The sequence below is a fragment of the Embleya sp. NPDC008237 genome (assembly GCF_042956465.1).
Lineage (GTDB): Bacteria > Actinomycetota > Actinomycetes > Streptomycetales > Streptomycetaceae > Embleya.
Map to the genome: position 1 here is coordinate 374500 of NZ_JBIBGL010000002.1, position 115343 is coordinate 489842.

General features: G+C 72.1%; 102 protein-coding genes and 1 riboswitch (1 of these 103 running past the window's edge). Of the genes, 59 read left to right on the forward strand and 43 right to left on the reverse strand.

The genetic code is table 11. The annotated features are described in order from the left end of the window. Window positions 1–39: 39 nt before the first annotated feature. Entirely contained in the window at window positions 40–843 is an 804-nt protein-coding gene (locus tag ACFZBU_RS04795) for a sugar phosphate isomerase/epimerase family protein (protein WP_391582039.1), read from the reverse strand. 76 nt (window positions 844–919) lie between these two features. Here ACFZBU_RS04795 and ACFZBU_RS04800 point away from each other — a divergent pair, with 76 nt between their 5' ends. Next, entirely contained in the window at window positions 920–1894 is a 975-nt protein-coding gene (locus ACFZBU_RS04800) for an LLM class F420-dependent oxidoreductase (RefSeq protein WP_391582040.1), read from the forward strand. Window positions 1895–1916: 22 nt separating this feature from the next. On the opposite strand, the gene ACFZBU_RS04805 is transcribed toward ACFZBU_RS04800, so the two are convergent. The 4 genes from ACFZBU_RS04805 to ACFZBU_RS04820 all read right to left on the reverse strand — a co-directional run bounded on the left by ACFZBU_RS04805 (window position 1917) and on the right by ACFZBU_RS04820 (window position 5575). Then, window positions 1917–2783, reverse strand: a complete 867-nt coding sequence (locus ACFZBU_RS04805; protein WP_391582041.1) for an amidohydrolase family protein — start codon at window positions 2781–2783, stop codon at window positions 1917–1919. 107 nt (window positions 2784–2890) lie between these two features. Beyond that, window positions 2891–4084: a lipid-transfer protein gene (locus ACFZBU_RS04810; protein WP_391582042.1), complete on the reverse strand. Its 1194-nt coding sequence runs from the start codon at window positions 4082–4084 to the stop codon at window positions 2891–2893. Beyond that, the gene (locus ACFZBU_RS04815; protein WP_391582043.1) at window positions 4081–4527 is read right to left on the reverse strand and encodes a Zn-ribbon domain-containing OB-fold protein; all 447 of its coding nucleotides are present in this window, start codon (window positions 4525–4527) and stop codon (window positions 4081–4083) included. Before ACFZBU_RS04815 ends, ACFZBU_RS04810 begins: the two co-directional genes overlap by 4 nt. A 136-nt stretch (window positions 4528–4663) precedes the next feature. Next, window positions 4664–5575, reverse strand: a complete 912-nt coding sequence (locus tag ACFZBU_RS04820) for a diiron oxygenase (RefSeq protein WP_391582044.1) — start codon at window positions 5573–5575, stop codon at window positions 4664–4666. A gap of 165 nt (window positions 5576–5740) precedes the next feature. Here ACFZBU_RS04820 and ACFZBU_RS04825 point away from each other — a divergent pair, with 165 nt between their 5' ends. From ACFZBU_RS04825 to gcvP, 17 genes are all read left to right on the forward strand, one after another. Beyond that, on the forward strand, window positions 5741–7768 hold the full coding sequence (locus ACFZBU_RS04825; RefSeq protein WP_391582045.1) for an acetoacetate--CoA ligase: 2028 nt from the start codon (window positions 5741–5743) through the stop codon (window positions 7766–7768). Between the two features lie 106 nt (window positions 7769–7874). Further along, window positions 7875–9236 (forward strand): glycosyltransferase 87 family protein, encoded by a 1362-nt coding sequence (locus tag ACFZBU_RS04830; RefSeq protein ID WP_391582046.1) that lies wholly within the window; start codon window positions 7875–7877, stop codon window positions 9234–9236. 129 nt (window positions 9237–9365) lie between these two features. Then, window positions 9366–10802, forward strand: a complete 1437-nt coding sequence (locus tag ACFZBU_RS04835) for a glycosyltransferase 87 family protein (RefSeq protein WP_391582047.1) — start codon at window positions 9366–9368, stop codon at window positions 10800–10802. 69 nt (window positions 10803–10871) lie between these two features. Beyond that, window positions 10872–11528 carry a CDP-alcohol phosphatidyltransferase family protein gene (locus ACFZBU_RS04840; protein ID WP_391582048.1) on the forward strand — a complete coding sequence of 219 codons (657 nt, stop codon included), beginning with the start codon at window positions 10872–10874 and terminating at the stop codon, window positions 11526–11528. A gap of 112 nt (window positions 11529–11640) precedes the next feature. Then, a complete protein-coding gene (locus ACFZBU_RS04845; RefSeq protein ID WP_391582049.1) occupies window positions 11641–14136 on the forward strand; it encodes a sugar phosphate nucleotidyltransferase in 2496 nt (831 codons plus the stop codon). A gap of 204 nt (window positions 14137–14340) precedes the next feature. Then, on the forward strand, window positions 14341–15321 hold the full coding sequence (locus tag ACFZBU_RS04850) for a DUF881 domain-containing protein (protein WP_391582050.1): 981 nt from the start codon (window positions 14341–14343) through the stop codon (window positions 15319–15321). Next, window positions 15318–15650 carry a small basic family protein gene (locus tag ACFZBU_RS04855; RefSeq protein ID WP_020548716.1) on the forward strand — a complete coding sequence of 111 codons (333 nt, stop codon included), beginning with the start codon at window positions 15318–15320 and terminating at the stop codon, window positions 15648–15650. The genes ACFZBU_RS04850 and ACFZBU_RS04855 overlap by 4 nt, the downstream gene beginning before the upstream one ends. Before the next feature lie 349 nt (window positions 15651–15999). Further along, window positions 16000–17010 (forward strand): DUF881 domain-containing protein, encoded by a 1011-nt coding sequence (locus ACFZBU_RS04860; protein WP_391582442.1) that lies wholly within the window; start codon window positions 16000–16002, stop codon window positions 17008–17010. Between the two features lie 74 nt (window positions 17011–17084). Then, window positions 17085–17471 carry a glycine cleavage system protein GcvH gene (gene gcvH, locus ACFZBU_RS04865; RefSeq protein WP_026217856.1) on the forward strand — a complete coding sequence of 129 codons (387 nt, stop codon included), beginning with the start codon at window positions 17085–17087 and terminating at the stop codon, window positions 17469–17471. 373 nt (window positions 17472–17844) lie between these two features. Beyond that, complete coding sequence (locus ACFZBU_RS04870) at window positions 17845–18363, forward strand: FHA domain-containing protein (protein ID WP_391582051.1); 519 nt, start codon at window positions 17845–17847, stop codon at window positions 18361–18363. A 26-nt stretch (window positions 18364–18389) separates the two neighbouring features. Then, on the forward strand, window positions 18390–19112 hold the full coding sequence (locus ACFZBU_RS04875) for a MerR family transcriptional regulator (RefSeq protein ID WP_391582052.1): 723 nt from the start codon (window positions 18390–18392) through the stop codon (window positions 19110–19112). Window positions 19113–19281: 169 nt separating this feature from the next. Then, a complete protein-coding gene (locus ACFZBU_RS04880) occupies window positions 19282–19755 on the forward strand; it encodes a bifunctional nuclease family protein (protein WP_020548711.1) in 474 nt (157 codons plus the stop codon). A 436-nt stretch (window positions 19756–20191) separates the two neighbouring features. Continuing rightward, complete coding sequence (locus tag ACFZBU_RS04885) at window positions 20192–20806, forward strand: MerR family transcriptional regulator (protein WP_391582053.1); 615 nt, start codon at window positions 20192–20194, stop codon at window positions 20804–20806. A 47-nt stretch (window positions 20807–20853) separates the two neighbouring features. Next, window positions 20854–21540 (forward strand): vancomycin high temperature exclusion protein, encoded by a 687-nt coding sequence (locus ACFZBU_RS04890; RefSeq protein ID WP_391582054.1) that lies wholly within the window; start codon window positions 20854–20856, stop codon window positions 21538–21540. A 49-nt stretch (window positions 21541–21589) separates the two neighbouring features. Then, the gene (locus tag ACFZBU_RS04895; protein ID WP_391582055.1) at window positions 21590–22939 is read left to right on the forward strand and encodes a DNA polymerase IV; all 1350 of its coding nucleotides are present in this window, start codon (window positions 21590–21592) and stop codon (window positions 22937–22939) included. Between the two features lie 55 nt (window positions 22940–22994). Then, window positions 22995–23687 carry a DUF4230 domain-containing protein gene (locus ACFZBU_RS04900; protein ID WP_391582056.1) on the forward strand — a complete coding sequence of 231 codons (693 nt, stop codon included), beginning with the start codon at window positions 22995–22997 and terminating at the stop codon, window positions 23685–23687. A gap of 48 nt (window positions 23688–23735) precedes the next feature. After that, a riboswitch (glycine riboswitch) is annotated at window positions 23736–23832 on the forward strand. A 200-nt stretch (window positions 23833–24032) separates the two neighbouring features. Then, window positions 24033–26954 (forward strand): aminomethyl-transferring glycine dehydrogenase, encoded by a 2922-nt coding sequence (gene gcvP / locus ACFZBU_RS04905; RefSeq protein ID WP_391582057.1) that lies wholly within the window; start codon window positions 24033–24035, stop codon window positions 26952–26954. A gap of 57 nt (window positions 26955–27011) precedes the next feature. On the opposite strand, the gene ACFZBU_RS04910 is transcribed toward gcvP, so the two are convergent. From ACFZBU_RS04910 to ACFZBU_RS04935, 6 genes are all read right to left on the reverse strand, one after another. Beyond that, window positions 27012–27602 (reverse strand): TetR/AcrR family transcriptional regulator, encoded by a 591-nt coding sequence (locus ACFZBU_RS04910; RefSeq protein WP_391582058.1) that lies wholly within the window; start codon window positions 27600–27602, stop codon window positions 27012–27014. A 162-nt stretch (window positions 27603–27764) separates the two neighbouring features. Further along, window positions 27765–27965: a DUF5999 family protein gene (locus tag ACFZBU_RS04915; RefSeq protein ID WP_078978673.1), complete on the reverse strand. Its 201-nt coding sequence runs from the start codon at window positions 27963–27965 to the stop codon at window positions 27765–27767. Window positions 27966–28119: 154 nt separating this feature from the next. Further along, window positions 28120–28689 carry a hypothetical protein gene (locus tag ACFZBU_RS04920; RefSeq protein WP_391582059.1) on the reverse strand — a complete coding sequence of 190 codons (570 nt, stop codon included), beginning with the start codon at window positions 28687–28689 and terminating at the stop codon, window positions 28120–28122. 221 nt (window positions 28690–28910) lie between these two features. Next, window positions 28911–29897, reverse strand: a complete 987-nt coding sequence (locus ACFZBU_RS04925) for a hemolysin family protein (protein ID WP_391582060.1) — start codon at window positions 29895–29897, stop codon at window positions 28911–28913. Continuing rightward, entirely contained in the window at window positions 29897–31129 is a 1233-nt protein-coding gene (locus ACFZBU_RS04930; protein ID WP_391582443.1) for a hemolysin family protein, read from the reverse strand. The genes ACFZBU_RS04925 and ACFZBU_RS04930 overlap by 1 nt, the downstream gene beginning before the upstream one ends. Before the next feature lie 242 nt (window positions 31130–31371). After that, complete coding sequence (locus ACFZBU_RS04935; protein ID WP_391582061.1) at window positions 31372–32190, reverse strand: polysaccharide deacetylase family protein; 819 nt, start codon at window positions 32188–32190, stop codon at window positions 31372–31374. A gap of 320 nt (window positions 32191–32510) precedes the next feature. Here ACFZBU_RS04935 and ACFZBU_RS04940 point away from each other — a divergent pair, with 320 nt between their 5' ends. The 6 genes from ACFZBU_RS04940 (at window position 32511) to ACFZBU_RS04965 (ending at window position 41245) form a co-directional block, all read left to right on the forward strand. Continuing rightward, complete coding sequence (locus ACFZBU_RS04940) at window positions 32511–33989, forward strand: glutamate--cysteine ligase (protein ID WP_391582062.1); 1479 nt, start codon at window positions 32511–32513, stop codon at window positions 33987–33989. Window positions 33990–34017: 28 nt separating this feature from the next. After that, complete coding sequence (locus ACFZBU_RS04945; RefSeq protein ID WP_391582063.1) at window positions 34018–34815, forward strand: CPBP family intramembrane glutamic endopeptidase; 798 nt, start codon at window positions 34018–34020, stop codon at window positions 34813–34815. A 151-nt stretch (window positions 34816–34966) separates the two neighbouring features. Continuing rightward, window positions 34967–35548, forward strand: a complete 582-nt coding sequence (locus tag ACFZBU_RS04950) for a hypothetical protein (protein ID WP_391582064.1) — start codon at window positions 34967–34969, stop codon at window positions 35546–35548. 531 nt (window positions 35549–36079) lie between these two features. Then, window positions 36080–39784, forward strand: coding sequence for a VWA domain-containing protein (locus tag ACFZBU_RS04955; protein WP_391582065.1), 3705 nt, complete (start codon window positions 36080–36082; stop codon window positions 39782–39784). 5 nt (window positions 39785–39789) lie between these two features. Continuing rightward, window positions 39790–40587: a PhzF family phenazine biosynthesis protein gene (locus ACFZBU_RS04960; protein WP_391582066.1), complete on the forward strand. Its 798-nt coding sequence runs from the start codon at window positions 39790–39792 to the stop codon at window positions 40585–40587. Window positions 40588–40792: 205 nt separating this feature from the next. After that, on the forward strand, window positions 40793–41245 hold the full coding sequence (locus ACFZBU_RS04965; protein ID WP_391582067.1) for a VOC family protein: 453 nt from the start codon (window positions 40793–40795) through the stop codon (window positions 41243–41245). Window positions 41246–41309: 64 nt separating this feature from the next. Here ACFZBU_RS04965 and ACFZBU_RS04970 read toward each other — a convergent pair whose 3' ends face one another. Then, window positions 41310–42221 carry a LysR family transcriptional regulator gene (locus ACFZBU_RS04970; protein WP_391582068.1) on the reverse strand — a complete coding sequence of 304 codons (912 nt, stop codon included), beginning with the start codon at window positions 42219–42221 and terminating at the stop codon, window positions 41310–41312. 123 nt (window positions 42222–42344) lie between these two features. Between ACFZBU_RS04970 and ACFZBU_RS04975 the strand changes: the two genes are divergently transcribed. Both ACFZBU_RS04975 and ACFZBU_RS04980 read left to right on the forward strand, forming a co-directional pair. After that, window positions 42345–43847 carry an MFS transporter gene (locus ACFZBU_RS04975; RefSeq protein ID WP_391582069.1) on the forward strand — a complete coding sequence of 501 codons (1503 nt, stop codon included), beginning with the start codon at window positions 42345–42347 and terminating at the stop codon, window positions 43845–43847. Then, window positions 43844–44614: a siderophore-interacting protein gene (locus tag ACFZBU_RS04980; RefSeq protein WP_391582070.1), complete on the forward strand. Its 771-nt coding sequence runs from the start codon at window positions 43844–43846 to the stop codon at window positions 44612–44614. Before ACFZBU_RS04975 ends, ACFZBU_RS04980 begins: the two co-directional genes overlap by 4 nt. 141 nt (window positions 44615–44755) lie before the next feature. Here ACFZBU_RS04980 and ACFZBU_RS04985 read toward each other — a convergent pair whose 3' ends face one another. Continuing rightward, window positions 44756–45163, reverse strand: a complete 408-nt coding sequence (locus tag ACFZBU_RS04985; protein ID WP_391582071.1) for an RNHCP domain-containing protein — start codon at window positions 45161–45163, stop codon at window positions 44756–44758. A gap of 2 nt (window positions 45164–45165) precedes the next feature. After that, entirely contained in the window at window positions 45166–45549 is a 384-nt protein-coding gene (locus tag ACFZBU_RS04990; protein WP_391582072.1) for an RNHCP domain-containing protein, read from the reverse strand. A 458-nt stretch (window positions 45550–46007) separates the two neighbouring features. On the opposite strand from ACFZBU_RS04990, the gene ACFZBU_RS04995 reads away from it, so the two are divergent. After that, window positions 46008–46496 carry a GNAT family N-acetyltransferase gene (locus ACFZBU_RS04995; protein ID WP_391582073.1) on the forward strand — a complete coding sequence of 163 codons (489 nt, stop codon included), beginning with the start codon at window positions 46008–46010 and terminating at the stop codon, window positions 46494–46496. 60 nt (window positions 46497–46556) lie between these two features. Here the strand turns inward: ACFZBU_RS04995 and gdhA are convergent, their stop codons facing one another. Beyond that, the gene (gene gdhA / locus ACFZBU_RS05000) at window positions 46557–47918 is read right to left on the reverse strand and encodes an NADP-specific glutamate dehydrogenase (protein ID WP_391582074.1); all 1362 of its coding nucleotides are present in this window, start codon (window positions 47916–47918) and stop codon (window positions 46557–46559) included. A gap of 209 nt (window positions 47919–48127) precedes the next feature. Here gdhA and ACFZBU_RS05005 point away from each other — a divergent pair, with 209 nt between their 5' ends. Further along, complete coding sequence (locus ACFZBU_RS05005) at window positions 48128–49060, forward strand: glutamate ABC transporter substrate-binding protein (protein ID WP_391582075.1); 933 nt, start codon at window positions 48128–48130, stop codon at window positions 49058–49060. Window positions 49061–49113: 53 nt separating this feature from the next. After that, window positions 49114–50031 (forward strand): LLM class F420-dependent oxidoreductase, encoded by a 918-nt coding sequence (locus ACFZBU_RS05010; protein WP_391582076.1) that lies wholly within the window; start codon window positions 49114–49116, stop codon window positions 50029–50031. A gap of 53 nt (window positions 50032–50084) precedes the next feature. Here the strand turns inward: ACFZBU_RS05010 and ACFZBU_RS05015 are convergent, their stop codons facing one another. After that, a complete protein-coding gene (locus tag ACFZBU_RS05015; RefSeq protein ID WP_391582444.1) occupies window positions 50085–51299 on the reverse strand; it encodes a pyridoxal phosphate-dependent aminotransferase in 1215 nt (404 codons plus the stop codon). A 300-nt stretch (window positions 51300–51599) separates the two neighbouring features. On the opposite strand from ACFZBU_RS05015, the gene ACFZBU_RS05020 reads away from it, so the two are divergent. Together ACFZBU_RS05020 and ACFZBU_RS05025 are read left to right on the forward strand one after the other, a co-directional pair. Further along, window positions 51600–52121 carry a GNAT family N-acetyltransferase gene (locus ACFZBU_RS05020; protein WP_391582077.1) on the forward strand — a complete coding sequence of 174 codons (522 nt, stop codon included), beginning with the start codon at window positions 51600–51602 and terminating at the stop codon, window positions 52119–52121. Between the two features lie 221 nt (window positions 52122–52342). Beyond that, window positions 52343–53326 (forward strand): ketopantoate reductase family protein, encoded by a 984-nt coding sequence (locus tag ACFZBU_RS05025; RefSeq protein ID WP_391582078.1) that lies wholly within the window; start codon window positions 52343–52345, stop codon window positions 53324–53326. A 183-nt stretch (window positions 53327–53509) separates the two neighbouring features. Here the strand turns inward: ACFZBU_RS05025 and ACFZBU_RS05030 are convergent, their stop codons facing one another. Continuing rightward, window positions 53510–54115: a PadR family transcriptional regulator gene (locus ACFZBU_RS05030; RefSeq protein ID WP_391582079.1), complete on the reverse strand. Its 606-nt coding sequence runs from the start codon at window positions 54113–54115 to the stop codon at window positions 53510–53512. 346 nt (window positions 54116–54461) lie between these two features. Between ACFZBU_RS05030 and ACFZBU_RS05035 the strand changes: the two genes are divergently transcribed. From ACFZBU_RS05035 to ACFZBU_RS05045, 3 genes are all read left to right on the forward strand, one after another. Continuing rightward, on the forward strand, window positions 54462–54782 hold the full coding sequence (locus tag ACFZBU_RS05035) for a hypothetical protein (RefSeq protein WP_391582080.1): 321 nt from the start codon (window positions 54462–54464) through the stop codon (window positions 54780–54782). A gap of 45 nt (window positions 54783–54827) precedes the next feature. Then, on the forward strand, window positions 54828–55256 hold the full coding sequence (locus tag ACFZBU_RS05040) for a proteasome activator (RefSeq protein WP_391582081.1): 429 nt from the start codon (window positions 54828–54830) through the stop codon (window positions 55254–55256). Window positions 55257–55368: 112 nt separating this feature from the next. After that, window positions 55369–56226, forward strand: coding sequence for a thioesterase family protein (locus ACFZBU_RS05045; RefSeq protein WP_391582082.1), 858 nt, complete (start codon window positions 55369–55371; stop codon window positions 56224–56226). Window positions 56227–56278: 52 nt separating this feature from the next. Here the strand turns inward: ACFZBU_RS05045 and ACFZBU_RS05050 are convergent, their stop codons facing one another. Then, on the reverse strand, window positions 56279–57175 hold the full coding sequence (locus tag ACFZBU_RS05050) for an AIM24 family protein (protein ID WP_391582083.1): 897 nt from the start codon (window positions 57173–57175) through the stop codon (window positions 56279–56281). Window positions 57176–57454: 279 nt separating this feature from the next. Here ACFZBU_RS05050 and ACFZBU_RS05055 point away from each other — a divergent pair, with 279 nt between their 5' ends. Then, on the forward strand, window positions 57455–58336 hold the full coding sequence (locus ACFZBU_RS05055; protein WP_391582084.1) for a TIGR03620 family F420-dependent LLM class oxidoreductase: 882 nt from the start codon (window positions 57455–57457) through the stop codon (window positions 58334–58336). A gap of 88 nt (window positions 58337–58424) precedes the next feature. Here ACFZBU_RS05055 and ACFZBU_RS05060 read toward each other — a convergent pair whose 3' ends face one another. Then, window positions 58425–59504, reverse strand: coding sequence for an aminotransferase class V-fold PLP-dependent enzyme (locus ACFZBU_RS05060; protein ID WP_391582085.1), 1080 nt, complete (start codon window positions 59502–59504; stop codon window positions 58425–58427). Between the two features lie 162 nt (window positions 59505–59666). After that, complete coding sequence (locus ACFZBU_RS05065) at window positions 59667–60158, reverse strand: hypothetical protein (protein ID WP_391582086.1); 492 nt, start codon at window positions 60156–60158, stop codon at window positions 59667–59669. Between the two features lie 257 nt (window positions 60159–60415). Here ACFZBU_RS05065 and ACFZBU_RS05070 point away from each other — a divergent pair, with 257 nt between their 5' ends. The 3 genes from ACFZBU_RS05070 to ACFZBU_RS05080 all read left to right on the forward strand — a co-directional run bounded on the left by ACFZBU_RS05070 (window position 60416) and on the right by ACFZBU_RS05080 (window position 65418). Continuing rightward, window positions 60416–61882 carry an MFS transporter gene (locus ACFZBU_RS05070; RefSeq protein ID WP_391582087.1) on the forward strand — a complete coding sequence of 489 codons (1467 nt, stop codon included), beginning with the start codon at window positions 60416–60418 and terminating at the stop codon, window positions 61880–61882. 168 nt (window positions 61883–62050) lie between these two features. Next, a complete protein-coding gene (locus ACFZBU_RS05075; protein ID WP_391582088.1) occupies window positions 62051–62884 on the forward strand; it encodes an ABC transporter ATP-binding protein in 834 nt (277 codons plus the stop codon). Continuing rightward, a complete protein-coding gene (locus tag ACFZBU_RS05080; protein ID WP_391582089.1) occupies window positions 62884–65418 on the forward strand; it encodes an ABC transporter permease in 2535 nt (844 codons plus the stop codon). The genes ACFZBU_RS05075 and ACFZBU_RS05080 overlap by 1 nt, the downstream gene beginning before the upstream one ends. 270 nt (window positions 65419–65688) lie before the next feature. Here ACFZBU_RS05080 and ACFZBU_RS05085 read toward each other — a convergent pair whose 3' ends face one another. Both ACFZBU_RS05085 and ACFZBU_RS05090 read right to left on the reverse strand, forming a co-directional pair. After that, window positions 65689–66363, reverse strand: a complete 675-nt coding sequence (locus ACFZBU_RS05085) for a response regulator (RefSeq protein WP_391582090.1) — start codon at window positions 66361–66363, stop codon at window positions 65689–65691. Continuing rightward, window positions 66360–67622 carry a sensor histidine kinase gene (locus ACFZBU_RS05090; protein ID WP_391582091.1) on the reverse strand — a complete coding sequence of 421 codons (1263 nt, stop codon included), beginning with the start codon at window positions 67620–67622 and terminating at the stop codon, window positions 66360–66362. Before ACFZBU_RS05090 ends, ACFZBU_RS05085 begins: the two co-directional genes overlap by 4 nt. 438 nt (window positions 67623–68060) lie before the next feature. Here ACFZBU_RS05090 and ACFZBU_RS05095 point away from each other — a divergent pair, with 438 nt between their 5' ends. The 3 genes from ACFZBU_RS05095 to ACFZBU_RS05105 are packed head-to-tail and all read left to right on the forward strand — an operon-like array spanning window position 68061 to window position 72067. Continuing rightward, window positions 68061–68744: a DUF2269 family protein gene (locus ACFZBU_RS05095; protein ID WP_391582092.1), complete on the forward strand. Its 684-nt coding sequence runs from the start codon at window positions 68061–68063 to the stop codon at window positions 68742–68744. Next, window positions 68741–69520: an ABC transporter ATP-binding protein gene (locus tag ACFZBU_RS05100; protein WP_391582093.1), complete on the forward strand. Its 780-nt coding sequence runs from the start codon at window positions 68741–68743 to the stop codon at window positions 69518–69520. The genes ACFZBU_RS05095 and ACFZBU_RS05100 overlap by 4 nt, the downstream gene beginning before the upstream one ends. Window positions 69521–69526: 6 nt before the next feature. After that, on the forward strand, window positions 69527–72067 hold the full coding sequence (locus ACFZBU_RS05105) for an FtsX-like permease family protein (RefSeq protein WP_391582094.1): 2541 nt from the start codon (window positions 69527–69529) through the stop codon (window positions 72065–72067). A 299-nt stretch (window positions 72068–72366) separates the two neighbouring features. Here ACFZBU_RS05105 and ACFZBU_RS05110 read toward each other — a convergent pair whose 3' ends face one another. Then, a complete protein-coding gene (locus tag ACFZBU_RS05110; protein WP_391582095.1) occupies window positions 72367–76347 on the reverse strand; it encodes an ABC transporter ATP-binding protein in 3981 nt (1326 codons plus the stop codon). Between the two features lie 700 nt (window positions 76348–77047). Here ACFZBU_RS05110 and ACFZBU_RS05115 point away from each other — a divergent pair. Next, a complete protein-coding gene (locus ACFZBU_RS05115) occupies window positions 77048–77251 on the forward strand; it encodes a hypothetical protein (RefSeq protein WP_391582096.1) in 204 nt (67 codons plus the stop codon). Window positions 77252–77441: 190 nt separating this feature from the next. Here the strand turns inward: ACFZBU_RS05115 and ACFZBU_RS05120 are convergent, their stop codons facing one another. Then, the gene (locus ACFZBU_RS05120) at window positions 77442–77999 is read right to left on the reverse strand and encodes a heme-binding protein (RefSeq protein WP_391582097.1); all 558 of its coding nucleotides are present in this window, start codon (window positions 77997–77999) and stop codon (window positions 77442–77444) included. A gap of 272 nt (window positions 78000–78271) precedes the next feature. On the opposite strand from ACFZBU_RS05120, the gene ACFZBU_RS05125 reads away from it, so the two are divergent. The 6 genes from ACFZBU_RS05125 to ACFZBU_RS05150 all read left to right on the forward strand — a co-directional run bounded on the left by ACFZBU_RS05125 (window position 78272) and on the right by ACFZBU_RS05150 (window position 87094). Beyond that, on the forward strand, window positions 78272–79522 hold the full coding sequence (locus ACFZBU_RS05125; protein WP_391582098.1) for a sensor histidine kinase: 1251 nt from the start codon (window positions 78272–78274) through the stop codon (window positions 79520–79522). Further along, window positions 79519–80151: a response regulator gene (locus ACFZBU_RS05130; protein ID WP_391582099.1), complete on the forward strand. Its 633-nt coding sequence runs from the start codon at window positions 79519–79521 to the stop codon at window positions 80149–80151. The genes ACFZBU_RS05125 and ACFZBU_RS05130 overlap by 4 nt, the downstream gene beginning before the upstream one ends. A 105-nt stretch (window positions 80152–80256) precedes the next feature. Beyond that, on the forward strand, window positions 80257–81162 hold the full coding sequence (locus tag ACFZBU_RS05135; protein WP_391582100.1) for an SDR family NAD(P)-dependent oxidoreductase: 906 nt from the start codon (window positions 80257–80259) through the stop codon (window positions 81160–81162). Next, window positions 81159–82175, forward strand: coding sequence for a TIGR03617 family F420-dependent LLM class oxidoreductase (locus ACFZBU_RS05140; protein WP_391582101.1), 1017 nt, complete (start codon window positions 81159–81161; stop codon window positions 82173–82175). Before ACFZBU_RS05135 ends, ACFZBU_RS05140 begins: the two co-directional genes overlap by 4 nt. A gap of 804 nt (window positions 82176–82979) precedes the next feature. Beyond that, a complete protein-coding gene (locus ACFZBU_RS05145; protein ID WP_391582102.1) occupies window positions 82980–84551 on the forward strand; it encodes a putative Ig domain-containing protein in 1572 nt (523 codons plus the stop codon). Between the two features lie 314 nt (window positions 84552–84865). Beyond that, window positions 84866–87094, forward strand: a complete 2229-nt coding sequence (locus tag ACFZBU_RS05150; protein ID WP_391582103.1) for a HelD family protein — start codon at window positions 84866–84868, stop codon at window positions 87092–87094. Window positions 87095–87274: 180 nt separating this feature from the next. Here ACFZBU_RS05150 and ACFZBU_RS05155 read toward each other — a convergent pair whose 3' ends face one another. The 3 genes from ACFZBU_RS05155 to ACFZBU_RS05165 form a co-directional block, all read right to left on the reverse strand. Then, window positions 87275–88210 (reverse strand): alpha/beta fold hydrolase, encoded by a 936-nt coding sequence (locus ACFZBU_RS05155; RefSeq protein ID WP_391582104.1) that lies wholly within the window; start codon window positions 88208–88210, stop codon window positions 87275–87277. A 32-nt stretch (window positions 88211–88242) separates the two neighbouring features. Then, complete coding sequence (locus ACFZBU_RS05160) at window positions 88243–89166, reverse strand: SDR family NAD(P)-dependent oxidoreductase (RefSeq protein WP_391582105.1); 924 nt, start codon at window positions 89164–89166, stop codon at window positions 88243–88245. Window positions 89167–89290: 124 nt separating this feature from the next. Next, complete coding sequence (locus ACFZBU_RS05165; protein WP_391582106.1) at window positions 89291–90775, reverse strand: flavin-containing monooxygenase; 1485 nt, start codon at window positions 90773–90775, stop codon at window positions 89291–89293. Window positions 90776–91012: 237 nt separating this feature from the next. On the opposite strand from ACFZBU_RS05165, the gene ACFZBU_RS05170 reads away from it, so the two are divergent. After that, window positions 91013–91336, forward strand: coding sequence for a UBP-type zinc finger domain-containing protein (locus ACFZBU_RS05170; RefSeq protein WP_391582107.1), 324 nt, complete (start codon window positions 91013–91015; stop codon window positions 91334–91336). A gap of 106 nt (window positions 91337–91442) precedes the next feature. Further along, entirely contained in the window at window positions 91443–92432 is a 990-nt protein-coding gene (locus ACFZBU_RS05175) for a sigma-70 family RNA polymerase sigma factor (protein WP_391582108.1), read from the forward strand. Here ACFZBU_RS05175 and ACFZBU_RS05180 read toward each other — a convergent pair. Next, the gene (locus tag ACFZBU_RS05180) at window positions 92343–92762 is read right to left on the reverse strand and encodes an STAS domain-containing protein (RefSeq protein WP_391582109.1); all 420 of its coding nucleotides are present in this window, start codon (window positions 92760–92762) and stop codon (window positions 92343–92345) included. The two genes, ACFZBU_RS05175 and ACFZBU_RS05180, sit on opposite strands and share 90 nt — an antisense overlap. A gap of 187 nt (window positions 92763–92949) precedes the next feature. Here ACFZBU_RS05180 and ACFZBU_RS05185 point away from each other — a divergent pair, with 187 nt between their 5' ends. Continuing rightward, complete coding sequence (locus ACFZBU_RS05185) at window positions 92950–93765, forward strand: SAM-dependent methyltransferase (RefSeq protein WP_391582110.1); 816 nt, start codon at window positions 92950–92952, stop codon at window positions 93763–93765. A gap of 68 nt (window positions 93766–93833) precedes the next feature. On the opposite strand, the gene ACFZBU_RS05190 is transcribed toward ACFZBU_RS05185, so the two are convergent. Together ACFZBU_RS05190 and ACFZBU_RS05195 are read right to left on the reverse strand one after the other, a co-directional pair. Further along, window positions 93834–94340 (reverse strand): hypothetical protein, encoded by a 507-nt coding sequence (locus tag ACFZBU_RS05190; protein WP_391582111.1) that lies wholly within the window; start codon window positions 94338–94340, stop codon window positions 93834–93836. Window positions 94341–94540: 200 nt separating this feature from the next. After that, window positions 94541–95914 carry a CoA transferase gene (locus tag ACFZBU_RS05195; protein ID WP_391582112.1) on the reverse strand — a complete coding sequence of 458 codons (1374 nt, stop codon included), beginning with the start codon at window positions 95912–95914 and terminating at the stop codon, window positions 94541–94543. 199 nt (window positions 95915–96113) lie between these two features. On the opposite strand from ACFZBU_RS05195, the gene ACFZBU_RS05200 reads away from it, so the two are divergent. Continuing rightward, complete coding sequence (locus ACFZBU_RS05200; protein WP_391582113.1) at window positions 96114–96470, forward strand: hypothetical protein; 357 nt, start codon at window positions 96114–96116, stop codon at window positions 96468–96470. Window positions 96471–96484: 14 nt separating this feature from the next. Here the strand turns inward: ACFZBU_RS05200 and ACFZBU_RS05205 are convergent, their stop codons facing one another. Then, window positions 96485–97291, reverse strand: a complete 807-nt coding sequence (locus ACFZBU_RS05205; RefSeq protein WP_391582114.1) for an enoyl-CoA hydratase/isomerase family protein — start codon at window positions 97289–97291, stop codon at window positions 96485–96487. A gap of 88 nt (window positions 97292–97379) precedes the next feature. On the opposite strand from ACFZBU_RS05205, the gene ACFZBU_RS05210 reads away from it, so the two are divergent. Further along, window positions 97380–97844 (forward strand): DUF4442 domain-containing protein, encoded by a 465-nt coding sequence (locus ACFZBU_RS05210; protein ID WP_391582115.1) that lies wholly within the window; start codon window positions 97380–97382, stop codon window positions 97842–97844. A 131-nt stretch (window positions 97845–97975) separates the two neighbouring features. Continuing rightward, window positions 97976–100237: a hypothetical protein gene (locus ACFZBU_RS05215; protein WP_391582116.1), complete on the forward strand. Its 2262-nt coding sequence runs from the start codon at window positions 97976–97978 to the stop codon at window positions 100235–100237. Window positions 100238–100266: 29 nt separating this feature from the next. Here ACFZBU_RS05215 and ACFZBU_RS05220 read toward each other — a convergent pair whose 3' ends face one another. From ACFZBU_RS05220 to ACFZBU_RS05230, 3 genes are all read right to left on the reverse strand, one after another. After that, on the reverse strand, window positions 100267–100731 hold the full coding sequence (locus tag ACFZBU_RS05220; protein WP_391582117.1) for a hypothetical protein: 465 nt from the start codon (window positions 100729–100731) through the stop codon (window positions 100267–100269). A gap of 111 nt (window positions 100732–100842) precedes the next feature. Beyond that, window positions 100843–101433, reverse strand: coding sequence for a hypothetical protein (locus tag ACFZBU_RS05225; RefSeq protein WP_391582118.1), 591 nt, complete (start codon window positions 101431–101433; stop codon window positions 100843–100845). Next, entirely contained in the window at window positions 101430–102158 is a 729-nt protein-coding gene (locus tag ACFZBU_RS05230; RefSeq protein WP_391582119.1) for a hypothetical protein, read from the reverse strand. Before ACFZBU_RS05230 ends, ACFZBU_RS05225 begins: the two co-directional genes overlap by 4 nt. Before the next feature lie 126 nt (window positions 102159–102284). On the opposite strand from ACFZBU_RS05230, the gene ACFZBU_RS05235 reads away from it, so the two are divergent. Then, entirely contained in the window at window positions 102285–103031 is a 747-nt protein-coding gene (locus ACFZBU_RS05235; RefSeq protein ID WP_391582120.1) for an NDP-sugar synthase, read from the forward strand. Window positions 103032–103220: 189 nt separating this feature from the next. Here ACFZBU_RS05235 and ACFZBU_RS05240 read toward each other — a convergent pair whose 3' ends face one another. Next, window positions 103221–103730 (reverse strand): MarR family winged helix-turn-helix transcriptional regulator, encoded by a 510-nt coding sequence (locus ACFZBU_RS05240; protein ID WP_391582121.1) that lies wholly within the window; start codon window positions 103728–103730, stop codon window positions 103221–103223. 114 nt (window positions 103731–103844) lie between these two features. After that, window positions 103845–105044, reverse strand: a complete 1200-nt coding sequence (locus tag ACFZBU_RS05245) for a DegT/DnrJ/EryC1/StrS family aminotransferase (RefSeq protein WP_391582122.1) — start codon at window positions 105042–105044, stop codon at window positions 103845–103847. A gap of 86 nt (window positions 105045–105130) precedes the next feature. Between ACFZBU_RS05245 and ACFZBU_RS05250 the strand changes: the two genes are divergently transcribed. Both ACFZBU_RS05250 and ACFZBU_RS05255 read left to right on the forward strand, forming a co-directional pair. After that, window positions 105131–106096 (forward strand): aldo/keto reductase, encoded by a 966-nt coding sequence (locus tag ACFZBU_RS05250; protein ID WP_391582123.1) that lies wholly within the window; start codon window positions 105131–105133, stop codon window positions 106094–106096. Next, on the forward strand, window positions 106093–106869 hold the full coding sequence (locus tag ACFZBU_RS05255; RefSeq protein WP_391582124.1) for a FadR/GntR family transcriptional regulator: 777 nt from the start codon (window positions 106093–106095) through the stop codon (window positions 106867–106869). The genes ACFZBU_RS05250 and ACFZBU_RS05255 overlap by 4 nt, the downstream gene beginning before the upstream one ends. A gap of 301 nt (window positions 106870–107170) precedes the next feature. Here the strand turns inward: ACFZBU_RS05255 and ACFZBU_RS05260 are convergent, their stop codons facing one another. Genes ACFZBU_RS05260 through ACFZBU_RS05270 form a run of 3 tightly spaced genes read right to left on the reverse strand, consistent with a single transcriptional unit; the run spans window position 107171 to window position 110609 of the window. Continuing rightward, window positions 107171–107917: a succinate dehydrogenase/fumarate reductase iron-sulfur subunit gene (locus ACFZBU_RS05260; RefSeq protein ID WP_391582125.1), complete on the reverse strand. Its 747-nt coding sequence runs from the start codon at window positions 107915–107917 to the stop codon at window positions 107171–107173. Further along, entirely contained in the window at window positions 107914–109890 is a 1977-nt protein-coding gene (locus tag ACFZBU_RS05265; RefSeq protein ID WP_391582126.1) for a fumarate reductase/succinate dehydrogenase flavoprotein subunit, read from the reverse strand. The genes ACFZBU_RS05260 and ACFZBU_RS05265 overlap by 4 nt, the downstream gene beginning before the upstream one ends. A gap of 5 nt (window positions 109891–109895) precedes the next feature. Further along, entirely contained in the window at window positions 109896–110609 is a 714-nt protein-coding gene (locus tag ACFZBU_RS05270; protein WP_391582127.1) for a succinate dehydrogenase cytochrome b subunit, read from the reverse strand. A gap of 88 nt (window positions 110610–110697) precedes the next feature. On the opposite strand from ACFZBU_RS05270, the gene ACFZBU_RS05275 reads away from it, so the two are divergent. Next, the gene (locus tag ACFZBU_RS05275; protein WP_391582128.1) at window positions 110698–111618 is read left to right on the forward strand and encodes a LysR family transcriptional regulator; all 921 of its coding nucleotides are present in this window, start codon (window positions 110698–110700) and stop codon (window positions 111616–111618) included. Window positions 111619–111670: 52 nt separating this feature from the next. Here ACFZBU_RS05275 and ACFZBU_RS05280 read toward each other — a convergent pair whose 3' ends face one another. Further along, complete coding sequence (locus ACFZBU_RS05280) at window positions 111671–112120, reverse strand: PaaI family thioesterase (RefSeq protein WP_355541924.1); 450 nt, start codon at window positions 112118–112120, stop codon at window positions 111671–111673. Between the two features lie 69 nt (window positions 112121–112189). Between ACFZBU_RS05280 and ACFZBU_RS05285 the strand changes: the two genes are divergently transcribed. Continuing rightward, on the forward strand, window positions 112190–113005 hold the full coding sequence (locus ACFZBU_RS05285; RefSeq protein ID WP_391582129.1) for a TetR/AcrR family transcriptional regulator: 816 nt from the start codon (window positions 112190–112192) through the stop codon (window positions 113003–113005). Window positions 113006–113048: 43 nt separating this feature from the next. Here ACFZBU_RS05285 and ACFZBU_RS05290 read toward each other — a convergent pair whose 3' ends face one another. From ACFZBU_RS05290 to ACFZBU_RS05300, 3 genes are all read right to left on the reverse strand, one after another. Next, on the reverse strand, window positions 113049–113168 hold the full coding sequence (locus tag ACFZBU_RS05290) for an Rv0909 family putative TA system antitoxin (protein ID WP_379989414.1): 120 nt from the start codon (window positions 113166–113168) through the stop codon (window positions 113049–113051). 193 nt (window positions 113169–113361) lie between these two features. Beyond that, window positions 113362–113937 (reverse strand): TerD family protein, encoded by a 576-nt coding sequence (locus tag ACFZBU_RS05295; RefSeq protein ID WP_020548622.1) that lies wholly within the window; start codon window positions 113935–113937, stop codon window positions 113362–113364. Window positions 113938–114185: 248 nt separating this feature from the next. Beyond that, window positions 114186–115343: the 3' portion of a histidine kinase gene (locus ACFZBU_RS05300; RefSeq protein WP_391582130.1), read on the reverse strand. It continues 783 nt past the right edge of the window; only the last 1158 of its 1941 coding nucleotides appear in the window; the start codon falls outside the window, past its right edge — the gene reads right to left on this strand; it ends in the stop codon at window positions 114186–114188.

The following is a 115343-nucleotide window of genomic DNA, read 5'->3' on the forward strand; positions in this document are numbered from 1 at the left end:
GACCGAGTCGTGCACCGCCGACGGGCAACCGGACCGGAGTCAGGCCCGGAATCGTCCCGCCGCCGCCCGTGCGGCGCACGCGTATTCCGCCGCACCGAGCGCGACCAGCCTCGGATTGATCACCTCGACGCTGACCAGCCCGTCGTATCCCTTGGCGGCCAACGCGTCCCGAAAGGCCCCCAACTCGAACACCCCGTCGCCCGGCAGGACCCGTCGCGACATGCACTCGGTGTAGAAGTCCGCGCCTGCCGGCAGCAGTTCCGGGTGGTCGTCGATCTGCACGTAGGCGATCTCGGCGACCGGCAGCTCGGCCAGTGTGGCCCACGTGTCCGGGCCCTGGAAGAAGTGCCACGCGTCGACCAGGACACCGGAGTTCGCCGTCCCCGCGTGCGCCACCAGGGCGCGGGCGTCGGCGATCGTCGAGACCGGGGTGAACGGGAGGAACTCGACCGCCGCGCGCGCCCCGGCCTGCGCGATGATCTCGGCGCAGCGGGCGAACAGGTCCGCGCAGCGCGCGTCGGGCGCGAGCATGACCATCCCGAGCGCGAAGTCGGCGCCGAAGGCCGCACACGCCTCGGCCACCTGCCGCGCCCCGGCCAGCGCGGCGGTCTCGTCCGCGTCCACCACGAAGCCCAGCATCTCCGGACAGCGCAGCCCGGCCGCCGCGACCTCGGCGGCGAGGTCGGCGAGCGGTCGGCCGTAGCCGAGCACGGAGAACACGTCGAGCCCGACCGCCGTGAAACCGGCGTCGCGCACCGCCGCCAACAGCTCGGACAGGGGCGGGGGTTCCTCGACGCCGGCGAACGGGGAGAAGGCGAACGTGTTCAGGCACAGGGTCGACATGGTGCCTGACGGTACATCGGGTATCCGGTCGATTGTGGTAGTCCTGATGGACCATCAGGACCACGGAGGAGCACGCATGAGCCAGGCCGGTCATGGCATCACCGTCCCGCTGAACGCGCCGCTCGCCGACCATCCGCGGTTGATTCGCGAACTGCGCGCGGCCGGCTACACGGATGTCTGGTCGGCCGAGGTGGACGGCCTGGACGGCTTCACCCCGCTCACCGTGGCCGGCCTGGCCGACCCGGACGTGCGCCTGGGCACCGCGATCGTCTCGCCGTACACGCGCGGCCCGGCGACGCTGGCGATGACGGCCGCGGCGCTTGCCGAGGTGGCGCCGGGACGGTTCCGGCTGGGTATCGGCGCGGGGTCCGCGCCGATCGTCGAGGCGTGGAACGGGGCGAGCTTCGACCGGCCGTACCAGCGGGTGCGCGACACCGTGCGGTTCCTGCGCGCGGCCTTCGCAGGGGGCAAGGTGACCGAGGACTACGAGACCTTCTCGGTGCGCGGCTTCCGGTTGTCCCGGCCACCGCAGAGCCCACCGCCGATCCTGGTCGCCGCGCTGCGCCCGGGCATGCTGCGTCTGGCCGGGCGGGAGGGGGACGGCGCGATCCTGAACTGGCTCTCCGCCGAGGACGTGAAGCGAGTGGTGCCGTACGTGCACGAGGGCGGGCCGGACAAGGAGATCGTCGCGCGGATCTTCGTGGTGCCGATCGAGGATCGGGACACCGCGCGGGCGATCGGCCGGCGGATGATCACGAGCTACCTGACCGTGCCGGTGTACGCCGATTTCCACCGCTGGCTGGGCCGCGCCGAGGAGTTGGCGCCGATGTGGGCGGCCTGGGCCGAGGGCGACCGCAAGCGCGCCCTGGAACTGGTCCCGGACGCGGTCGTGGACGACCTGATCGTGCACGGCGGCCCCGACCGTTGCCGGGCCGGGATCGCCCGCTACGTCGAGGCGGGCGTCACGGTGCCGGTGCTGGCGGTCGTCGACCCGCGCCCGGACGCCGGGCCGATCGAGGCCGCGCTCGCGCTCGCGCCCGGCACCGACTGAGCCCGAGCCCGGCGCCGGGCGATCACAACCCCAGGACCCGCAACGCGTTGGTGCGCAGGAACCTCGGCCACACCTCGTCCTTGAAGCCGACCCCGGGCAACTCGGCGAAGATGCGATCCAGCGTCAGGCCGTACGGGAAGTAGCCCGCGTAGAGGATCTTGTCGGCCCCGCGCGTGTTCGCGTAGTCGACGATCGCGCGCGGGTAGTGCTTGGGGGCGAAGGCCGACGAGGACCAGTGCAGCCCGGGCCACTTGAGCATCAGCTTGACCGCGAGGTCGCACCACGGCTCGCCGCCGTGCCGCATCACCACCGTGAGCTCGGGGAAGTCGTAGCAGACCCGGTCGAAGCGCATCACCTCCTGCGCGGCGGCCGGCACCCGGGGCCCGGGGATGCCCGCGTTCACGAACACCGGCAGACCCAGCTCGACACAGGTCGCGTAGAGCGGGTAGGCCAATCGGTCGTCGATCGGCACCGGAGGTGTGCACCCGCACGGGAAGAAGGTCGCGGCCACCACACCCGCCTCCTCCCGCGCCCGGCGCAGACCGCGCACGCCCGCCATCACGTCGGTGGGGTCGACCTGGAAGCTGCCGAGCAGCCGATCCGGGTATCGGCGTACCGCCGCCGACGTGTCCTCGTCCTCGAACGAGACCGGGATCAGCGCCTTCTCCACGCCGAAGCGGTCCATTTCGCGCAGCAGGTCCTCGGCCGAGGAGTCGGTGCGCTCCATCTCGGGCAGGTCCTTGAACATGTACCCGGCCGGATGGGTCATCCCCGTCCGGCTGTCCTCGTCCCGCAGCGTGCCCGCCATCGCGGTCGCCCACCAGCGCCGATCGCGGTTCGGCAGGCCCATCAGCAGGTCGACCACGCCGATGCCGTCCGGAAATGCCATCCGACCCTCCGTTGGAACGGAAACGATCCCGGAGCCGGCGCCGAGTCCTCGGCTCTGCCGAGAACCCGGTCGGCCCCGAGACCGTTTCGATGATCTTCGAGCCGGACCTAACGGGTGACGATGATCGACGAACCGTGTCCGAACAGGCCCTGGTTCGCGGTGATGCCCACCGTCGCGCCGGGCACCTGGCGCCCGCCCGCCTCGCCGCGCAGCTGCCAGGTGAGTTCGCAGACCTGGGCGATCGCCTGCGCCGGCACCGCCTCGCCGAACGAGCCCAGGCCGCCGGAGGCGTTCACCGGGATCCGCCCGGTGATCTCGGTCGCGCCGTCGCGCAGCAGCTTCTCCGCCTCGCCGCGCGCGCAGATGCCCAGGTCCTCGATCCAGTCCAGCTCCAGCGCGGTGGACAGGTCGTAGACCTCGGCCAGGCTCAGGTCCTCCGGGCCGATGCCGGCCTCCTGGTAGGCCGCGTGCGCCAGCGACGCGCGGAAGGACAACTCGTTCGGGGCCACCGCCACCGAGGAGTCGGTGGCGATGTCGGGCAGCTCGATCAGGGCGCTCGGGAAGGTCGGGGTGACCGTGGAGACCGCCGAGATCCGCACCGGGGAGGTGGTGTGCCGGGCGGCGAACTCCTTGCTGCACAACACGACCGCCGCCGCGCCGTCGGAGGTGGCGCAGATGTCCATCAGCCGCAGCGGGTCGCACACGATCGGCGAGGCCGCGACGTCCTCCATGGTGAACGCCTTGCGGTAGCGCGCGTTCGGGTTGGCCAGCCCGTTGCGCGCGTTCTTGACCTTGACCCGGGCGAAGTCCTCGACCGAGGCTCCGTAGAGGTCGATCCGGCGCCGCGCGTACATCCCGAAGTAGGCCGGGTTGGTCGCGCCGAGCACGTGGAAACGCACCCAGTCCGGGTCGTCGGGGCGGTCGCCGCCGACCGGGGCGAAGAAGCCCTTGGGGGCCGCGTCCGCGCCGACCACGAGCGCGACGTCGCACAGGCCCGCGAGGATCTGCGCGCGGGCGCTCGCGATCGCGTGCGAGCCGGACGCGCAGGCGGCGTAGGAGCTGGAGATGCGCGCGCCGGTCCAGCCGAGCGCCTGGGCGAAGGTGGCGCCCGCGACGAAGCCGGGGTAGCCGTTGCGGATGGTGTCGGCGCCGGCCACGAACTGGATGTCCTGCCAGGCCAGCCCGGCGTCCTTCAGCGCGTCCTGCGCGGCCTTGACGCCGTACTCGACGAAGTTGCGGCCCCACTTGCCCCACGGGTGCATACCCGCACCCAGGACGACGATCTCGCGGTCGGTGCTCATGCCTTGACCTCCACGGGCCGCACGTTCCACGTGGTGTAGACGTGCTCGTCGTTCTCGTACAGCACGCCGGGCACGATCTCGACCTCGACCCCGACCTTCAGGTCGTCCACGCCGACCCCGGGCGCGCCCTGGCCGAGCACGATCAGGCCCTCGGCCTCCAGGCGCACCGCGATGATGGTGAACGGTTGCCACTCGGTGTCCGGGTCGGACACGAACGGGGCCGGCGGGCGGTAGCCGGCGTTCGTGTAGGACCAGACCGTGCCGCGCCGGGACAGCGGCACCTCGGCGAACTCGGTGCCGGCGCACGCCGGATTGCTGCAGAACGTCTCCTGGCGCGGGAAGAACACGGTCCCACAGGCGGTACACCGGGTGCCGAGGAGGGAGAAGTCCTCCCCGGACGTGGTGAACCAACCGGGGACCACAGGCTTGTGGTCCTTCGTCACGGGGCCCTCCAACTCGTCTGGCCGTGTCGTCCGATGTGTGTACGGACCACAGTCTGACGGATCGTCAGTTCCGTGCGCCAACCCGACCGGGGTATTTACGGTCACACCCGCCGGCCCGCGACCGGCCGGCCGTCCCCTATATCTGACGTCCCATCAGTCCCGAGGCCCGCCACAACCGTTGCCCCGGCCCACCGAGCAGACCGTGCTCGTCGTAGAACGCGATCAGCCGCCGCGACCAGTGGCCCAACGTGTCCAGTCGATGCGGATTGGCGCGCGCCACCTTGTACGCCTCGCCCGCATCCAGACCCACCGCCGCATACACACCCGGATGCACCAGGCGGGTGGCGATGATGTGCGCGGCCCGGGCCAGCGCCAGCCGGGTGATCGCCCGCTCGGTCCGCGACATGTGCGGCGCGCCGCGGGCCACCTCGTCGCGGGCGTAGCGCACGTGCCGGGCCTCCTCGACCACGTGGATGCGCGCGGTCTGCCGGGTGATCGGCTGGAGCGACTCGTCGGCCATCATCTCGCGCTGCATCGTGTCCAGGACCTCCTCGGCGATCAACGCCATCGCGAAGGCCTGCACGCCCGAGCCCAGCGTCTTCATCGCCCGCGCGGCCATGTGCGCGTACGGACCGGGCCCGTACTCGGGGCAGTCCAGCTTCTCGATCAGCCTGCCGAACATGGTCGAGTGCCGGCACTCCTCGGCGATCTCCATGAACGCGTACTGCACGTGCCGCGAGGTCAGCGGGCGGTCGTAGACGTGCCGGATGAGCAACTGCATCAGCACGACCTCGAACCAGATGCCGACACTGGCCATCGAGGCCACCTCGTGCCGGGACAGGTCGATCCGCTGCCGCTCGCTCATCCGCTCCCAGATCGGCGTGCCGTACAGGCTGACCCGGTGCGCGGGCAGGAAGAACGCCCCGTTGACCAGCGGCGCGTCCCAGTCGATGTCGGTGATCGGGTCGAACGCGTGTGCGTGCGACGCGGCGAGCAGCCGCTCCGCGACGCGCTCGCGGTCGGTGACGGTGCCGTGCGTGGTGGGCATGCGAGGCCTCCTCTGCCGGGCTTGTTTCCCGTCGGTAACATCCCGCGTTCGGCGCGGCGCGTCCAGAGTGCCCACGAAGATCCTTTTGCGACCCGGTCGGGGGATGCGCGCCGGACCGCGAGATGGCAGGGTCGGGGGGCACATCGCGCGGAGGGGACATACGACATGACGGAATCGAGCGAGCGGGCCGAACTGCTGTGGCAGCCTTCGGCCGAACGGGTCGCCGCCGCGGCGGTCACCCGTTATCGCGAATGGCTCGGCGCCGAACGCGGCGTCCGGGCCGAGGACTACGCACAACTGTGGGCTTGGTCGACCACCGAGCCCGAGGCGTTCTGGACCTCGCTCTGTGACTGGTTCGAGTTGGACCTGGGCGACCGGGAGGTGGTGCTCGCCGAGCGGACCATGCCCGGGGCCCGCTGGTTCCCCGATGCCCGCCTCAACTACGCACAGCAGGTGCTGCGGCACACCGCGGACGGTGATCCCGAGCGGGCCGCGATCGTGTACCTGGACGAGGAACTGCTCCCGCGCGAGATCTCCTGGGCCGAGCTGCGCCGCCAGGTCGCCTCCTGCGCGGCCACCCTGCGCGAGTTGGGCGTGCGACCGGGCGACCGGGTGGCGGCCTACGTGCCCAACACTCCGCACGCGGTGGTCGGCCTGCTCGCCTGCGCGTCCATCGGCGCGGTCTGGTCGGCCTGTGCACCCGACTTCGGCGCACGCAGCGTGCTCGACAGGTTCCAGCAGATCGAGCCGGTCGTGCTGATCGCGGTGGACGGCTACCGCTACGGCGGCAAGGAGATCCGCCGCGCCGACGTGGTCGCCGATCTGCGCGAGGGCCTGCCGACGGTGCGACACGTGTTGCATGTGCCGCTGCTCGACGAGCCGGCGCCGGCCGACGTGCTGGCGTGGGCCGAGGTGATCGGGCGCGACGCGTCCGCCGCCGACCTCGACTTCGAGCAGGTCGGCTTCGACCACCCGCTGTGGATCCTGTACTCCTCCGGCACCACCGGCCTGCCCAAGGCGATCGTCCAGGGCCACGGCGGCATCGTGCTCGAACACCTCAAGCAGGCCGCGTTCCAGCTCGACCTGGGCCCCGAGGACCGGTTCTTCTGGTACACCTCGACCGGCTGGATGATGTGGAACATGCTCGTCGGCGGCCTGCTCGCGGGCAGCACGATCGTGCTCTACGACGGCAGCCCCGGCTACCCCGGCCCGGAGGCGCAGTGGACCGTGGTCGAGCGGGCCCGGGTGACCTGGTTCGGCACCTCCGCCGCGTACGTGATGGCCTGCCGCAAGAACGAGCTGACCCCGCGCGTCAGCCATGACCTGAGCCGGGTGCGGGCGATCGGCACCACCGGCTCCCCGCTCCCGCCGGACGGCTTCCGCTGGATCTACGACGCGGTGGGCGCGGACATGTGGCTGGCCTCGGTCAGCGGCGGCACCGACGTGTGCAGCGCCTTCGTCGGCGGCAGCCCGGACCTGCCGGTGTACCTCGGCGAGATCCAGTGCCGCGCGCTGGGCTGCGCGGTCGAGGCGTGGGACGAGGACGGCCGGTCGGTGGTGGACGAGGTCGGCGAGCTGGTGATCACCCTGCCGATGCCCTCGATGCCGGTGCACTTTTGGAACGACCCCGACGACGCGCGCTACCGGGCCAGCTACTTCGACACCTACCCGGGCGTGTGGCGGCACGGCGACTGGATCACGCTCACCGAGCGCGGCACGATCGTGGTGCACGGCCGCTCCGACTCGACGCTCAACCGCCAGGGCGTGCGGATGGGCTCCAGCGACATCTACGAGGCGGTCGAACGCCTTCCCGAGGTGCGCGAGTCGCTCGTGGTGGGTTTGGAACTGCCCGACGGCGGCTACTGGATGCCGCTGTTCGTGGTCACCGCGCCCGGGCACACCCTCGACGACACGCTCAAGGCCCGGATCCGCGCGGTGATCCGCGAGGAGGTCTCGCCGCGGCACGTGCCGGACGAGATCATCGCGGCGCCGGGCGTGCCGCACACCCTCACCGGCAAGCGCATCGAGATCCCGGTGAAGAAGCTGCTCCAGGGCCGCCGGCTGGAGGACGCGGTCAACCCGGGCTCGGTGGACGACCTCGACGTGCTCCGCTTCTACGCCGAGGTGGGCCGGTCGCGGGCCCGCGCGCAGGAGGACAAGCAGGAGACGAAGCCGGGAGAGAAGCGGGCATAGCCGGCCGAGTCGTACCAACGCCCGGTAATCATCGGAAGAACACAATAATGTGACGCGCACGGAGTAGTACGGAGCAATCGGGCGCGTCCGATGGCACGATCGATCCATGCCCGAGACGTCACGTCGCCCCCAGCGCCTTCTCGGACGTCTCCCGGCACTGGCCGCGGTCCTGGTCGTGGCATCGGTCGCCGCCTACCTCGCGTTCGCGCTGACCCGACCGGCGACCATGTGGTGGCTCGGCGACCTGCGGGTCTACCAGGCCGGCGGGCGCGCGATCGTGGAGGGCGACGGGCGGCTCTACTCGATGTCCGTCGGGACGGCACGCCTGCCGTTCACCTACACCCCGTGCGCCGCACTGCTGTTCACCCCGCTGGCGTGGCTGCCCTGGGGGGCGCTGCGCTGGGTCTCGGTCGGCGGCAACCTCGCGCTGCTGGGCATCGGCGCACACCTGGCCTGGGGCATGGCCGGGGTGCGCGGCACACGCCGACTCGGCGCCGCGGCGAGCACCGCCGCGGTCCTGCTGTGGACCGAACCCGTCCAGGAGACGCTGCGCTTCGGCCAGATCAACCTGCTCCTGCTGGCGCTGGTCCTGGCCGACCTCTCGCGCGCCCCCGGTGCCCGGTTGCGCGGCTGCGGGGTGGGCCTGGCCGCCGGGCTCAAGCTCACCCCCGCGATCGTGATCCCGTACCTGTTCCTGACCGGCCGGGTGCGCGAGGGCCGCAACGCGCTGCTCGCGCTCGGGGCGAGCCTGTTCGTCGCCTTCACCGTGCTGCCGCGCGAGTCGCTGCGCTACTGGGGCGGCCTGTTCCTCGACGACACCCGGGTCGGCCCGGCCCAGGCGCCGGGCAACCAGTCGCTGCGCGGGTTGCTGATCCGGTTCACCCATCAGATGCCCCCGCCCGGCCCGGTGTGGCCGGCCATCGCGATGGCGGTGGGGGTGGGCGGGCTCGCGCTGGCCGTGCTGGTGGCACGGGGCCGACCGGGTGATCCGCGCCGGGACCTGGCCGGGCTGTGCGTGACCGCGCTGACCGGGCTGCTCGTGTCGCCGATCTCCTGGACCCACCACTGGGTGTGGATCGTGCCCGGCGCCGTGCTCCTGGCCGACACCGCCCGCCGCCGACGCGGCCCGATCCGGCTCCCCGCCGCACTGGCCGCCTTCGCCCTGGTCGCGCTGACCGCCGCGGTCCCGGGTCGCCGAGTGGAACTCCCGGTCCCGGTACCGACCGGGCTGATCTGGCAGGTGCCCTACCGCGACGGCCGCGAACTCCGGCTCGCCGGGTGGGATCTGCTGCTCGCCGACGCGTACACTCTCGCCGGGCTCGCCGCGCTGATCACGATTGCGGTGGGCGTACCGGCGACCCGACGAAAATGGGGGAGTCGCACCGCGGAAGCCGTTACGCTCGACCCGCCGGAACCGCCGGCCCGAACGGCCCCGGGCACCACCACTCCGGCTCCGGCCAGGGCTTGAACGATCCCGACGTCGCATTCGGGGACATTCGCCGGCTTCCGGCAACCAGGCACCGGGCGGGGCCGATCCGACCGTGTGGATATCCTGACCCGGCGCCACCCGGCCAGGCGCCCATTGAACCGTGCAGTTGTGGAGTCCCCGACCGACATGTCCTTCCCCCACGTGCTCGTGACCTCCTGCCGCGAGCTCCTGACGCTCGCGCCCCGCGTCCCGTTCGGGCACGAGCGCAGCCGGGAACCCCGTCGGCCCGGTCGCGTCGCGCTCGTCGGCGGCCTCCTGCTGGTGTTGTCGCTCGGCCTGTGGGTGATGTGGACCCACCTCGGCCGCCGCGACATGTGGCACATGCTCGACCTGAGCGTCTACCACGAGGCCGCACACGCGTTCCGCGACGGCGACCAGATCTACACCGTGAACTACGGCAAGTGGACCGACAAACTGCCGTTCATCTACCCGCCGTTCTCCGGGCTGCTCTTCTACATCCTGCTCCCGCTGGGCTTCGCCGGCCTCAAGTGGTTCATGGCGGCCGTCAACCTGCTGTCGCTGTTCGCCGTCGTCTGGTCCGCGTGGGGCATGCTCGGCTATCGCCGCGGCCTGGGCCGGTTCGGCATCAGCGCGACCACCTTCGCCGCGGTGCTGTGGCTGGAGCCGGTGGAGTGGACGCTCGTCTGGGGGCAGATCAACCTCCTGCTCCTGGCCCTGATCGTGCTCGACCTGGGGCTCCCGGACAGCCGCCGATACAAGGGCATCGGGGTCGGCATCGCGGCCGGGCTCAAGCTCACCCCCGCGATCTTCATCGTCTACCTGCTGATCACCCGCAGGTTCCGGGCCGCCGCGGTGGCCGGCAGCGCGTTCCTGGGGACCATCCTGGTGGGCCTGGTCGCCGCGCCGAGCGCGTCCGTCTACTACTGGTCCCACCTCGTGTCGATCAGCGGAAAGGTCAACGACAAGCTCAGCGTGGGCACGCTCAACAACCAGTCCGTGCAGGGCATGTTCACCCGAATGCTCGGCGACGGCGGGGCGGCCTCGGTGTTGTGGCTGCTGCTGTGCCTGCTGGTCGGCACGCTCGGCCTGGTGGCCGCCGCCCGGGCGTCGCTGCGCGGCCACGAACTGGTCGGCGTGGTGATCACCGGCGGCCTGTCGCTGTTCGTGTCGCCCATCTCGTGGTCGCACCACTGGGTCTGGGTGGTGCCCGCGTTCGTCCTGCTCGCGCACGCCGCGCTGACCCTCGCCCGGCCGTTGTGGTGGTGGCTGACCGGCACGTTCTTCGTCTTCTTCGCCGCGTGGCCGATGCGGCTGAACGTGTACGGCGACTGGGACGGCTCGCGCACCCTCCAGCCCTGGGGCCTGATCTGGCTCGCCCCCCGGGACGGCAGCCGGGAACGGCACTGGACGCCGATCGAGTTCGTGCTCGGCAACGGCTACCTGTTCGCCGGGATCGCGCTGACCCTGATCCTGGTCTGGCGCATCCTGCGCGACCGCACCCCGCTGCCCACCCTCACCGAGCCGCTCGCCGAGACCGGCACGCCCGACCCGGACCCGGTGAGCAGCGGATCCGTGCGTCACTAGGCTGGATGCCGCGAACCGAACGAGCAGGACCCAGTACGAGACGGCCCACCGGCAGAAAGCAGAGGCCCCGTGGAGGCCCACGTGGACGCGGCGCCGCCGCACCCCCGGGACGGCGGCGTGGACGCTCCCAGCGACCGGGTCCTGACGATTCCCAACGCGCTCAGCTTCGCCCGCCTGCTCGGTGTCCCGGTCTTTTTGTGGCTCATCCTGGCGCCCGAATTCGGCGGGCCCAAGCACGACCTGTGGGCGCTGGCGCTGCTCATGCTCAGCGGGATCAGCGACTACCTCGACGGCAAACTGGCCCGCAGGTGGAACCAGGTCAGCAAGGTCGGCGCGATCCTGGACCCGGCCGCGGACCGGCTCTACGTGCTGGCCACCCTGGTCGGTCTGACCTGGCGCGAGATCCTGCCGATCTGGCTGACCGCGATCATCCTGGGCCGCGAACTGTTCATGGGCGTGGTGCTGCTGATCCTGCGCCGGCACCGCTACGGCGCGCTCTCGGTGAGCTTCGTCGGCAAGGCCGCGACCTTCAATCTGATGTACGCCTTCCCGCTGCTGCTGCTCAGCGACGGCACCGGACGTGTCGCAACTCTCGCCGCGATCTTCGGATGGGCGTTCGCCTGGTGGGGTACTGCGCTGTACTGGTGGGCAGGAGTCCTCTACGCAGCCCAGGCCAAACACCTCGTGGCCGCGGACAAGGCGAGTCGCGCAGCGACCGCCGGGTAGCGCAGGGATCGCCGGACACCGAGGCGATATCCACGTACTGAAGGCACGCCACCCGGCCCCGGCAGTTCAGCCGTGGGTGCGGGTGGTGTGACGCGATAGGAGGACGAGACCGATGAAGGCCGTCGTCATGGCCGGAGGCGAGGGCACCCGCCTGCGCCCGATGACCTCCAGCATGCCCAAGCCGCTTCTGCCGGTGGTGAACCGGCCGATCATGGAGCACGTGCTACGGCTCCTGAAGCGGCACGGGCTTTCCGAGACCGTGGTCACCGTCCAGTTCCTTGCGTCGTTGGTTCGCAACTACTTCGGCGACGGCGAAGAACTCGGGATGACCCTGACATACGCGAACGAGGAGACCCCGCTCGGCACCGCGGGCAGCGTCAAGAACGCCGAGGAGGCGCTCAAGGACGACACGTTCCTGGTCATCTCCGGCGACGCGCTCACCGACTTCGACCTGACCGCGCTCGTGGAGTACCACCGCGCCAAGGGCGCGATGGTCACCGTGTGCCTGACCCGGGTGCCCGACCCCCTCGAGTTCGGCATCACGATCATCGACGACGAGGGCCGGGTGGACCGATTCCTGGAGAAGCCGACCTGGGGTCAGGTCTTCTCGGACACGGTCAACACCGGCATCTACGTGATGGAGCCCGAGGTCTTCGACTACGTCGCCGCGGGCGTGTCCGTGGACTGGTCGGGCGACGTGTTCCCCAAGCTGCTCAAGGAGGGCAAGCCGATCTACGGCTACGTCGCCGAGGGCTACTGGGAGGACGTGGGCACCCACGAGAGCTACCTCAAGGCGCAGGCCGACGTGCTCACCGGCAAGGTCGACGTGGACATCGACGGCTTCGAGCTCTCCCCGGGCGTATGGGTCGCCGAGGGCGCCGAGGTGGACCGGGACGCGATTCTCAAGGGGCCGCTGTACATCGGCGACTACGCCAAGGTCGAGGGCGGCGTGGAGATCCGCGAGCACACCGTGCTCGGGTCCAACGTCGTGGTCAAGCGCGGCGCCTTCCTGCACAAGGCGGTCGTGCACGACAACGTCTACATCGGCCCGCAGACCAACCTGCGCGGCTGCGTGATCGGCAAGAACACCGACGTGATGCGCGCCGCCCGGATCGAAGAGGGCGCGGTGATCGGCGACGAGTGCCTGATCGAGGAGGAGTCCCTGGTCGCCGGGGACGTGCGGATCTACCCGTTCAAGACGATCGAGGCCGGCGCGGTCGTCAACACGTCGGTGATCTGGGAGTCGCGCGGCCAGAAGTACCTGTTCGGCCCGCGCGGGGTCTCCGGCATCCTCAACGTCGAGATCACCCCCGAGCTGGCGGTGCGCCTGGCCGGCGCATACGCCACCACGCTCAAGAAGGGCGCCACCGTCACCACCGCGCGCGACCACTCGCGTGGTGCCCGGGCACTCAAGCGGGCGGTCATCTCCGCGCTCCAGACCTCCGCGATCAACGTGCGCGACCTGGAGAACGTGCCGATGCCGGTGGCCCGCCAGGAGACCGCGCGCGGCTCGGCCGGCGGGATCATGATCCGCACCACGCCCGGGGTGCCGGACTCGGTGGACATCATGTTCTTCGACGAGCGCGGAGCGGACCTGTCCCAGGCCGCCCAGCGCAAGCTCGACCGGGTCTTCTCCCGCCAGGAGTATCGCCGCGCCTTCCCCGGCGAGATCGGCGAACTGACCTTCCCCGCACGTCCGTTCGACAGCTACTCGGGCTCGCTGCTGAAGGCCCTGGACATCACCGGCGTGCCCGAGTCCGGGCTCAAGGTGGTGGTGGACGCCGCGCACGGCAACGCCGCCCTGCTGCTGCCCAGCATCCTGGGCCGGCTGGGCATCGACGCGCTCACCGTCAACTCCGGCCTGGACGACGCCCGGCCCACCGAGACCGCGGACGAGCGGCACGAGGGGTTGCTGCGGCTGGGCGAGCTCGTGGCCTCGTCCAAGTCCGGGTTCGGCGTGCGGTTCGACCCGGTCGGCGAGCGCATGTCGCTGGTGGACGAGCGGGGCCGGATCATCGACGACCACCGTGCCCTGCTGGTACTGCTGGACTGCGTCGCGGCCGAGCGCGGCGGCGGGAAGATCGCGCTGCCGGTGACCACGACCCGGATCGCCGAGCAGGTCGCCGCCTATCACGGGGTCCAGGTGCAGTGGACCACCACGTCGCCGGACGACCTCGCGCGCGTGGCCATGTCCGACGACACGATCTTCGGCGGCGACGGCCGCGGCGGGTTCGTGATCCCCGAGTTCAGCACCGTCTTCGACGGCACCGCCGCGTTCGTCCGGCTGATCGGGCTGGTTGCCCGGACCCAGCTGACGCTGAGCCAGATCGACGCGCGCATCCCGCGTGCACACGTGCGCCGGCGGGACGTACCGACGCCGTGGGCGGCCAAGGGCATGGTCATGCGCCGGGTCGTGGAGGCGGCGGGCGACCGCGAGATCGACACCACCGACGGCGTCCGGGTCGTGGAGGCCGACGGGCGCTGGGCCCTGGTGCTGCCGGACCCGGCCGAGGCGGTCACCCACGTGTGGGCCGAGGGCCCGGACGACGACGCCGCGGACGAACTCCTGGACGAGTGGAGCCGGGTCGTGGAGCACGCCGGCGACTGACCGGATGTCTCCGGGCCCGCCGACGCCGGCGGGCCCGGTAGCGGTCTTGTAGGGTCTTCCCCGGCCGTGGATCGCCTGCCGCGATCCGCGGCCGGACCCGGTGTCGGACCCTGCATCGAGCACTCCGTCGGGCATGGAACGATGGGGCGCATGTCATCGCGGGAGACACCAGGCACGAGCCGGTACAGGCGGCCGGACGCCTCGATGTCCCTGCTCGTGGACATGATGACGAACAGCCTGGACGCGGGCTACGCGGAGGCCACCGCCCGTCGTGCGGTGCGCGGGGACACCGGGATGAACAAGGGCCCGCTGGCCCGCGTGCTGGCCGTGGTCGGGGTCGCGCTGATCGCGATGATCCTGATGGTGGCCGCGATGAAGGTGCACGCCGCCGCTCCGCAGGCCGAGCGGGAGCGCCACCAGTTGGTGGACCGGATCCACACCGACGAGGCCGAGGTGGACGCGCTCACGGCCACCGTCGAGCGGTTGCGCGACGAGGTCGACGCGATCCAGGAGGTCTCGCTGCCCAAGGCAGCCAAGGACCGGGTGCAACTGCTCGCGCTGCTCACCGGATCCGACCCGGTCGAGGGTCCGGGCCTGAAGGTGATCGCGGACGACGCCAAGGGATCGGACAACTCGGACGGCTCGACCGACCCGCGCCAGGCCGAGGCGGCGGCGAACGGCCGGATCCTGGACCGCGACCTCCAGCGCCTGGTGAACGGCCTGTGGAAGGCCGGCGCCGAGGCCATCTCGATCAACAACCAGCGGCTGACCGCGCTGTCGGCGATCCGCGCCGCGGGCGCCTCGATCCTGGTCGACAACCGGCCGCTGGCTCCGCCGTATACGATCCTGGCGATCGGTGACGCGAAGCCGATGCAGGTCGAGTTCATGGTCGGCGCGGACGGGCGCTATCTGCGCCAGCTGCAAGAGAACTTCGGGATCCGGATCAACCTGAGCGCACAGAAGAAGCTCAAGCTGCCGGCCGCGCTGGGCACCTCGCTGCGCTACGCGGACGCCCCGGGCAGCGCGCCCGCGAGCCCGCCGCCGAGCGCACCGGCGAAGCAGACCCCGAGCACACCGCCCGCCACGCCCACGGGCCGCAGCGGGCCGCCGCCGAGCGGTTCGGCCTCGCCGGCCGGCTCGCCGACAGCGTCGCAGAAGCAGACCGAACGAAAGGGTAAACAGTGATCGCGGTCCTCGGCCTGGTCCTCGGGGTCGTGGTCGGGTACCTCGCCCGACCCGTGATCCCGCACGAGCTGGAGCCGTACCTGCCCATCGCGGTGGTGGCCGCGCTGGACGCGGTCTTCGGCGGGCTGCGCGCACTGCTCGACGGCATCTTCGACGACAAGGTCTTCGTGGTCTCGTTCCTGTCGAACGTGGTCGTCGCCGCGCTGATCGTCTTCCTCGGCGACAAACTGGGCGTCGGCGCACAGCTGTCCACCGGCGTGGTGGTCGTGCTCGGCATCCGGATCTTCTCCAACGCGGCGGCCATCCGCCGACACGTCTTCCGGGCCTGACGGGGAGTCACACATGGCCGACGAAACGGACGAGACGCGCGGGCGGCATGCCCGCCACGACGAGGACCCCCGCGAGCTGGGCATCCCGCGCACCGCCGAGGAGCCCGCACCCGAACCCGTGCCCGAACCCATGCCCGCACCCGGACCCATGCCCGAACCCGTGCTCGGGCCCGAACCCGAGCCGGAACCCGAGACGCCGTCCACGCGCAAGCCCACGGTCGAGACCCGGCGCCCGGTCGACCTCTACCACGAGGGTCGGCACATCCGGGAGCGGATCCGCGAGCAGGCCGCCGAGGTGACCTCGGAGATCCCGCCGATCACCGCGCCGGTCCGCGAAACGGCGCACGAGATGCGGGAGGCGCCGCCGGCGTCCCGGCCGCAGCCGGACCCCAGGGCGCCGCGCGTGCCGATACCGCCACTGGTGCCCGCCGCGCCCGCGCACGGGGCGTCCCGGCCGGGTGAGGCACCGGGACCGCGGGTCGCACGCGAGCCGGGAGATGCGCGCGATCCGCGTGCCCCGCTCGCGCCGCCGCACGCGGGAGCGCACGCGGCGCGCGACACGCCCGAGACGGAAACGGATTCGAACGCGGTTTCCGAGCCGCACACGCACGACCCGGTGAACGATCAGCCGGGCCGGCGCAGGCTGCTCGACGCGTTCTGGCCGCCGCGCGTGAGCCGGGCTCAACTCGTGGGCGCCGTGCTGCTGTTCGCGCTCGGCGCGGGGCTGGCCATCCAGGTGCGCTCGAACACCGAGTCGGACCCGCTGCGCGGCGCGCGGCAGGAGGACCTGGTCCGGGTCCTGGACGAACTCGGCGAGCGCACCCGGCGGTTGGAGGACGAGAAGCACCGCCTGGAGAACAGCCGTACCCAGCTGCAGAACAGCAACGACCGGGTCCAGGAGGCGCGTGAGCAGAACGAGGCCAAGGCGGACGCCCTGGGCGTGCTCGCGGGTACCGTCAAGGCCACCGGGCCCGGCATCACGCTGACCATCACCGACCCGCAGCGCACGGTCAGCGGCGACGTGCTGCTGGACACGCTCCAGGAGCTGCGCGCGGCCGGTGCCGAGGTGATCCAGATCAACGACGTGCGCGTGGTGGCGGGCACCTGGTTCAACGGCACACCGCCCGGCGACATCGTGATCGACGGCACCAAGGTGCTCCCGCCGTACGTGTTCAAGGTGATCGGAAATCCGCAGGATCTCCAGCCCGCGCTGAACATCCCCGGGGGCGTGGTGAAGACCCTGGAGAAGAAGCAGGCGGGGGCCATCGTCACCCCCTCGCAGGAGGTGCTGATCGACGCCTTGCGGCCTGCGAACAAGCCTGGTTACGCTCGCTCGGCACCGGGCGCCGGTAACGGGTGAGCACACCTGACAGAATCAGTCCGCCGGTCGCCGTCGGTGCATCACTCATCAGGCAAGAAGGGCAGGCTGTCCGCATGTACCCCGCAGATCTCGCGTACACGACGGAGCACGAATGGGTGCGCGTCATGGAAGAGATCTCCGGGACGGTGCGGATCGGCATCACCGAATTCGCGCAGGACGCGCTCGGTGACATCGTCTACGTCACGCTGCCGCCGGTCGGCACTCGCGTCGTGGCCGGACAGCCCTGCGGCGAACTGGAATCGACCAAGAGTGTCAGCGACCTCTTCGCGCCACTCGACGGCGTCGTGACCACCGTCAACGACGTGCTCGACGGCGCACCGGAGTTGGTCAACTCCGATCCCTACGGCGACGGTTGGATGTTCGAGGTGCGCCTCGACGATCCCGCCGCACCGGCCGCGCTCTTGGACGCGGCCGCCTATCAGAACAGCCTTGGCTCCTGACGGCCCGGCGAAGCGGTAGGCAGTCCATCACCACGACCCACTCCTCCTGCCCCACGGGCGGGCCAGGTTCTCTCGGGGAGGTTCGCCCGTGAAGTTGTTCGCGAAATTGTTCGGTCGTTCCCGTCGCTCCGGCGACGCGCCGGCTGCCGATGCGGGGAGGGCCGGCAACCCGCCGCCCGCCCCGCCGACGATGCCGCCGGGCACCCCCTACGGGGCGTCCGCCGGCTCACCTCCCGCACCCGCTCCGCCGCTGGGCGAGTCCGACGCGACCGCCGGGCATGTCGCTGTTGACCACGAACACACGGCGCGCATAAGTTTCGGGCAACTCTCGACCGAAGGTCGAGGTTCGACCGGAACGGGTCAGGAGGCCGACGTGGTGGTCTGCGGCACGTGTGGGCATCACAATCCGCCCGGTGGCCGGTTCTGCTCCAACTGCGGCGCACGCCTGGGTGCGGGTGCCGAGCGTGCGTCCGAGCAGACCTCGACCATCTCGATCAGCGGCATCGAGGCGCTGGACGCGGAACCCGCGCCCCGCGAGATCCTCACCCCCGAGGCGCAGGCCGCGGTGGACGCGCTTCCGCCGGGTACCGCGTTGCTCGTGGTGCGCCGGGGCCCCAACTCGGGCAGCCGCTTCCTGCTCGACTCGGACCGCACCACGGCCGGTCGGCATCCGCAGAGCGACATCTTCCTCGACGACGTGACGGTCTCGCGCAAGCACGCCGAGTTCCGTCGCACCGCCGGCGGCTTCGCGGTCGCCGACGTGGGCAGCCTGAACGGCACCTACGTGGGTCGCGAGCGGATCGACGAGGTCCCGCTGACACCGGGCGACGAGGTGCAGATCGGCAAGTACCGACTGGTCTTCTTCCCCAGTCGGCAAGGGCAGATCGGGTGAGTCCGGCGGCGGCCGGATCGGTCTCCTTGAGCATCGGCGGGGTGTTGACCCTGCTGCGTCCCGAGTTTCCGGACATCAGCATCTCCAAGATCCGGTTCCTCGAGGCGGAGGGGCTCATCGAGCCGCAGCGGAGCCCGTCGGGCTATCGCAAGTTCGGCGCCGCCGACATCGAACGTCTGCGCTACGTGCTGCGCGTGCAGCGCGACCGCTATCTGCCGCTCCGGGTGATCAAGGATCAACTGGACGCGATGGATCGCGGACTCGAACCGGCCGGCCCGACCCCGGCCGAATCCGAGCGCTCCGAGGACGCCGACGGCGATCCGGGGTCGGCCGGTCGGGACGGCACCACGGTGCTGCTCGACCGGCCGGGCCTGATCGCCGCGGCCGGCATCCAGGACGTGGACCTGGCCCGGCTGGAGGAGTTCGGCCTGATCCAGCCGCACCGTCCGCGGCCCGGCGGCACCGAGGCCGAGCACGCGGTGGTCTACGACGGCGACGCGCTCGTGGTGGCCCGCCTGGTGGCCGCGCTGGGCCGCTACGGCGTCGAACCGCGGCACCTGCGGCAGACCAAGGCCGCCGCGGACCGCGAGGCCGCGCTGGTCGAACAGATCGTCGCGCCGCTCCTGCACCGCCGGGGCGCGCGGGCCAAGGCGGGCGCCGAGGAGACCGTGCGCGACCTGCTCGCGCTCACCTCGCGACTGCACACCGTCCTGGTCACCACCGCGCTCGCGCCCCGGCTGGGCCGCTGAGCGGGCCGGCATCCGCCCGGCGCCGGTCCCGACGGTGCGGCGTGCCGGGGTCGACCGGTGTGCTGTGTCGGGGTCGACATTCCGCCCCACGAAGAAAAAACGACGAATCCCCGACCTATTCGGCCCCCGGGGATCGGTGACCGACAGCCCGGCGCGCTAGTGTGGCGATGTGAACGAGCTAGAGGTTGTGGGCGTCCGGGTGGAGATGCCCTCTAACCAGCCGATCGTGCTCCTACGGGAGACGGGGGGCGATCGTTATCTCCCCATCTGGATCGGCCCGGTAGAGGCGACGGCCATCGCGTTCGCCCAACAGGGCGTGGTACCCGCGCGTCCTCTGACGCACGATCTCTTCCGGGACGTGCTGGAGGCGCTGGGACAGGAATTGACCCAGATCCGGATCACCGACCTGCGCGAGGGCGTTTTCTACGCCGAGCTGGTCTTCTCCGGCGGCGTGGAGGTCAGCGCGCGCCCGTCGGATGCGATCGCGCTCGCGCTGCGGACCGGGACGTCGATCGTCGGCAGCGACGCGGTCCTGGACGAGGCGGGCATCGTGATCCCCAACGAGCAGGAGGACGAGATCGAGAAGTTCAGGGAGTTCCTGAACGACATCTCGCCCGAGGACTTCGGCACCACGAGCCAGTAGTCGGCCCGCCCGGCCCGGTGCGCGTCCGAAGCCGCCGACCGTCCCTGCCCGCCGTCCTCGGCGAGGGGTACCGGTCGGCGGTTTTTGCGTCCCGGTACCGGTCGGCCGGTCGGCGGCCGCGGACGCGCACCGGGCCGGCCGGCCGCGACGCGGACCCCGACGCACCTGCGGTCGAAGCCGGTCCGGCTCGATCCGTTTCGATCAGTGGCAAAGCGGCCAGACCTACCCCTGGCACAGGGGTTCAAACCACTCGTGCGAGGAGCGTCACTCGGCGTGCCGAACGGCCCGGTCGTTGACGCGCTGTTGGTGACTGCCTACCGTCGAAAACGACAGTTCCGGGATGACCCCTGCGCGTTGCACCTCGCCGCCTGCGGCCCGGGACTGAAGAGACTCGCCGCGCCGTACTCGGGCGCGGGGAGACGAAAGGGAGGTCGGCGTGAGCAGCACCGGCGACATCACGGCGGCGGAACGCGCCCGCACGGCACGTCCTCTGCCGGCGACCGATCCCGGTGCGGGCCCCCGGCGGCAGGACGTCTCGCCGGCCGGCACGCCGTCGGAGGACGTCGGCTACCGCGGCCCGACGGCATGCGCGGCGGCCGGCATCACCTACCGCCAACTCGACTACTGGGCGCGCACCGGCCTGGTCGAGCCCACGGTCCGCCCGGCCCACGGCTCGGGCACCCAACGTCTGTACGGCTTCCGCGACATCCTGGTGCTCAAGATCGTCAAGCGGCTCCTGGACACCGGAGTCTCGCTGCAGAACATCCGGATCGCGGTGGCCCACCTGCGCGGTCGCGGGATCGGCGACCTGGCCGGGATGACGCTGATGAGCGACGGCGCCAGTGTGTACGAGTGCACGTCGTACGACGAGGTCATCGATCTGGTCCAGGGCGGCCAGGGGGTCTTCGGGATCGCCGTGGGGGCGGTCTGGCGCGAGGTCGAGGGCTCGCTCGCACAACTCCAGGGCGAGCACACCGGCACCGGAGAGACGATCACGCAGGTCCATCCGGGTGACGAGTTGGCGCGCAGGCGGCGCGACAAGGCGGTCTGAGCCGCCCGCGGCGGATGGGAACCGGGCCGACGGGCAGGAACGTCCCCATGGACGTGATCATTCGCCGGCCGACCCTGCCGCGCTCGCGGCGAGCCCAACGACGCGGTTATCAGGCCGCCGTCCTGCTCACCGTGGCCGGGCTGGCCCCGATCACGGGGCTGCACCTGTACGCCGGGAACCGGGTCCGCTCGCCCGCCGACGTGCCGTATCAGGACGTCACGATGGTGCTCGGCGCGGGCGTGCACGGGGACCGGCCGTCCGATCTGCTGGCCCGCCGACTGGACGTGGCCCTGGGTTTGTACCGGGCCGGCCGGACCCGGGTGATCCTGGTCAGCGGCGACGGCGGCGGCAACCGCTACGACGAGACCGGGGTGATGCGGCGCTACCTCGTGGACCGGGGGATACCGCGACATCGGATCGTGACCGACGAATCGGGATTCTCCACCTGGGAATCCTGCATCCGGGCGAAGCGCGTCTACGGGATCGACCGGGTCATCGTGGTCACGCAGAGCTTCCATCTGCGGCGTGCGCTCGGACTGTGCCGGGCCGCCGGGATATCCGCGTACGGCGTCCCGGACGAGTCCTTCACGTGGGGCCACATCGGGCCCACCGTGTACGGCACCGGGCGCGAGGTGCTCGCCGCGTTCAAGGCGACCGGTCAAATCGTGCTCAAACCCGATCCACGCGCCCGCGACCCGAAGAACGACGAGATCCGCCGCGCCCTGGGCGACTGAGCGCGCGAACGCACCCGGATGTCGGTTCCGTGCGTCATCATTGCGCGGTGTGAGACAGGCCCCGGGCATCCTTCACCTCGACATGGACGCGTTCTACGCGTCGGTCGAGCAGGTGGCGAAGCCCAGCCTGGCCGGCAAGGCGGTGATCGTCGGCGGCATCGGCGCGCGCGGCGTGGTGGCCACCGCCTCGTACGAGGCCCGCGTGTTCGGCGTGCGCTCGGCGATGTCGATCGGCGAGGCCCGCCGACGCTGCCCCAACGCCGCCTTCCTCAGCCCGCGCTTCGCGCTGTACCGCCAGGTCAGCGACACCGTGATGGAACTGCTGCACCGGCTGTCCCCGCTGGTGGAGCCGCTCAGCCTGGACGAGGCGTTCGTCGACCTGGAGGCGGGCCCGCACGGCGGCACGCTGGACACCGAACGGGTCACCGAGATCGCCGTACGCCTGCGCGCGGACATCCACGCGGCCACCGGGCTGACCTGCTCGGTCGGCGCGGCCACCTCCAAGCTGCTGGCCAAGATCGCGTCCGAGGCGGACAAGCCGGACGGGCTGTGCGTGGTGGCACCCGGCGCCGAGCGGGCGATGCTGGACCCGCTGCCGGTGCGCGCACTGCCCGGGGTCGGCCCGGCCACCGGCGACGTGCTGCGCCGGGCCGGTCTGGACACCGTGGCCGATCTGGCCGCCGTCGACGAGAGCGAACTGGTCCGACTGCTGGGCCAGGCACACGGCCACGGCCTGCATGTGCTGGCCGCCGGGCTGGACGCCCGCCCGGTGGTCGCCGACCGGGACGCCAAGTCGGTGTCGGTGGAGGACACCTTCGCCACCGACCTGGTGGACCGCGAGCGCATCACGCGGGAGCTGGACCGGCTCTCGATCCGGTGCGTGGAGCGGCTGCGCGCCGCCGGGCGCTCCGGGCGCACGATCGTGCTCAAGCTGCGCCGCTACGACTTCAGCACGCTGACCCGCTCGGAGACGCTGCGCGGGCCCACCGACGATCCGGGCGTGGTGCGCGAGACGATCCGCCGACTGGCCGCGCAGGTGGACGTCACGGGCGGCGTGCGGCTGCTCGGGGTGGGCGTGAGCGGCCTGGCCGATTTCGCCCAGCAGGACCTGTTCGGCGCGGCCGAGCCCGGGGCCGGCGAGCCGATCGAGGATGACCCGGAGGGCGACGCGGAGCCGCTCGTCGAGGCCGTCCCGGAGCGGGTCTCCTGGTCGCCGGGCCAGGACGTGGTGCACGAGGAGTTCGGACCCGGCTGGGTGCAGGGCAGCGGCGTCGGTCGGGTCACCGTGCGGTTCGAGGTGCCGGGCGGTCGGCCGGGCCGGGTGCGCACGTTCGTGATCACCGATCCGGCGCTGCGACCGGGGGAACCGATTCCGCTACCCGCCGCCGACCGGGGATAGCCGCCGGGATCCGGGGCAGGCGCGGGTCACACGACTCCTCGGGGGTGTCCCCACCATGACTGATGTCAAAGAGCGGCCGGCGCGAGGGCAGGGTGCCTTCCGATCGGTTCGCCGCAGGCTCGGCCTGCCCGCCTTCCTGGTCACACTCCTGGTCGGCTTCATCGTGCTGGCCCTGGTGCTGGTCGGGCTGGTCAATCTGTTGCCGGGCAAGTTCAACCCGTTCGGCGAGACCACCAAGGACCACAGCGGACCGGTGATGCTCAAGGCCGTGCAGGATCTCAGCCGCTACGAGGCGGTCAGCGGCACCTTCCAGGTCGTCGTGGACCTGGAGAAGGACGCCAAGTTCCTTCCGGACGCCGTCCGCGGCCAGCGCACGCTGTTCATCGGGGTCGGCCAGGTCGGCGGCTTCGTGGAGTTCGGCGGGATCGGCCAGGACGCGATCCAGACCTCGCCGGACAACAAGAGCGTGACCATCAAGCTCCCGCACGCGCGGCTCGCGCCCGCGGCGCTCGACCAGAAGAACAGCCACGTGATCGCCCAGGACCGGGGCCTGTTCGACCGCCTCGGCGACTTCTTCTCCGGCAATCCCGCCGACCAGCAGCAGCTCTACGTGCTGGCGACCAAGAAGATCGACGACGCGGCGAAGACCGCCGGACTGCTGGAGCGCGCCGAGCGCAACACCACCAACATGCTCCAGGGGATGATGCGATCCCTGGGTTACACCACGACCACTGTGACCTACGCCTAGTGCGCGGGCCCTTTCGAGGGTCACGCTGATACCGTTGAGGTCGCCCATTACGTTCGCGCGGGAGAGTCCTCGTGTCGTGTACACGGGGCGCCGAAGGAGCAACTCCTCCCCGGAATCTCTCAGGCACCCGTACCGCGTGGTCGTGGGCACTCTGGAAAGCAGGATCCGCACGTGGCTCGCCGAGTCGGGTCGGATCCTCGCCGACGGTGCAAATCGCGCCCGTGGGAACCGGTTCGACCGGTGCCCCGGGCGCGGTGAAGCTCTCAGGTACAGATGACAGAGGGGGAGGCCGGTGGGCGCGCGACCCGCGTGTCCGTCCAGGAGCGATCCAGGAGGCCTTTCGCGATGACCCCGCGCACCCCTGCCCCGACGCGTGCTCACGCCGTACTCCCCTCCGGTCCCGGCTCGTTGACCGGCCTGGAGGCCGCGTCGCCGTTCACCGGCCGGCACATCGGTCCGGACGCCGACGAGCAGGCGAAGATGCTCGCCGCGATCGGTTACGGATCCCTGGACGAGTTGACCGACGCGGCGGTGCCCGCCGCGATCCGCGCGCTGGAGGGCTTCGAACTGCCCGCCGCGCGCTCCGAGGCCGAGGTGCTCGCCGAACTGCGCGAGCTGGCCTCCCGCAACACCGTGCTGACCTCGATGATCGGGCTCGGCTACCACGGCACCTTCACCCCGCCGGTGATCACCCGGAACGTGCTGGAGAACCCCGCCTGGTACACGGCCTACACGCCCTACCAGCCGGAGATCTCGCAGGGCCGGCTGGAGGCGCTGCTCAACTTCCAGACCGTGGTCACCGACCTGACCGGCCTGGACGTGGCCGGCGCCTCGCTGCTCGACGAGGCCACCGCCGCCGCCGAGGCGATGACCCTGGCCCGACGGGCCGGTCGGGCCAAGAGCGACGTGTTCGTCGTGGACGCGGCCACCCTGCCGCAGACCGTCGCCGTGGTGCGCACGCGGGCGCAGGCGCTGGGCATCGAGGTCGTGGTCGCCGACACCACCGACGGATTGCCCGAGGGCGGCTGCTTCGGCGTGCTGCTCCAATACCCCGGCGCCGACGGCCGGGTCCGCGACCTGACCCCGGTGATCGAGGCGGCGCACGCACAGGGCGCGCTGGTGGCGGTCGCTGCCGACCTGCTCGCGCTCACCGTGCTGCGTGCGCCGGGCGCGATGGGCGCCGACATCGCGGTCGGCACCACTCAGCGGTTCGGCGTGCCGATGGCCTTCGGCGGTCCGCACGCCGGATACATGGCGGTCCGCGAGAAGCTCACCCGCAGCATGCCGGGCCGGCTGGTCGGGGTGTCCGTGGACGCCGACGGCGCGCCCGCCTACCGGCTCGCGCTACAGACCCGCGAACAGCACATCCGCCGGGAGAAGGCGACCAGCAACATCTGCACCGCGCAGGTCCTGCTGGCCGTGATGGCCGGGATGTACGCGGTCTACCACGGGCCGGACGGGCTCACCTCGATCGCCCGCCGCACCCACCGCTACACGGCCGTGCTCGCGGCCGGGCTGCGGGCGGGCGGCGTCGAGGTCGTGCACGGCGACTTCTTCGACACGATCACCGTGCGCGTGCCGGGTCGGGCCGCGCAGGTGCTCGCCGCCGCCCGCGCGGCCGGGATCAACCTGCGTCCCGTGGACGCCGACCACGTGGGGATCACCTGCGACGAGACCACCCTGCGGGCGCACGTCGAGGCGGTCTGGGGAGCGTTCGGGGTCACCGGCGACGTGGCCGCGCTGGACGCGGACACCGCCGACGCGCTGCCGCAGCCGCTGCTGCGCGACACCGAGTTCCTGACCCACCCGGTCTTCCACACGCACCGCTCCGAGACCGACATGCTGCGCTACCTCAAGCGGCTGGCGGACAAGGACTACGCACTCGACCGGGGCATGATCCCGCTCGGCTCGTGCACGATGAAGCTCAACGCCACGGTCGAGATGGAACCGATCACCTGGCCCGAGTTCGCGAACCTGCACCCGTTCGCGCCGGTGGAGCAGGCCGCGGGATACCTGGAGCTGATCGACGGCCTGGCCGACTCGCTGGCCCGGATCACCGGCTACGCCAAGGTCTCGCTCCAGCCCAACGCCGGCTCGCAGGGCGAGTTGGCGGGCCTGCTCGCGGTGCGCGCCTACCACCGGGCCAACGGCGACACCGGCCGCGACGTGTGCCTGATCCCCTCCTCCGCGCACGGCACGAACGCGGCCAGCGCGGTGATGGCGGGCATGCGCGTCGTGGTGGTCAAGACCGGCGAGAACGGCGACGTGGACCTGGCCGACCTGCACGACAAGATCGAGCGGCACCGGGACACGCTCGCGGTGCTGATGGTGACCTACCCGTCCACGCACGGCGTGTTCGAGGAGGGCATCGAGCAGGTGTGTGCGGCCGTCCACGAGGCCGGCGGCCAGGTCTACGTGGACGGCGCGAACCTGAACGCGCTGGTCGGGCTGGCCCAGCCGGGCGGCGCGATCGGCGCCGACGTATCGCACCTGAACCTGCACAAGACTTTCTGCATCCCGCACGGCGGCGGCGGTCCGGGCGTGGGCCCGGTCGCGGTGCGCGCGCACCTGGCGCCGTACCTGCCCAACCACCCGCTCCAGCCCACCGCGGGCCCGGAGACCGGCGTGGGGCCGATCTCGGCCGCTCCGTGGGGCTCGGCGGCGATCCTGCCGATCCCGTGGACGTACCTGCGGCTGATGGGCCCGGACGGGCTCAAGGAGGCCACCCAGGTCGCGGTGCTGGGCGCCAACTACATCGCCAAGCGGCTCGCACCGCACTTCCCGGTGCTCTACACCGGCCCGAACGGCCTGGTCGCGCACGAGTGCATCATCGACGTGCGGGGGATCACCAAGACCGCCGGGGTCAGCGTCGACGACGTCGCCAAGCGGCTGATCGACTACGGGTTCCACGCGCCGACCATGTCGTTCCCGGTGCCCGGCACGCTGATGATCGAGCCGACGGAGAGCGAGAACCTGCACGAGATCGACCGGTTCTGCGACGCGATGATCGCGATCAAGGGCGAGATCGACCGGGTCGCGTCGGGTGAGCTGCCCGCCGACGACAACCCGCTCGGCAACGCGCCGCACACCGCCGAGCTGCTCGCCGGCGAGTGGACGCACGCCTACACCCGGGCGGAGGCGGTCTTCCCGGCCGGTGTGGTGCCGGCCGAGAAGTACTGGCCGCCGGTGCGCCGGATCGACGGCGCCCAGGGCGACCGCAACCTGGTCTGCTCGTGCCCGCCGATCGAGGCGTACGGCAACAACTGACCCGAACCGGGCGCGGCCCGCTCTCGATCGTGGACGTCCCGACCGCGGGCGAAGCGATCAGGGGCGGGCCGCGCCGTGGGTCAGCAGGTGGGCCACCGACGCGGCGAACCCCGGTTTGGCGGCCAGGTCGCTGCCCAGGACGCCGAACATCAACGCGCCGCTGAGCGATTCGAAGAGCAGGTCGGCGTCCACGTCCGGGCGGGCCTGGCCGCGCGCGACCGCGTCCGCCACGAACGCCCGGAAGATCGCCCGGACCGGATCCATCCGGGCCACGAGCAGTTCCTTGAGCTCGGGCTGGTCGCGGTACTCGGCGAGCAGCCCCGGCACCGCGGCCGCGGTCTCCGGGCGACGGAACGACTCCAGCGCGGCCTCGGCGAAGCGCAGTACGCCGGTCGCGAAGTCCTCGTGCGGCAGCGGCCGAAAGCTCATCTCGCGGGCCGGGTAGACCGCCTCGTGCACCAGGTGCGCCTTCGAGGGCCAGCGGCGGTACACGGTCGGCCTGGTCACGCCCGCCCGGCGGGCGACGGCGTCGATGCTGACCCGGTTGTAGCCCTGCTCGGCGACCAGCTCGCGGGCCGCGGCCAGGATCAGTTCGTCGGTGCGTGGATCACGCGGGCGACCGGGCCGAGGGGTGCCGCCAGTGCCCATGGGGATGGAACTCCCAGTCGTCGTCGCGCCCGACATCGTGTCGCCGCAGATCGCATGTTGCCGCTCGGACTGTATCGGGAAGGCGGCCCGACCGGCCCCGGGCAGGCAAGAGCCGGAGGTCGTTCCGAGGTGACCTCCGGCTCGTTGGGCCGTGCGAACGGATCAGGCCGCCGAAACCAACCCCACTCGGGGCCGGTGCGGGGCGATGGTGCGTCCGTCCGGCAGCAGTTCGCCCGTGTCCTCGAACAGGACGACGCCGTTGCACAGCAGGCTCCATCCCTGTTCGAAATGAGCGGCCACAACGGCGGCGGCCTCACGATCGGGGCTGTCCGCCGGTGGGCAATGCGGTCGGTGCTGGCACATCCTCGTACCTTCTCGGTGTCTGCGCGGAGCGCGTCGGGCAGCCTTGCCCGGCAGCTCACAGTGTCCGCCTCCGAAGGCCCGCGCGCAGGACTTCTCGCAGTTCTCACCCGACTGCGCCCAAGATGTGACCACACGTGTGAACGGTCGGGTGTGATCAGCTGTCCGGAGCCCCCACGGCGGCCGGCCGGCGGGTGCGCGCGGCCAGCACCGCGGCCAGTTCCGCCGCGGTGTAGCTGCGCAGCGCCTGCACGCCGCACGGCGCCGGCGAGAGCGGGATCAGCAGGTCCACACCGCCCGCCTCGTCGGCCAACCACAGCGCGACCATGTACATCCCGGGCACGTTCAGCAGGCGCGCCTCGTCGCGGCGGAGCAGGGTCTGCGGAAGCGCCCGGGCCGCGGCGGCGGCCGGTGCGGTGGCCACGGTGAACGGTCCCTCGACGAATCGACCGACGCCGTGACCGGTCGGGCCGGGGCGCACCTCGATGCCGCCGACGACCACGTCGCCGGACCACATGAGCCAGCGCCAACCCACCGGGCGGGCGCTGCGTACGCCCTGATCCGCGACCAGGTCGAGCAGGTCGATCTCGAAGACGCGGTGCGGGAATCCGGCTGTGAGCGCGGCTTGATCGGCGCGGCAGTCGGCGGGGAGCAACGCGCGGGATTCAAGCACGGCTCGGGCCGCTCGGCGGGCCGACTCGGGAGCCTCGGGCACACGCAGGACCATGAGACCGCCTCATTTCGATGCAGAGTCCAAAAATCCGGAGAATCCGGGGAGGGGAAAGCGGCGCTGTGCTGTGGGGAACCGGGTATCCGGCCGGGGGACGACCCGGCGGCGTACGGAGGGACCCGGCAGGGCCGGTCAGCGCATTGTACCGAAACGGCTCCGAAAAGTAACGGTGTATTGCGAACTGACACCCGTTTGAAGACCTTTTGGAACGATCTCGATCAGGGGAACAGCGAGGACATCACGTCGTCGAGGGTGACCAGGCCGAGCGGCACCGTGTCCGGTTCGCCGACCAGGGCCAGATGGGAGCGGGAGCCGCGCATGCGGGCCAACAGGGCGGTGAGCGTGGCATCCGGGCCGACCGTGACGAGGGGGTAGACCGGTACCGCACCGTCCGCCTCGGGAGCCAGCACGTCGAGCACGTGTACGTAGCCCACCGGCCGGTCGGCCGCGTCCAGGACCGGGAAGCGGGACAGGCCGGTGCGCACCGCGGCCTCCTCCAGGGCTGCCGCCGAGACCGGTCCGGGCAGCGCCACCACGTCGGTCCACGGCCGCATCACCGAGGCCGCGGGGCTGGAGTGCAGCGCCAGTGCGCCGGCCAGCCGGTCGTGCTCGCGTACGTCCAGCAGGTCGTGCTCGCGCGACTCGGCGAGCAGCGCCGGGAGTTCCTCGGCGGTGTACACGCTGCGCACCTCGTCCACCGGCCGCACCCGAAAGGCGCGCAGGAACAGGTTGGCCACGTGGTTGAGCAGCCACAGGATCGGCGCGGTCAGCCGGGCGAAGAGCAACAGCGGCGGGGTCAGCCACAGCGCGCATTCCTCCGGCCCGGCCAGGGCGATGTTCTTGGGCACCATCTCGCCGAGCACCATGTGGCAGAACACCACCACCGCCAGCGCGAGCACGAACGCGATCGGGTGCACCGCCCCGGCGGGCAGCCCGATCGCCTCGATCGGAGCGGCCACGGCGTGCGCCAGCGCGGGTTCGGCGACCGCGCCCAGGCCGAGCGAGGCCACGGTGATGCCCAGTTGGGCGGCGGCGAGCATGGTGGACAGCCGGCCCATCGCGGTGAGCACCATGGCCGCCCGGCGCGAGCCCGCCTCGGCCTGCGGCGCGATCCGGGTGCGCCGGGCCGAGATCACCGAGAACTCGGCGCCGACGAAGAAGGCGTTGGCCGCGAGCAGGACCAGCGAGAGCAGGAAGTCGCCCATCAGGAGTCGGCCTCCATCCGCAGCTCGACCTCGTCGATCCGGTGCCGGTCCATCGCCACCACGGTCAGCCGCCGGCCGTCCACCTCCACGTGGTCGCCGACCGCGGGCAGCCGACCCAGCCGGGCCAGGATCAGCCCGGCCAGCGTGTTGTAGTCGCCGTCCGGCAGCCGCCAGCCGCTGGCCTCCTCGACCTCGTCCGCGCGCAGCAGGCCGGACAACCGCAACACGCGCGCGCTCGGCAGCCGTTGCGGCGGCGCGTCCGGCTCGTCCGCCGGGTCGTGCTCGTCGGCCAGATCGCCCACCAACTCCTCGGCGAGGTCCTCGGCGGTGAGCACACCCGCGGTGCCGCCGTACTCGTCCACCACGATCGCCAACTGGGTCCGGCCCTCGCGCAGTCGTTCGACCGCCCGCTTGAGGTCGAGCGAGGTCGGCACCAGGACCGGGGCGCGGGCGATCCGGGCGAGCGGGGTGCGCGCCCGTTCGGCGGCCGGCACGTGCAGCGCGTCGCGCAGCACCGCCACGCCGACGATCTCGTCCAGATCCTGGCCGCGGACCGGGATCCGGCTGTGGCCGCACGCGCGGGCGGTGTCCATCAGTTCGCTCACCGACGCGGTCGCGGGCAGGGTGACCAGTTCGGTGCGCGGGGTCATCGCCTCGGCGGCCTGCTTGTCGGCGAAGCGCAGCGCCCGGTGCAGCACCCGGGCGGTGCCCGCGGGCAACGCTCCCGCACGGGCGGAGTGCCGGACCAGTTGGGCCAGTTCGTCGGGCGAGCGGGCGGAGCCCAACTCCTCCTGCGGCTCGATGCCGAGCTTGCGCACGAAGAAGTTGGCCGAGCCGTTGAGGAACACGATCAGCGGCCGGAACAGCCGGGAGAAGCCGACCTGGAACGGGCCCGCGACGCGGGCGACGCCCAGCGGGCGGGCGATCGCGGCGTTCTTGGGGACGAGTTCGCCCAGCACCATCTGCAACCCGGAGGCCAGGACCAGGGCGGCGAACCTGGGCAGCCGGAAGGCCGCCTCGGCAAGGTAGCCGGCGATCAGCGAGGTCAGCGTGATGCCCAACTGGGCGCCGGACAGTTGGAAGGACAGGGTGCGCAGCGCGCTCAGGACCCGGCCCGCGCCCCGATCGCCGGCCTCGGCCCGGGCCGCCACCTCGCCGCGCTCGACGGTGACCAGGGAGAACTCGGCGGCGACGAACATGCCGTTGCCGGCGATCAGCAGCACGAGCAGCACGATGGCCAAAGCGGCGTCGATCGGGCGGCCTCCCGGTTGGCGCGGTGAGCGGGCCTGGCACACATGCCCGGTGGGCGGGCGGCCTATGCACTCGTGCGCGGGGTGCGCGCGGGGCTTGCGGGGCCGGGCCGGGCGCTGGAGGTTGCCGTTGTGCGTTCGGTGGGTCGGGCGTTGTCCTCAAGCGCCGGACGGGCTGGATTCGGCTTGGGTGGGTGTGGAGGTTGCCGTTGTGGGGCGGGTGGTTACGGGATGACGAAGGTGTAGCCGGCGGACTTGAGTTCGGGGATTATTCGCTCCAGCATGGCGATCGTCTGGCTGCGTTCGCCGCCGCCGTCGTGGCACAGGATCACGCCGCGCGGGCCCAGTTGGCCGTGCACGTTCTGGAGCATCTTGTCCACGCCCGGCTTCTGCCAGTCGTTGGTGTCCACCGTCCAGTGCAACGAGCCCATGCCCAGTGACGCGGCGGTCTGACGCACCTCGTCGGACCAGTTGCCGCCCGGCGCGCGGAACCAGCGCACGGGAGTGCCCGGGGACGCCTTGTGGATCCACTCCAGGGTCTGCTGCATCTGGCCGTGTATCTCGTCCGGCGTGCGCTTCTTGAGGTTGATGTCGTGCGTCATGGTGTGGTTGCACAGCCCGTGGCCGGCGGCGACCACCTTGCGGACCAGGTCGGGATGGTCCTTCGCCTGCTGGCCCACCATGCAGAAGGTGGCCTTGACGTCGTACTGGGCGAGCAGCCCGAGGGCCTTGTCGGTCCACTCCGGCCACGGCCCGTCGTCCAGGGTCAGCGCGACCAGCTTGCCCTCGCCCTTGACCTTGGACACCAGGGTGGGATCCACCGGCGGCGGCGGCGCGGCGGGCGGGGTGGCCGGCTCCCGGGCGTTGGGGTTGCCCGGCGGCAGCGGCGGGGCCTGTATCTCCTTGGGCGCTTTCGCGGCCTGCGGCGAAGCGGCCGCCTCCGACCATCGGCCGGCATTGCCGACATTCCAGATCAGGGCAGCGCAGACGAGTATCGAGATCGTTGTGACCACGATCTGGAAACGCAGTCCCTGTATGGGCATCGCCCGAACCAACTCCCGCACGGCAACCCCCACGAATCTCGCTACGCCCGTCACGGCAAGAGCACACCCTAGGTGATCTCCGGCAAGCCTTGAAGATCGGCCGGCAGGTGCGCTCTCGATGTGATCAGTGACGTGTTTGCCGGCCCTGCGGTTCCCCTGTGATTCGTCACGGTCGATCGGTAATGTTCCCAATGTCGGCCCGATGCATCGGTTTGGGAGAACGTCGGCGGGAACGATCAGGTCGTCCCGATCCGACAGGTACCGGATTGCGACCACTCGACCGGCTCCGCGGGAGCCGGGTTCACGAGGGAGGGGCATTCATGGGCGAAAAGGTCGAGGTCACCGAGTTCTGCCGATCCGATCGGCAGCGATACCGGCACAAGTTGCGCCGCTGTCTGGAAACGCTGCAACGCATGCTGGACGAGGACCGGTTCGAGAGCGCCCGCAAGCTCATGGGCGTCGAGATCGAACTGAACCTGGCCGACGCCGCGGGTCGACCTCGGATGAGCAATGCCGAGGTGTTGCGGCGGATCGCCAGCCCGGATTTTCAGACCGAGCTGGGACTGTTCAACATCGAGGTCAACATTCCGCCGCATCGGCTCACCGGGCCGGTGTTCTCGGAATTGGTCGAGGAACTGCGCACGAGCCTGGACTACGCCGACCGCAAGGCCGCGGAACTCGAAGCGCGGATCGTGATGATCGGCATTCTGCCGACCCTGACCGATGCGCACATGGCGTTCGAGACCATATCCGACAACGCCCGATACACCCTCCTCAACGATCAGATCCTCAACGCCCGAGGCGAGGACATACGGTTGCATATCGAGGGTGTCGAGCGGCTCGACACCACGGCCACCACGATTGTCTCCGAGGCCGCCTGTACGTCCGTGCAGTTCCACCTCCAGGTCACTCCGAGGAATTTCGGTCCGCTGTGGAACGCGGCGCAATCCATCACCGGGGTGCAGTGCGGAATCGGGGCGAATTCACCGTTCCTGTTCGGCCGCGAGCTGTGGCGCGAGACCCGCCCGATCCTGTTCGAGCAGGCGTGCGACACCCGGCCCGAGGAGCTGATCGCGCAGGGCGTACGACCGCTGACCTGGTTCGGCGAACGGTGGATCGACTCGGTCGTGGACCTGTTCGAGGAGAACGTCAAGTACTTCCCGTCGTTGTTGCCCATCTGCGACGACGAGGACCCGATCGAGGCACTGGATCGCGGCGACGTCCCGCACCTGCGCGAACTCAAGCTGCACAACGGCACGATCTACCGATGGAACCGCCCGGTCTACGACGTGGCCCGCGGCAAGCCGCACCTGCGGGTGGAGAACCGGGTGTTGCCGGCCGGGCCGACCGTGGTCGACATCATGGCCAACGCGGCCTTCTACTACGGCGTGGTGCGTTCGCTGGTGGACGACGAGCATCCGGTCTGGGAACGCATGCCGTTCGAGGTCGCCACCGAGAATTTCCACGCCGGTGCCCGGTACGGCATCGACGCACGACTGAACTGGCCCGGCCACGGCACCGTGCCGGTCACCGAACTGGTGCTGGAGGACCTGCTGCCGCGCGCCTACGAGGGCCTGGACCGGTGGGGGATCGACCCGCGCGAGCGGGACGAGTACCTGGGCATCATCGAGCAGCGCTGCCTGCTGCGCACCAACGGGGCCACCTGGCAGAGCGCGCAGTACCACCACTATCGGGACACCAAGGGCATGGACCGGTTGGAGGCCCTGCGCGCGATGACCCTGCGCTACGCCGAGCACATGCGCGGCGGGGACGCCGTGCACACGTGGCCCGTGGGCTGACGGCGGGCTTATCCGCGCTCGGTAACGTGTGCGGGTGATCACCGAGCCCGAGTCCGTCGAGACCCCCGCCGTGCCCCGGCGCCGAGTGCTGCGCTCGGAAGTGGTGTTGGTGCTGGCCCTGTCCCTGGGCGCCTCCGGGGTCTCCTCGCTGATCTCGTTCCTCGGCTCGCTGACCGCGCCCGGCGGCCTGGGACACAAGGCCGCCGTGCTCAACGGCTCGCGGGCGGCGGATCGGCCGTGGCTGGACCTGGCCTGGCAACTGTTCGGGATCGCCACCGCGCTGGTGCCGGTGTTCCTGGTCGCGCACCTGCTGATGCGCGAGGGCGGCTCGTTGCGCGCGCTCGGGGTCGACCGGACCCGGCCGTGGTGGGACCTGGGCCGCGGGGCGGGCGTGGCGGCGGCGATCGGCGGGTCGGGGCTGGCGCTGTACCTGGGCGCGCATGCCGCGGGCGCGAACCTGACCGTGGTGCCGACCACGCTGCCGGACGTGTGGTGGCGGATCCCGGTGCTGGTGTCGTCCGCGATCCAGAACGCGGCCCTGGAGGAGGTGATCGTCCTCGGCTATCTGCTGCGCCGGCTCGGCCAGTTGGAGGTGCCGTGGGTCGGGGCGGTGGCGATCAGCGCGGTGGTGCGCGGCTCGTACCACCTGTATCAGGGCATCGGCGGGTTCTTCGGGAACGTCGTGATGGGCGTCGTGTTCTGTCTGCTGTACAAGCGCTGGGGCCGGGTCATGCCGCTGCTGGTGGCACACGCGCTGATAGACATCGTGGCGTTCGTGGGCTACGTGCTGCTCGCCGGCCGGGTGGACTGGGTCCCGACGCCCTAGCGGCGCCCCGCCGAAGGCGATCGATTTATGGACTCGTCGGTACGTCTCGGACCCGTCGTTGGTGTCTGATGGTCAATGTGGGCAGACCTCTCCGAGAGGGGTTCGTCACGGACAGGTGCATATCGGGCGACGCGGGGACGCAGGGGGTCGTATGGACAACCGGAGGCGGGTGGAGTTCTTCTCCACACCGACGCCCATCGGCGGGCCGCCGCGCGGGCGGTTCGGACTGCACGCGCTGAGTCGGCATCCGGTGCGGATCCTGATGGTGGTCGGCGGGCTGATCCTGTTGGTGATCGTCTTCTTCGTGGCGCTGCTCACGGTGGACGGCGGCGGTTCGAGCGACAAGAAGACCAAGACGGCCGGCGCCGGTTCGAGCAAGAGCTCGTCGGGGTCGCCGAACCCGACCGGCTCCGGCACCGGCAAGGCCACCTCCGGTACCGGGCAGACCGCCGCCGGGCCCCGGCCCGGTTCGGTCGCGGCGACCGTGCACACCGGCGGCCGGCTGGTGATGTACAAGGGCACGTCGTACCAGTCGGACAAGGTCGTGCAGATCAAGACCGGCACCGAGGTCCGGGCGAACTGCCACGCGGAGGGCTCGATCGCCTACTACGCGGGCTCCTCCAGTCGCACCTGGGCGCAGATCGACGTGGAGGGCAAGACCGGTTTCGTGCCCGCGATCTACCTGGAGAGCGGCGGCGACCTGAGCAAACAGGTACCCGCGTGCACCGGTTGACGGCTCGATCGGGGCAGCACCGCAGGTGACCCCGTCGGTCGGTCGGTTCATCGGCGTACGGCGGGCAGGGGCGGATCGACTTCGTGTTCGCGGGAGCCCACGACCACGATCCGCCTCGTGCCCGCAAGCCTCGTGCCCGCAACGGGTGCGCACGAGCCGATCACCGTCGGGTTCCGGATCGGCGCCCGCGCGAGGCGACCCGCGCGGTGGACCCGACCCGGACCGCGGACCGCCGCATGCCCGATCCCGGCGGAACCGGGAGTTCCGCGTCCGGACCTCGCCCGCGGACGGACCGAGGACGAGGCGCGGATGACGGGGGAGCCGGCGCGTCGCGCCCGGATCCGGGGTGCATCCGCAGAACATGGGGCCCGAGGGGGTCATGTCGACGGTTCCCGGGGAACAACCGAAATCGGCGGAACGACTGTCCCTTCCGCCGCCGCCCCCGGCCGCCCGGCCGAACCGCCGGCGACCGGGCCGATCCTTGCCCCGGCCCTCGACCCCGACCGGCACCCCGCGCACAGAAAGGTTCACGTGGACGCGACCGACCGACACGACCGCCCCCGCGAGACCGCGGGCACGTTGCGGGCGCATTGGGCCTGGTACCACGACGGTCGGGTGCCGGCGTGCAGCGCGGGGCCGGAACGGCGGGCTCACTTCGAACGACTGGTGCGACCCACCCTCGACGAGTACGCGCCGCCCGGGTGGGTGGGACTGACCAGTACCGGACGCGAGGACCCGTTCGTCGCGATGACCCTGCGCGATGCGGACGGGGTCCGCTACTTCACCGCGCCGTACGCCGAGATCGCCGCCGCCGCGGCCGGCTACACCGCGCTGTGGCTGGCCTTTCGCGGCATCGAACTGCCCACCGACCGGGAGCGACCGCTGCGGGTCCGACTGCCCGGCTCGCCGGGCGCGGTCGGCGTGCGGGCGGACGACTTCGAATGGCTCGCGGGTGTGGCGGCGGCGGTCCTGGCCGGCCCGGTGGTGATCACCGGCGCGGACCACCTGGACACCCGGAGCCGATTGGAACTCCTGGACCGAGTGGCCGCGTTGTTGCCGTACGGCTGCCGCGCCGGCCTGCGCTTCGCGACCTCGATGGGCTCCACCGGGCGACTGCGACCACGGCTGGCCTTCGGCCGGGTGCCCGCGCCCGGCACGGTGCGGGTGGCCCTGGACGGCATGCCCGACCTACCCGACCTGCCCGCGGCCCGTGCCTACCTGGGCGAACTGACCACGCTGCGCCGCCGGGTCGGGCTCGACCCGCTGATCGCCGCCCTCGCGACGCTGCACGAACCGGGCACGCCCGCCGCCGGGGACCACCTGCTCGGGCTGCTCGCCGAGGCGGGAGCCCGGGCCGCCGGGATGGGCGCGGGCGGCGACGCGCCGCGTACGGCCGCCGAGTTCGTGGGCGCCGCCGCGACCGGCCCCGCCTCGCGGGCACCCGCGGTCGAGGCCCGCCCCGCGTCCATGCTGGACCGGTTGCTGTGCGGGGACACCACGCTGGCGGCCCCGATCGCCGAGCGCTGGCGGGCGGAGGACGGCGACGAGGTGACCCGGGACATGGCCGCCGCGCTGCGGGCCCGGCCGGCCGGGTTGGCGGTCGGCTGGAACACGGCGGTGGCGGCCGGCCGGGGTGATCGGCTCGTCCACGTCCTGCTCGGCCCGGTCCCGCCGCTGCTGGCCGGCGCCACCCCGCCCGCCGGCACCGAACCGCGGGCCCCGCACGGCGCGGACGCGGCGACGGACGGCGTGGGCCGGGTCGACGGCGGCTCGGTCTCGCCCGAGGCGCTGGTCGCGGACCTGTGCCGACTGCTGGGCCCGGCGCCGACCACCGACGTGCCCGCGCTCTACGACGCGCTGTGGAACCACCCGGTGGTGCTGCGCCGACTCCTGGACACCTCGGGACCGGATCTGCGCGCGTGGCTGGAGGTGATCCGGCCGTGGGACGACCGGGCGCCCGAATGGCTCGCGCCGTACGCGCTGTTGGTGGGCGAGCGGTTGCGGACCGCCGAGATACCGAGCGCCGAGGCGGTGTTCACGCTGCGCGTGGCCGGGCATACCGACCCCGCCACGATCGCCGCCGTCCTGCACGACCTGTGGCCGACCCTGGTCCCGCTCACCGACCGCCGCGCGGACCCCGCCGCACAGGGCCTGGCCGCGCTCCTGGGCACTCCGCTGGGCGCCCAGGCCCCGGTCGCCGCCCGGGTACGCGCCGACGTGCTGCGGCTCGCGCTGGGCGGCGCGCCCACGGACGGGCCGTACGTCGCGGCGGATCTGCTGGCGCTGCGCCGGGAGCCGGTCGCCGAGGGGCGGTTCGCCGGCTGGGTCGCCGCACTGTTGCGGGCCGTGCCGGTCACCGCCGAACTGCTCGGCGAACTGGTCCGGGCCGGCGACCCGGCGGTCACCGCCGCGGTCGCGGACGCGGTGCTCGCCGACCCCCGCCTCGCCGAGCTGCCCGGACTGGACAACGCATGGTGGGCCGCGGTCGCCCGGGCCCGCCCGGAACTGGCCGCGCGCGCCGCGAGCGGTTGGTTCCGCGACGTGCTGCGCGGGGCGGACGCCGAAGCGGTGGCCCGAGTGTGGGCGGCGGAGATCGTCGACGGCCCGGCCCGTGCGCGCCGCGACCTGTACGTGCACGAGGTCGGTCGCTGGTGGCACGGCGCAGGCGACCGCGAGCGGGACCGACTGCTGCCCCACCTGGAACGCGAACTGACCGCCCGCGGGCCGACCCCGGCCCAGGCGCGCGAGGAACTGCGGGCGATCCGGGTCCTGATCGCCGCGCACAGCTGGGGGCCGGAGGCCGCACTGTTGATCGTCGAGCGCGAACAGGACGAGTTCGACGCGTTCCGTCGCCACCTCAAACAACTGCGGGCCGCGCTCAAACACGGCGAAGGGCCGCGTGCGCTCGCCGTCGCGGTGGTCCTGACCCTGATCGCGCTGTGCGCCGCGGTGCCCGCACACGACTCGGTGGCGGCCCCGCGGCCGGCGGCGATCGGCGCCGAACCGCCCGATCCGTACGGCGCCGAGCGGCTGATCGCGAGCCTGGGCGCGGATCGCGAGGGCGCGAACTACGTGATCCTGGTGGATGCCTCGGAGTCGATGAACCGCACCGGTCGCTACGCCGCGGTCAAGACCGCGATGACCGCGTTCCTGGGCCGGCTCACTCCGTCCGACCGGGTCTCGCTGATCAGCTTCGACACCACCGCGACCGAGTACGGCAACGGCCTGGAGCCGGTCACCGATCCGGCCGCGATGGCCGCGCGGTTGCCCGCCCCGCGGGTCGGCGATCCGACGGCGGGCACCGTGCCACCGAGCCGAACGGCGGAGGCCGCCGATCTGCACGCCGCGCTCGACCGGGCACTGACCGTGCTGCGCACGTCCGCGCCGAACTCGGTGAACGGGGTGCTGCTGCTCTCGGACGCGACCCGCGACGCGGTCGGCCCGGACCTGCGCAAGGACTTCGACCGGCTCGGCGAGGAGGGCCGCACGGTCACGGGCTTCGCGATCCCCCTGGCGAGCGACGCCGGCGCGGGACCGGCGCTCCAGCGGGTGCTGCCGGACACCCGCATCCTGCGGGACAACCCGGCCGACCCGGGCACCGGCCTGGCCCAGGCGCGTATCGGTCTGCAACTGCGCAGCGCCGCCCGGATCGTGGCGGCGGACAAGGACGGCGGGGTGCAGGCCACGTGGTTGATGCCGCCGGCCGAGCAGCCGGACGCGCTGGACTGCCGCACGTTCCAACCGGTGCCGCCGAACACCCGGCTCGACCTGTCCTCGGGCCGCGAGTTGTGCCTGCGGCTGGTCGCGACCACGACGCGGGTCCCGCTCCAGGTCACCCGGCTGCGGGTGGACGGCGTCGGGGTGGTCGGCCTCAAGGACGGCGCGCCGCTGCTGGCGCCGGGCCGACCCGTCTACTTCTCGGTCAACCTCGCCGCGCGCACGCACCGCACCGACGGCATGTGGAAGGACGCCGGCCACTACGAGGCCAAGGCGCACGTGGTCGGGGAGGTGCGCACCCCGCTGGCCGAGTCGTTCAAGGAGCACCTCCCGGACACCCGACTCGAACTGCGGCCGGAGGTGTCCGGCGACGACCTGCTGTACCGGGGCGACGAACGGGTGGACCTCAGCTGGTGGCCGTGGCTGCTGGTGGGCCTGGGTACGCTCGCGTTCGCCGGCGCCGTGTGGTTCGGGTGGTCGTGGGTACGCCCCCGGGTCCGCCGCCGCCGGGTACCGTGACCGGCATGCGGATTTTTGTCGTGGACGCGTTCACCGATCGACCGTTCCGAGGCAATCCGGCGGGGGTGTGTCTGCCCGACTCCGCGCATGTCGACGACGTCGCCTGGATGCAGTCGGTCGCGACCGAGCTACGGCATTCCGAGACCGCGTTCGCGGTGCCCACCGCGGGCGTCGACGCGGACTTCGCCCTGCGCTGGTTCACCCCGCAGACCGAGGTGGACCTGTGCGGGCACGCCACCCTGGCGACGGCGCACGTGCTGTTCGGGCAAGGTCCGGCGAGCACTTCGCGGATCCGCTTCGCGACCCGCAGCGGGGTGCTCACCGCGACCCTGGACAGCTCCGGCGTGCTCCTGGACTTCCCCGCGCTGCCGCCGCGCGAGGTGCCGGTACCGGCCGACCTGGGCCTGGCCCTGGGGGTCGAGCCGATCCGGGTGGCCGCGGGCGGCGACGACCTGCTGGTGGAGGTGGCGTCCGAGGCGGCCGTACGGGCGGTGGTCCCGGACCTGGAGATGATCGCCGCGCTGCCGTACCGGGCGTTGATCGTCACCGCCGCGGGCGAGGGCCGAGCCGACTTCGTCTCGCGCGTGTTCGCACCCTCGGTGGGCATCGCCGAGGATCCGGTCACCGGTTCGGCGCACTGCGTGCTCGGCCCGTACTGGGCGCCGCGGCTGGACCGCAGGCGGATGAACGGCGCGCAACTGTCCGCGCGCGGCGGCACGGTCGGCGTGGAGTTGGTCGGCGATCGGGTGCGGCTGTCGGGCCGGGCGGTCACGGTGCTGGAGGGAGACCTGGTCACCGACTGAGCGGGTCGGGGCCGAGCGGCGGGGACCGCGCGGGTCCGGGCCGGGCGGGTCGGGATCGCGCGGGGCGGACTTCGGCGACGCGACGGCGCTCGACTCGGCACCCGCCCGGGTCGGCGGAAACGGCGGTGGATCATTGCGCCCGCCGTTGCTAGCGTGCGGGCACCAACCGACCTGACACACCGTCAGTAGAGCCGGGAGCCGCACCATGTCCGAGGCCGTCAGCTACAACGCATCCCACCTGGGGCTGTGCGTCACCGATCTGGACCGGGCGATGCGGTTCTACTGCGACGGCCTGGGCTTCGCCCCCGTGGTGCGCTACGACGTGGGCAACGAGGTCGCGCACACCCTGGAGGTCGAGGGCGACGTGCGCCTGGTGTCGCAGATGATCGCCAAGGCGGGCATGGTCGTGGAACTGCTGCACTACGCCTCGCCGAACCCGCTGGGCGAGCCGTCGCGGCGGCGCAACCAGCTCGGACTGACCCACCTGTCCTTCATCGTCGAGGACGTGGACGCCGCCGCGGCCCGCCTGGTCGAGTACGGCGGCACGCTCCTGGCCGACACGCGGGCCAGTCTGCGCAGCGACACCGGCTCCACCGAACTGGTCTTCCTGGCCGACCCGGACGGAACCCGGGTGGAGCTGATGAAGCTCGAGGGTTGACCCGCGCGGGACCCGGGTGGGACCGCCGCGGCCCGAGGGCCGACCGCGCGGGACCCGCGTGCGCTCACTCGGTCAGCCCCGTCATCACGTCGCGCAGGCACCCGCGCAGCCACGCATGCCCGGGATCGGCGTTGTTGCGCGGATGCCAGGCCAGGCCCATCGGCAACGGCGGCAGGTCCAGCGGCACCTCGAATGTGCGCAACCCCATCTCCGCGACCATCGTGGTGAGTTGCTCGGCGACCAGGCCGACCAGGTCGCCCGCCCTGAGGATGAACAGTGAGGACGGGAAGGTCGGCACGGTGCCCACCACCCGGCGGGTCAGGCCCAGTTCGGCGAGCGCGGCGTCGACCGGTCCGTGCAGCCTGCCCCGGCGCGAGACGATCAGATGCTCGGCGGCGGCGAACCGCTCGGGGGTGCAGCGCCCCTCCAGCAGCGGGTGACCGACCCGTACGCACGCGACCATGCGGTCGTCGAAGAGGTGCTCGGTGTGCACCTCCGGCGAGACGGTGTCGATCACGCCCACCTCCAGGTCGGCGATCCCCTCACGCAGCGCCGGAGCGTCGACGTAGCCCTCCCCGAGGAACTTCAGCCGCACCCCCGGCGCCTCCCGCGCCGCACGCGCGAACAGCGTCTCGGCGCACGCCGCGGTGAAGGCGTCGTGCGCGAGCACGGTGAAGGTGCGGGAAAGGGTGCGCAGATCCACCTCGCCGGCGGCGGCGAACAGGGTGCGGGCGCGTTCCACGATGACGCGCACCTCGGCCCGGATGGCCAGCGCGTGCGGAGTGGGCACCATCGAGCGGCCGGCCCGGACCAGGATCGGATCGCCCAACGCCTTGCGGATCCGGCCGAGTGTGCGGCTCATCGCGGGCTCGGACAGATGCATGCGCTGCGCCGCGCCGGAGACGCTGCACTCCTCCAGGAGCGCGTCCAGCGCGGTGAGCAGATTGAGGTCCAACCCCGATTGCGTCACACGCATCCTTCCCATGCGGAACATGCACTGGAGTCAATCGACGTCCCACCCTACGGTGAAGAGGTCCGGACACGCAGTTCCCCGCATCACCCCTTCCTCTTCCGTCAGTCGGCTCCTCCTGGGGGATCCATGTCCACGCCTGTCCGGGCCACGTCGGCGCCTCGCGCCGACAGCCCCGAACCCGACCGTGCCGGCGCATCGCGCGCCGTGCTGCTCGCGATGTGCGCCTGCGTGCTGGTCGCGCAGAGCATGGTCGCCGCCATCAACCTGGCCATTCCGCAACTGGCCGCGTCCCGGTTGCACCCGTCCGCCGACAGCATCCTGTGGATCGTCGACGCGTACGTGATCGTCTTCGCCGGACTGCTCATCCCGGCCGGCGCCCTCGGCGACCGCTACGGCCGCAAGGGCGCGCTGCTCGCCGGGCTCGGCGTGTTCGCCGCCGGTGCCACGGTCAGCGCGCTCGCCACGAACTCGGCCACGCTGATCGCCGGTCGCGGTATCTCCGGCGCGGGCGCCGCGCTGATCATGCCCGCGACCATGTCCATCCTGATGCACGTCTTCCCGGCCGAGCGTCGACCGCAGGCGATGGCTTCCTGGACCCTCGCGGTCGGCCTGGGCGGTCTGCTCGGCAACGTGGGCGGCGGCCTGGTCCAGGAGTACCTGCCCTGGCAGGGCCTGTTCTGGATCATGGTCCCGTCGGCCGCGGTGCTCGCCGTGGTCGTGCAACGGGTCACCCCGCGTACCGCCACGCACCCGGCGGCGCTCGACCCGACCGGATCCACACTGCTGATCACCGGCCTGGTCGCGGTGTTGTACGGGATCATCGAGGGCCCGGAGTTCGGCTGGGGCTCCGGCCACGTGATCGGCGGCTTCGGGCTGGGCGGCCTGCTGCTGGCCGGCTTCGTGCTGCACGCGCTGCGTGCCGAGCACCCGCTGCTCGACCCGCGGGTATTCAAGTCCGCCAAGCTCCGGGCCGGCGTGCTCGGCATCGGTGCGAGCTTCTTCGGGCTGTTCGCGCTGTTTTTTATCAACGCCCAGTACCTGCAATACGTGAAGGGCTTCTCGGCGCTGCGCGCCGGATTTGCCATCATCCCGCTCACGGTCGGCATGGCACTCGCGCCCAAGGTCGCGGTCAAGGCGCAACAGCGGTTCGGAACCCGGCCGCTGGTGGTGTTCGGGCTGAGTCTGATCGGGATCGGGCTGCTGTGCATGGCGAGCGTGGACGCCCACACGCCGTACGCGGTGTACGCCGGGTTCCTGCTGATCCTGTCGGCGGGCACCGGTCTGTGCGCGCCCGCGCTGTCCTTCGGGGTGGTCTCCGAACTCCCTCCCCACCAGGCGGGGTTGGGCTCGGGGTTGAACACCGCTGCCCGCGAGGTCGGTGCCGCGTTGGGGGTCGCGGTGTTCGGCACCGTCCTGGCCGCCCGGTTCTCCGGTCAGCCGGCCGTGGAACTGGCCCGGACCCGGGGCGCGGAACACGCCCGCGTCGTGGACTCGTTCACCGATGCGATGTCGGTCGGCTTCCTGGTCGTCGGCGGCCTGCTGCTGGCGATCACGGCGGTGGTCGCGATGGGCTACCGGGATCGCGCGCGCGCCTCGGCCGCCCCGATCGCATCGGGCGGTGCCGCATGAATGGGGCGACGAGTCGCCGACGTGGGCCGGTGGGCAGGCTGCTCGACCGGGTGTTCCTGACCGGCACGATCGTGGAGACCGAGCCGATCGCGGCCCGGATGCGGCGGATCCGGATCGGCGACGCCTCGCTGCGCCAACTGGCCTGCCGACCCGGGCAACAGGTCCGGGTGCACGTGAACGACGTGCTCTCGATCGCGGGTTGGCGCCAGGGCCCGGGCAACCTGCTGCGCACCTACTCGGTGTGGGAGCACGACCCGGCGGCCGGGACGCTGGACCTGTGCGTGCTGGACCACGACGGCGGCCCGGGGCCGGGAGCCGCGTGGGGTCGGGCGGCGCGACCCGGCGACCGGGTCCGGTTCGGCCGACCCGAGGGCGGCTTCGTGCTGCGTCCGGACGCGCCCTACCACGTGTTCGTGGGCGAGGAGACCGCCTCGGTGGCGCTGGGCGCGATGATCGCGGCGGTGGGTCCGGCGCTGAACGTGTACGGGGTGATCGAGACCGCCACCGAGGCCGACCGGCTGCCGATGCCGCACGCCGAGCGGCTCACCTGGCTGACCCGCGGAGACGCGTCGGCGGCGTCCTCGGCGACGCTGGCCGAGGCGGTCGGCCGGCTGGCGCTGCCGGCGACGACGGGCATCGCCTATGTGGCGGGCGAGGCGAAGACGGTCAAGCTGGTCCGCGACCGGCTCGTCGCCGACCACGGCTGGGACCGCCGTTCGGTGATCACCAAGCCCTTCTGGTCCCCGGGGCGGACGGGCATGGAGTGACCGCGGTCGGCCCGGCACGTTTGGTGTGGCCGGGCCGGTTCGGGCGCCGGTCGAGTCGATGTCGACTCGACCGGCGCCCGCGCGTCCGTCACCGGGGCCGTTCCGGGCGCCCGGCCTCCCGGGTCGCCCGGTCGGGCTCCGCTACAGCGTGAGCAGAGCGCGGATCGGGCGGGTCGGATCGGTCAGCGGGCGCATCGCCAACCGGATCAGGGCGAGCGGATTGTCGTCGCCGGCGATCCGGTTCGCGCCCAGTGCCCCGCAGGACTGGCACTGATGAATCAGCTGCCACTCGCCGTCCGCCCGAACCGACATGCTCAGCACGGTCATTCGGCCCCGACAGTCGGCCGCCCGATCGCCCGGGACGCGGCGATCGAGGTGCAGGCTGGTGAGGCAGTGCGGACAGTGGTTGCGATGTGCCGTACCGGGCGCGAGCAACGGCACGTCGAGCCGACATCCGACGCAGCGGAAGGCGTCGCCGCGCCCGGTCCGTCCGTGGGTGACGTCCTTGTACCGCTGCGGGCGCCGGTCCGCCGGTTTGCGCCGGGCCACCGTCACCACTCCCCGAACACTTCGAGCGGGAACGGGGGTTGGGCCAGCGGCCGGACGGCCATCCGAATCAGGATGAGCTGGTTGTCGTCCGGAGCGATGGCATTGGAGGTCAGTTCGTCGCACCGGATGCATCGATGCACGATCATCCAGTCGCCGCTGCGCAGCACCGCGATCGAGATCGGCGACATCCGCGCCGCGCACTCGGACGGTCCGCCCTCGACCCGGTCGAGGACGTGCCGGGAGTGCAGGCAGCTCGGGCAGTGGTTGCGCCGGCCGCCGGCCGGGTCGACGGTGGTCACGGTGAGGCCGCAGCGGACACAGTCGAAGGTGTCGGTGCGCGGTGGGACGGTGTGTTGCTTACCGGAGTTGTGGCTGCCGGTGGACACTCGGAAATCTCCTTGCCGGAGGCGGAAGCGAAGACAGCAAGGAAGCGCCGAGCGCTCTCGGGAGGGGCCGTCGGCTCGACCCGCCGCGGCGAACGCGGACGGGCCGGCGGGGCCACCGGGAGGATCAGCGGCGGTCGGGGGGATCCCCGACGCCGGATCCGGCCACGGTCTGGTGAGGCGCGCTCGGCGCGGACACGGGCATCAACACCTGATTTCCGATGAGGGTGGACGCCCGCGCGGCGCGGACGTGACCGGGCGAACGTAACAGCGGGCGCGGCGACGGGGCCAACGATTTTCATTCGTCAGCGAGCAGCGAGCAGCGAGCCACAGGCCCCGAGCCGCGAACGCGAGCCACGAGTCCCAAGCCCCAAGCCGGCGCCACGACCCGAGGCCGCCGTCCCGGACCGCGACCCGAGCCGCGGCCCGGTCCGCCCGATCGGCCCTGCCAGACTGGTCCGATGATCGTCAGACTCGCGCAGGCGGCGGACCGGCCCGGCCTCCTGGCCCTGGCCGCCGAGGTGGAGCACTGGTTCGGACCGATGGTGGAGGAGCCCGGATTCCACACCGCGCTGGACGAGCACATCGGCGCCGGCCTGGCACTCGTGGTCCCGCGGGACTCGGGGCCCGGGCTGCTCGGCGGCCTGCTGTTCGGCGCCGAACCGCCGGTGCATCACGTGCACTGGCTGGTGGTGTCCGAGGCCGCCCGGGGCCGCGGCGTGGGCCGGGCGCTGATGGCGGAGGCGACGCGTCGGTACGTGCGCGGGCCGGGCACCATCGAGTTGATCACCTTCGGGGCGGACCACCCGGGCGCGATCGAGGGCGGCTCCCGGGCGTTCTACGCGTCGCTCGGCTTCGTCGCCGCGGAGCCGGCCGAGCGTGGCCCGGAGGGCGGTTCGCGACAGGTGTTCCGCCGGACGGTGGACCGGGCACCGTCGCCCGACCGCTGACCGGTCGGGCGACGGCTGTGCCGCCGGTGCCGCCCGCGGCACCGGGACGGGACTACCCGGTCACACCACGCCGAAGGCGGTCATCGCCTCGGCGACGCGCAGGAAGCCGGCGACGTTGGCGCCCAACACGTAGTCGCCCTCGTGGCCGTGCTCGGCGGCCGTCTCCAGGCACGTGGCGTGGATGTCGCGCATGATCGCACCCAGTCGGGCGTCGGTGTCGGCGAAGCTCCACGACGTGCGGGCCGCGTTCTGCGCCATCTCCAGGGCCGAGGTGGCCACACCACCCGCGTTCGCCGCCTTGCCCGGTGCGAACGACACGCCCGCCGCGCGGAAGACGTGCACCGCGTCCGGGGTGCACGGCATGTTGGCGCCCTCCGCGACCGCCATCAGACCGTGCTTGACCAGGTGCGCGGCAGCCGCACCGGACAGCTCGTTCTGCGTCGCGCAGGGCAGCGCGACATCGCACGGGACCTCCCAGACCGAGCCGCCCGACACGTAACGCGCGTGCGGCACCCGGTCCGCGTACTCCGCGATCCGGCCGCGCCGCTCCAGCTTGATCTCCTTGAGCAGATCCAGGTCGATGCCCTTGTCGTCGACGATGTATCCGGCCGAGTCGGAGGCCGCCACGACCTTGGCGCCGAGTTCGCGGGCCTTCTCGATGGCGAAGATCGACACGTTGCCCGAACCGGAGACCACCGCCCGGCGATCCATCAGGTCGTCACCGCGCACCCGCAACATCTCGGCCAGGAAGTACACACAGCCGTAGCCGGTGGCCTCGGTGCGCACCTGCGAACCGCCCCAGCCCAGCCCCTTGCCGGTGAGTACGCCGGACTCGTACCGGTTGGTGATCCGGCGGTACTGGCCGAACAGGTAGCCGATCTCCCGCCCGCCGACGCCGATGTCGCCCGCCGGCACGTCGGTGTGCTCGCCCAGGTGCCGGTACAGCTCGGTCATGAACGACTGACAAAAGCGCATCACCTCGGCGTCCGAGCGGCCCTTCGGGTCGAAGTCCGAGCCGCCCTTTCCGCCGCCGATGCCCAGCCCGGTCAGGGCGTTCTTGAAGATCTGTTCGAAGCCGAGGAACTTGACCACGCTCAGGTTGACCGAGGGATGAAAGCGCAGTCCGCCCTTGTACGGACCGAGCGCGCCGTTGAACTCGACCCGGAAGCCGCGGTTGACCCGGACCCGACCGGAGTCGTCGGTCCACGGCACCCGGAACAGCACCTGGCGTTCGGGTTCCACGAGCCGCTCCAGCAGTGCCGCGTCGGCGAGTTCGGGTCGCCTGATCAGCGCGGCGGCGAGGCTTTCCAACACCTCGTGCACCGCCTGGTGGAACTCGGGCTCGCCGGGGTTGCGGCGCAGCACCTCGTCGAACGTCGTTGCCGCAGGGCCGGTGAGCTCGGCGAATGTCTGGGGACTCATGGGTGGTTGTCCTTCCGTCGACGGGCGCGTCGCGGGCGATCGCACTGCGGTCACGCTATCCGGCCCGCGGCCTCGGACGATGTCGGCGGGTCGGCGCGTCGGGATGAGGGAACGCCCTCGTTCCTGTCGAACGCTCACCTGCGATGCTGCATCCCGTGTGGCCCATAAGATTTGATGCAGCGTCACGTCGAGTGGCGGCCCTGACACTCGTGCTCCTGACGACGGCGTGCGGGACGGGCGGGTCGGGCGGCGCCGACGCGCGCTCCGAGCCGTCGGCCCGGTTCACCCCGGTCGAGGTCGGCAAGCCCGATCCGGTGCTCGCGCCCCCGGCGCCGGCGCCGGCGTGCGACCCGAGCCGGAGCCTGACCCCGGCCGCCCCGGTCCGGGCGGGCGCGATGCCGGCCGGTTCGACGATGCGGGCGATCCAGGACCGGGGTCGGCTGGTGGTCGGTGTCGACCAGAACACCCGGATGTTCGCCGCGCGCAGTCTGGAAAGAGAGGAACTCGAAGGCTTCGACATCGACCTGTCCCGGGAGGTGGCTCGGGCGATCTTCGGCGACCCCGACCGGATCCAGTTCAAGACCATCCCGCCCGGTCGCCGGATCGACGTCCTGGTCAACGGCGAGGTGGACATGGTCGTGGACGCGATGACCATAACCTGCGAGCGAATGCAGCAGGTGGAGTTCTCCGGCGTGTACCTGGAGGACGCGCTGCGCTTCCTGGTGCCCAGGAAGACGAAGGTGGCGAGCCTGGCCGATCTGGCCGGAAAGTACGTGTGCGTGTCCTCGAACACCACGCCCGAGCGCCGGGTGGCCGAGTCCAAGGCCCGGGTGTACGCGGTCGCGGACCGCACCGACTGCCTGGTCGCGCTCCAGGAGGGCCGGGTGGCCGCGGTGTACACCAACGCGTCGCTCCTGGAGAGCCTGCGCGAGCAGGACCCGCGGCTGGAGGTGGTCGGGCCGACCGCCGTGGAGGAGGTCAAGGGCATCGCGGTGCCCAAGGGGCAGACCGACTTCGTGCGCTTCCTCAACGGCGTGCTGGAGCAGTTGAAGAGCAACAACCGGTGGCAGGAGCTGTACGACAAGTGGCTGCGCGCGGCGCTCGGGCCGGCCAAGCCGCCGACCACCACCTACGGCGGATGACCGTTGTGGCAGCGGTTACTGACGATGCGTCAGGTCGCTGCTACGTTGCCGCCATGTTCCTTTCGCTCGGACTGCCCACGCACCTGGTCGAGGCCGGCGCCGATCTGATCAGCGCCGAGGCCGTGATGGAGATGTCCCGCGCGGCCGAGTCCGCCGGGTTCGACGCGGTCTTCACCACCGACCATCCGTTCCCCGGCGACCAGTGGCTCGCCCACGGCGGCCACCACACGCTCGATCCGATGGTCACGCTGTCCTTCGCGGCGGCGGCCACCACCGGGCTGCGGCTGCACACCAACCTGTTCGTACCGGCGTACCGCAATCCGTATCTGTCCGCGAAAATGATCTCCTCGCTGGACGCGCTGTCCGGCGGTCGGGTGATCCTGGGCGTGGGCGCGGGCTACCTGGAGCCCGAGTTCGCCGCGCTGGGCGCCGACTACGCGAACCGCAACGACGTGCTGGACGACGCGCTGCGGGCGATGCGCGCGGCGTGGACCGGGGAGAGCGTGGGCGGCAACACCATGCGCCCGCGGCCGGCCCAACCGCGGATCCCGATCTGGGTGGGCGGCAACAGCAAGCGGGCGATCCGGCGAGTGGTGGACCTGTGCGACGGCTGGCTGCCGATGCCGGCCCCGGCGGGCGCGTCCAAGTACCTCAAGACCCCGGGCCTGGAGACGCTCGCCGACTTGGCGGCGCGGCTGGACTACGCCCGCGAGTACGCGGCCTCGGTGGGCCGTACCGATCCGATCGACGTCACCTTCATGCCGCGCGGGATGAGCATGTTCGACGGCGACGGCATCGACCACGAGGCGATCGTCGCGGACCTGACCGAGCAGGCCGAGGCCGGGGTGACCGGGGTGACGCTGACGCTGCCGGCCACGTCGCGGGCGCAGTACCTGGAGCAGACCGCCGCGTTCGGCGAGCTGGTCGTGCCGCGGGTGAAGAAGCTGGTCGTGCGTCCGCTCCTGGGCTGAGCGGGCGGGGCCCGGCGCCGATCCGACGCCGGGCCCCGCGCGGTGCTACCGGCTCACTGGCCGTAGGAGCCGATGAAGTCGCCGATCCGGGTGATCGCGTCGGTCAGGTCGTCGACCTGGGGGAGGGTCACGACGCGGAAGTGGTCCGGCTGGTGCCAGTTGAATCCGGTGCCCTGCACGACCAGGATCCGCTGGCTCTGGAGCAGGTCGAAGACGAACTTCTCGTCGTCGACGATCTTGCACACGTCCGGGTCGATCCGCGGGAACGCGTACAGCGCACCCTTGGGCTTGACGCAGGTCACCCCCGGGATCGAGGTCAGCGCCTCGTACGCGGCGTCGCGCTGGGCGTGCAGCCGGCCACCGGGCAGGATCAGGTCGTTGATGCTCTGGTAGCCGCCCAGGGCGGTGGCGATCGCGTGCTGCGAGGGCACGTTCGCGCACAGGCGCATGTTGGCCAGGATGTTCAGGCCCTCGATGTAGTTGGCCGCGTGCCGCTTGGGGCCCGACAGCAGCAGCCAGCCGGAGCGGAACCCGGCCACCCGGTATGCCTTGGACAGCCCGTTGAAGGTCAGGCACAGCAGGTCCGGCGCGAGCGAGGCGAGCGGGATGTGCACGGCGTCGTCGTAGAGGATCTTGTCGTAGATCTCGTCGGCGAGGAGGAGGAGCCCGTGCCGGCGAGCGAGCTCGACGATGCCTTCCAGGATCGGCTGCGGGTAGACCGAGCCGGTCGGGTTGTTCGGATTGATCACCACGATCGCGCGGGTGCGGTCGGTGATCTTGGCCGCGATGTCGTCGAGGTCGGGATACCACTCCGCGCCCTCGTCGCACAGGTAGTGCACCGGGGTACCGCCGGACAGGCTCACCGCGGCCGTCCACAGCGGGTAGTCCGGCATCGGCACGAGCACCTCGTCGCCGTTGTTCAACAGCGCCTGTAGAGCCATCACGATCAGCTCGGACACGCCGTTGCCCAGGTAGACGTCGTCGACGTCGACGCCCTCGATGCCGCGCGTCTGGTAGTGCTGCACCACCGCCCTGCGGGCGGACAGCACGCCCTTGGAGTCCGAGTAGCCCTGCGCGGCCGGCAGGTTGCGGATCATGTCGTGCAGGATCTCGTCGGGTGCCTCGAAGCCGAACGGCGCCGGATTGCCGATGTTCAGCTTGAGGATCCGGTGACCCTCGTCCTCCAGGCGTTTCGCCTCGTCGAGGACCGGGCCGCGGATGTCGTAACAGACGTCCGCGAGCTTCCCCGACTGGCGCACCTCGGGCAACGGACGATGTTGTGACTGCGACAACTCTTCGACGCTCACCTGGATATCTCCTCCTCGCAGGGCAATCGCCCGCGCGATCCTCGGGTGCACGGTGTGCGCGGGCGACGCTGCGAGTCTTCCACGCCCGGGGTCCGGCACGCAGTGGGATATTTGCCACGTGGATCACCCGGTACCCGCCCGGGACCGGGTCGGCACCCGTTCGTGACGCCGCCGGTTGGACGACAAGAGTTCATCCGCGCGTTGCCCGCGTGGCAGATCCAAATCACCCGAGGGCGCGTTCGCGGTGCCACCCTGCGGCATATGGACGTGTCGTACTTCTACGGAACTGCGGGCGAAATCGACGCCGCGAGTCTGTATCGGCTGTTGGCGCTGCGCAGCCGGGTATTCGTGGTCGCACGTCGACAGCCCTGGCTCGATCCCGACGGCCGTGACATCGAGCCCGGAACCGCGCACCTGTGGGCGGAACAGGACGGCGTGGCGGTGTCCACGCTGCGGCTGACCGAGGAGGGGGACGGCCTGTTGCGGATGGGCCGCGTGTGCACGTTGTTGTCGCACCGGCGGCAGGGGCACGCCACCGTCCTGGTCCGGCATGCCCTGGTTCTGGCGGGCCCGCGTCCGGTGATCTCCGACGTGTACGCGCGCAGCGCCGACTGGTTCACCCGTCGCGGCTTCGAACCGCGCGGCGGGCGCACCGTCGTGGACGGCGAGCCGCACACCTCGATCCGGCACGTCCCCGCGGCGCGACGCGCGCCGGCGCCGTCCGGCGGCTCCGGTCCGGGGCACCGGGGCGGCGGGTACGTACCGGCCTGGGCGTCGACCTGAGCGAGGCGCCGCCCCGGACAGGCGTCGGCCCGACGAGTCGCTGACCCGACGGGCCGGGGCGCGCGGCGCCGTTCGGCACGCGTGCGCGCCCACGCGGCGCGCAGGCCCACCGGCACGCGCGCACGCGTGCCGGGTGCCGGCCGGAAACCGCCGGCCGCGTGGGCCCCACGGCGGTGCCGGGACGTGTTTGGATGGCCTCTCGCGTCGGGGAGGGATCGGCCATGCGATTTGTAGTCCTGGGGGCCGGGGCAATCGGCAGCGTCCTCGGTGCTCGCCTCGCGCAGTCGGGGCACGGGGTACACCTGGTGGGTCGGCGCGCCCATGTCGAGGCCATCCGTGCGCACGGGCTGCGGGTCCGATTCCCGGACGGCGAGGATGTCGTGCGGCTCGACGCGGTGACCGACATCGCGACGCTGGACCCGCTCGTGGACTGGGCCGACGTCGATGCGGTGGTGCTGTGCGTGAAGTCCCAGGACACCGCCGGCGCCCTGCGCGAGCTGGCCCGCCACGCCCCTTCACGCGTGCCGATCCTGTGTGCGCAGAACGGCGTGACCAACGAGGACACCGCGCTGCGCCTGTTCGCGAACGTGTACGGCGTCCTGGTCGCGTGTCCGACCGCCTTCCTCGAACCGGGCATCGTGCACGCCTACTCGTCGCCGGTGACCGGAGTCCTCGACATCGGCCGCCACCCGCGCGGTCGGGACGCGTTCGCGGCCCAGGTGTCACGTGTCCTGTCGGGCGCCGGCTACGGCTCCGACGTGTTCGAGGACATCACCGCGTACAAGTACGGCAAGCTGGTGACCAACCTGGGCAACGCGGTCGAGGCTTTGTGCGGCCCGAGCGCGCGCGGCGGGAATCTGGACCGACTGGCCATGGACGAGGCCCGCACGGTGCTCTTCTCGGCCGGCATCCACGCCGAGTTCGCGCCGGTGAGCCCGCTCGTGCAGGTGCGCCCGGTGGGCGGCGAGCGGCGCCCCGGCGGCTCGTCCTGGCAGAGTCTGTATCGCCGTACCGGCGGCATCGAGACCGACTACCTCAACGGCGAGATCGTCCGGCTCGGCCGGCTGCACGGCGTGCCGACCCCGGTCAACGCCGAGTTGCAGCGCGCGGCGAACCGATTGGTCGCGACCGGCGGCGAACCCGGCTCGGTGTCCGAACTCGACCTGCTCCGTGCCGTCGTGGACGGCCGGGATTCGGCCCGCTGAGGACGATCGGGACTCGATCCGGTGGTCGGGAAAGACCCCGACGGTCGGGTTCGAACGGCGGAGCGGAGGGTGCCCCGGCAGTCGGGTTCGACTACCGGGACGCCCTGCGCGGAACCGGCTGGTGCGGCGGCGGCACGGGCCGGCCGAGCCGCAGCCGGTGATCGGTGATCCGGGCGACCCACATCAGTCGGCTTCCGCCAGGATCAGGTAGAGCCGCTTGCGCGTGTCGGTGACGACCTCCAGGGCCTTGGCCCGCTGCGCCTCGGTGCCGTTCATCATCAACTGGCGCAGTGCGTCGCCGATGCCGTGCATCGCCGAGCGCAGGTCGTGGACCGCCTCGAAGTCGACGCCCTGACTGGCCTCGTCCCAGGGCTTGGTGCCCTCGGGGAGCGCGGCGGCCTCCTCGCGGCCGGCGTCGGTGAGGGTGAACAGCTTGCGGCCGCTGCCCTCGACGCCCTCGATCACACCCTCGTCCTCCAGGAGCTGGAGGGTCGGGTAGACCGAACCGGGGCTGGGCTTCCACACGCCGCCGGTGCGTTCGCCGATCTCCTGGATCATCTCGTAGCCGTGCATCGGCCGTTCGGTGAGCAGGGCCAGGATCGAGGCGCGCACGTCGCCGCGGCGGGCGCGACCGCGCCCACGGCCTCGGCCGCGCCCCTCCGGTCCGCCACGGCCACCGTGGCCGTGCCCGCGTCCCCACGGGCCGGGGCCGGGCGGGCCCCACGGTCCGAAGGCCGGGCGGTTCTGTCCTTCTGCGCCCCACAGGGGGCGTCCTTTGCTGCGGTGCATGAGTTTTCTCCTTGTGAAGTGGCGACTCGTCGAGCCGCCGATCTCGCGTTCGGCCTTCCGGGTGATCCTCCGGCCCGACCGATGTGCGTATCGCGATCGTTCGCGATGGCTCAACGATATATCGGGAGTGCTTCTTTCGCAAGCATGTGTCATGGCGTGCCTTCGGCCGGGGGTGTGCGATGCGTCGGTCCTCGATCGACCGGTCGGCCCCTTCGGGCGGCCTCCCTGCGCAGGATCTCCACGGAACCCGCACGAGGCGGACGCACGAGACGCGTTGGGTGAGGGTCGCTCACGGGTAGATTTCGGGTGATGGCTCTTGGTGATCGAACGGCGTGGGGAGAGGGCTGTGTGGACCTGGTTGTCGGTGGGGGTGGTCGCATACCTGGCATTCCTCGCGTGCGTGATCGTGGTGCTTCGGGGCGCCAAGGCACGGGCCCGGGCGGAGCGCGGCGCCGACATGCAGGCGGCCGGGGCGCCGGTGCCCGCGGGGGAGTCGGCGGTCGCGCCGGCGCCCGGGGGCGACCGCCCGGCGGCCGGACCGTCGATCGAGGACGACGAGGCGCGCGCCCATCCGCTGCCCGACGAGCCGCACGCTCGGCCGGTGCGCGGATGCGATCCGGGACCGCCCGGACCGCCCGCTCCGCCCGCCTCGCGGGTCCGGGGCTGAACCCGCCCTCGGTTTTCCGGCCCGGGCGCAGGGTAGGCGCGGCGCATGGCTGATCCGATTGTTGTCATCACCACCCACGACGGGGACGACCAGCGTCCGCTGGGCGAATTGGTCCCGGCGCCCGACCGCGTGATGAGGGTCGCCGAGATGATTCGCCACCTGCTGGAGGAGCTGCGCGACGCGCCGTTGGACGAGTCCGGCCGCGACCGGGTGCGCACCGTCTACGAGCGCTCGCTGCCCGAGCTGCGGCGCTCGCTCGCGCCCGACCTGTACGAGGAGCTGGAGCGGCTCACCCGCCCCTTCGCCGACGGCGGTGCGCCGAGCGTGGCGGAACTGCGGATAGTGCACGCCCAGTTGATCGGCTGGCTGGAAGGGTTGTGGGGCGGCATCCGACTGACCCTGATGTTGCGGAACAACGCCGAGGTGGGGCCGCCCGGGCTCCCGGGCGGGGAGGACGACGGCTCCTATCTGTGAGTGCGGGCCGGGCCGACGTCGGGCCGCCGGTCGCGAGGATGCGGCGGCGGCCCGGATCCATGACTGTGCCAAGCTGATTGTTCGTCAGTCGAGCATCCGTGGAGTCGTCACCATGACCGACCAGGCATCCGCCGAGACCGGGCCGGCCGCCGTGCCGCGCCACGAACTGGATCGGGACACCACGTGCGTCCCGCGTCCGGACGCACCGGGCACCTACGACACCACACTCTCCCCGGACTGGGCGTTCGGCATGGGCCTCAACGGCGGGTACCTGCTCGCCCTCGCCGGCCGCGCGCTCGGTGTCGCCCTACCGCACCCGGACCCGTTCACGATCACCGCGCACTACCTGACCACGTCGCACCCGGGACCCGCCGAGGTGCGTACGGAAATACTGCGCGCGGGGCGCACGCTCAGCACCGGCACCGCCCGGATCGTGCAGGACGGCGAGACCCGGGTGCACGTGAGCGCCTCCTACGGCGACCTGGCCGGGTTGGACCCGCAGGTGCGGACCGACGCCCGGCCGCCGCGACTGCCCTCGCCCGAGGAGTGCGCCGCGAGTTTTGCCGACGTGGCGCCGTTTCGGCGCACCACGTTCATGGACCGCACCGAGCAACTGCTCGACCCGGCGACGGCCGGCTGGCTTGCCGGGAAGCCGTCCGGACGTGGCGAGATGCGAGCCTGGTGGCGGCTGGCGGACGGCCGCGAGCCCGATCCGATCGCGCTGCTGCTCGCCGTCGACGCGCTTCCGCCGACCGCGTTCGACCTGGGCCTGCGTGGCTGGGTGCCGACCGTGGAGCTGACCGTGCACGTGCGGGCCCGGCCGGTGCCCGGGTGGCTGCGGGTGTCGCTGACCACGCGCAATCTGGCCGGCGGCTACCTGGAGGAGGACGGCGAGGTGTGGGACTCGGCGGACCGCCTGGTCGCGCAGTCCCGGCAGTTGGCGCGGGCGCCTCGACCGCGGGAGGCGTAGGGCGGGTCGGCCGCCCGTGGGTGAGGCGGCCGACCGCGGGCTCGGGGTGGGCTCAGCGCGGCGGTCCGTACGGCCCGGGCGGACCGTAGGGACCCTGCGGGCCGGGCGGGCCGTACGGACCCGGTTGACCCGGGGGGTAGGGCCCGGGACCGCCGTACGGGCCGGGACCGGGCGGCGGGGGCGGGGCGCCGTGCGGGCCGCCGGGGCCGCCCCACGTATTGTTCTGGAACCCGTCCCGACCCATGCCGACGAAGCGGTTTCCGTCCATCGCGGTCACGTTCGGGGGCAGGATCTCGCTGGGCTGGACCACCACGTAGCCCTCGCCGATGAAGGCCATCGTCCAACCCTCGCCGGTCTGGCGGCGACGCCGCCAGATCCGCGACGACGTGGTCTGCGCCTGGAGGCTGGTCTGCAGGCCGGCGGTCCAGGCGATCACCGCGTCGGCGTCCGCGAACACCTCGCGATCGTTGGCGGCGCGCAGTACCAGCGGTGCGCCGGACGTGGTGATCACGATCTTTCCGGTGCCGCCGATCTGCATCGAATAGGCGCCCATGCCGCCCACGTTGTAGCCCGCGTCGATCTGGACGACGCTCCAGTTCAGCGTGTTGTCCAGGGCCAGGACGTTCTCGTCCTCGACGATCAGCGACTCGTTGTGCAGATTCAGGATGTGGATGCTCTGCGCCTGGTTGGCCAGGTAGACCGTGCCGTGTCCGTGGCAGCGCATCAGGTCCAGCATGTCGCCGGTCAGCGCGCCGGTGCGGATCTCGGCGGCGCTCTGGAACGCCCCCTCGAACTGCACGTTTCCCTGGTACGCCACCATCGCGCCCTTGCGGGCGAGTACCTCGGTGCCCACCTCCGGGGCGAGCAGTACCCGGAGCATGTGCGCGTTCTGCAGGCTGTAGCGCTCTGCGGACTGGCTCACCGTGTGGTTGAACAGCGGACTCTGCACGAGGTCTCCGACGGATCCGGCAACGGCATGGGTGCGGTTGGCACATGGTTCGTGTGACCAGACCATGATTCCGCGTCGATGGTTCCCTCGGAACCAAGGGTGGCCCATGTCGACGGGTATGGTGCGGGAGAATCTCTCTGTTACGGCGTTACAGGACGACCTCGGGAGCGCGCCATGACCACACCGACACCGGCATCGGGACCGACACCCACACCGGCAGCGGAACCGGCACCGACATCGACCGGGCCTCGGCCGCCCGGGAAGGGACTTCTTCCGGACGTGGGCCGGATCGGGCTGTGGACCGCCGCGCTCGACTTCCTGCCCGTGCCGCGGCTGCGCGAGACCGTGGCCGAACTGGACGAACTCGGCTACGGCGCGCTGTGGTGGGGCGAGACGGTGGGCCGCGAGGCGTTCACCCAGGCGCTCCTGGTACTGGGCGCCGCCCCGCGCATCGCCGCGGCGACGGGGATCGCCAATGTGTGGGCCCGGGACGCGATGGCCGCCAACGCGGCGTCGCGCACGGTGCACGAGGCATACCCGGGACGCTTCCTGACCGGACTGGGAATCAGCCACGGCGGGCTGGTCGAGGGGCTGCGGCCGGGCGGGCGCCGGTACGAGAAGCCGCTCGCGCTGATGCGGGAGTACCTGGACGCGATGGACTCCGCGCTGTACTTCGCGGCCGGCGGCGACAATCCGCGGCCGCCGCGCGTGCTCGCGGCGCTCGGCCCGCGGATGCTGGATCTCGCCCGGGAGCGGGCCGACGGCGCGCATACCTATCTGGTCACCCCCGAGCACACCGCCGAGGCGCGGGCGGCGCTGGGCCCGGATCGGCTGCTCGCGGTGGAGCAGGCCGTGGTCGTCGCGACGGACCGGGAGACGGTGTTGCGGCGTGCCCGCGAGCACCTGCGGATCTACCTCGGACTGCCCAACTATCGCCGCAATCTGCTGCGTCTGGGTCTGACCGAGGACGACTTCGTCGACGGCGGCAGCGAACGCCTGGTCGACCGACTGGTGGTCTCGGGCGACGAATCGGCGATCCGCTCGGGCGTGGACGCGCACTTCGCCGCCGGTGCCGACCATGTCTGCGTCCAGGTGCTCGGCGAGACGATGACCGAGGCGCCGAAGGCGGATTGGCGGTCGTTGGCTTCGGTGCTCCTCTGAGGCATGTGCGGCCGGGCGCCGGGAGGTGGCGTGGGCCCGTCCGGCGCCCCGGCCGCGTATGGCCGGCGCGCGGTCGGGGCCGTGCCGGTCAGGACGTGAGTGCGGCCACGGCAGCGTCGACTTCGGCGTCGGTGTTGTACAGGTGGAAGGCGAGCCGGGTGCGGCCAGCGCGGGCCGAGACGCGGATGTCGGCGGCCTCCAGACGGGCCCGGGCGTCGGGGAGGTCGATCGCGACGATCGCGCTGTCGCCGGGAGGCAGGCCCAGGGCGGTCAGGAAGCGGTTGGCCAGGGCGACATCGTGGGCGTGGATGTGCTCGACGCCGATCCGCTCGACCAGCGCGAGCGCGGGATCGGCGCCCACCTGGCAGAACCACGACGGCGAGGTGTCGAACCGGCGCGCGGTGTCGGTCAGGCGCAGCGGCGGGCCGTAGTAGGGGTCGACGTCGGGCGCGCCGGCGTACCAGTTGGCGGCGTGCGGGAGGGTGCGGGCGGCCAGTTCCGGCGAGACGTAGCCGTAGGCCGCGCCGCGCGGGGCCATCAGCCACTTGTAGGCGCTGACCACGAACAGGTCGTACCGGGTCGCGTCCACCGGCAGCCATCCGCACGCCTGGGTGCCGTCCACGTACACGCTCGCGCCGTACGCGCGGGCCGCGGCGACGATGTCCGCCTCGGCCGCGATCGACCCGTCGGCGGACTGGACCAGGCTGAACGCGACGGCCGTGGTGCGCTCGTCGATCGCCTCGACCAGTTCGGCGGCCGGCACCGTGACCACCTCGACGCCGCGGGCCTCCTGGACCAGCCACGGGAACAGATTCGAGGTGAACTCGACCTCCGGCACCACGAGTCGCCCGCCTGCCGGCAGCCCGGCGGCGAACGGTGCGAGCAGTCCGGAGGCGGTGTTGCCCGCCATGATCGTCTCGGCCGGCGCGCCGACGATCCGCCCGAAGGTCGCGCGGGCCCGTTCGCCGGCCGCGTGGAAGCCGTCCATGTCGGTACGTCCGCGATGCCACGTCTCCTGGGCCCGGGTCAGCGCCGCGAGGGCGGCGTCGGGCGGCAGACCGCTGCTTGCGGTGTTGAGCCAGCCGGGCTCCGCACTCCAGTACGAAGGCGCCTCGCTCGGCTCCGGGTTCGGGTTCGGGTTCGGATTCGGGTCCAGTTTCAGGTCCATGCTCCGAGGCTAGGCGGCTCGCGGCATCCGGATACAGGTCCACCTTGTCGCAGGTGGCCTGATTTCCGGTGAACAGGAGGAGGCTGCGCGCATGCGTGGTCCCGCCGGCCACGGCCCCCGGGTCGCACTCCGGGGGCCGTGGCCGGCCCCTTGAACCGTTCGTCAGGGCCGGTCCGCGTCGCCCGGATCGCCGTCGGTGCGGGTGGCGAGCCAGCTGGGCCACGGGACCGGGGGGTTGGGGAGGGGGGTGATGTCGCGTTCGGCGCACAGGCGGTCGAAGCCCTCGCGGTCGGCGGGGACCGCGCGGGGGTCGCCGCACATGATCTCGTACAGGGTGGCGCCCTCGGGGCCGGCGATGAGCGGGCCGAAGGCGGCGCCCTGTTCGAGGGTGATGTGGGTGCCGGTGGGGCACGGGCGGTCGCCGATCAGGACCTCGCCGGCGAGCACGAAGACGTAGTGCTCGGACATGTGGCCGTGGCGTTCGACCACGACTCCCGCGTCGTAGCGGGCGTAGATGACCATGCGCTCGGGGGACCACTCCAGGAACTTCTCCCAGACCGAGGTGCGTCGGCCACCGTGTGACTGGGCCTTGACCTCGTGCCACGGGGTTTCGGAGATGTGGGTGATGCGCAGTTCGGGCTCTCGATCCGCCACGGGGGTTGCCTTCCCAGGAGGTGACGATGCGTCAGATCGATCTTGACACAGAATCCGACGTCGAGTTTTGCCCGATATTGAGGGGATTTCCGGAACTTGCGCACCAAATTCTTACGGGGAATTTACCCCGAGGGCTCGTCGGGCGGTGATCGAGTTGTCCCGGCGGCGCATAAAGTCGGTTGATACACCCAACCAAAAACCCTGTCGCGGGGCGCCGTGTGTTCCTGTCGGTGGCCCGTACATGTAAGGAACCAGCCTTGAAGAGCGCGCAGCAGGCGCCGTCCGCCACTGTCCCGCCCGTCGCACCCGAACCACCGAGCAAGACCTCGTCCGCGGGCATGAGCCGGACGGGATTCGTCCTGCTCGTCCTGATCATGGGTGCGCTGACCTACTCGCTGCTCCAGTCGATGCTGGCGCCGGCCCTCCCGCAGATCCAGACCGAGATCGGTGCGACCGCCGACGCCACCTCGTGGCTGATGACCGGCTACCTGCTGTGCGCCTCGGTGACCACGCCGATCCTCGGGCGCCTGGGCGACATGTACGGCAAGAAGCGCCTGTTCGTGTTCACCATCGGCATGCTCGCATTCGGCTCGCTGGTGTGTGCGCTCGCCGACTCGGTCGGACTGATGATCATCGGCCGGGTGATCCAGGGCTTCGGCGGCGCGGTCTTCCCGCTCTCCTTCGGCATCGTGCGCGACGAGTTCCCGCCGGAGCGCCGGGCCGGTGCGATCGGCCTGATGTCCGCGATCATGGGCATCGGCGGCGGCATAGGCATCGTGGTCACCGGCCCGATCATGGACCACCTGTCCTACCACTGGCTGTTCTGGATCCCGATGGTGACCTGCCTGATCACCGCGATCGCGTCGTGGTTCCTGATCCCCGACTCGCCGGTCCGGGTCAAGACAAGGATCCACTGGCTCGGCGGCGCGCTGTTGTCGCTCGGCCTGGTCGGCGTGATGCTGGCGCTGAGCAAGGGCGAGTCCTGGGGCTGGGGCTCGACGAACACCGTCGGCCTGTTCGTGGCCGGCTTCGTCTTCCTCGGACTGTGGGTGTTCGCCGAGTCGCGCACGGACGAACCGCTCGTGGACATGCGGGTGATGCGACTGCGCGGAGTGTGGGCGACCAACCTCGGCGGCCTGCTCGTCGGCTTCTCGATGATGGCGGGCATGCTGCTCGTCCCGCGCTTTCTGCAGATGCCCGAGAGCACCGGCTACGGCTTCGGCACCACGGTGACCGTGTCCGGCCTGTACGTGCTCCCGCAGGCGTTCGCGATGTTGCTGATCGGCCCGATGGCGGGCGTGATCGACAAACGATTCGGCTCGAAGATGGCCATGGTCGCCGGCTGTGTGCTGATGGCCGCGGGCTTCACCTTCCTGGCGCTCCTGCACACCAGCGGTTGGCACATCCTGGTCGCGATGTTCGTCTTCGGCATCGGCATCGGGCTCGCCATGTCGGCGATGGCCAACCTGATCGTCGGCGCCGTCCCGGTCGAGCAGACCGGCATCGCCACCGGCATCAACACGATCGCCCGCACCGTGGGCATGTCCTGCGCGAGCGCGATCTCCACGACGCTGCTCACCGCCAACCCCGGCCCGGGTGGACTGCCCGCCGAACGCGGCTTCATCCTGACCTTCGGCTGCGCCGCGGTCGCCGCGCTCGTCGCCCTCGGCGTCACCTTCGTGGTGCCCAGCCGGGCCAAGCGGGGCGCCCGCCCCGTCGGCTGAGCCCGCGACCGGGCGTCGCTCCGGCCGTACGTCCCTGCCCCCCCCCCGACGGGGGTGGGGTTTACCCCACCCCCGATCCGCGTGGTCGCACCCTCGTGCCGCACACCCCCCGATCCGTAGCGTCGAACCCGTTGGTTTCGACAGGCGTTACGAGGCACGGGAGGCAGCATGTTCGGGCGAGGCGGTCGCGGTACACGGCAGGCGAAGAAGGATGCCGCGTACACCCCGCGGTACGCGGCGCCCGCGTCGGTCGACTGCGCGGTGCGCCTGGACGCGGTGACCAAGGCGTACGGCAAGGGCGCGTCGGCGGTACACGCACTGCGCGGCATCGACCTGGCCATCCCCAGGGGCACGTTCACCGCGGTGATGGGTCCGTCCGGATCCGGCAAGAGCACGTTCCTGCACTGCGCCGCGGGCCTGGATCGGCCGGACGGCGGCCGGGTGCTGCTGGGCACCGACGACCTGACCGCGATGAAGGAGAACGAGCTCACCCGGCTGCGCCGGACCCGGCTCGGCTTCGTCTTCCAGGCATTCAACCTGCTGCCCTCGCTGACGGTGGAGAAGAACGTCCTGCTCCCGCTGCGCCTGGCGGGGGTACGCGCGGACCGCCGGCGCGCTGCCGACGTGCTCGCGATGGTCGGCCTGGACCGGCACGCGAACCGGCGGCCCGCACAACTGTCCGGCGGCCAGCAACAGCGCGTCGCGATCGCCCGCGCGCTGGTCACCCGGCCCGACGTGCTGTTCGCGGACGAGCCCACCGGTGCGCTGGACACCACCACGGCCGCCGAGGTGCTCGGCCTGCTGCGCCGCGCGGTGGACGACACCGGCGCCACCATCGTCATGGTCACCCACGACCCGGTCGCCGCGTCCTATGCGGACCGGGTGGTCTTCCTGGCCGAGGGCAACCTCGCGGGTGAGCTGTACCGGCCCACCCCCGAGGCGGTCGCCGCCCGGATGGTCGACCTCTCGCAGGTGGGCACCCGACAGGAACAGGCCGCCTGATGTCCCTTCTTCGACCCAACGGTCTCGCGCGCACCTCGGTGCGCTTTCGGCCCGCGTCCTTCGCCGGCTCGTTCGTGGCGCTGCTGTTCGCCGCGATGCTGGTCACGATGTGCGGCGTGTTCATGGAGACCGGCCTGCGCGCACACTCCGCACCCGAGCGCTACGCCGACACGCCCGTGCTGGTCAGCGGCGCGGACAAGGTGAGCAAGCGACTGGGCCACGGCGAGGGCACGTACACCGAGTCCGCGCCGCTGCCCGAGCGGTCCCGGATCGACGCCGGCCTCGCGGGCCGGATCGCCGCGGTGCCGGGGGTGCGTACGGTCATTCCCGACCTGACCTTCCCGGCGCAGACCGACCGGGTCGTCCTGGATGCCCACGGATGGTCCTCGGCGCCGCTGGCGGGCACCCGCGAGGGCACCGCGCCCGGTGCGGGGCAGGCCGTACTGACCACGGCCGCCGCCGGTGCGACCAAGGTCGGCGACACTTTGCGGGTGGCCACGCCGGGCGGTGAGGTCGCGCTGCGGGTGACCGGCGTGGTGCCGGGCCACGGCGCACACCTGTACGTGGCGGACGCGGAGGCGCAGCGCCTGGCCGGACACCCCGGCACGGTCACCGCGATCGGGGTGCTCCCGGCGGCCGGCGCGGACACCGGCAAGGTCGCCGACGACGTGCGGACCGCACTGGCCGGCACCGGCGCCAAGGTGTCCACCGGGGACGCCCGCGGTGCGGTCGAGTTCGCCCAGTTCGGCGAAACCAAGGAAATGCTCACCTCGATCGGCGGCACCCTGGGCGGCATCGTGCTCGCGGTGGCGATCTTCGTGGTCGCCGGCGCGACCGCGCTGTCGGTGGGCCAGCGCCGTCGGGACATCGCCCTGTTGCGCGCGGTGGGCGCCACCCCGTGGCAGATCCGCCGGATGATCGCGACCGAGACCGGTCTGGTCTCGCTGGTCGCGGGTGCTCTCGGGGTGCTGCCCGGCACGCTGCTGGCCCACTGGTGGTTCGGCGCGATGGACGACCGCGGGCTCATCGCACCCGGCGTCGAGGTGTCGGTCGGCCCGATCCCGATGCTCGTCGCGGTCGGCGCGGGCACGCTCACCGCGCTGGGCGCGGGCCTGCTCGCGGCCCGGCGCAGCGCGAAGATCCGGCCCACCGAGGCACTGGGCGACGCCGCCACCGAACGGGCCTTCGTCGGCTGGTTCCGGCTGGTGCTGGGTCTGGGCGCACTCGGCGGCGGGATCGCGGTGACCCGGATCGCGCTGAATGCGACCGGTGAGGACGCGGTCGCCGCGGCCGGTGGCGTGGTCATGCTGTTCATGGTCGCGATCGGCCTGCTCGGCCCGAGCCTGGCGCACGTGTTGGTGACGCTGCTCGGCTGGGTGGGAAGCCTGTTCGGCACCACCGGACAACTGGCCTTCGACAACGCTCGGGCCAACTCGCGGCGCCTGGCCTCGGCGATCACCCCGATCGCGCTGTCGGTCGCCTTCGCCGCGACGCTGAGCTTCATGTTCGCTGCCGAGGACCACTACGCGAGCGTGCAGTCCAAGGACGCGGTGACCGCGGACCGGGTGCTGGCCGGGCCCGGATTCACCGCGCAGACCGCCGCCGAGGTCGCGGGCACCCCCGGTGTCGCGTCGGTGACCTCGGTGCTGAACACCTCGGTCGTGGTCGTTCGCAGCGGCGGCCTGGAGAAGCAGAGCGCGCAGGGCATCGGCGGCACCACGAAGGATCTGGCGAGCACGCTGGACCTGGACGTGCGCGAGGGCAGCACCGATGCGCTGCGGCCCGGCGCGCCGCAACCGGCGGGTGGTGCGGTCGCGTTGGACCGGATGATCGCCTCGGCGCTGCACGGCAGGGTCGGCGGGCAGGTGTCGATGTGGCTCGGCGACGGCACGGAGATCAGGCCGACCGTGGTGGCCCTGTACGACCGAGGGCTGGGCACCGCGGCCGTGACGCTGCCGCGGGCCGCGGTCGCCGGGCACGTGCAGACCGCGATGGACACCCGCCTGCTGGTGAAGTTCGCCGCGGGTGCGGACACCCGGGCCACCGACGCGGCGCTGAGCACGCTGACCGGGCGTCACGCGGGCGCGTCGGTCGCGGACCGTGCCGCGTACGCCACGCAGATGGACAAGGACCGCGAGACCAACAAGTGGCTGAACTACGTGATGCTTGTCATCCTCGCGGGCTTCGCCACGATCGCGGCGATCAACACGATGGCGGTCACCACCGCGGCGCGCACGCGGGAGTTGGGCCTGATGCGGATGATCGGCAGCACCACCGCTCAGGTTCGGGCGGTGATCCGCCGCGAGGCGATCATGGTGGGCGTGATCGGCCTGGGCCTGGGCCTGTCGGTGGCGCTGGCCACGCTGGTCCCGGTCAACAAGGGCTCCTACGGGACCACCGTGCCGTATGTGCCGCTGCCGCTCTGCCTGGCGATCAGCGCGGCGGCGCTGCTTCTGGCGCCGCTGACGGTGGCCCCGGTGGCCCGCCGGTTGTTGCGGCTGACTCCGATCGACGCGGTCGGCGCCAAGGAGTAGGGCGCGCGGCAGTCGGCCGATAGCCGATGTCGCCACGGTACGAGCGCCGGACGGACCGATCCTGGTCCGTCCGGCGCTTTCGTGCGTTCGGGTTCGGATTCGGGATTGCGCCTGGGCCCGGGCCGTCGGGTCGGGTCGGGACGGGGTCGGTGGGCGTCAGTGGATGGGGGAGGCGCCGCCGGGTTGGGTGCGGTCGGGCACGGTCGGGCCCGACCGGGTCGGGCCGATGCGGTTCGGTGGGGTTTTCGGGGCCGATTGGGGCGCGGTTGTTCAGGTGGATGTGCGGCCCGGTGTGACCAGGCCGGTTTCGTAGGCGAAGACCACCAGTTGGGCCCGGTCGCGCACGGACAGCTTGGTCATTGCCCGGCTCACGTGGGTCTTCGCGGTGAGGGGACTAAGCACCAGGTGTTCGGCGATCTCGTCGTTGGACAACCCGCGGCCGACCAACCCGACGATCTCCCGCTCGCGTTCGGTGAGCAGGGCCAGTTCGGCGGAGGGCGGGGCGGTGGGGCGCGAGGCGCCGGCCGCGTACTCCTCGATCAGTCGGCGGGTCACATTCGGCGACAACAGCGCGTCGCCCGCCGCGACCACCCGCACCCCGCGCAGGAGTTCGGCCGGTTCGGTGTCCTTGACGAGGAAGCCGCTCGCGCCGTTGCGCAGCGCCTCGAAGACGTACTCGTCGAGGTCGAACGTGGTCAGGATGACCACCCGCACCTCGGTCAACGCCGGGTCCGCCGCGATCACGCGGGCGGCCTCCAGGCCGTCCATGCCCGGCATCCGGATGTCCATCAGCACCACGTCGGGGCGCAACTCGCGGGTGAGCCGGATCGCCTCGCCGCCCTCGCCCGCCTCGCCCACGACCTCCATGTCCGGCTGCGCGGACAACAGGGCCCGAAAGCCCGCGCGCACCAGGGCCTGGTCGTCGGCCAGCACCAACCTGATCATGCATCCCCCTCGATGGGCCGCGTCGGACCGCCGGCGGTCGCCGCCGACCGGGTCGGCGCACGCCCGCTGCCATCCTTCCCGTCGGCGCGATCACCGTAGGGCAGGTGGGCCTGGACGTGAAAGCCGCGCCCGGGCACCGGCCCCGCGACACAGCGGCCACCGAGCGCGGCGGCCCGTTGGCGCATGCCGTGCAGTCCGTTGCCACCGGAACTCAGCGCGTCGGCGGGGGCCGGCCACGGCTCGGACCCGGCGCCTCGGCCGTTGTCGCGGATCGACAACTCCAGACCGGTATCGCCGTAGGTCACCTTGACCACGGCCTCGCTCGCCGCGGCGTGCCGCAGGGTATTGGTCAGCGCCTCCTGCACGATCCGGTATGCCGCCAGGTCCACCGCCGAACTCAGCGGGCGGGCGGTGCCGGCGCGCTCGACCCGCACGGTCAGCCCGCCCGCCGAGGTGCGCGCGACCAGGTCGTCGAGCCGATCCAGGCCCGCGGTGGGCGCGCGCGGGGCGCCGTCCGGACCCGAGCGGTCGACCGAGTCGCCCTTGAGGATGTCCAGCACCGAGCGCAACTCGCGCAGCGCCTCCCGACTCGCGTACTTGACCGCGGTCAGCGCCTCGCGGGCCTGCTCCGGCGAGGAGTCCATCAACTCCAGGCCCACCGACGCCTGCACGTTCATCAGCGAGATGTGGTGCGCGAGCACGTCGTGCAACTCGCGGGCGATCCGCAGCCGTTCGTCACCCGCTCGGCGGCGCTCGGCCTCGGCCAGGCCGAGCGACTGCACCCGGGCGCGCTGCGCCTCGGCGGCGTTGAACGCGCGGCGCAGCCGGACCACCTCGCCGATGCCCGCGAGCACCAGCAGCCACGCGGCGATGCCCAACGCGGGCGCGAGGTCGGGCGTCGGCTCGGAGGTCACCAGCGGCGAGATCCAGACGAAGCCGAGGTAGCCCAGCACCAGGACCACATACGCCAACAGGCGCAGGCCGGCGGCGAAGGCGCCCCACAGCGCGATGATCATCGCGAAGAAGATCGGGCCGCGCGGATAGTCGAGCATCGTGTAGAGCAGCGCCGTACCGACCGCCACCAGGAGTACGCCGGCGCGGTGACGGCGGCGCACGATCAGCGCCAGCGGGCCGGCGACGATCAGCAGCACGCTCCACACGTCCTGATCCCGGGCGGCGTCCGGTTGGCGGTGCGCCGCGAAGAGCATCGTGCCCAGCTGCACCACGCAGACCAGCACCCCGAGCGCGATGTCGCGCACGACGGGCGGGACCGGGCGGAGGGTGTGCGCGAGCCAGTGCGCACCGGGGCGGGAAACCCGCGACCACGGTGGTCGGGGCCGCCGGCCCGGACGCCGGGTCGGGGGATTCGAGGGGCACGTCATGTGATCAACGGTAGGGCGCGTGGGGCGCCGCGCGCGTCGGCTGCGCGTGGGCTTGTCGCATGCTCCCGGGGAAGCAGGCAGGCCCCTGCGGACTGCTCCCCAGGGAGCAGGAACGTGCTGGTCGACGCCCCCTTGGGCCTGCCGGGGCAGCAGGTCCGGTGCATCCCCGGGCCGGACGCCGGCCGGGCCGCGAATCGGAAGAGTTGATCCCGTCGGCAAGGCCCCGGAGCGAAGCCGATTCCACACCTTGCCGATGCGGCTCGGGCCCACGCCCCGACTCCGCCCCCGTCCGCCACTGCTTCCCAGGAGGTCACCGTGAACGCGTCCCCGACGACCGGCAAACGGCGCTATTCGAGGTCCGTTCGCAGGGCGGTCAACTCCGGGCACGTCGTGTTCGCGGTCGGCCTGCTGGGCGTCGAGTGGGTCATGCTGCTGATCGCCGTCGTGGCCCGCTCGACCGACGACCCCGCGCTGCGACACGGTGCGTATCAACTGATGCGGATATTCGCGCTGGCCGGCGGCATCCCGTTCGCCGTGTTGTCCCTGATCACCGGCGTGCTGCTGTGTCTGCGGACGCCGTGGGGGCTGTGGCAGCACCTCTGGATCAAGATCAAGATCGTGCTGCTGATCGCGGTGATCGTGGCCGGCGCCGGGGTGGTCAGCCAGTTCGCTCACCGGATGATCGCCGCCTCCGCATCCGGCGGCGACGCGGATGCGTTGCCCCCGTTGCAGACCTGGCACCTGGCCGTGGTGATCTTCCAGCTGCTCGCGCTGATCGTCTCGACGGCGCTGTCCGTCTTCAAACCTTCGGGCCACCGCGGCCGCGGTCGCCCCCGGTCCGGCCGACACACCGACGGTCCGCCGCGCGCTCGACGCGCCTCGGCCGACGCTGCCGGCGAGGCAGACCCAACCGGCGCCGTGCGTGAGCCCGCCGCTGCGGGCCGACCCGCACCCCTTCGTTCATCCTCCAGTCCCCTCTCCCGAGAAGGATCGTCATGACCACCACCATCGACCCCACGAACAACCACGCGGCCCGCGCCGAACACGTCTCGCGGGTGCACGGCGAGGGGGACACCGTCGTCCGCGCCCTGGACGACGTCACCATCGGCTTCCCGCGCGGCAGGTTCACCGCCGTGATGGGCCCCTCGGGATCCGGCAAGTCCACGCTGTTGCACTGCCTGGCCGGCCTCGACGACGTCACCGACGGCGCGGTCTTCCTCGGCGACACCGAGCTGGGCTCGCTCACCGACCGGCAGCTCACCCGGCTGCGTCGGGACCGGATCGGGTTCGTCTTCCAGGCGTTCAACCTGCTGCCCACGATGACCGCGCTGGAGAACATCGTGCTGCCCGCATCGCTCGCGGGCCGCAAGACGGACCCGGCCTGGCTGGACCGGGTGGTCGCCGCGGTCGGGTTGCAGCAGCGGCTGCACCACCGGCCCGGCGAGCTCTCCGGCGGGCAACAGCAGCGCGTCGCGGTGGCCCGGGCCCTGGTCGGCCGGCCGGAGATCGTGATGGCCGACGAGCCGACCGGCAACCTCGACTCGCGCTCCGGTGCCGAGGTGCTCGCGCTGCTGCGCGACGCCGTGAACGAACTCGAACAGACCGTGCTGATGGTCACCCACGACCCGGTCGCCGCGGGCTACGCGGACAGCGTGGTGTTCCTGGCCGACGGCCGGATAGCCGACCACATGCAGGCGCCGACACCGGACCGGGTGTTGGACCGGATGAAGGCATTCGACCGTGTCGCCGCGGGTGCCGGCGCCCGAGGGGAGTGACGCGCGATGTTGATCCGACTCTCGCTCGCCAACCTGTGGGCCCGCAAACGCAGGCTCGTGGGCCTGGCCCTCGCCGTGCTGCTGGGCACGGCCTTCCTCTCCGGCGCGCTCGTGCTCGCCGACACGATGAACTCCTCCATCGGCGGGCTGATCCGGGACAGCGGCGCCGGTACCGACGTGGTGGTGCGCAACGCCACCTCGGTGACCGACCGACCCGGCACCCAACGCGGCGCGATCGACGCCGCACTGGTGGACCGGGTCCGGGCGGTGCCCGGGGTCGCGGGCGCCGAACCGGTGATCCAGGGCTACGGCCAGGTGGTCGGCAAGGACGGCAAGGCGCTGACCGGCAACGGCCCCCGGACGGCGGGCAATTGGATACCCGATCCAGCCCTGACGCCGTACCGGTTGGCCACCGGCCGCGCGCCGACGGCGCCCGACGAGGTGGTGATCGACCGGGGCACCGCCAAACAGGGGCACCTGAAGCCCGGCGACCGGGTCACGGTGCTCACCCCCGGGCCGGTGCCGGTGACCGTCGTGGGCGTGGCCACCTTCGGTGACCTGGACGCCTTCGGTGGCGGCTCCTACACCGCTTTCGATCTCGACGGCGCGCGCCGACACGTGCTGCGCGACCCCGGCAAGGTGGGCACGATCGCGGTCCGGGCGGTGCCCGGCACCGACCAGAAGGACCTGGCCGCGCGGATCCGACAGGCGCTGCCGGCCGACGTCGAGGCGGTGCCCGGCAGTGTGGCCACCGGCGAGGCGGTGTCCGCAGTGGAGGACAGCTTCCTGCGCGTCTTCCGCACCTTCCTGACCGTCTTCGCCGCGATCGCGCTGGTCGTCGCGGCGTTTTCGATCAACCACACGTTCTCCGTGGTGGCCGCGCAGCGCACCCGCGAGGTCGCCCTGATGCGGGCGCTGGGCGCGAGCCGGGGTCAGGCGCTGCGGCAGGCGCTGATCGAGGCCCTGGTGATCGGCGTGCTGGCCTCCGCACTCGGCCTTGTGGCCGGGCTCGGCCTGGCCGCCGGACTCGAGGAGCTGTTCGCCGTACTCGGCTTCGAACTGCCCGCCCGGGGGCTGACGTTCAAGGCGTCCACCGCGTTCACGGTGCTGCCCGTCGGCATTTTGTTGACCGCGTTCGCAGCCCTGGTGCCGGCCGTGCGCGGCTCGCGCGTGGCACCGGTGACGGCGCTGCGCGGGGCGGGCGCGGAACGCACCGAACTGCCGCGGCGGCGACTGATCGCGGGCCTGGTGCTGCTTGCGGCCGGCCTCGCGGTGGGCATTGCCGGCGGCGGCCTCGTGGGACTGGCGATCGCCGCGCCGGCCCTGCTCGCGGGTGTGCTGCTGGTCGCCCCGGCGGGCATCCGGGCGGTCGGCGGACCGCTTACCGCCCCGCTGCCGCGACTGCGTGGTGCGCCGGGCGCGTTGGCCCGCGGCAACCTGCTGCGCAGTCCGCGCCGGACGGCCGGGGCGGCGACCGCGATGTTGCTCGGGATCGCCATCGTCACGCTGTTCGCCGTGTTCGCGGCCTCGCTCAAGGAGGGTGCCGGTGAGCAGACCCGCAAGGTGATCGCGGGACAGTTGGTGATCGGCGGATCCTCGCCCGGCGGCTGGGCCGGTGGCGGTCACAGTCCCGAACTCACCCGCAGGGCATCCGAGTTGCCCGGCGTAATTGCGGCAACCGGGATCCGCAACGCGGGTGCGCTCGTGGACGGGCGCGGTCGGCAACTGCTGGCGGTGGATTCGGACCGGCTGGACCGGCTGTTCGACCTCGACGTGAAGCACGGGCGGGTGACCGGGCTCGGCGCGAACGGCATGGCGGTGTCCGCGGACACCGCGAAGGACCGCGGCTGGCAGGTCGGCTCGACCGCCGAGGTCACCTTCCCGGACGGTGCGCGGCAGCCGTTCACGGTCACCGGGCTCTACGACCGCACCGCCGTGGTCGGCGACTACCTCATCGATCGCACCGCATGGGAGCCGCATGCGGACGCGGCCCTGGACGCGGCGACGGTGCTGCGGTTGGCGCCGGGCACCTCGACGGACACGGTCGAGGCGGCGGTCGAGCGGTTGGCCAAGGACTACGGCGCGCCGCCGGTACGGGACCGGGAAGGGTTCGTGCGGGCGCGGGCCGCGATGTTGCAGACGCTGGTCGCTGTGGTCTACGTGCTGCTGGCGCTCGCGTTGGTGATCGCGCTGGGCGGGATCGCCAACACGCTGTCCCTGGCGGCCTACGAACGCACCCGTGAGCTGGGCCTGTTGCGGGCGATCGGCGCGGCGCGGTCCCAGGTGCGGTCGGCGCTGCGCTGGGAGTCGACGCTGGTCGCGGTGATCGGTGCGGCGAGCGGCCTCGTGGTGGGCCTGTTCCTGGGCTGGGTGGCGATCCGCGCGATCGGCGGCGCCGATACGGGGGCTGCGCTGCCGTTCTCGGTGCCCGCGGTGCAACTGGCGGTGCTGGTGGGGGTGGGCGCGCTCGGTGGCCTGGCGGCCGGGGCGAGGCCCGCTGCGCGGGCTGCGCGGTTGCCGGTCCTGCGCTCGGTTGCGACCGAGTAGGGATGGCCTCGAACGCCGACCGGGCTGAGGGGTTGGTCCGGTCGGCGTTCGGGGTTGCGTTGTTGTCCTCAAGCGCCGGACGGGCTGGAGGATTCGGTCCGGTCGGTTGCCGGGGTTGCGCCCGTGGTGTGCGGTGAGGGCGCGGCGGTTCTTGAGCGTCGGACGGGCTCGACCCGGCCTTCGGCCGAGGTGGCCTCGAACGCCGACCGGGCTGAGGGGTTTGGTCCGACGGGCTGTCGGGGCGCGCCGCTGTTGTCCTCAAGTGCCGGACGGGTGAAGGGTTTCGGGTGGGATGGGGGTTAGGCCGCGTGTTCTTTCGTGCCGGTGAAGGCTGCCCATAGGGAGGCGTAGGGGCCTGCCTGAGTGAGGAGTTGGGTGTGGGTGCCGAGCTCGACCAGGCGGCCCTGGTCGATGACGGCGATGCGGTCGGCGCGGGCGGCTGTGGTCAGGCGGTGGGCGACGACCAGGGTGGTGCGGCGGCCGGTGAGTGCCTCGGTGGCGCGGGTGACCGCGGCCTCGGTGGCCAGGTCCAATGCGGCGGTGGCCTCGTCGAGCAGGAGGATGTCCGGGTCGACGAGGTAGGCGCGGGCGAGCGCGATCAGTTGGCGCTGCCCCGCCGACAGGTTGCGTCCACGCTCGCCGACATCGTGCAGGTAGCCCCCGTTCAGGTCGGCGATCGCCGCATGTGCGCCGACCGCGCGGGCCGCCGCCTCGACCTCGGCGTCCGTGGCGTCCGGGCGGCCGTACGCGATCGCGTCCCGCACGCTGCCCTGAGCCAGATACGCCTCCTGCGGGACGATGCCGAGCCGGTGTCGGTAGGCCGAGAGGTCGTAGTCGCGCACGTCCACGCCGTCCACCAGCACCGCGCCGGCGGTCACGTCGTAGAACCGGGCCACCAGCTTGACCAGCGTGGACTTGCCCGCCCCGGTCTGTCCCACCAGCGCGACCGTCTCGCCGGGCTCGATGTACAGCGAGATGCCGGACAACACCTCGGGCGGGCCCGCCGCAGACTCGCCCTCGCCCGGCCCGCCCTTGCCCAGCCCGGCCTTGCCGGGCCCGTCCTCGCCCGACCGGGCAGCGGTGGCGACGGCGGTGGCGTCCTCGTCCGCGAAGTCCACGAACGCGGGTGCGTTGTACGCGAATCGCACGTTCTCGAAGGCGATCGCCCCCTTGAGCCCGCTCGCCGGCACCGGTACCGGCACGGCCGGAGGCGGCGTCGTGGTGGGGGTACGCAGCAGATCGCGGATCCGGCGCAGCCCCACCGCCGCCTGCTGGTAGCCGTCGAAGACCTGGGAGAGCTGCTGGATCGGTGAGAAGAACATGTCGATGTAGAGCAGGTAGGCGATCAACGCACCCGCCGACAAGGTCCCGCCGCCGACCCGATGCGCTCCGACGATCAGCGCGATGCCCGCCGCGACGTTGGACAGGAACTGCCCGAACGGGAAGTAGAGCGCGATGTAGCGCTGCGCCCGCAGCCGCGAAGCACGGTAGTCGTCGCTGCGTTCGGCGAACCGCTCCGAGTTGCGGCCCTCGCGGCGGAACGCCTGCGACGTCCGCAACCCCGCGACGTTCTCCTGGAGATCGGCATTGACCACGCTGACCTTCTCGCGCGCCTCCGTGTAGGCCTTGGACGACCTGGACCGGAACACCACGGTCGCCGCGATCAGGATCGGCAGCACGCTCATCACGATCAGCCCGAGTTCCCAGTCGAGCACGAGCAGCGCGACCATGATCCCGAAGAAGGTCAGCACGCTGACCACCGCGCTGACCAACCCGGTCTGCAGGAACGTGGACAACGCGTCCACGTCGGTGGTCATCCGGGTCATGATCCGCCCGGACAACTCGCGTTCGTAGTAGTCCAGGCCCAGCCGTTGCAGGTGGGCGAAGGTCTTCACCCGCAGCGTGTAGAGCAACCGCTCGCCGGTGCGGCCCGCGATCAGCGCCTGGGCGACGTTGACGAACCAGTCGGCCGCCACGATCAGGACGGCGATCAGCGACACCGTCATGATCGCGCCGGTCGCCCCGTCGTCGATGCCCCGGTCGATCCCGTCCCGGATCAGCGCCGGCAGCGCGAGTTGCGCGCCGGTGTCCAGGATCACCAGGACGAAGGCGAGCAACAGCGCCCACCGAAAGGGCCGCAACAACGAGCGCAGATCGAACGCCGCGTCGGAACGCCGCGCCTGCGCTTCGTCCACGTCGGGCCGATCCGTCGCGGGCGGAAGCTTGTCCACCTGGGCCAGCAACTCCGGCGTGGCCTGAAGCATGGCCGCCCAACCGCGTGGGCCGCCGCCCGTCCCGGTCCCGGCGAGCGCACCGGACGCGGCCGCCGGCGCCGGGTCGGCCGGCGTCGAGCGATCCCACAGCGCGGGCGTCACCCCGCTCGCGTCGAGCGGCGCGACCGGCCCGGCAGCCGGGACCGGCTCGGGAACCGCGACCGACTCGGCAACCGTCGGCGACTCGGCAAGCACGACCGGATCGGCAGCCGCGACCGACCCGGCAGCCGCGGCCGCCGCGTGCGCGTCCACCCCCTCGGCGTCCTCGCCCGGCCCGGACAGCAGCAGCCGGTACAGCGGGCAGCGTGCGCTCAGTTCGTCGTGGCTGCCCACGTCCACCAGCCGGCCACGATCCAGGACCGCGATCCGGTCGGCCAGTTGCAGCGTCGAGCGCCGGTGCGCGACCAGGATCGTGGTCCGGCCGGCCATCACCCGGTGCAGCGTGGCGTGGATCTCCGCCTCGACCTTGGGGTCCACCGCCGAGGTCGCGTCGTCCAGCAGCAGGATCCGCGGATCGGTGAGCAACGCCCGGGCGAGCGCGACCCGCTGCCGCTGCCCGCCGGACAGGGTCAACCCCTGCTCGCCGACCACCGTGTCGTAGCCGGCCGGCAGTTCGCGGATGAACGCGTCGGCCTCGGCCGCCCGCGCCGCCGCGAGTACCTGTTCCTCGGTCGCGTCCGGCCGACCGTACGCGATGTTGGCCCGCACGGTGTCCGAGAACAGGAAGCTGTCCTCCATCACCAGCCCGATCGCCGAGCGCAACGAGTCGAAGGTCAGATCCCGCACGTCGCGCCCGTCCACCAGGATCGCGCCGGACTGCACGTCGTAGAACCGGGGCAGCAGCATCGAAACGGTGGACTTGCCCGACCCGGAGGTGCCCACCAGGGCCAGCGTCTCGCCCGGCTCCACCCGCAGCGACAACCCGTCGAGCACCGGCCGCGAGGCGACGTAGCCGAATCGCACGTCGGCCAACTCCACCGACGCGGCCACCACCGGCAACACCTCGGCGTCCGGCTTCTCGGTCACGATCGGCTGGGAGTCGATCACCTCGAAGATGCGCTCGACGCTGGCCCGCGCCTGCTGACCGAAGGTCAGCAGGCCGGAGAGCATCCGCACCGGCCCGACCAGCTGGCCCAGATACGTGGAGAAGGCCAGGAACGTGCCCAGGGTGATCTCGCCGCGGACGGCCAACCAGCCGCCGAGCGCGAGCACGCCGACCTGGCCGATGGCGGGGATCGCCGAAAGCGTCGGCGTGTACCGGCTGTTCAACCGGACCGAGCGCAGCCGGGAAGCGAACAGCCTGCGGCCGGCCGCCTCCAGCCGGTCCAGCTCCTGTTCCTCCTGCCCGAAGCCCTTGACCACCCGGACCCCGGTCACCGCGCTTTCCACGACACCGGCCAGCGCGGCGGCATCCTGCTGGGCCTGCCAGGTGGCCGGGAACAGTCGCTTCCGGGACAGGTAGGCCACCGCGAACAAACCCGGCCCCACCGCCAGCGACACCAGCGTGAGCAGCGGCGACAGCCAGAACATCACGCCGAGCGAGATGACGAAGAGCAGCACGCTGCCGGTCATCATCGGGATCATCGACAGGAAGCCCTGGACCATCGTCACGTCGGAGATCCCCCGACTGACGATCTGCCCGGTCTGCAATTCGTCCTGCCGGGCGCCGTCCAGTCGGGAGAGCGCGCCGAAGATGCGGGTACGCAGGTCGTACTGCACGTCCAGGGACAACTTGCCGCCGACGTAGCGCCGCGCGTACGTACAGCCGAACACCACCACGGCCGCGCCCAGCAGCAGCACCGACAGCGGCAGCAGCCCGCCGAGCTCGCCGGCGACCGCGTCGTCGACCACCCTGCGCTGCACCAGCGGGACCAGCGCGGTGACCGCCATGCCCACCAAGGACGCGCCGAACGCGATCAGCACGCTGCTTCGATACCGCCACGAGGCGGCCATCAGGCGGCGTAGCCAACCCTGTTCGGGGCGGCCGGGCGCGGGTCCGGTTGTCATGGACAACCATTCTAATTGTCAACCGAGAAAACGATGTTCGGATGACCCGATCACACCCTGGACCGTGCACACCGCCCGGGCCGTCATGGCCGCGATTCGCTGCCCGACCGGACCCGCCCGCGGGCGCTCCGGCCCGGCCCGTCGGATCGCCCGAAATCACCCGGACCGCCCGCGAACGCCACACAGGAGCCGCCATGACGTCCCCCGCCACCCCCGGGACCTGCCCGCGCTCCCGGCCGGCGGGAGCCGGCGGGAGCGAGGAGCGCTGCGGGTCGTTTCTCGTCACCCGGGACGAGCCGACCCGGGAAACTATCCCCGCGTTTGCACCGGCAACGGTTCGGCTTGATCCATGTCGACTTCCCGACCGGGAACCGGACGCCGCAATGTCCTTTCACCGACTGCGCGAGCGAATCGGCATCGGGCGGCCCGGATAACGTCCGGCACGGGACTTGGACACGTGCCGGAGCGCGCAGGCGCACAATCCTCACCCTTCCGAGTGAAATTGCGTGTCCTGGGCCCTGGGCCAACCGATGACGTCACCCGGGAGGGCGAACGGCGTCTTTTCCTTTGCCGACAAAACCTTAGAGTTGCCGCGCCGCCATGAAATCCCCGGGCGGCGCGGCGGAGCCGTGCCCGGAATTCCCGAGTGCGGCGGGACGCCGATTCGTTTCCCCCGACGTCCCCGGTGAAGGGCAATTCCATGGTCAAGCACGGATTTCGCAAGGCGGCCGTGATCATCACGGCGGTCATCTTCGGTTCGATGGCCTCGCTGTACATTCCCGCGGCGCGCGCCGCGCAGACGCCCCGCGAACCGTTGATGCCGGACAGCTTCCTGCCGGCCCAACTGCTGCTGCCCTTCCAGAGCGCGGTCTTCAACACCGACGGTGCGGTGTTCTTCGGCTGACCGCCCCCTACCCGTCGGGTCCCGGCGACGGCGGAGGCGGTGTCGGCCCCGGAACCGACGGCGTCTGACCCGGACCCGGAGTCGAGGGGCGAGGAGCGGTGCCTCGTCCCCTCGATCCGGAATCGCCCGACGCCGGGGAGCAGGCCCGGCGCCCGGTCCCGTCGGGCGCGCGGGCGGGCTCGGCGCTCGGCTACTTCAGCTGACCGGCGATCGCCTTCAGGCCCTCGGCGGCGTACTTCTCGTCCAAGTCGCCGCCGGGAGCACCGGCCACCCCGATGCCCACGATCGGGGCGCCGTCCACGGCGACCGGCACCGCGCCGGCCAGGAACAGCGTGCCGGGGATGTCCCGGAGCGATGCGCCCGGCGCGGTGACCCGCTGGGCGAGCGCCGAGGTCGGGGCGTTCCAGGACACGGCGGTGTACGCCTTGCGCCGGGCCGACTCCTCCGACTGCGGGCCCGCACCGTCGCCCTTGAGCACCACGCGGGTGGAGCCGTCCCGGGCGACCACGACCACGGTGACCTTCTGGCCGTCCTTCTCGGCGGCGTCGAGGGCGGCCTGGGCCGCCTTGCTCGCGGCGTCCACGCCCAGCGTCTTGACCGACACCACGGCCGCCGCCGGGCGCTCGTCGTGCTTGGCCTCGGCGGTGCCGGGCACCTGGGCCGCCGCGACACCGGCGGTGACCGCGCCGACCGCCGCAAGCGAGAAGACCCCGGTCAGCACCCGACCACGCGTCGAAAAGTTGCTCATCGTCCTGTACCTCTTTCACGTTCCTGCGTCGTTCCCGGGCATTGCCCCGATGCCTCCACACTCCCGTCGATCCGCCCGCCGGCCATCGGCAGAGTCGCCGGTTCCGGCGCGCCGGTCGGGCGGTGCGAAGATCAACCGATCGGCCGATCCGGACCCGGGCGAGCCGGTCCACGGTGGAGGGGATCGTCGATCCGCGCGCGTCGCGCGTGATCGAGCCGAGCGGGACAGGGAACAGGTACGTCGTGCCCCGACAGCGAACAGAGCCATGGCCGGTGCGGCACGCCGGGCTGGTGATCCACGCGGGTTTCCTGCTGCTGCTCGCCGCGTCGCTCGGCCGATACACGGTCCGGCACGGCACCGACGGCCGGGCTCCGTGGGTGCTCGCGCTCGCGCTGCTGCTCGCCGTGCTCTACCTGGCCGGCCTGACCCTGCCCGAGGACCCCTCGTCCGCCCGAGCGGCCTGGCTGACCGCGGTGCTCGCCACCTGGCTGGCGCTGGTCACCGTCGCGCCGAGCTTCGCGTGGTGCGCGGTGCCGCTGCTCTACACCGGGCTGCGGGTGTTGTCGACCCGGGCGGCGATCGGCACGGTGGTGCTGCTCACCGGCGCCGTGGTGATCGCCCAGTACCGACTCGCCGACACCATCGACCCCAGCCTGTTCCTCGGCCCGCCCGCCGTGGCCGCGATCGCCACCGCCGTGTTCACCCGGATGCGCAGCGACGAGCGACGGCTGCGCGAGACCGTCGACGAATTGGCGGTCAGCGAGCGCCGAGCGGGCGTGCTGGCCGAGCGGGAGCGGTTGTCCCGGGAGATCCACGACACCATCGCGCAGGGCACCTCCAGCCTGCGGATGTTGCTCCAGGCCGCGGACCGCAGTTGGGACACCGACCCCGCCGCCGCTCGCGCGCACGTACACCGAGCGGAACAGGTGGCGGCGCTCGGCGTCGAGGAGATCCGCCGGTTCGTCCGCGACCTGGCACCCGCCGAACTCGCCGACGACCCCGGCCTCGCGGGCGGCCTGGCCCGGGTCGTCGAGCGGTTCCGAAGCGAGGACGGGCCGAGCGTCACCCTCGCCGTGGACGGCCGGATCCGCGCACTGGCCGAACCGGTGCAGGCCGCACTCACCCGGACCGCCCAGGGCGCGCTGGCCAACGTGCGCGAACACGCCCGGGCCCGGACCGTGCACGTGAGTCTCACCTACCTGCCGGATCGGGTGGCGCTGGACATCCGCGACGACGGCGTCGGCTTCGACCCGGGCCTGACCCGCGTGGGCGACCTGCGCGGCTACGGCCTTCCGTCGCTGCGCCGCCGGTTGGCCGAGCTGGGCGGCGAACTCACCGTCGAGAGCGCCCCCGGCGAGGGCACGGCCCTGGCCGCCACCGTCCCCGACGCGGCCGACGCGCCGCCGGCCGACCCAGCCCGCGCCGACCCGTCCTACGCCGACCCGTCCCACGCCGCCGCGCCGCAGGCCGCGGACGGCGCTGCCGAGCCCACCCCCCGTCCGACCCCGGGAGCCCCGTCGTGAACCCGATTCGCCTGATCGTGTGCGACGACCACGCCGTGGTCCGGGCCGGCCTGCTCGCGCTGTTCGCCGGCGAGGCGGGCATCGAGGTGGTGGGCGAGGCGGCGAGCGGGGAGGAGGCGGTTCGGCTGGCCGCCGCGCTGCGCCCCGACGTGGTGCTGATGGATCTGCAACTGGTCGGCGGGATCGACGGCGTCGAGGCCACCCGGCGCCTGCTCGCGCTGCCCGAGCCGCCGCACGTGCTGGTGCTGACCATGTACGACACGGACGCGGACGTCTCCCGTGCGATCGAGGCGGGTGCGGCCGGCTATCTGCTCAAGGCGGGCAGCCCCGAGGACCTGTTCCGCGCGGTACACGACGCCGCGGCGGGCCGGACCGTACTGGCCCCCGAGGTGGCCGCGCGCCTGTTCACGCGGATGCGCAAGCCGGACAGCACGCTCACCGCCCGCGAGGTGGAGATCCTGCACCTGCTCGCGCGCGGGGTCGGCAACGCGGAGATCGCCCGGGAACTGTTCATCTCGCAGGCCACGGTGAAGACCCACCTGGGCCACATCTACGCGAAGCTCGGCGTGGACACCCGGACCGCCGCGGTGAGCGTGGCCACCGAGCGGCGCCTGATCCGGCTGACCTGACGACCCCTCGACTCGGCGTCCGGAGCGCACCCGCGGTCTTGCAAACCCGTCGACCGCGCCGCATAGTGCTCGACACAGTCAAGCATCTATCCGGCGGAGTGTGCCATGCCATTCGGACCCGACACCACCACCGACGACGTCCTGGCGGGCCTGGACCCGACCGGCCGCACCATCGTGATCACCGGCGGCACCTCCGGCCTGGGGCGGGAGAGCGCGCGGGCGCTGGCGGCGGCGGGTGCGCACGTGGTGCTGACCGCGCGGGACGCGGACAAGGGCCGGGCGGCGGTCGCGGAGCTGCCCGCGACGGTGGAGTACGTCGTCCTGGACCTCACCTCGCTCGCCTCGATCCGCGCCGGCGCCGCCGAACTGCGCGAGCGCTTCCCGAAGGTGGACGTGCTCCTCAACAACGCGGGAGTGATGGCGACCCCGTTCGCCCGCACCGCGGACGGCTTCGAGCTGCAATTCGGCACCAATCACCTGGGCCACTTCCTGTGGACCAACCTGCTGGTGCCCACCCTCGGTCCGGGCGCGCGGGTGGTCAACCTCAGCTCCGCCGGGCATGTCGCGTCCGGGATCCGCTGGGCCGACCCCAACTACGAGAGCGCGCCGCAGGACTACCACCCCTGGCAGGCGTACGGCGCGTCCAAGACCGCCAACATCCTGTTCACCGTCGAACTGGATCGCCGGCTGCGCGGGCGCGGCGTACGGTCCCTGGCGGTGCACCCGGGCATGGTGGCGACCAACCTCGGTCGGCATATGACCCGCGACGCCGGGCGCGACCTGCAGAAGAAGGTCACCGCCGCGAACATGCCGCCGCTCAAGCAGGTCGCGAACGGTGCGGCGACCCAGGTCTGGGCGGCGGTCGGGAGCGAACTCGCGGACGTCGGCGGCGTCTACCTCGCGGACTGCGCGATCACCACCGAGCACGCGCCGTGGGCCCTGGACGAGGCGGACGCCGCGCGGTTGTGGACGCTGTCCGAGGGTCTGGTCGGCGAAGACTTCCCCTGGTGAGGGTCTACACCGGGATGGATCCGCGGCTGCCGCTGCGCGAGGTGGCGGCGCACGCGCGCCGGGCCGAGGCGGCCGGGTTCGACGGGCTGCACGTGGCCGAGACGGTGCACGACGCGTTCGCGGTCGCGCTGCTCGCCCTCGAACACACCGAGCGGATCGTGGTGCGCACGTCGGTCGCGCTGGCGTTCGTGCGCTCGCCGCTGCTGACCGCGTACGGCGCGTGGGACCTGGCCCGGTTCTCCGGCGGGCGCTTCCAACTCGGCCTGGGCAGCCAGGTGCGGCAGAACATCGAGGACCGGTACGGAATGCCGTGGTCGCCGCCGGTGGCCCGGATGCGCGACTACGTGGGCGCGGTGCGGGCCGCCTTCGAGGCGTTCCGGACCGGCGAACCGCCCGGGTACGAGGGACCGCATCACCGACTCACCCGGATGCAGCCGTACTTCAACCCCGGCCCGGATCCGGACACCGCCGCCCCGCGGATCCTGCTCGGCGGGGTCGGCCGGGCGATGTGCACGCTCGCCGGCGAACTCGCCGACGGCCTGGTCACCCATCCCACCAACTCCGGCCCGCGCTGGCTGGAGACCGTCGCCCGTCCCGCGGTGGCCGAGGGCCGGGCCCGTGCGGCGGTTCCGCGCGCGTTCGAACTGGTCGCCGGCACCCAACTGATCGCCGGCCCGGACCGGGCCCGGCTTGCCGCGGAACGCGAGCGGCAGCGACGGCTGTTCGCGTTCCTGTACTCGACGCCCGCGTATCGCGGCACGCTCGACCTGTACGGATGGGGCGAACTCCAGGACCGGTTGCAGCAGATGATCCGCCGGGACGACTGGTCCGAGTTGGCTCGGCACGTCACCGACGAGGTGCTGGACACGCTGGTGCCGATGGCGCCGTACGAGGAGTTGCCCGCGCTGATCCGGGCGCGCTGGGGCGGCCTGGTGGATGCGGTCACCGTGCCGCTGCCGGCCGATCCGGCGCACGATGCGCGGATCCGGGACGTGGTGCTCGCGCTGCGCTGAACCGGGCCCGCCGGCCGGGGGATCGGTGTCGGGAGCGGGCGACGGGCCCGCGAGCGGGGGGAATGCCCGCGGGCCCGCCTTCCTCGGCGGCGCACTGGGGGGAGGTGCACGCCGCCGGCTGCCCCGCCGGTACCGTCCCGGGCCCGGCGGGAGCTTGAGGCCACGATGCCGCGTCGGTACCCCTTCGCGCCGGAGGATCGCCATATCCGATCCCCATGGGTCGTCGAACACAGTCCACCTCCCGGGGATTGGCTCTTTATGGGCAGGCCAGTCGGGCGAATAATGGGAACTGGCCTGGTCGTTGTGCAGGCCGATTCCATCGTGCCGCCGGGAGTGTGTCGTGAACGCGTATGTCGCCTGGTCCCTGGTCCTGTTCATCGCGGGCACCGCCCTGCTCGGCCCCCGCTTCGGCGCCGACACGCGCGACGGCGCGGATTGGTCCGCGCCGCGGGAACGGACCGGGATGCCGGCCGTCCACCGGCCCGACCCACTGCCGGTCGGTGAATCGGCGCCGACCGGCGCATCGGCGTCGGTGCGGGCCCCGGCGGTGCCGGCAATATCTGACGGATGGTCAGCTTTGCCGGGTCCCGCTCGTACGGGCGGCCCGGCCCAGCGAAATCCATCGGGTGATCTTCTCGTCGGGGGCACTCCCGGTCGCTCCCTGTGAGCGCTAGCATCCGCGCTGAGGAGCTGCCGGAAAAACCGTGCGCGCGGAATCCGCCGACCCCGTGAATCGGGGACCGCGGTGGGCCGTCCGGTGCCGTCCGGTATCGACAGCCGCAGCCCACCCGGGGGTCCGTCTCCATGCACAGCGCCATCCGCCGTCGTATCCGCCCCGGAGCACTGGGGGCGGGGCTGCTCGCGACGATGTGCGCCCTCGCCGCGCTCGCGCCCGCGGCGGTCGCCGGTGCCGGCCGGCCCGAGGCCGTCCGGGCCCGACCCGCCGCGCCGACCGCCCCGGGCGGCACGACCCAGGTGCAGACGGCGGTCACCGGCAACGGCGACCACCGGGTGACCGTGCCGGTCGGCGCCACCGCGATGACGGTGACCGTGTACGGCAAGGCGGCCGGCACCGTTCCCGGCTCGTCGGTGGCCGGCTCGGCCGCGATCGCCGCGGCAGGTCCGGTCCGGTCCGGCGCGACCCTGGTGGTCGGGATCACCGACAGCGGCACCACGCTGTCCTCGGCGACGGCCCCGCTGCCCTGGTTGTTCGCCCCCGCCGCCGGCGGCATCGGCGCGTACGCCGACCCGATCGTCTTCCCCGGCGCGCAGACCTCGGCCACCGGCGGGGTCGGCGACGGCCACGCACTGCTGTCCTTCACGGTGCCCGCCGCCCAGGTCGGCGATCTGCTCCCGGCCGTCGACTTCGGCACGTCCCCGGTCGGCCAGAAGGCCACCCGCAACCTGCCGATCACCGTCACGGCCGACGTGCCGTTCATGATCGCCTCCGCGAAGGTCGACGGCCCGTTCGCGATCGACGCCGGCGGCACCACGTGCGCGTCCGGCCCGGACACCAACGTGCCCGGCGGCTCCGCGTGCTCCTTCGCGATCACGTTCACCCCGACCAAGCGGGGCTCGGCCGCCGGCACGCTCACGCTGACCGGCAACATCCCCGGCGGCAGCCGTACGGTCACGCTGTCCGGAGTGGGCAGCGGCAAGCCGGGCGCGCCCGGCGGCCTGGCCGCCACCGCCGGACAGGGCCAGGCGGTGTTGTCCTGGATGCCGCCGGCGGACACCGGCGACAGCCCGATCACCGGCTACCGGATCCTGCGCTCGACCAACGGCGAACCCAAGTCGGCATCGCCGCTCGCCACCCTGGGCGCGGACACCCTGACCTACGCCGACCAGAGCCTGGACAACGGCACCACCTACTCGTACGCGATCACCGCGCTCAACGCGGTCGGCGAATCCGACCCGTCCGCACCCGTCGACGTGCTGCCCTCGGCCGCACTGGTGCTGCCCGCCGCGGTACTGCCGCACGCCACCGTCGGACAGCCCTACACCGCCAAACTCGCCGCCCAGGGCGGCACCGCCCCCTACCACTGGGTCGCCGACGACCCGCTGCCGCCGGGACTGACCCTGGACCCGGACAGCGGTGTGATCACCGGCACTCCCACCGCCCCCGGCGAGACCGGATTCGGGATCACCGTCTCGGACAACGCGCCGACCCGGCACGAGGCCAAGGCCCGCTTCGGGATCACCGTGACGGCCCCGGCCGCGGCGTCCGCCGGGTCCGCCCAGGCCGCGCTCGCGCCCGGCAGCACCGGCGGGGACGGCGGGTCGAACGTGAGCACCTGGCTGTGGGGGATACTCGGACTCCTGGGCCTGATCGGGGTCGTCGTGGCGGTGCGCCTGCTGCGCGCCAGGCAGGGCTGAGCAGGACCCGAGCCGGGCCCGCGCGGCGTCCGAGCGGCGGCCGGGCACCGGCCCGCCGACGAGACCCCGGAGCCGACCTCGCCCCGGCCGGGATCGGCCCGCCGGGCCCGCCCGATCGGCTCCGCCGGGCCCGGGCGTCGCGAAGACCGCGGCGGGTCCCGAATACTGTGTCCCTCGGGGGAGCACCCCCGACCCCAGCCGCAACCCCCGTGAGCGGATCGGCCCGCGGGGGACAGCGCCGGCGACGCCATACGATCGTCGGCGCCTCGTCCATCGTGGGCGCAGACCTGTGTCACGTCACAAGGAGCATCACTATGCCCGCGCCGGCAGGCGACCCCCAGGCCAAGGAACGCGAGCTCGCCGCGGAACAGGTCCATGTCGATCGCTCCTACACGCGCCTGGAACACATGCGCGACGAAGCCCAGGCGCTGCTCCAACAGGGCTACCGGCAGGCGCAGGTCGGCACGCGCGCGGCGCTGGTCGAGCGGGACGTCATGGTCTACCGCGCCGAACTGTGGGCCCGCTCGCTCGACGCCGCCGACGACGGCCTCGTCTTCGGCCGCCTCGACCAGCTCGACGACGAGGTCCGCCACATCGGTCGGATCGGCATCCGCGACGAGGACAGCGAGGTGCTCGTCGTCGACTGGCGCGCACCCGCCGCGGAGGCCTTCTACCGGGCCACCCCGGACGACCCGCGCGGCGTGGTCCGCCGCCGGGTGCTGCACTGCCGGGGCCGCTCGGTGGTCGACATCGAGGACGACCTGCTCGACCCGGACGCCGCCGGCGACATGGTCATCGTCGGCGACGGCGCCTTCCTGGCCGCGCTCTCGCGCACCAGGGACGGCTCGATGCACGACATCGTGGCGACCATCCAACGCGAGCAGGACGAGGCCATCCGGGCCCCGATCGACCGCTCGGTGATCGTGCGCGGCGGCCCGGGTACCGGAAAGACCGCCGTCGCGCTGCACCGCGTGGCGTACCTGATGTTCCAACACCGCCGCCGCTTCGGCTCCCGCGGCGTCCTCGTGGTCGGTCCCAACCCGCGCTTCACCGCCTACATCGAACGGGTGCTGCCCTCGCTCGGCGAGGGCGGCGCGGTGCTGCGCTCGCTGGGCGACATGGTCGAGGGCGTCGAGGCGGCGTATCACGACGACGCGGCGGCGGCCAAGCTCAAGGGTGCCGCCGCGATGACCCACCTGCTTCGCCGCGCGGTGGCCGACGTGCCGGCCGGCGCGCCGACCGAGTTCGCGATCTCGCACCGGGGCACCCGGATCGTGCTCGACCACAAGGCGCTGCGCCGGATCCGTCGCGAGGTGCTGGCCAAGAACCGCGGCGGCCCCAACACCGCCCGGCTCCAGGTGGCCCGCCAACTGCTCACCGAACTGTGGGGCCGACTGCTCTCCCGCGGCGCCGGGCGCGGCGAGAAGGACGCGTTCCACGAGGACGTGGCCGCGCGCGACGAGTTCGCCGCGTTCCTGCGCGCGTGGTGGCCGCTCCAGCGGCCCGTGGACGTGCTCGCCGCGCTGGCCGACCCGGAGCGCTTGCGCCGCTACGAACGCGACCTGACGCCCGCGCAGGTGTCGGTGCTGGCGAACTCGTGGGCGCGCACCGCGCGCACCGGCGAGGTCTCCTTCCACGACGTGGCGCTGATGGACGAGCTGACCGGCCTGCTCGGGCCGATCCCGCGCAAGCGCACGGTGGCCTACGGCAACCCGGACGAGGACAACCCGTACGTGGTGGACGGTCGGGACATCTTCAGCGGCGAGACGGTGGGTCGGGACGTCCCGGACGAGATCACCGAGGTGACCACCTACGCGGACCGGATGGCCGGCGGGCGCGGCGCCCGCAGGCCGCGCGACGAGGACGAGGACGAGCCGGTCGAGTACGCGCACATCGTCATCGACGAGGCGCAGGACCTGACGCCGATGCAGTGGCGCATGCTCGGCCGCCGCGGCATGCACGCGACCTGGACCATCGTCGAGGATCCCGCGCAGAGCGCGTGGGAGGACCCGAGCGCATCGGCGGCCGCGATGGCCGAGGCGTTGCGCGAGCGGGGCCGGTACGAGTTCGAGTTGACCACCAACTACCGCAACCCGGTGGAGGTGGCCGACGTCGCCGCGCGGGTGCTGGTGCGGGCGGTGCCCGGGGCCCGGCCGGCCCGGGCGGTGCGCAGCGGCGGCGAGCCGCCGACCGTGCACGCCACGGCGGGGGAGCGGACCGGCCCGGTGGTGCGCAAGCTGGTGCGCGAGCTGCTGGAGACCGTGGAGGGCACCATCGGCGTGGTCACCCCGGTCGGTGCGACCGAGGAGCTGGCGGCCGAGCTGGCGGGCCTGGATCCGCGGGTGCAGCCGATGGACGCGCTGGACGCCAAGGGCCTGGAGTTCGACGTGGCGGTGATCGTCGACCCGCGCGGGATCGTCGAACAGTCGCCGAACGGCATGCGCACGCTCTACGTGGCGCTGACCCGGGCCACCCGGCTGCTGGCCGTGGTCACGGCGGATCCGGACTGGACCGCCGAGCTGCTGGGAATCGAACCGCGCTGACGGCCCCGGGGACCGATGGGCGTTCGTCGTCGAATGCCCACCGGTCCCCGGGACGGCGGTCGCCATCGAGCGCCGGACGGGTCGGCGACCGTCCTCGACCGCCGGGCGGGATCGGCGCCGGTTCGCGAACGCCGGCCGGGGCCGACCCCGGGTCGTCCGGCGTTCGCGGCGGGACGCGCCTTACGCGGCCACCCTCGCGCAGAGTGTGCGCAGCGGTTCGGTCACGCTGTCCGGGCGTTCGGTGAAGACCATGTGCCCGCACTCGGGCTCGACGTGCAGCGTGGCCCCGGGCAGCTCGGCGGCCAGCGCCCGGCTGTGCGCGAGCGGGGTGAGCCGGTCGTGCGCGCCCACCACGATGTGCACCGGCACGTCCGCGAGCGCGGTCAGCGCGCCGGCCTTGTCGTGCCCGGCCAGCGCGGGGAAGAACCCGCACACCGTCGTCATCGGCGTGGCGAACAACATCTGCGCGCAGGCGTGCACCACCGTCGGGTCGGCCGTCGGGCCGAACAGGCTGCGCCGCACGATCCGCAGGTGACCGGGCCGGTTCGGGCCGGGCAGCAGGGTGCGCCCCCGGGTCACCAGGCGCGGGTGGCGTCGGCCGAACGCGAAGAACCGGATCTGCGCCGCCGACCTGAGCCGCACCGCCGCAGGCAGCCCGCGTCCGGTCGGCACCAGATCGCCCGCCGAGGTACCGACCAAGACCACTCCCGCCACCCGGGAACCGAACAGCTCGGGCCGGGCCGCGGCCAACGCCATGATCGTCATGCCGCCCATGGAGTGTCCGCACAGCAGCACCGGGCCGCTGGGCGCGACCGCGTCGATCACGTCGGCGAGGTCGTCGCCCAGCAGGTCGATCGTCCACGGCGCGGCCCGCCCGGCGGTGGATCGCCCGTGTCCGCGGTGGTCGTAGCTGACCGTCCGCACACCCGCCGCCACCAGCGCCTCGACCTGGGTCCGCCAGATGTCGCCGTGCAGGGTCCAGCCGTGCGCGAAGACGACGGTGACCGCCGCGTCCGGCGGCCCCGATACGTTCACCCGCAGTGCCGCACCGTCGCCGGTGCGGACCGTGACGTCGTCGCGTACGAGTGCCCCGGTGCCCCTGATGTCCGCCGTCATGTTCGCCTCCCGCTCACGCCCTCACCTCATTTCTACCCGCCGGTAACGGGGTCTGAATACTCGTCCGCCGGCAAAACCGGCACCGCGGCGGGTGACTGCGCGGGCACGCTGCTCCGGGCGGGCACCAGGGTGGTGGGGCCCGTTCGCCTGGACACCACGCGCACCACCGGCTCGAATATCGATCCGAGCAGGCGGGAGCCGACGTCGATCGCGGTCGCGTCCGCGCCGACGAACACCCGGGCCCGGCCGCGGCGCACACCGCGCAGGATGATCCGGGCCGCGCGCTGCGCCGAGGTGTGCGACGCCGCGTCGTGCAGGGCCACCACCTCGTCCTTGTCGTGTCCGGCGGCGGCCCGCGAGTTGCGCACGATGTTCGTCTTGATCCCGCCGGGGTGCACGGTGGTCACCCCGACTCCGGAGCCGGAGAGCCGCATCTCCTGGCGCACCGACTCGGTGAAGCCGCGCACCGCGTACTTGGCGGCGCAATACGCGCTCTGCGAGGGCACGCCGAACAAACCGAACACCGACGAGATGTTGACCAGATGCCCCTGGGGCGAGCGGCGCAGGTGTGGCAGGAATGCCTTGGTGCCGTAGGCGACGCCCCAGAAGTTGATCCCGATCAGCCACTCGAAGTCGTCCCAGGACATCTCCTCGACGTCCGCGGTCAGGGCCACGCCTGCGTTGTTGACCACCAGGTCGACCCCGCCGAACCGGTCGGCGGTGGCGTCCGCCCAGGTGTGTACGGCCGCGCGGTCGGCGACGTCGAGCACCGTGCAGTGGACCTGTGCCGCGCCCAGCCTCGCGACCTGCGCCCTCGTCTCCTCCAGCCCCACCGCGTCCACGTCGGCGAGCGCCAGCCGCGCTCCGTGCGCGGCCAGTTCGTACGCGAGGGCCCGCCCGATGCCCGATCCCGCGCCGGTGACGACGCACACCCGACCTGTGAATTCCCGGATCACACGCACTCCCTGTCCGTACCGCCCGAACCCCGGCAACCGCCGGCTCCGCTCGCCCCGCACGCAGAACCGCATGCATCTCATCAGATTTCGACGGTCAGATAAGTCTGACAATCGGATAACTGGCCTAGGCGACCCGGTCCCACCGCCGGGCCCGATGACCCGCCGGCGAGAACCGTCGGCTCATCCGCCGGAACCGGGTCAGCGAACCCGGCCACAGCGCGGTGACCCGGCCGTTGCGCTCGTCCATGTACCAACTCGTGCACCCGCCGGTGGTCCACACCGTGCGGCCCATGCGCTCGTCCAACCACGCGTTGTAGGCGTCCTGCTCCTCGGGCAGCACCTCGACGTCGGCGATGCCCTGATCGTGCATCTGCCGGATGGCGTCCACCGCGTAGCGCACCTGTGCCTCGATCACCACGGTCATCGACGAGTGCCCCAGCCCGGTGCCCGGACCGATCACCAGGAACAGATTCGGGAAGCCGGCCACCATCGCCCCCCGGTGGGCCGCCATCCCGTCGCGCCACACCTCGCTCAGCGTGCGTCCGTCGCGCCCGGTGACCATGCCTGCGATCGGCGGCCTGGTGGCCTCGAATCCGGTGCCGAAGACGATCGTGTCCGCCTTGTGCTCGATCCCGTCCGCGGTGAGCAATCCGCCCGGGCGCACCGCGCTGATCGCGGACGTCACCACCTCGACGTTGGGCCTGGTCAGCGCCGGATAGTAGTCGTTCGACAACAGCACCCGTTTGCAGCCGAACCGATAGTCCGGGGTCAGCCGGGCGCGCAGCCGCGGATCCGCGACCTGCTTGCGCAGGTGCGCCAGGCACTGCCTCGTGGCCAGTGCGGTGACGAGGTCGCTCGGCCCCAGGAATGCGCCGAGAGTGGCCTCGCGCTGCCAGTACAAGCCCTGGCGCACCACCTGCTGCGCCGCCGGCAGCCGCCGGTAGAGCCGCCGCTGCCAGCCGGGCAGCGGTCGGTCGCGGCGTGGCATGATCCACGGCGGGGTGCGCTGGTACACGTCCAGCCGGCTCGCCCGCGGCTGGATCCGCGGAACGAACTGGACCGAGGAGGCACCGGTGCCCACCACCGCGACATGCCTGCCGGTCAGGTCGTGCTCGTGGTCCCAGCGGGCGGAGTGGAACACGTGCCCGCCGAAGTCCTCCAGACCGGGCAGCGCGGGCAGCGCCGGCTCGGTGAGCGGGCCGGCCCCGGCGATCACCACGTCGGCCGTGTAGGTGCCTGCGCCGGTGGTCAGTCGCCAGCGCGCCCGCTCGTGCTCCCACCGGGCGGCGGTCACCTCGTGGCCCAGCCGCAGGTGCGGCGACAGGCCGAACTCGCGCGCGCAGCGGCGCAGATACGCCTGGATCTCCGCGCCCGGCGAGAACGCGTGCGTCCAGGCCGGGTTCGGTGCGTAGGAGAAGCAGTACAGGTTGGACGGCACGTCGCAGGCCGCGCCCGGATACGTGTTGTCCCGCCAGGTGCCGCCGACGTCGTGGGCGCGCTCCAGGATGACGAAGTCCTCGATGCCGGCGTGGTGTCGAAGCCGATGGCCGGCGGCCAGGCCGGAGAAGCCCGCTCCGATCACGGCCACTCGAACGTGCGTCGTGTCCACTGCGGCCTCCGTACCGGGTAGGGGCGCTGCATCTGGAGGCTACTGACAAGTAGCCTCGGCGCGGAAGAGTGGAGCGCGGTCCTTCGCCCATCGTTGCCGCTGCCTCGTGGCGCCGCCCGCCGGCCGCCGTCGGGCGGTCGATCGGGCACGCGTACGGCCCCGCGTGGTAGGGAAGGGGAGATCGATCGGGCCCGCGGGATCGCAGGTGCCCGTGGCGCTGTGGTGAGGAGTACGACGATGGCCGGGATTCGTTACCAGGTGGTCCAGGACGGTGCCGGGCGACCCACGGACGGGCCCTGCGAGCACCTGGGCACGCTGCCCGAGACGGTGGTTCCGGGCTCGACGAAGGGCTGCGAGGACTGTCTGCGCGACGGTACGCAGTGGGTGCACCTGCGGGAGTGCCTCACGTGCGGTCACATCGGCTGTTGCGACAGCTCGCCGAACCGGCACGCGACCGCGCATTGGCACGCCGCGGGCCATCCGCTGGTGTGCTCGTTCGAGCCCGGCGAGGACTGGGCGTGGTGCTATGCGGACGAGTTGGTCGCGGTGCCGGTGGACTGACCTCCCGGTGCGAGCGCGGCGGCGGACCGATGCCGAGGCGTGTGTCGGTGCGGCTGCCTAGACTCTGGAGCGTGGTCGACACAGCCGAAACCGGTGGGAGTACCCGATGAGTGATCTCGTGGCGACGGACGGCGCCGATGTCGTGGAGGTGCACTTCGAGCCGTTTCGGGTGGAGCTCACCGGCTACTGCTACCGGATGCTGGGCTCGGTCTTCGAGGCGGAGGACGCGGTCCAGGACACCATGGTGCGGGCCTGGAAGAGCTTCGAGCGATTCGAGGGCCGCTCCTCGGTCCGCTCCTGGCTGTACCGGATCGCCACCAACGTGTGTCTGGACAGCCTCAACGGGCGCGAGCGCCGGGCCCGACCGATGGACCTCTCCTCGCCCGTGTCCGCCTCCTCGGCGCTGACCCCCGCACTGCCCGAGGCCACCTGGATCGAGCCGATCCCGGACGGCCGGGTCGTGCCGAGCGTGGCCGACCCGGCCGAGTTGGCGGTCGCGCGCGAGAGTGTGCGGCTCGCCTTCGTCGCCGCGCTCCAGCACCTGCCGCCCCGGCAGCGCGCCGTGCTGATCCTGCGCGAGGTGCTGGCCTGGAAGGCGAGCGAGGTGGCCGAGCTGCTCGGCAGCACGGTGGCGTCGGTGAACAGCGCGCTCCAGCGGGCCCGGGCCGCGCTCGCGGAGAACGAGGTCGCCGCGACCGACCCGGTGCGGCCGCTGGACGAGGAGCAGCAGTCGCTGCTCGCCCGCTACGTGGACGCGTTCGAGCGCTACGACCTCGACTCGCTCACCGCCCTGCTGCGCGAGGACGCGACCCTGTCGATGCCGCCGTACGAGCTGTGGCTGCGCGGGCACGAGGACATTCGGGCGTGGTTCCTGGGCACCGGCATCGGCTGCCGGGGCTCGCGGCTGGTCCCGATCGTGGCGAACGGCACGCCGGGCTTCGGGCAGTACCGCCCCAGCGGTCCCGGCGGCAGCTTCGAGCCGTGGGCGCTCCAGGTGATCGAGATGTCACAGGGGCAGATCATCGGCCTCAACGCGTTCCTCGACGTCCCGCATCTGTTCCCACTGTTCGGCCTCCCGGCGACACTCGACGCCTAGCGGACCCGAGCGCAGCGGACCCGGGCCGGTCGGGACGATTTCGTCCAGGCCGGTCAGGGTCAGCAGGTCGCGCAACTCGCCGCTCGCGCCGTGCAGTCGGATCCGCCGGTCGAGGCCGCGGGCGGTGAGTTGGAGTCGGGCCAGCGCCTCGATCGCGGCCAGGTCCGGGTGGGTCAGCGCGCTCACGTCGCACAGGAACGGGTCGGCCGCATCGCCGTGCAGCAGTTCGAGCAGGCGGGCGCACAGGCCCGGGACGTCCGCACGGACGAGGGGCGCGTACACGATCAGTGCGCCGGTGGGCGGGGTGGGTTCTTCGGGCGGATCGACCATCGACGACCTCCTGTGACGACGCTGTACCCGGTTATGACCGTTGTGGCGGGCAAAACTCATCACCCGGGTTCGCCCGGAGGTCGCCGAGGATTCCCGGCGGGGGTGCAAAGCGTGGCAAGTCCCTTGTGGAACGGGTTGTTTGGCGTGTCGTAGGCTGGCGCCGTACCGACTTCGAGGGGATGACACGTTGTCCGAGCAGGACTGGGCACCCACCGGGATCGACGTCAGTCGTCCCCACCCCGCCCGTGTGTACGACTACCACATCGGCGGCAAGACCAACTATCCGGTCGACCGCGAGCTGGCGGAACGGTTCATCGCGGTCGCCCCGCAGACCTCGGTCACCGCGCTGGACAACCGGGCCTTCCTCGGACGCGCCGTGCGGTACGCGGCGGAGCAGGGCATCGACCAGTTCCTCGACATCGGGACCGGGATCCCGGCGCCCGGCAACACGCACGAAGTCGCCCAGGAGATCATTCCGTCGGCCCGGGTGGCCTACGTGGACAACGACCCGATCGTGCTCGCGCACGCCCGTGCGTTGATGCCCGCCACCGATCGCGGCCGGACCAGCTTCACCATGGGTGACGTGCGCGAGCCGGAGAAGATCCTGGCCGCGCCCGAGGTGCGCGAGGTGATCGACTTCGAGCGTCCGGTGGCGCTGTTGCTGGTGGCGATCCTGCACTACGTCTCGGCCGCCGAGGACCCGGCGGGTGTGGTGAACCGGTTGCTGGCCGCGGTGCCTTCGGGCAGCCTGCTGATCGCCTCGCACACCACGTCGGACTTCCTGCCGCCGATCGCCGCGGAGCAGGTCCTGGAGATCAACGCCGACGCCGAGTTCATGCTGCCGCGCCCGCACGCCGAGATCGCGTCCTTCCTGACCGGCGTGGAACTGGTCGAACCCGGGCTGGTCCAGGCGCCGTTGTGGCGTCCGGAGGAGGGCGCGGACCTGTCGCCCGAGCGACTGGCGCAGTCGTGGATCTACACCGCGGTCGGCCGCAAGGTCTGAACCCGAGCACGGTGCGGGACCGGCGTGCGTCCACCGGATCGGTGGGCGTACGCCGGTCCCGACGCGCTTTACGGCAGGGCGCCTTCGACCGCCGCGACCAGCGCGCGCATCAGTGGCGTCTCGTCGATCCAGGCGACCGCGTCGCCGCGCCTGCGGGGTTCGGCGTCGGCGCGGATCGCGGACGCGTTGCGCTGGAGCCAGGCGGCCGCGTTCGCGCAGTGGTAGGGATGCATGTCGGCGATCTCCAGCACCTCGCCGCCCGCGGTGGTCCAGGTCAGTTCCTCGCGCAGCAGCCGCGCCCAGGCGCCCTTGCGGTGCGCGCCGCGGGCGATCAGCGCCTGTCGGCCGGCCCTGGTGATGCCCATGTTCCGTCCGCGCAGCGGAACTTCGGCGCCGAGTCGGACCAGTCGCCCGCGCTGGAGGGTGGCCAGGGTGCGCACCGAGATGCCGGGCGCGCCGGGCCGCACGCCGTCGGGGTGGGTGCGCACGGTCTTGGTGTCGATCCGGGTCAGGGCCCGGCGCACGGTCGCGGGTTTCACGGGGGTCAGCCGGATCATGGTGTTGACAGTGGACATCGAGGGATCCTCCTCTGCGTCGAGCCGCGGCGGGTCGGCCGCGGTGGCGCTCAACCCATGCGTCAAGCATCCCATCCGGCACTGACATCGGGGCCCGTGCGACCTGCGCATTCGTCCGATCAAGTCCGGTGATCTGCACGGGAGTTGACGGTGGGTCACGAGGTTCGTGGGAGGCGGCCGACACGTCCTGGCCCGGCGGTTCAGGCGGTGCGCCACACCGGTTCGTCGGAGCCCCAGGGGGTGGGCGGACGGGCCCATGCGGCGGGCAGGCCGGGCAGTTCGAACGGCGGCAGTGCGTGGGTGAGCGAGCCCACCGCCGTCTCGGTCGTGGCCAGGTACGGGGCCGGGTCGTACGGTTGCGCGATCTCGGGTTCGCCGGGCGCGTGGGCGCCGATCAACCAGTGGGCGGTACGGGCCAGCGCGAGGTCGATCCTGCTGCCGCGCCGGTCGTCCAGGCGCAGCGTCAGGGCGCGCAGGACGGCCGCCGCGAGCAGGTATCCGGTGGCCCGGTCCAGTGCCTGGGTCGGCAGCGCCCCCGGCTCCGGTCGCTCGCCCGCCTCGATCCGGGCGATGCCGCAGGCGCCCTGGACCAGGCTGTCGAAGCCGCGCCGGTTCACCCACGGCCCGGGGCCCCACGCGTTGAATGCGGCGGTGATCAGCCCCGGGTGCCGGGCGGCGAGCGTGTCCTGGTCCAGGCCGAGCGCGGCCATCGCGTCGGTGCGGTATCCGGTGATCAACACATCGGCCCCGGCGAGCAGTTCGTCGAAACGGGCCCGATCGGTGCGGTCGCGCAGGTCGAGCAGGGTGGAGCGTTTGCCGAACGCGTTGTCCCAGTACTCGCCGGGGTTCTCCGGCAGGTGGGGCGGGTCCACCCGGAGTACGTCGGCGCCCAGATGGGCGAGGGTTCGGGTGCCGGTGGGGCCGGCGAGTACTCGGGTCAGGTCCAGGATCCGGACGCCGGCGGCGGGCGCGGGGTCGGCTGTGGGGGACCACGGTTCGCCGGCGGCGGTGCGGGTCAGCTCCAGGAGTGGCGCGGCGGCGATCGAGGCGCCCTGCGGGTGTGCGGCCCATGCGGCCGGTTCGCGCACGGCGAAGCCCAACGCGCCGTGGACCGCGAGTAGTTCCTCGATTTCGGTGCCGGTGAGCCGGGTCAGTGCGTCGACCGCGGCGTCCACCGAGTCCACGCCGAGTGCGGCGAACGCCGCGGCGCGGTGGTGCGGGTAGTTGCCGTGCAGGCGCACCCAGCCGTCGGCGCTGCGGTGGAAGCGGGAGAGCGGGTGCATGGACACCAACGGCTCGCCGGCCAGGCGCAGATGCCGGTCGCTGCCGATGGCGACGGCTGCGGCGCGGCTGTCCAGGACCGGCGGTGTGGGGAAGGACGCGCCGCGGGCCGCGCCGAGTTCGCGCGCGGCGAGTACGACGGCGCCGATCGAGGCCTGGGCGAGCGCGGTCACCGGCAGCGCGGAGGAGAGCGTGTGGTCGGGGCCGGCGAGGGTGATGTGCGCGCGGTCGGCGGGGTTGCCGCCGAGGGCGCGCCAGGCCTGGTCGAGGAGTTGCGCGGGGGTGGTACGCATCGAAGCCTCACAGTTCCGGGAACTCCGCAGCCTGGTGGACTGCCTGTTCGAGGCGTCCCGGAGGCAAACTAGCGGGTCGTCGGTGCCCGAGTGTGCCCGTGTCCGCACTGTGGGCGTCCGGGCAAACGATTGGTCACTCGTTTGTGTAGGGGTTGTGCGGTTTGCCCCGTCGGGCCGGGTCGTGTTCGAGACTGGGGCCATGAGGCGCATCTGGGGCGAGGACGGCGGGTCGGGGCTCGGGTCCCACGACGCGCTCCTGAAGGACTCCCGGCTGAGCGTGCCCGCGCGGGGCCTCGCGGTGTATCTGCTGTTGTTGCCGGACGGAGCCCGTCCGGATCCGCAGGTGTTGGGCGCCCGTCCGGGGGAGAGCGCCGCGTCGATCGCGGCCTACCTGGACGAGTTGGCGGCGGCGGGCTACCTGACCCGCATTCCGGGTCGGGACGCGCACGGGAACGCGATCGAGGAGGTCCGGCTCGCGGCGAATCCGGGCGAGCACGCGGCCGCGGCCGGGCGGGCGTTCCGTTGGGCGAGACCCGGGCCTGCGGTGGGCGACTGAGCGTCGTTCGCGGGCTACATGTCCTGCCAGGTCGGGGTCCGGCGCTCGCGGAAGGCCGCGGCGGCCTCGGTCATGTTGCCGGTGAAGGTGCCGAGCACCTGGGTGCGGTTCTCCAGTTCGAGTTGTTGGCGCAGCGAGGTCGCGCCGATGCCGGACCACAGGCCCTTCTTGGTCATCCACACGCCGTACTCGCTGTTGGCGGCGATGTCCCGGGCCAGGTCCAGCGCGGCGCCCAGGTGTTCGCCGGCCGGCACGCGTGCGTTGAGCAGGCCGTAGGCGTCGGCTTCGGCGGCGTCGAAGTGCCGCCCGGTGAGCATCAGTTCGGCTGCGCGGGTGGGGCCGACCAGGCGCGGCAGCAGGTAGCTGGTGCCCACGTCGGCGGAGGACAGGCCGACCTTGATGAACACGGAGCCGAAGCGGGTGCTCTCGTCCGCGACCCGCAGGTCGCAGGCCAGGGCCAGGGCAAGACCGCCGCCGACGGCGGCGCCGTGTACGGCGGCGATCACCGGCTTCTCGCATTCGTGCACGGCCAGGATCAGTTCGGACAGGTGCTCCTGCGAGCGGTAGACGTGCCCGACCGGGCCGCGGCCCTCGGCGTCGGGGGCGTGGTCCGGGTCGCCGGAGAGGTCGGCGCCGGAGCAGAACCCGCGGCCCTCGCCGGTCAGCACGATCGCGCGCAGCCCGCGTTCGCGGTGCAGGCCGGCGAAGGCCGCCTTCAGGTCGCTCACCATGGTCGCGGAGAGGGCGTTGAGCCGGTCCGGTCGATCCAGGCGCACGATCGCGACGCGGGATTCGGGACGTTCGATGCGCACGTATTTCATGTGACTCAGTCAAGCATATTCACCGGGTGAAGGAAATGCCCGCGAGGCGCCGCGTCCGATGAAGTTACCTGCCGGTAGCATCACTTCCATGACTGAATCGACGACCGACTTCGATGCCGTCGCCGAGGGCCTGCGCGCCTCGGTGCCCTTCGTGCGCACGCTCGGCCTGGAGTTCGTGGAACTCGCCGCCGACCGCGCCGTGCTGCGGCTGCCGGACGAGCCCGCGCACCACAACCACATCGGCGGTCCGCACGCCGGTGCCATGTTCACCCTCGCCGAGTCCGCCTCCGGGGCGATCGTGATCGCGGCGTTCGGCGATCAGCTCGCCCGCGCGACGCCGCTCGCGGTGGACGCCGCGATCCGATACCTCAAGGTCGCGCACGGCCCCGTGCTGGCCGAGGCCCGCCTGGGCCGCCCCGCCGCCGAGGTGGTGGCCGAACTCGACGCGGGCAAGCGCCCGGAATTCGTGGTCGCGATCACAATTCGGGACGAAGCGGGCACGATCACCGCGGAGATGACCGTCACCTGGACGCTGCGCCCCAATCGCGGCTGAGAGGCGCACACTGGCGCGGTTACCGGTGGACGTTTCCCGTCACGGCGCCAGGGCAGGCAAGCGCCCGTGCCGGTCGGGAACGTCCCGATCATGGTTTGTTCGGGTTGGTGATGGTTTCCTATTCTGCTCGGATGACCGGGCCGATCGTGGTGGGCAAGGTGTCCCGCCGACTCAGGGTCCACGAGGCGTGGCGACGGTGGCGCCGCGTGTTGCGGGCCCTGACGACCGCTCTCGTGGTGTTGTCCATCACCGTGGTCACCGGACTCGGGGTCGCGCGGGCCACCGTGCTCTCCGGCGACTGGTACGACGGTGTGCTCGAACGCGAGCACGCCTACGACCGGCTCTACGACGAGGTGCTGGTCGACCCGCGCCTGGCCGGGGTCACCAACGACCTGCTGGGCCGGCTGCCGATACCGCCCAACCAGGTCACCGCCAACCTGCGCCTGGTGCTGCCGCCGTCCACGCTGCGCGGGATGGTGCGCGAGCAGGTCGGGCACACCGTCGGCTACCTGCGCGGCGACGAGCGCGAACTGCGACTGACCGTCGACCTCAAGCCGGTGATCAACAACCTGGGCAAGGTCGCCGACGTGTTCGTCGGCGACCTCACCGGCGACGTGCCCCGGGTGACCGAGGACAACGCGCCGGCGCTGGTGGACGGGGTCTCCAAGGCGCTGGACGCGCTCGCGCAGGGCCGTCCGCCCGAGGCGCTGCCGGCGCTGAACCTGGACCCGGCCGCGGCTCCCGAGGTGGCCGACCTGATCCTGGCCCGGCTGCCGGTGGAGGCGCGTGAGCCGATCCGCGGCCAGGTGGTCGCCTCGCTGCGCGCCGACGACCTCGGCGGGGTGCTGGTGGCGATCGTTCCGGTGATCTTCGGCGAGAAGGTGCGTCAGGCGCAGCTGGGCCTGACCGGGCTCTCGGGCGGCGGCACCTGGGACCTGACCCTGGATCTGCGGGCGAGTCAGGCCGACCGGGACACCAGACTGAAGCTGGGTCAGCTCGAACAACTGCGCGCGATGACGGTGTTCGGCCTGGGCCGGCTGCTCACCGTGGCGAGCGTGACCGCGCTGCTGGGCCTGGTGGTGCTGTGGCGGACCGGGTCGGCGCGCGGCGCGGCCCGGTTGCGGCTGCCCGCGCTGGCCCTGGCGGGCGGCGGGCTGCTCGCCGGGGTGGGCTGCCTGGTCGCGTGGGGTCTGCTGCCGCACGTGGTCTCGGAGCACCGGGAGGGCTGGGCGCCCTCGGTGGTCCGGCTGACCGGCGACCTCCAGGAGGCCGCGGCGCGCGACATCGTCGGGGTCTGGCTGGCCGCGGCGGCGGTGCCGCTGGTCTTCGGCGGGGTCACCTTCGGCGCGGTCGCGCTGTGGGACAAGCACAAGCACCGGCGGGCCGCGCCGGTGCGGCACACCACCCGGCGAGTGCTCACCTCCGGCGCCGCGGTGGTCGCGGCCGGCGCGATCGCGCTGACCATCTTCGTCCCGGTGCCCACCTCCGGATCCGGCTCCGACGCCAAGCGCTGCAACGGGATGACCGAGCTGTGCAACCGGCGCTACGACCAGGTCGCCTACCTGGCCACGCACAACTCGATGTCCTCCACCGCGGCCCGTTTCCTCAGCCCGCTCCAGGACGCGGACATCGTCACCCAGTTGGACGCCGGTGTGCGCGGCCTGCTGGTGGACTCGTACACGTGGGAGGCACCCGAGGAGGTGGCCGGTCGGCTCGCCGAGTCGGACCTGGATCCCGAGTCGCGCAAGATCGTCGCCGGGGTGGTCAACGACGTCGCACCGGCCCGACCCGGGCTGTGGTTGTGCCACTCGGTGTGCCGGGGCGGTGCGCTGCCGATGGTGGAGACGCTGCGCGCGGTGGGCCAGTGGATGGACCGCAACCCGCACGAGGTGGTCACCATGATCGTGCAGGACGCGATCACCGCGCAGCAGACCGAATGGGCGTTTCGCGAGGCGGGCCTGGAGCGACTGCTGTTCACGCCGGCGGCCGATCCGAACGAGCCGTGGCCCACGCTCGGCTCGATGGTCGAGAAGAACCGTCGCCTGGTGGTCTTCGCCGAGCGCGCCGACGGACCGCTCCCGTGGTACCGCAACTTCTACAAGTACGGGATGGAGACGCCGTACGCCTTCGCGAGCCCGGCCGAGATGACCTGTGCGCCCAATCGCGGCGACGTGGACAAGCGGCTGTTCCTGATGAACAACTTCGTCACCTCCACCGGCGGCAGCCGACTCGACGCCGGACAGGTCAACTCGCGGCCGTTCCTGCTGGATCGGGCCCGTCGGTGCGAACGCGAACGCGGCGCACAGGTGAACTTCGTCGCGGTCGACTTCGCCACCATCGGCGACGCCAAGGGTGCCGTGGACGTGTTGAACATCACCCGGAAAACCCGCTGATGAGCCGTCAATTTATCGACAGAAATGGATCAGTAGGACAGGCCGTGTCCGGTTTCGAAGAGCGGCTCCGCGTCCGCCGGCAGGTCGCTGGCGAGCCGCCCGGCGGGCGCGTAGCGACCGAACACCACATCGAGCACACCCTCGTCGTCCGCACCCCGGGTGCCCAGCAACGCGGCGCAGTAGCCGACCAGATCGGCCACCGCGGCCGGCCGGTACAGGTCGATCACCGCGACCGTGGGCACCGACGCGGCGATGTCCACGATCCGATCCAACTCGGCACCGTGGTGGTCCTCGGGCAGGCGCAGCAGGGCCACGTCGGCGTCCGCGAGGTCGGTCACCACGGTCGCGTAGCGGGCCGCGACGCCGGCGTCGACGTGTTCGGTGTACACGCGCAACGCGTCGCGCAGGGGTAGGGCCGGTCCGCCGCTCGTGCTGATCCGTGAGCTGATGCGGTTCGTGAGCAGCACGACGGCGTGCGGGTCCCGGTCCGTCATGGGTGAGCCCTCCTCCCGGCCGCGGCAGGCGCCGCCCTGACCCCGGACCCTACGCGTCGGGGACGACGTCTCGGGCACCAGGTTGCCGGTGTCTACCCCGAACCGGCCTGCTCAGCCCGGCGCGTCCAATGCCGCGGCCGCGGTGCGGGCCAGCGCGACCAGTCGCTCGCGATCGACGACCGGGATGGTGATGTCCACGGAGGTGACCAGATCGCCGCGGGCCCGGGCGAAGGCGATGCCGTCGCCGCGGGCGGGATCGCGGTAGACCACAGCCGCGTCCGAGATCCCGGGCAGCACCTCGTGCGGGCCGGGACCGGTGGCGGTCGAGCGCGCGGTGTCCAGCGGTCCGCCGACCATCGCCTGCGGCAACTGCCCGACGGTGACGGTCAGTACGCGCCGGCCCCCGGCATCGACGTATTCGCAGGTGCGCCCGGCGTCCGCGGGCCTGGTGTGCACGGGGCCGATCGCGAGCACCTCCTCGACCCGGGTGGGCGAAAGCAGGTCGCAACTGTCGGCGGGCGAGATGCTGTTGCCCACCGGGGAGGGGGTGGGCCGAGGGGGTGCGCCCGCGTTGTCGCCGGGCGCGGGGGCGGAGACGGCCGCGTGCCGGGGCGGCTCGTCCGCGTCCTCGCAGCCGCCGAGCAGGCACGCCAGACCCACCACCCCCACCAGGGTGGCGGCGGGTCCGACGCGCGCGGTCACAGCCGGCCGACCATCGTCCGGGCGATGCCGGCCAGGACGTCGGCCGACACGTCCTTGTCGCTTCGGGTGACGTAGACGTCCGCGTCCAGGTAGGTGTCGCCGAGGAGCTTGGCCCAGACCACGCCGTTGGCGGTCGAGTCGCGGTAGGTGAAGGCCGCATCGCCCACCCCGGGCAGGGCCGTGGGATTGTCGCCCCCGTCGATGGTGCCCTTCGCGGCCTGTTCGGCGGTGCTGTACTTGGCGTCGCTGGAGGACATCATCACGGTCATCATGGACAACCCTCGGGAGTCCCGGTAGTCGCAGAACGAGCTGCTCGCGCTCTTGAGCTTTTGATCCACCTCCGCCTTGACCACCGGCAGTCCGAGCAGCGTGGCCACCTCGGCCGCGGTGAAGAACCGGCACGGGTCGTTGATGTAGGGACCGGTCGTCCCGGTCGCCGGCGCCGAGGTCCCGGTCGAGGAGGCGCTCGGCGAGGCCGTGGCCGATGTGCTCGCGGACGACGAGGCGCCGTCGGTGGGCGGCGCGGTGGTGCGGCGCGGCGGCTTGGTCGCGGTGTTCGTCGGTCGACCGGTCGGCGCGCTCGTCGGCGTCGGCTTGGCGCTTTCGAGCGCGCGAACGGTGTCCAGCGGCGACCTGTCGTTGTTTCCGCAGCCGGCGACGCCGGCGCCCACGGTCAACGCGACGAGTACCGCGACCACGCCCGTGCGGACAGTCCTGGTGCGCACTGTGGTGTTCCCCCCGGTGTTCGAAGTGCAGTCGTCCATGAGATGAACCTAGGGCCCGAGGCGTTCCCGAACGAGTGGTACCTCCCTTGCAAGTCGAGGGGGATGTGAGGGCGCGATAATGCGCCCATGACTTCCGCACCACACTCAACCACCCACCCGGGGGCTCGCGCGGTCACGCAGGCCGTGATCCTCGCCGGCGGGCAGGGTTCCCGGCTGCGCCCCTATACCGACGATCGACCCAAGCCGATGGTGGAGATCCCCGGCACCGGCACCCCGATCATCGGACACCAGCTGCGCTGGCTGGCCGCCGAGGGCGTGCGCGACGTCGTGGTCTCCTGCGGGCACCTCGCCGAGGTGCTCCAGGACTGGCTCAAGAGCGCCGATCTGCCGGTGCGCGTGGAGACCGTCGTGGAGACCGAGCCGCTGGGCCGGGGCGGCGGGTTGAAGTTCGCCGCCGCCGCGCTGCCGCGCCCGGACGAGCCGTGGTACGCCACCAACGGCGACATCTGGACCCGGTTCTCGCTCACCGAGATGGCCGCCTTCCATCACGAGCGCACCGCGGTGGCCACGCTCGCGCTGGCCCGGCCCCGGATCCCGTGGGGCGTGGTGGAGACCGACAAGTACGGCCACGTCCTGGACTTCATCGAGGCGCCGCCCTCGCCGTATCTGATCAACGCGGGCGTGTACGTGTTCGCGCCCGAGTTCACCGCGCTGCTGCCGGACGTCGGCGACCACGAGCGCACCACGTTCCCCGGGCTGGCCCGGGCCCAGCGGCTGGCCGGTTTCCCGATTCCGCAGGGCGCCTACTGGCGTGCGATCGACACCGCCAAGGACCTGTCCGAGGCGGCCAGGGAGCTGCGCGGCGACGGCTGAGCGCTTCCCGTCGGGATCGAACAGGCCCGGCCCCAGCCGCTCGACGGCTGGGGCCGGGCCGTTCTCCCGGGGGTTTTCCTGGCGGCTTCCTCCGTCAGCGAGTGGGTTGTTCGGGGTCTCGTGTGCGCGCTTCCCGTGACCCCCGCGGCCACGGGCTCGAGCGTACTGAGCGGGTCGTCGGCCGCGGTGTCAGGATGTGATGCCCGCGCGGGCGCCCGGGTTGGCGGTGTCGCGCACCACCCGCAGCCCGTCCAGCAGACCGGCGAGCTGGCTCTCGGTCAGCGGGTCGATCAGCCAGGTCTGCAGCAGTTCGACATGGCCGGGCAGGACGCCGCCGATGCGATCCGCGCCGTCGCGGGTGAGCACCGCGAACAGTGCCCGGCGGTCGGTGGGACAGTTCTCCCGGGCGACCAGTCCCTCCTTTTCCAGGCGATCCACCACCCGGGTCACGCCGGATGTGGACAACGACGTCTGGGCGGCGAGGTCGCTCATCCGCAGGCGTTGCTCGGCCGAGCGGGACAACCGGACCAGCACGTTGAAGTCCACCGTGGACAGGCCGTGCTCGCCCAACTGCGGACTGAGCCGGTCCATCAGGCCGGTGTAGACCTCCACGAGCAGTCCCATGGCGGTGATGCGTGGATCGTCGAAGGGGGTGGTCGTCGAAGGGGCTGGGGATGCGGCTCTCGGGGGAGTGTGCATGTCACTATCATAGCGAGTAGTTGACACGCGGAATATCATTGCCAAAGCTATTGCTGAGGTCGATATCCGCAAGGCAACGACATTGAACCGGGCTCTCCCGGCCGGGCCCCGAACTCAGCGGCTCGCCAGGAACGCGTCCACCTGCTCGTGGATGTAGGCCACGTCCTCGGCGTCCATCCGGTGGTTCATCGGCACGATCAGCGCGTGCTCCATCACCCGGTCGGCGTTCGGGTAGCCGGCCGGGTCGGCGCGATGCGCGATGTCCTTGAAGCCCGGCTGGCGCAGGATGTTGCCCGACCACACGGTGCGGGTGGACACCCCGCGCTCCTCCAGCCACGCCTGCATCTCGCCGCGGGTGAAGGACACCCCCTCGTTCAACAGGATGGGGAAGTTGAGCCAACCCGTCTCCAGACCCTCGGTCTGCCGAGGCGCGGTGAACTCGGGGCGCGCGTCGAAGTAGGCGTGATGCGCCGCGAAGTGCGCTTGGCGGGTGGCCAGGAACCGGGGCAACTTGGCGAGTTGGGCCAGACCGAAGGCGGCGCCCAACTCGGAGGGTTCGAAGTTCCAGCCGATCTCGTCGAAGATGAACAGGTTGTCGTACAGCACGCCGTCGATCTCCTCGAAGAAGTCGCGGTTGCCGCGCTTGGAGCCGAACAACTGCAGTTCGCTGCGCCGGCCCCAGCGCCGCAACATCAGGCCCCGGTCGCGCAGGTCCTCGTCGTCGGTGAGCACCATGCCGCCGTTGCCCGCGCAGGTGATGATGTGCGACATCGCGAAACTGGTCACCGAGATGTCCGCGCGGGTCCCCGTCGGCGTGCCGCGCAAGGTGGCGCCGAGCGCGTCGCAGGAGTCCTCGATCACCTTGAGGCCGTGCCGGTCGGCGATCGTGCGGATCACGTCCCAGTCGGGGGCGTTGCCCGCGAGATTGGGGGTCAGGACGGCCCGGGTGCGCGGGCCGATCAGGGCCTCGATCCGGGCCGGGTCGATCTGGTAGGTGTCCGGCTCGACGTCCGCGAGCACCGGCACCAGGCCGGCCTTGACCATCGGCGCGATGTCCGTGGAGAAGGTCAGCGTGGAGGTGATGATCTCGTCCCCCGGGGACAGCCGCAACAATTCGATCGCGAGGTAGAGCGCGGATGAACCCGAGTTGCACATCAGGCCGTTGCGCTTGCCGAACAACTCCGCGACGCGCGTTTCCATGGCCGCCACGTTGCGCCCGATGCCCATCGCCGAGGGCGGCCCGTTCAGCACCGTCAACATCGCGTCGATCTCGCTCTGGTCGTGCACGCTGCCGGCGTACGGGATCTTGCGCATGAGTGCCTACCCTCGTGGTGATGTCGCGAGCGCAACATGACTGACGAAACGTCAGCTGACGATGTGTCATAGCTATCATGGCTATGATGGACGGAACAAGACGACGGGAGCTGAGCGTGCGCTACACCACCGTGGGCAAGTCGGGTCTGAAGGTCTCCGTGATCGGCCTCGGCTGCAACAACTTCGGGATGCGGATGGACCAGGACGGCGCCGACAAGGTGGTCGGCGCGGCGCTCGACGCGGGAGTGACCCTGTTCGACACCGCCGACGTGTACGGCGGCGGGCAATCCGAGGTGCTGCTGGGCAAGGCCCTGGGCAGTCGCCGCGAGGACGTGGTCGTGGCGACCAAGTTCGGCGCGAAGGCGGCCGAGGGGCCGTACGGCCGCGGCTCCTCGCGCCGGCACATCGTGCGCAGCTGCGAAGGCAGCCTCCGGCGCCTGGGCACCGACCACATCGACCTGTACTACCAGCACTACGCCGACCCGGAGACCCCGATCGAGGAGACGCTGGGCGCGCTCGACGACCTGGTCCGGGCGGGCAAGGTGCGCTACGCGGGCACCTCCAACCTGGCCGCCTGGCAACTCGCCGACGCCGCGCACCTCGCGGGCCCGACCCGCTTCGTCGCCGCGCAGGTCGAGTGGAGCCTGCTGGAGCGCACCGTCGAGCGGGACATGGTGCCCGCCGCCCGACACTTCGGCGTCGGGGTCATCCCGTACTTCCCGCTCGCGTCCGGCCTGCTCAGCGGCAAGTACCGGCGCGGCGAGGAGTTTCCCCAAGGCAGCCGGTTCGCGGCCATGCCGCGCTTCGCCCAGGGCGTGGCCACCGACGACAACTTCGCCATCGTCGAGCGGCTCACCGCCTACGCCGAGAGCCGGGACCTGACCCTGCTCCAACTCGCGCTGTCCTGGCCGGCCGCGCAGCCCGAGGTGTCCTCCGTCCTGGTCGGCGCGACCCGCCCCGAACAGGCCACGGCCAATGCCGCCGCGATCGTCGAGCTGACCGCGACCCAGGTCGCCGAGATCGCCGAACTCGCCGCGGCGGTACCGGCGTGAACGCGGCGGCGCAGCCGGTCCGCGCCGGTACCGAGCGATCCCTGCGCAACGCCGGCATCGCGGACGAACTCGCCCGCCGGCTGCGCCGCCGGATCCTGGACGGTCCGCTGCGGGACGGGGACATGCTGCCCAAACAGGACGACCTGATCGCCGAGTTCGGGGTCGGTCGCACCACGCTGCGGCAGGCGTTTCGGATCCTGGAGACCGAGGGCCTGATCACCGTCAAACGGGGCAACACCGGCGGTGCGGTGGTACACGTCCCGCAACCCGCGGACGCGGCACACATGTTCGGCATGGTGATGCACGCGCGCCAGGTTCGCCTGGACGACCTCGCACAGGCGCTGCGCCGCCTGGAGCCGGTCTGCGCGGCATTGTGCGCGGCGCGCCCGGACCGGGCCACCGAGGTGCTGCCGTGGTTGCGCGAGGTGCACGCGCGGATGGAACGCGCGGTCGAGGACGGGCCGGCCTACATCCGGGCCGGCCGCGACTTCCACGAGGCGCTGGTGTTGTTGTGCGGCAACGAGACGATGAAGATCCTGCTCGGCGCGGTCGAGGTGTTGTGGGCGCAGCAGGAGCGGGAGTGGGCCCAGGAGGCACTGGCCGACACGGGGGAGCGGGTTCGACGCGCGGGATTGCGTGACCACGAGCGGTTGATCGCGCTGATCGAGGCCGGCGACGAGACCGAGGTCTACCGCGAATCGGTCCGCCACCTCGAAGCGGCCCAGGACTACCCCCTGCGGGATCGCGGCGGGGCGCCCATCACGTCGACCTGAACTCGGGCCATGGGGTGTTGGGGGCGGGTTGGTTGGCCTCATGCGCCGGCCGGGCCGGGTTCGCCTCAAGCGCCGGCGGGGCTGAGTGGCCTCAAGCGCCGGCCGGGCTATTTGGCCTCAAACGCCGGCCGGGCTGGTTCGCCTCAAGCGCCGGCGAGGCTGAGTGGCCTCATGCCCGGCCGGGCTGATTCGCCGAGCGTCGGCCGGGCTGGGTGGTCTCCTGGGGTGGTCTGCCTGGGATGTGCTGCGGTTGGGCTTTGGGTGCGCGACCGCGGCTGTGGGTCTTTGTCGGGTGGAGTGGTCAGCGGTTTCGCCATAGTGCGCCCAGGACGTCGCCGTTGAAGCGGCCGATGACGCCCAGGGGGATGCCCTTGGGGCATACCGCGGTGCATTCGCCGGTGTTGGTGCAGCCGCCGAAGTCCGCCTCGTCGTGGGCGTGGATCATCGCCTCGACGCGGGTGTCCTGCTCCACCCTGCCCTGCGGCAGCAGGCCCAGGTGGGTGGCCTTCGCGGCGGTGAACAACATCGCCGAGCCGTTCGGGCAGGCCGCCACGCACGCGCCGCAGCCGATGCAGGTGGCGGCCTCGAACGCGGCGTCCGCGTCGGCCTTGGGAATCGGTGTGGCGTGTGCCTCGGGGGCCGAGCCGGTGGGGGCGGTCACATAGCCGCCCGCCTCGATGATCCGGTCCAGGCCCGAACGGTCCACCACCAGGTCCTTGACCACAGGGAAGGCCGCCGCACGCCACGGCTCGACGTCGATGGTCTGCCCGTCGCGGAAGTGCCGCAGGTGCAACTGGCAGGTCGTGGTGGCCTTCTGCGGCCCGTGCGGCACCCCGTCGATGACCAGGCTGCACGCGCCGCAGATGCCTTCGCGGCAGTCGTGGTCGAAGGCCACCGGCTCCTCGCCGCTCGCGGTGAGCCGCTCGTTGAGCACGTCGAGCAATTCCAGGAAGGACATGTCCGCCGACGCGTCCGGCACGTCGTAGGCGACCATGCCGCCCCGATCCGCGGGGCCCTTCTGCCGCCAGATGCGCAGGGTGAGTTTCACGCGTAATTCCTTGTGGCCAGAGTGACGTTGTCGAAGGTGAGCCGCTCGCGATGCAGGATCGGCGGGCCGTCCGTGTACTCCCAAGCGGCGACGTAGGCGAAGGCCTCGTCGTCCCGGGCCGCCTCGCCGCCGGGGCTCTGGTGTTCGGCGCGGAAGTGGCCGCCGCAGGACTCCTCGCGGTGCAGTGCGTCCAGGCACATCAGCTCGGCGAGTTCGAGGAAGTCGGCGACCCGGCCGGCCTTCTCCAGCGACTGGTTCAACCCGGCACCGGTGCCCGGTACGCGCAGTCGCGACCAGAACTGCGCGCGCAGCTCCGGGATCCGCGCCAGCGCCTCGCGCAGCCCGGCGGCGTCGCGCTCCATGCCGCACTTCTCCCACATCAGCAGGCCCAGCTCCCGGTGGAAGTGGTCGGCGGAGAGGTCGCCGTCGATCGCGAGCAGCCGCTTGACCCGGTCCTGGACGCCGGCTTCCGTGGCGACCAGCTCCGGATCGTCCGCGTCCACCGGTGCGAAGGGTCCCGCCGCGAGGTAGTGGGTGAGCGTGGTCGGCAGCACGAAGTAGCCGTCGGCCAGCCCCTGCATGAGCGCCGAGGCGCCCAGCCGGTTCGCGCCGTGGTCGGAGAAGTTCGCCTCGCCGATCACGAACAGGCCCGGGATGGTGGACTGGAGGTCGTAGTCGACCCACAAGCCGCCCATCGTGTAGTGCACCGCCGGGTAGATCCGCATCGGCACGGTGTACGGGTCCTCGCCGGTGATGCGCTCGTACATCGCGAAGAGGTTGCCGTACTTCTCCTCGACGGCCGGTGCGCCCAGCCGGGCGATGGCGTCCGCGAAGTCGAGGTAGACGCCCAGTCCGCCCGGCCCCACCCCGCGCCCCTCGTCGCAGACCCGCTTGGCCGCGCGCGAGGCGATGTCGCGCGGGACGAGGTTGCCGAAGGCCGGGTACATGCGCTCCAGGAAGTAGTCCCGCTCCGCCGCCGGGATGTCGCCCGGCGCGCGGGTGTCGCCGCCGGCGGTGGGCACCCACACCCGGCCGTCGTTGCGCAGCGACTCGCTCATCAGGGTGAGCTTGGACTGATGCTCGCCGGAGACCGGGATGCAGGTCGGGTGGATCTGGGTGAAGCACGGGTTGGCGAACAGCGCGCCGCGCCGATGCGCGCGCCAGATCGCGCTCGCGTTGCAGCCCATCGCGTTCGTGGACAGGAAGTAGGCATTGCCGTAGCCGCCGGTGGCCAGTACGACCGCCTCGGCCAGGTGGGTGGACACCTCGCCGGTGACCAGGTCGCGCACCACCACGCCGCGGGCCCGCCCGTCCACCACCACCAGGTCGAGCATCTCGGTACGCGCGTGCACGGTGACGTTGCCGGCCGCGACCTGGCGCGACATCGCCTGGTAGGCGCCGAGCAGGAGTTGCTGGCCGGTCTGGCCGCGTGCGTAGAAGGTCCGGGAGACCTGGGCGCCGCCGAACGAGCGGGTGTCCAGCAGGCCGCCGTAGTCGCGCGCGAACGGCACGCCCTGCGCGACGCACTGGTCGATGATCTGGGTGCTGACCTCGGCCAGTCGGTGCACGTTGGACTCGCGGGCGCGGAAGTCGCCGCCCTTGATGGTGTCCTTGAACAGCCGGGCCACGCTGTCGCCGTCGCCGCGATAGTTCTTGGCGGCGTTGATGCCGCCCTGCGCGGCGATGCTGTGTGCCCGGCGCGGCGAGTCCTGGTAGCAGAACGAGGTGACGGGGTGGCCCAGTTCGGCCAGTGTGGCGGCGGCGGAGGCGCCTGCCAGGCCGGTGCCGACCACGATCACCGGGAGCCGGCGCCGGTTGGCCGGATTGACCAGCCGCGCGGCCAGCCGGCGCTGCTCCCAGCGCTCGGCCAGGTCGCCGGCGGGGGCGGCGTGGTCGGCGATCTCCGCGCCGACGGTGTACCGCGCGTAGTCGGTGCGCCCGGCGGGTTCGGTGTACTCCGTGTGCGGTTCCATCACGTTCACCCCACGATTCCGACGGTCACGGCGAACGGCACGGACAGGAATCCGACCGTCATCAGTACGGCGTAGCCGGTCGCGATCGACGCGATCAGCCGCTCGGTCCCCGGCCGTTGCCGACCGAGCGTGCGGGTCATGCTCCACACGCCGTGCCGCAGGTGGAAGCCGACCGCGACGACCGCGACCGTGTAGATCGCGGTGATGTACCAGTGCTCGAAGTCGGCGGTGACGTTCGTGTACGGCTTGCCGGAGGCGCCGACCGGGTTGGCCACCCCGACGGTGAGGTCGAGCAGGTGGTAGACCACGAACAGGGCGATGATCACACCACCCCAGCGCATGGTGCGGGCCGCGTACGAGCCCTGCACCGGCGGGCGGTGCACGTACTTGACCGGCCGGGCCCGGCGGGCGCGCCGGGTGAGCAGGATCGCCATCGCCATGTGCACGACCACGCTCACCGTCAATGCCGCCCGAATGATCCACAGCGTGCCCTCGTGCGGTACCAGCGGTTCGCCGATGGTGCGCAGCCAGTGGGCGTAGTGGTCGAAGCTCGACTCGCCGAAGAAGATCTTCAGATTGCCCAACATGTGGGCGGTCAGATAGGCAAGGAGCACGGCACCGCTGAGCGCCATCGCGATCTTCATCACGACGGTCGAACGGTGCGACGCTCCCTGCCTGCGCTGCCCGGCGGAGGCGGGAGCGCGGGTCAGGGTCGCCATGCGTTCGACGGTAGGTGGACCGAGGTCATGCCGTCCAAGATCGGAAATGCCTGGTTTCGATAGCCGGCGGCTATGCAAGGCTGGAGGCATGCAGTTTCAGCAGCTCGTCTACTTCGTCGCGGTCGCCGAGACCCGCCACTTCACCCGCGCGGCGGCGCGCACGCACGTCGCCCAACCGTCGTTGTCCAAGCAGATCCGGGCCCTGGAGCACGAGTTGGGCGCCGAACTGTTCACCCGCGTGCGCGGCAACATCGCGCCGACGCCGGCGGGGGAGCGGTTGTTGCCGATCGCGCGGCGGATCCTGGCGGACGTGGACGTGGCACACCTGGAGGTGGCCGAGCTGGTCGGGCTGCGCTCGGGCCGGGTGCGGATCGGCGCCACGCCGTCGTTGTCGGCGAGCCTGCTGGCCGAGGTGCTGCGCAGCTTCCAGGACCGCTACGCGGGCATCCGGCTGCTGGTCGACGAGAACGGCTCACGCGACCTGGTGCGCTCGTTGCTGCGCGGTGACCTGGATCTGGCGCTGATCGTGGTGCCGCCGCAGGGGGTGGGCGCGGCGCTGACCACCGAGCCGCTGCTGCGCGAGGACCTGGTGCTCGCGGGTACGCCGCCGGTGACCGGTGCGACGGTGCCGATCGCGGCGCTGCGCGGGGTGCGCCTGGTGATGTTCCGGGACGGCTACGACCTGCGCGAGGCGACCCTGACGGCGTGTCACGAGGCGGGCTTCGAACCGGAGTTCGCGATCGAGGGGGGCGAGATGGACGCGGTGCTGCGGTTCGTCGAAGTGGGTCTGGGGCCGGCCATCGTGCCGAGCATGGTGCTGGCCGGGCGGCCGGGGCTGACCGCGACGCCGCTCACCCCGCCGGGCCTGTCCCGCACCATCGCGCTCGCGCACCGCAGCGACGCCGCGCTCACCCACGCGGCGCGCGCCTTCCGGGACGAACTGCGGGCGTTCCTGGTCCCGGACCGGCTCCCGGCGGGGGTCGAGCGGATCGGCGGCGCCGAAGCGTGAGCCGCCGCCGGCGGACACCCCACCCGGCGCCCGCCGGGCGACCACGTCGCGATCAGCCCAGCGGCATGATCAGGCAGGTCGTGGTCGCGGTGGCCAGCAACCGGCCCTGGTGGTCGGTGAGTTCGGCCTCGGCGGTGCGGATGGTGCGCCCGCGGTGGATCACCCGGCCCTCGGCGCGCAGCTTGCTGCCGTCCAGCGGGCCGGGGCGCAGGTAGCGCACCGAGATGTCCAGCGACGTGTAGCCGGTGGCGGGCGGCAGGGTGGTGTGCACCGCGCAGGCCATCGCCGAATCGAGCAGGGTGGCCGCGATGCCGCCGTGCATGGTGCCGATCGGGTTGGCGAACTCCGGGCGGGCGGACGCGCTGAACACGATCCGGCCGTCCTCGACCTCCTCCGGCTCCATGCCGATGAACGGGCCGATTCCCGTGGGCATGCCATGCTCCCGCAGCGCCTGGAGCTGCTCCAGACCGGTCGGTCCCGCAGTCGACGACGTAGTGCTCATCCCGAACCCCTCACCTGAGTTGACGTTGTCAAGTTGACAACGTCAACTCGGCGGCTGTCAACTGGGGCCGTGCCTTCCACCAGCCGATCCCGCACCCGCGCCCGACCCGGGGACGGTGCGCTGCTGCGCGACGAGATCCTGCGCGCGGCGACCGCGCTGCTGGAGGAGGCCGGCGACGAGTCCGCGCTGACGCTGCGCGCGGTGGCCGCGCGGGTGGGCGTGACGACGCCGTCGGTATATCTGCATTTCGCGAGCAAGCAGGACCTGGTCGAGGCGGTCTGCCTCGCGGTGTGGGAAGACCTCGGGCGGCGGATGCGCGAGGTGGGGGCGGGCGTCGAGGACCCCTACCAGTCGATGCGTCGGCGTGGTGCCGCGTTCGTTCGCTTCGGGCTCGAACACCCGGTGCAGTACCGGCTGTTGATGATGCGCCCGAGATCCGACGCACAGACCGGACGGACCGCGGCGGACGCCTGTCTGGCCTACGTCGGCGAGGCGATCCAGCCGTGCCTGGACGCGGGTGTCCTGGTCGGCGACCCGACCCGGCTGACCCTGCAGATGCTCGCGGCGCTGCACGGCCTGGTCGCGCTGTATCTCGCGCAGCCGAACTACCCGTGGCCGGACGACGTGGAGACGATGGCGGACGAGGTGACCCGGATGGCCGGGTTGGGCTCCGCGCTCGCCGGGCGACTGCGCGGTCCCGGTCCGGCGCCGAGCACGAGCGCGTTCGCGGCGGGATTCGACGCGCTGGCGGAGCGGCTGCACCGGCCGGAGTGCGCGGATTCGACGGATACCTTCGAGCCGGCGGGCGGCGAAGCCCGGGGCGGCGAACCCCCGGACGACGCGCCCGAGGGCGCCCAACCCTCGGGCGGCGGGCCGCTCCCGTAGCGGCAGGCGGGGGAGGCGGCCGCGCGCCCGGTGCGTGTGGAGGTCAGTGACCCTTGCGCTTGTCCGCCTGCTTCTTCACCTTGTCCACGATGGACTTGACCTTGTCCGGGTTCTTCTTGGCGTAGTCGGTCGCCTTCTTGATCAACTTGTCGAGACCGGCCATGACGCCCACTCCTTGTTCGGTACGGGGCGGTGGGTCGCACCGCCGCCGTGCTGCTTCGTGCTCTGGTTCAGGATCAACCGCCGTCCGGGACGAATCGTTCCCCGGTGCGACGTCAGGGCCGCATCGAGGACGATGCGGCCCTGCTGCACGGCGCGTGCGGTTCGTGCGCCCGGGTTCGATCCCGGGAGTCGGCTCAGACGTTGACGCCGAAGTCCTTCGCGATGCCGGCCAGGCCCGAGGCGTAGCCCTGGCCGACCGCGCGGAACTTCCACTCGTTGCCGTTGCGGTACAGCTCACCGAAGACCATCGCGGTCTCGGTGGACGCGTCCTCGGTGAGGTCGTAGCGCGCGAGTTCGTTGTTGTCCGCGCGGTTGACGACCCGGATGTACGCGTTGCGTACCTGGCCGAAGGACTGGTCCCGGGCCACCGCGTCGTGGATGGACACCGGGAAGACCACCCGCTGGACGTCGGCCGGCACGGACGCGAGGTCGACGTTGACGGTCTCGTCGTCGCCCTCGCCCTCGCCGGTGAGGTTGTCACCGGTGTGCTGGACCGAGCCGTCGGGGCTGGTCAGGTTGTTGTAGAAGACGAAGTGCAGATCGGACAGCACCCGACCGTCGTTGCCGAGCAGCAGTGCGCTCGCGTCGAGGTCGAAGTCCGCACCGGTCGTGCTGCGCGCATCCCATCCGAGACCCACCGCGACGGCGGTGAGACCGGGCGCGGCCTTGGACAGGGATACGTTGCCGCCCTTGGCGAGACTGACTCCCATGGCAGTGCTTCCTTCCCTCGTGCATATCGGGGTACAGGCGGATCGGGTGATCACGCGACGGCCGCCCGATGGGTAAATCTACAGGATCTACAGGACTGTAGAAGCCCGGCGTGCGCCCGGCGCGACGTGCGCAAGTCGTGTGACGTGCGATCGCCAATGCAGTGATACCCCATCCCACCATCGGCGGACGACTACGGGCAGCCGAACTCTGGGTCCGGGTCCGTCGTTTCGGCCCCATCCGGGCGGATTCACGCATCCTGGGGCGCAGTCCGCCCCGCCCCGGGCACCCGGGCGGACAGCCGGAACGCCTCGCCGACGACGCCGGCGGTGAGCGTGCCGCCCAGCGCCGCCAGTCGTCCGTCGAGCGAACGCAGCCCCAGCCCCGAACCGGTCGGCGCGGCACCGGCGCCGGCGCGGACGCCGTCGTTGGTCAGGACCAGGACGACGGCACCGTCCGGCTCGACCGTCGCGGTGATCGCGCACCGGCTCGCGGCGCTGTGCCGCAGCACGTTCGTGGCGCCCTCGCGCAGCACGGTCGCCAGTACGGTGTCGGCGCCGGCGGGCAACTCGCCCACGTCGACGGCGACCTCCACCACCATCCCGGCCCCGGCCAGCACGTCCCGGGCGGCGAGCGCCTCCACCGCCAAGGACATCCCGCGATACCCGCCCGCGACCGTGCCCACGTCGGCCAGCGCCTGTCGGGCCAGCGCCAGGCCCTCGGCGAGCTGGGCCGCCGCCGCCTTCGGATCGCGGTCGACCAGGCGCAGCGCGAGTTGGCTCTTGAGTACCAGCGCGGACAGGCTGAACCCGAGCAGATCGTGCAGGTCGTGCCCGAAACGCAGTCGCTCGCGGGCCACGTGCGCGGCGGCCAACTCGATCCGGGCCACGCACAACGCCCGCGCGAGGTCGGCCATCCGGACCAGCCCGTACACCAGCGCCGCACGCTCCAGGATCCACACCACGTGGTAGACGTGGTCGAGCGCGGTCGGGCTCCAGGTGCCGAAGTACACGTCGTGGCACGCGAACCCGGCCACCGCGAGCACCCGCCACGGCCCGCGCAGCAGCACCAGCGCGAGCCCGGCCAGGAACAGCCCCACCGACCAGACTCCGGCGTCGAACACCACGAGCGGCACGTAGGCGAGTGCGATCTGCGCCGCGAACGTCCACTGCCACCACCGGGGTCGCCCGCCCGGGACCGGTGTGCAGTTGCGGATGTACAACGCGACGAAGGCGACCAGCAGCAGCCCGAACAGCGCGCGGCGGCCGGCCGAGTAGTCGCTCGCGGCCAGCACCCGCAGCGGCAGTGGCACGATGATCAGCACCAGGATCACCACCCGCAGCACCGCGACCGCGCGCGGCGTCGGCTCGTCGGTGATCGCGGGCGGCGGGGTGCTCTCGGCGCTCTT

Coding starts and splice junctions, on each gene's coding strand:
- ACFZBU_RS05060 (WP_391582085.1), bottom strand. CDS start 59,504: ATGGACCTGAAACTGGACCCGAATCCGAACCCGAACCCGAACCCGGAG.
- ACFZBU_RS05200 (WP_391582113.1), top strand. CDS start 96,114: ATGAGGCGCATCTGGGGCGAGGACGGCGGGTCGGGGCTCGGGTCCCAC.
- ACFZBU_RS04795 (WP_391582039.1), bottom strand. CDS start 843: ATGTCGACCCTGTGCCTGAACACGTTCGCCTTCTCCCCGTTCGCCGGC.
- ACFZBU_RS05295 (WP_020548622.1), bottom strand. CDS start 113,937: ATGGGAGTCAGTCTCGCCAAGGGCGGCAACGTATCCCTGTCCAAGGCC.
- gcvH (WP_026217856.1), top strand. CDS start 17,085: ATGTACCCCGCAGATCTCGCGTACACGACGGAGCACGAATGGGTGCGC.
- ACFZBU_RS04830 (WP_391582046.1), top strand. CDS start 7,875: ATGCCCGAGACGTCACGTCGCCCCCAGCGCCTTCTCGGACGTCTCCCG.
- ACFZBU_RS05045 (WP_391582082.1), top strand. CDS start 55,369: ATGACCGACCAGGCATCCGCCGAGACCGGGCCGGCCGCCGTGCCGCGC.
- ACFZBU_RS04800 (WP_391582040.1), top strand. CDS start 920: ATGAGCCAGGCCGGTCATGGCATCACCGTCCCGCTGAACGCGCCGCTC.
- ACFZBU_RS05010 (WP_391582076.1), top strand. CDS start 49,114: ATGTTCCTTTCGCTCGGACTGCCCACGCACCTGGTCGAGGCCGGCGCC.
- ACFZBU_RS05030 (WP_391582079.1), bottom strand. CDS start 54,115: ATGCACCGCAGCAAAGGACGCCCCCTGTGGGGCGCAGAAGGACAGAAC.
- ACFZBU_RS04995 (WP_391582073.1), top strand. CDS start 46,008: ATGATCGTCAGACTCGCGCAGGCGGCGGACCGGCCCGGCCTCCTGGCC.
- ACFZBU_RS05020 (WP_391582077.1), top strand. CDS start 51,600: ATGGACGTGTCGTACTTCTACGGAACTGCGGGCGAAATCGACGCCGCG.
- ACFZBU_RS04850 (WP_391582050.1), top strand. CDS start 14,341: ATGTCCCTGCTCGTGGACATGATGACGAACAGCCTGGACGCGGGCTAC.
- ACFZBU_RS04860 (WP_391582442.1), top strand. CDS start 16,000: ATGCGGGAGGCGCCGCCGGCGTCCCGGCCGCAGCCGGACCCCAGGGCG.
- ACFZBU_RS04890 (WP_391582054.1), top strand. CDS start 20,854: ATGGACGTGATCATTCGCCGGCCGACCCTGCCGCGCTCGCGGCGAGCC.
- ACFZBU_RS04900 (WP_391582056.1), top strand. CDS start 22,995: ATGACTGATGTCAAAGAGCGGCCGGCGCGAGGGCAGGGTGCCTTCCGA.
- ACFZBU_RS05210 (WP_391582115.1), top strand. CDS start 97,380: ATGACTGAATCGACGACCGACTTCGATGCCGTCGCCGAGGGCCTGCGC.
- ACFZBU_RS04915 (WP_078978673.1), bottom strand. CDS start 27,965: ATGTGCCAGCACCGACCGCATTGCCCACCGGCGGACAGCCCCGATCGT.
- ACFZBU_RS04935 (WP_391582061.1), bottom strand. CDS start 32,190: ATGCCCATACAGGGACTGCGTTTCCAGATCGTGGTCACAACGATCTCG.
- ACFZBU_RS05235 (WP_391582120.1), top strand. CDS start 102,285: ATGACTTCCGCACCACACTCAACCACCCACCCGGGGGCTCGCGCGGTC.
- ACFZBU_RS04805 (WP_391582041.1), bottom strand. CDS start 2,783: ATGGCATTTCCGGACGGCATCGGCGTGGTCGACCTGCTGATGGGCCTG.
- ACFZBU_RS05240 (WP_391582121.1), bottom strand. CDS start 103,730: ATGCACACTCCCCCGAGAGCCGCATCCCCAGCCCCTTCGACGACCACC.
- ACFZBU_RS04925 (WP_391582060.1), bottom strand. CDS start 29,897: ATGGGCGACTTCCTGCTCTCGCTGGTCCTGCTCGCGGCCAACGCCTTC.
- ACFZBU_RS04965 (WP_391582067.1), top strand. CDS start 40,793: ATGTCCGAGGCCGTCAGCTACAACGCATCCCACCTGGGGCTGTGCGTC.
- ACFZBU_RS05170 (WP_391582107.1), top strand. CDS start 91,013: ATGGCCGGGATTCGTTACCAGGTGGTCCAGGACGGTGCCGGGCGACCC.
- ACFZBU_RS04975 (WP_391582069.1), top strand. CDS start 42,345: ATGTCCACGCCTGTCCGGGCCACGTCGGCGCCTCGCGCCGACAGCCCC.
- ACFZBU_RS05150 (WP_391582103.1), top strand. CDS start 84,866: ATGCCCGCGCCGGCAGGCGACCCCCAGGCCAAGGAACGCGAGCTCGCC.
- ACFZBU_RS05145 (WP_391582102.1), top strand. CDS start 82,980: ATGCACAGCGCCATCCGCCGTCGTATCCGCCCCGGAGCACTGGGGGCG.
- ACFZBU_RS05265 (WP_391582126.1), bottom strand. CDS start 109,890: ATGGAACCGCACACGGAGTACACCGAACCCGCCGGGCGCACCGACTAC.
- ACFZBU_RS05100 (WP_391582093.1), top strand. CDS start 68,741: ATGACCACCACCATCGACCCCACGAACAACCACGCGGCCCGCGCCGAA.
- ACFZBU_RS05025 (WP_391582078.1), top strand. CDS start 52,343: ATGCGATTTGTAGTCCTGGGGGCCGGGGCAATCGGCAGCGTCCTCGGT.
- ACFZBU_RS04980 (WP_391582070.1), top strand. CDS start 43,844: ATGAATGGGGCGACGAGTCGCCGACGTGGGCCGGTGGGCAGGCTGCTC.
- ACFZBU_RS05215 (WP_391582116.1), top strand. CDS start 97,976: ATGACCGGGCCGATCGTGGTGGGCAAGGTGTCCCGCCGACTCAGGGTC.
- ACFZBU_RS05115 (WP_391582096.1), top strand. CDS start 77,048: ATGGTCAAGCACGGATTTCGCAAGGCGGCCGTGATCATCACGGCGGTC.
- ACFZBU_RS05120 (WP_391582097.1), bottom strand. CDS start 77,999: ATGAGCAACTTTTCGACGCGTGGTCGGGTGCTGACCGGGGTCTTCTCG.
- ACFZBU_RS05190 (WP_391582111.1), bottom strand. CDS start 94,340: ATGTCCACTGTCAACACCATGATCCGGCTGACCCCCGTGAAACCCGCG.
- ACFZBU_RS04970 (WP_391582068.1), bottom strand. CDS start 42,221: ATGCGTGTGACGCAATCGGGGTTGGACCTCAATCTGCTCACCGCGCTG.
- ACFZBU_RS05250 (WP_391582123.1), top strand. CDS start 105,131: ATGGACGGAACAAGACGACGGGAGCTGAGCGTGCGCTACACCACCGTG.
- ACFZBU_RS04940 (WP_391582062.1), top strand. CDS start 32,511: ATGGGCGAAAAGGTCGAGGTCACCGAGTTCTGCCGATCCGATCGGCAG.
- ACFZBU_RS04810 (WP_391582042.1), bottom strand. CDS start 4,084: ATGAGCACCGACCGCGAGATCGTCGTCCTGGGTGCGGGTATGCACCCG.
- ACFZBU_RS05080 (WP_391582089.1), top strand. CDS start 62,884: ATGTCCCTTCTTCGACCCAACGGTCTCGCGCGCACCTCGGTGCGCTTT.
- ACFZBU_RS05075 (WP_391582088.1), top strand. CDS start 62,051: ATGTTCGGGCGAGGCGGTCGCGGTACACGGCAGGCGAAGAAGGATGCC.
- ACFZBU_RS04920 (WP_391582059.1), bottom strand. CDS start 28,689: ATGGTCCTGCGTGTGCCCGAGGCTCCCGAGTCGGCCCGCCGAGCGGCC.
- ACFZBU_RS05105 (WP_391582094.1), top strand. CDS start 69,527: ATGTTGATCCGACTCTCGCTCGCCAACCTGTGGGCCCGCAAACGCAGG.
- ACFZBU_RS05085 (WP_391582090.1), bottom strand. CDS start 66,363: ATGATCAGGTTGGTGCTGGCCGACGACCAGGCCCTGGTGCGCGCGGGC.
- ACFZBU_RS05040 (WP_391582081.1), top strand. CDS start 54,828: ATGGCTGATCCGATTGTTGTCATCACCACCCACGACGGGGACGACCAG.
- ACFZBU_RS05245 (WP_391582122.1), bottom strand. CDS start 105,044: ATGCGCAAGATCCCGTACGCCGGCAGCGTGCACGACCAGAGCGAGATC.
- ACFZBU_RS05205 (WP_391582114.1), bottom strand. CDS start 97,291: ATGAAATACGTGCGCATCGAACGTCCCGAATCCCGCGTCGCGATCGTG.
- ACFZBU_RS05280 (WP_355541924.1), bottom strand. CDS start 112,120: ATGAGCACTACGTCGTCGACTGCGGGACCGACCGGTCTGGAGCAGCTC.
- gcvP (WP_391582057.1), top strand. CDS start 24,033: ATGACCCCGCGCACCCCTGCCCCGACGCGTGCTCACGCCGTACTCCCC.
- ACFZBU_RS05175 (WP_391582108.1), top strand. CDS start 91,443: ATGAGTGATCTCGTGGCGACGGACGGCGCCGATGTCGTGGAGGTGCAC.
- ACFZBU_RS05195 (WP_391582112.1), bottom strand. CDS start 95,914: ATGCGTACCACCCCCGCGCAACTCCTCGACCAGGCCTGGCGCGCCCTC.
- ACFZBU_RS04950 (WP_391582064.1), top strand. CDS start 34,967: ATGGACAACCGGAGGCGGGTGGAGTTCTTCTCCACACCGACGCCCATC.
- ACFZBU_RS05290 (WP_379989414.1), bottom strand. CDS start 113,168: ATGGCCGGTCTCGACAAGTTGATCAAGAAGGCGACCGACTACGCCAAG.
- ACFZBU_RS04910 (WP_391582058.1), bottom strand. CDS start 27,602: ATGGGCACTGGCGGCACCCCTCGGCCCGGTCGCCCGCGTGATCCACGC.
- ACFZBU_RS04825 (WP_391582045.1), top strand. CDS start 5,741: ATGACGGAATCGAGCGAGCGGGCCGAACTGCTGTGGCAGCCTTCGGCC.
- ACFZBU_RS05135 (WP_391582100.1), top strand. CDS start 80,257: ATGCCATTCGGACCCGACACCACCACCGACGACGTCCTGGCGGGCCTG.
- gdhA (WP_391582074.1), bottom strand. CDS start 47,918: ATGAGTCCCCAGACATTCGCCGAGCTCACCGGCCCTGCGGCAACGACG.
- ACFZBU_RS05110 (WP_391582095.1), bottom strand. CDS start 76,347: ATGACAACCGGACCCGCGCCCGGCCGCCCCGAACAGGGTTGGCTACGC.
- ACFZBU_RS05155 (WP_391582104.1), bottom strand. CDS start 88,210: ATGACGGCGGACATCAGGGGCACCGGGGCACTCGTACGCGACGACGTC.
- ACFZBU_RS04820 (WP_391582044.1), bottom strand. CDS start 5,575: ATGCCCACCACGCACGGCACCGTCACCGACCGCGAGCGCGTCGCGGAG.
- ACFZBU_RS05270 (WP_391582127.1), bottom strand. CDS start 110,609: ATGGCGACCCTGACCCGCGCTCCCGCCTCCGCCGGGCAGCGCAGGCAG.
- ACFZBU_RS05275 (WP_391582128.1), top strand. CDS start 110,698: ATGCAGTTTCAGCAGCTCGTCTACTTCGTCGCGGTCGCCGAGACCCGC.
- ACFZBU_RS04960 (WP_391582066.1), top strand. CDS start 39,790: ATGCGGATTTTTGTCGTGGACGCGTTCACCGATCGACCGTTCCGAGGC.
- ACFZBU_RS05180 (WP_391582109.1), bottom strand. CDS start 92,762: ATGGTCGATCCGCCCGAAGAACCCACCCCGCCCACCGGCGCACTGATC.
- ACFZBU_RS05220 (WP_391582117.1), bottom strand. CDS start 100,731: ATGACGGACCGGGACCCGCACGCCGTCGTGCTGCTCACGAACCGCATC.
- ACFZBU_RS04845 (WP_391582049.1), top strand. CDS start 11,641: ATGAAGGCCGTCGTCATGGCCGGAGGCGAGGGCACCCGCCTGCGCCCG.